A 115343-nucleotide genomic window follows, 5' to 3' on the forward strand; every position below is an offset into this window, starting at 1 on the left:
TACCAGTTCTTCTGTGGTCAGCTCCAATACGCTGCGGGCAGTATCACAACCTATTCGTTTCAGCTCATCTATGATCCATTCTTCGATTTCGTCGGAGAATTCTTCGAGATCGATATCAAATTCGGCCTGTTCCTGTTCTTCATCGCGGAATACGTCGATTTCGTAGCCGGTGAGTTCGCAGGCCAGTTTAATGTTAACGCCTTTTTTACCGATGGCCAGTGATACCTGGTCGGGTTTCAGGTAAACGGAGGCGTATTTGTTTTCGTTATCCACTTCCATGCGGCTGATCCTGGCGGGCGTGAGGGAGCGCTGGATGAGCAGCTGGATGTTGGTGGTAAAGTTGATGATGTCAATATTTTCGTTCCTGAGTTCACGAACGATGCCATGGATGCGGCTACCTTTCATACCTACGCAGGCGCCTACCGGGTCGATACGGTCATCGTAGGATTCTACGGCCACTTTGGCTCTTTCGCCGGGTTCACGGACGATTTTTTTGATCACGATCAGGCCGTCAAAGATCTCGGGCACCTCAATTTCCAGCAATTTAGCCAGGAAGGATGGATGTGTACGGGAAAGAATGATGAGTGGGGCATTATTTTTCAATTCCACTTTTTTCACCACCGCTCTCACGTTCTCCCCTTTTTTGAAATAATCAGTGGGGATTTGTTCGGCTTTGGGCAAAATTAATTCATTCCCTTCATCATCAAGCAATAAAACTTCTTTTTTCCAAACCTGGTAAACTTCCCCAGTTACGATCTCGCCGGCTTTGTCGGCGTATTTTTTCACGAGGATGTTCTTTTTCAGGTCGCCGATGCGGGCAGACAGCGTTTGTTTAGCCGCCAGGATGGCCCTGCGGCCGAAGTCCATGATCTCTACTTCTTCGTAGAGGTCTTCACCTACTTCCAGGTCCGGCTCGATGCTGATCGCTTCGGTATATGCAATCTGTGCATTATCATCTTCCACTTCCCCGTCGGCCACGATGGTACGACGGCGCAATATTTCCAGGTCGCCTTTCTCAGTATTTACAATCACGTCAAAATTCTCATCAGAGCCATACTTTTTCCTCAGCAGTGTTTTGAACACATCTTCCAATACCTTCATCAACGTAGGGCGGTCAATGTTTTCCGCCTCCTTGAACTCGGTGAATGACTCAATCAGGTTAATACTAGCCATGTTTAGTTATTATATTTTAAAACACGATGCACACCTTCGTGTGCTTGATTTCATTTAATTGTATGTCGGTTGATTTCTTTTCCTTCTTTTTGCCGATAGTTTCCTCGATGGTGATCATATCGTCTGTCACTGCCAGCAAGGTACCTTCTTTAGCGGTACCGTCCAGCAGGGTCACTTCTACTTTGCGGCCAATGTTTTTCAGGTATTGACGGTGCAATTTAAGCGGCTCATCCAGTCCGGGAGAAGATACTTCCAGAGAGAAATCGTTGTCGGGGAACAGCGCGGCTGTTTCCAGCAAAGGGTATAAAGCACGGTTAAACGCCACCAGTTTATCTACCGGTACGCCTTTATCTCCGTCTAAAAAGAGCTTTATATTGTTGGTGGGTTTAATTCTGATATCGACCAGAAAGTTGTCGGGATCATTTGCCAGCAGCCCCTCTGCCAGTTCCCGGATAGCTGTTATCACAAGTTCGTTTGCCATACAAAAAGCGCGAAGGGGACAATATCTCGTCCCCTTCGTTTGAATCATTTTTCCTACGCAAAATTAGGATTTTATTTTGATTGAAAAACTATTTCTTTAACTTGTACATAAATATTTATTGCGGATTACGCGGGCATTTCAGAGATATTTGCAGAAAAAATAATATGTTTGGGCAGATGAAAACAGCATGGTGGCGAAAGATTAACCTGGAGCTGATTGCCTGGCCCAGCGGCCTGCTGCTATTGTTCTTCCTGCGGCCCGACGAAAAAGCCCCGAGCCTTTGTTTACTGAAACAAGCCGGCATCCCCTTTTGCCCCGGATGCGGGCTCGGACACGGGATACATTATTTCCTGCACGGACAGTGGCGCGAAGCTATCCATCATCACTGGCTGGCACCTGTTGTAGCCATTATGCTGATGTACCGGACCATACAACTGCTGCGGCAGCATTTTGCCGACTAAATACACACCATTATGACAGAGTTTTCATTTGCCCTATTACCTGGTATTGAACCAGAAGAGTTAATGTGGTTGCAGGAGCTGACCAAAGGCTACAGCAACGAAGACAAGCAACGTTTCCTGGCGCTGTACCAGTCGAGGCGTAAAGACCCGCAGGTCATACTGATATGCAGTTTGATCGGGCTGGTGGCCGTTGCCGGCATACAGCGTTTTCTCCTGAACCAGATCGGCATGGGGATATTGTATCTTTTCACCTTGGGCTTCTGCTTTATCGGCAGCATTGTGGATGCGGTGAACTATCGCAAGCTGGCCTGGGAGTTCAACAAACAGGAAGCGCTGAAATCCGCTGCACTGCTGGGTTTATAGGTATCGCGCCTTTCCGGAAAGTTAAAGAAAGCTTAAAATGAGGCAGATTTTCCAGTGGCGGAATAGATATTCTGCTACCTTTGCTTCATTATGTTGAAATTAATACTCTATATATTTTTCGGTTATTTGCTGTACAAGCTGGTGTTTGATTTTATCATACCGGTGTACAGATCCGCCAGGCAGGTGAGGCAACAGATGGGCGATATACAGCAACGTATGCGACAACAGTTTGAAGAGCAACAGGCCGCGCAGCAAGGCTATTCACAGCAACAGCAGCAGTCGGCCCCGCGGCCTGCGCCGAAATCTGACAAAGGAGATTATATCGATTTTGAAGAGATAAAAAATTAGTTGGAAGGCCGGTTATCGCAACCGGCCTTTTTTATGCTTATGCCGTTTGCGGCCTGAAAATATCGAGGATGGTTTTGGGCGGCTGCAGGTGAATGGTGTGCAAACCCACTGCCCTGGCGCCTTCTATATTAGGCAGGGTATCGTCGATGAAAACAGTTTCTCCGGCCTTGAGGCCATTTTCTTCCAATACATACAGGTAGCTTTCCTTGTCCGGCTTACGGTAGCCGATATCATGAGAAAAATAAGCTTTGTCGAAAAACGCCGCCAGTGAGGGGATGCCGCGGGTATCCTGTAATATCTTGTTGAAGGCTATTTCGTGAAAAGCATTGGTATTGCTCAATAAATAGAGGTTATACTGTTGGCGTAGCTGTTGGAGTAGCTGCAGGCGCGCCAGGGGGAAGTCGAGCAGCATGGCATTCCAGGCGTCTACGATCTGCGCGTCGGTAACGCCTGCGGGCACGTGCTGGCGCATTTCTGCGAGAAATTCCTCCATGCCGACATGCCCTGTTTCCAGTTTGTTGAACAAATCAGAGCCGTGGAATTGCGTGTACAGCTCATGAAAATGCGCCACGCCCAGGGCGGTGAAAGCATCGCTGGTGCGCTGATAGCTGATGTTGAGGATCACGCCGCCGAGGTCGAAGATGATATTTTTAATGCCTTGCATATGATCAGAATGAATTACAAAGAAAGCAGTTTTTCTGTAAGTATAGGCGTGACCGTTATCTCATTAAAATATTTTTAGGATAATTCGGGAAAATAATTAATTTTGCCGTCCCTCGAAAAGAGGGATTTTAGTTCTTCGGAACGGCTCCTATAGCTCAGTTGGTTAGAGCACCTGACTCATAATCAGGGGGTCCCAGGATCATGCCCTGGTGGGAGCACAGAACTGGAAAGGCTTTTAGCGGAATGGCGCTGAAAGCCTTTTTCGTTTGATACAATTTGCCGTTTTGCGGGCTCTTACAAAGGAATGGCAGGCGCGCGGGACTCACTTACTGCCTTTTTGGGGCAACATCAATTTCTGTTGCAGCAATTGGAGTTACTTTTTCAGTTGAAGTCCATACCAAAAAATACTCGAATTTCTTGCTATCGGGAGTACAACCGACAATATACTCGCCAGGATCAAGGCTACTTTCACGGACGTAATATTCACCACAAACCCGAATGTCATTTTTTACCAGAGCACGACCTATTGTTATAAATTCCTGGCCTTGAGGTTCTCGCCATTGCTGATTATATCTTTCTGAAAAAGTACTATCATGAAAAATCGTCCAAGGAGAAGTCTACCTGCAAAAATTTTCTCCATTCTCCAGAAAAAAGAAAGTGCATGGCACGAATTGGTATCATGCCCTGGTGGAGCATGAGAGAAAAACAGCTTTCAGCATTTTGCTGAAAGCTGTTTTAATTAACTACCGTTTTTTAGGAAAGATTTAATTCATACTCTATTCATACTCTATTCATACTCTATCCATGCTTGAAACAGGGAGTATACTGCTAGTATCCATAGTGTTAAGATCTTTCTTACCTGGTCTGTTTCTACTTATACAATGCTTTCAAAGCTACTACATCATAAGCAGTGAAAGGCCTGTTGGTGCCGTCACTGCAAGCCAGCATCCAGCTTTTGGCATCCGGATCTGCGGGCGTGCCGGGGATCTGGATGGCGCCTACGCCGGCATCGCCTTCGTTGGCGGGGGGCACATTATAGCCGAACATTCTCAGGAATTGTTCCCAGGAAGTATAGCCGCAACTATAGTGACGATCCATATAATCGGAGTGGCGGAAGCCAATAGCATGGCCTATTTCGTGGGCAACCACGGTCGTAAATTCGCCGATATTGCTATAGCTGTTGGTGTAATATTTATTATTCAATTTGATAGGAGTGGCAGGATTGCCTGCTGTATCGGGGAAACCTGCAGATTGACCGAGAATCGTATAGCCGTCGGGGGTAGTGCCAAGGTCTTCACCGATGATGGTGATGTCGGGCGATTCGGTAGGGGCAACCCGTTTAAAGGTAAGTCGCAACCCTTGCGCATTGTAGCGTGCAACGGCTCCGTCGGTTGCTACTTTGAACAGGGAATCGGAAGTGCCGGCATTAACGGCCACTTTGATAACCCTCGGCAGGCCGCCGACCAGATTGGTAGTACGATACTGTTCCGTTTTGGGACCTTTCGTTTGGATCGCCTGTATGCCAGAGGCGAAGCGATCCAGCTGTTGATTGGTAACGAAGATGTCTCCTTCTACAATAAATCCACCATTCACCTTTCTGGCATAAGTAGGCGAAAAGCCGGCCTGTGCAATCCTGATCTGATCGGCTTTGCTTACATCGGTGCTAACGGCAGGGGGCTGAGAGGATTGGCCCGTGTTATTTTTTTGACAGGCGGTGAAAGTAAGGGTTGCACAGCATAAGGGCAACAACAGATTTTTTAGTGCTCTTTTCATAAACTTGTTTTTTGATGATGGGTTAAAAAATGAAAAAACAGTTACAGTACGCGTGATAATGCGCGCATTCAGATTTGCTTGACTAATAAATATGTGATCTCCTGTTATTGCTCTCAGCAGAAAACAACAGGAAACGCATGCATGGCAACGGACCCAGGATACAAGTGGCTAATGTGCGGTTGTTACAAACTCATAAAACAAGATTTTGTGTTGATACGCTATGCTCTTCTGACTTCTAGTTGGTAAGGATATCTTACAAGGAATAGTGCTATGGGCTAAATTTTTATCTCGACTAATCAAATATATTAAAATATGCATCTCCTTACAAATAATTTTTTGAGTGATGGATTCGTATAGTCGTCACCGTATTAGTTTGTACATTACATTTGTCGTAAAACCCGCAATATGATTTTCAGAAAAGCCGTACGCGAAGATCTGCCTGCCATCATCAAAATGCTGACCACTGATAACTTTGGCGCTGCAAAAGATATTGCCACCGACCCCCTGCCAGCCCTTTACTATGAAGCTTTTGATAACATCAGCCGCAACCCCATGCAGGAACTCATCGTAGCAGAAGACGAAAACGGCGAAGTGGTAGGCACCTTACAGCTTACCTTTATACAATATGTGGCGCACCAGGGCGGTATCCGCGCACTGGTGGAGCATGTACGTGTGAGAGAAGATAAACGCGGTCAGCGGATCGGCGAAAAGATGTTCCAATGGGTGATAGAAAGATCACGCGAGAAAGGAGCTTACCTTGTGCAACTCACTTCGGATAAGCGCAGGAAGGATGCAATCAGGTTTTATGAGCGGCTGGGCTTCAAGGATTCGCATGCGGGAATGAAGCTGGTGCTTTGATCTATAGCACGTTTGTTGTATGGCTTTTTATAAAGGAAAGGACTTTCTTTATAGTTGTTAATCCTGTGTGTATACGTTGTAGTTTTTTCAGTTAATATTTTATCGATCTTAATCCCGAAGCTATGAAGAGCGCTTTGTTCAGCCTGATTGTTGTGTGTTTTTTTCCGACGGGTCTTTAAGAAACCGAAATCTCATTCCACGGTGTTCAAAATTGTCACAAAGAATGAATGAAAGATGAAAGAAATTTTCATTGATGTAAATAGGTCAGCGGAGTCTTGGCATCAAGCATTATACAATAATGACTTTTCAAATGATTATATTTTATTTGAACATGACCAGGATAAACTGACATGGTTTGTGACGAATTATATGCAGTTCCTAATTCGTAAAGGTGGATTTGAAGTTATGCCGTTATATGGTAGAGCAATACATGATTTATCTACCTTTATTTACCAGGCAAATTTAAGCTTCCCTGTTTCTTATGCATTGGAGGCCTCGCTAGAGGCACTTTATGATTTGTTGTTGAATTTTGAAACAGAACCGGATCACAGAGTCATTATCTGGAATGATTGTGATCATTTACATCAACTCGACAAGCCTGTTTTTTCAAATATTTTTGAAAGAATGATTGTTGCTGCTTATTGTAATAGAAACGCCATCTCGACAATTAAAAGTGATAATACTTACTATAGAGTTGATCAACGGAATATATTTGTTTTTCAGACTATTGACTCAGAGGAACTCGCGGAGTTGACAAAGAAGCAGTATTTTATACCTTCAATCATTGAGCAAGAGCGGGGAGAAAGAGCTATTGATTTTACGGTTATTAGATTGGTTGATGATCTTTGAGACGAATCCCCAATTAAGAGTTGTAACGACACCAGCGGATGTTACTAAAGCATGTTACGAGGAGAATAAGCAATGAAGTCAATAAAAGAAATCACCAGGATGTTAGTTCATGAACTAAATAAATATCCTGATAAGATTGAACCAGCCAATTCAGGGGCGATATTTCTTAATGAAAGATTAGGAGATACCTCTTTTCTGTTAGCCGGATTACTTGGGTCGCTCCTAAAGGAAAAATATAATGAATGGCATGAGCAAAAATGGATAGACGATAGCCTCATAACGAATGTTGATACACAAAATCATCAATTGATAATTGAAGGAGTAATGATATGGGGCGAAATGGATACAACTGAACAATGGACAAGCCCATTCTTTTTTGAAATAGTGCTACTTGCGGATAAAGCATGGTTTAAAAAATTTACCTTTTTGTTCTGCGATTTAGACAAACCAGAAATAGCATACGAGGACTTTAGAGATAATCGCGCTTATTGGGTTGGCAGAAACAGGAGATGGAAATATATCATCAACTCAAATGACACATTGATATAAAGTGAAACATGCCTTCTCTTCAAATACCGTGAAAAGGTCAATAATAATTTCTGCTATTATTGTTGTTGCTCTGAATGCGTATTGTCAAACAATGATAAAAATTTCCCCAACGACGGAGGAAAAGAAACGTGGAGTCTTCCTTAAATTTAGAGACATTGATAACGATAGCTACGGATTCATTGAGCTAATCCTCAAGAAAAATAATACTTACAGATACGTGCGAGGAACGGATGTCACCAACCGGATAAGCGAAGGGAAATGGAAAAAGAGCAAGGATATAATAATATTGGAAAGTACTTTCCTGCAAGATAACCTACCCATTTCGGTAAGTTGCGATGGCAGTGGTAAGTTTGCTGAAGGATCAAAAATTGCAGTTGTAGAAAATGCAAAACATGAGCTTCTGACTGATATATTTGTTCTTGTCAATAACGATGCTATCAGATGTCTCCCATTAACAGGGCAATGTACAGGCGAGTTTGATAGAATAGAAAGGGTGAAGATACTATGTGAAAACGGGATGGCGTCCAAATGGATCAATGTCGTAGGTGGCGAAAGAAAAGTGAAGATTACGCTGCTAACAGATATTAATATAAGCCGGTACATTATCATGGACAAGGTCCGATTTAAAATCAAGGGAGATACACTTAAGTCGGTTGCTCGGCTACCAGAATGATATTTTGCAATTCGTATCTCACGATGAAGGGAGGATCAAGGCGGTCTATAAAACCGGCTCTCCTGCTGCATTTGCATGAAAGACCACTTCGGTAATGTACGTTTGGTATTCGTGGAACGGAGCGATTTCACCAGATATTCAGCGACGATGGAAACCGCTGCCGCTCCAACGGAGACCGCCTTGTTCAGTAATATCGATAATGCCCGCGCAGTCAAAAATGAATCGGTAGCTAAATTGAAGTCGACTTGACAAATTGATCTATACAAGAAGCCTAACGGAGATGTCGTTATTAAACCCCAAGGACCAAGGAGAAGCTGGCGAGAGTGAACCCACTGGCGTTAATTTAAATGAACTTAAAGAAGACAAATAATGTCAGAAGAAAGAAGAACAAAAACAAAAGTCTATTTAAAGATACACGACTTTGACTGTGCCGTTGATGAAATAACAACATTAATAGGCATTAACCCGTCTCAAGCCTGGCAAGAAGGGGATTTGATTCCTGGTAGAAATACCGATATGCGTCGAAAATTCAGCTCTTGGATACTTGCTTCCAATGCAGATGCTCATGCCTCTATCGAAGAGCATGTAGAGGCGCTAGTCAACATCATTTCTCCACGGTTAAAGGTTTTCAAGGATCTTATTTCAATCTACAGGGGGGAATTGACCATCGTTGTATATGCATATAATGAATATAATGTAGGAGGGTATGTGAATAAAGATAAATTGCGCGTATTATTAGATTTGGGGGTATCTCTGGATATTGATATTTACTTTCTGAATCATGCCGAATCTAAAATGAATGACTTGCCTTGAAAATACTAAAGTTACGTCTTCGACAGTGAATGCTTGCAGGGGTGAACAGGCTCGTGCATTATAATGCTGATAGGAGGATACAACTACGTTTCTATAAACGATACCGATTTGCGGAGAGTGGCTCCGCTCCCTAGTGATGTTTTTACAAATTCGTTTAATGTACTATTGATACAATAAAATGAATAGTAAAATTTTAAACAAGCACAATCAGCATGATTTCCTATCCATAATTTTAGCTTGTATCCTGACCCACCAGGCGCCTCATGGACCTATCTTTTATGATGAAGAAAATAATTTTTTCTTCTATTTTCATCATACACGTAGTATAGGGCTGTACTATAAATCAGAAAATGAAGTTGTTCTTAAAATATTAGGTACTGCAAACGAGGATTATGAAAGTAAAATGTATACATAATACTGGCGCTGCTCTAAGAGAATATGAATATAAATCCATGGAAAAGAATATGATGGGGAGATTTGGCGCGACGGGATATAGCGAATACAATGAGCTTGAAATAGGCAAAGAATATTTGGTAATGGGCATCATCATCTTTAAAACCTATCAAGCTTATTTAATAGATGATAATGGGCTTATCTCGGCTTGCCCGTGTCAACTGTTTGAGGTAACTGATAGCAAGGTTCCTTCAAATTGGTATTTCAGACTAATTGAAGCAGAAGAGGATATCTATCCTTTTGTACAATCCATATTCGGTTATTATGAATTGTGCGTTGATAAAAAATCATATGAAAATCTTATAGTAGAAAAAGATGAAGATGCCATGCGGACTTACTTCAGACGAAAGATGGCGTTGGAAAGGAGTTAGGCAAAAATAACAAACGCCACAAAAAATCCCCCTCCCCTCTGTAACATTTCCCCTCTCTCCCCTACTAACTCTTCAAAACCTCTCAACCCATGAAACGCATCATAGTAGCCTTGCTGCTACTCGCATCCCTTGGCGCCCTCGCCCAGCAAGCCTCGCAGGAAAAATCCCTGCTCTGGGAAATCAGTGGCAAGGGCCTGACACACATGCCCGTTGCCGTGATGGAGAAAATGTCGGAACAGATAGAGTATTTCAATAAAGGCATGACAGATGAAGTCACGCTTCGCTCCATACGCTACGTTGATAAGTATAAATCTGTTATTTCAGGTTTGGTGAGCGACTACAAACAGGAAAATATTCAAGGAGTTTATAAGATGCTGACGGGTCCCGCCATGGCGGATGATAGCATGAACTACTGGCTGGTGTTCCATCGCAACGCTAATTGGGTGGAGCGGATGCCGGCCGTGCTGCAACAGCGAAGTAATTTCTTCGCGGTAGGCGCAGGGCATCTTGCCGGCGAAAAGGGCGTCATTGCTTTATTGCGGGCGAAAGGCTATATTGTAACTCCTGTGATGAAATAAAGCGGCCCACTTGAAAAACAAGGAAAAAGAATTTCTTGACCTCATTGCTGTTCATAAGGGAATTATCCATAAGATATCGAAGATGTATATGGATACCCCTGATGATCAGCAGGATCTTTTCCAGGAGATCATCTACCAGCTCTGGAAATCGTACGACTCCTTCCGGGAACAAAGCAGCTTCTCCACCTGGATGTACCGACTGGCGCTCAATACAGCGATCTCCTTCTTCAAGAAAGAGAAGCGGCAGCCGCATGCCTCCGCTGAGGTGCCGGAAGATATCATGCAGGAAGAAAGTCCCTCGGCTACGCGGGAATTGCAACTACAACACTTCTACCAGGTTGTGCAAAAACTGGAAAGGCTGGAAAAAGCGCTGATCTTCTATCATCTCGAAAACTATTCCCACAAAGCGATTGCAGATAACCTCGGTATTTCGGAAGTAAACGCAAGAGTGAAGCTCAATAGGGCTAAAAACAAATTAAAAGAACTGATTAAACAACAAGGATATGAATTTTGACGATATACAAGCGGCCTGGAATAACGACAACGGCGGGAACCCGCCAATGCCGGATGACCTGAGCAAGCTCAAGCCCGCAGGCCTTACGCTTACCTCTATCAAGCAACGCATGTATCATGAAGGCATCGTGCAGGCGGGGGGTATTGTAGTTATTGGTTTTTATCCGCAGATCTTTCATCTCGATACGGCCTTTGTGGCGCCCTTCTATGCGGTGTATGCATTGCTGGTGCTGGTTTGCCTGCGCTATTTTCTCGCGTTCCGCGCATTGTATAAACGAATAAACCCAGTGACGCTGAACTCACGTGATAGCCTATACGAAACGTATTACGATATCAGGTTAGGGATAGAGATGTACAAGGCCTGCTCCTATGCCTTGTCGCCGCTGGCGGTAGCTATCGTGTTTTTCTTGTTATTTGGAACCCATTGGTCCAGCCATGAAATGAAACGGGAGATCATGCGTTACGTTTTCCTGGCATCGGCAATCATACTCTTTGTGTTCATCATCATTGCTACCGAATGGTGGGTAAAATATTACTACGCAGCGCCATTGAAAGAGATCAAGAAAGTGCTGGATGAGTTCAAAGAAAAATGATGGCAGCTATAAAAATCGCTAAAAACGTACCTTTGCCATTATGCACGGAAGAAACAGAAATGATATATACCCTGGCCTCGAAGTGGCCATCATCCTTAAAAAGGATCAGCGCACGGGTAAACGCACCTATGGCATTGTGAAAGATATCCTTACATCGGCGCCCTTTCATTCCAGGGGCATCAAAGTACGCCTGGAAGATGGACAGATAGGCCGTGTAGATGAGATCAATGTTACAGAGGAAGATTGATCACTATAACAGTTTCAGGTCTTTGGTGATCCGGTCAATCGATTCGTTGAGGTCCGGGCCAATGGCGCAACAGGTTTTGGTAGGCACACCGCCAAACTCGGTAAGGCCGGAATCTGTGATCAGCGTGGCATTCAGCCCGTCTTCCACCGCCAGGCGATAGATACGGTCCAGCTCTTCTTCAGAATCTACCGATAAACAGATCTTGGTAAATCCTTTGGTCATCCATTCACTCACCTCTTCAGGATTCCGCAAATGTGTTTGAAAGGTATGCCCTTCCACCGTGGCTTGCCGGGTTAAAAATGCGATGGAAGCATGTGCTCCCTGCGCAATCATCTTACCCTTACGCATGTTCAGGTCCTTGCGCATTACGATCACCTGTTTGATAGTTCTGGATGCCATACTACTGCTGTTTAGGCTGCTAATTTACAGGTTTTGCCGCTGTAAAACAGCAGTGGCGGCTACTTTGATCATTCACGAAAAAAACGGATATTCGTGAGAGATGTATCCATCTCCATAACCCCTAAATCCGTTTATAATGCAGTATTTCGATTTCCATACGCATGTCATCCTGAAACAATTGTTTGATGAAAATCCTAACATCGATGCCATTATCAGCCCGGGCGATGTGGCCGGCATCCCGCGTTTATGTACCGACCTGCCCAATATCATTGAAACACAGATACATCAGAGCCAGCTGGCGGAATTCAGCGACGAGGTGATTGTAGGCGCTGTATTGTATGGCCTGGAAAGTTACCTGGCCTCCGCCGTAATACCCCTGCGCCCCTATCTCAAAGGCAGCTCGCAGCATAAATTATCCTTGCAGCTGTTACAGGATATCGCCGACAACAAGTTCCATTCCTATACTGATTTTGCGATCACCCGCACCTTCAATAGTTACCTGCAGGCCAGCAGTTCGTTCAATATTCTCACGAACCAGAGTTTCAATAACCCGCTGCCAAAAAATAAGGTGAGCGTATTCTTTATAGTAGAAGGATGCCACACCTTTGTTAATACGATCAACGCCGTGCAACTGCCAGCACAGCGTTACGATCCGCAGGAAATTCTCTCCAACCTCGATCTGCTGCTGCAAAAGGCAAAGGTGCTCGCGATCAATGTCACACATATGCAGCAATCCAGCCTTTGCAACCATGCTTTCGGTATGCAGATCGCTGATGTGAAACCATTCTATCCGCACGGCAACGGCCTGGAAGACGATGGCCGCACAGTGATCAAAGGCATCATGGATCGCGGTATTCATGTAGACCTCAAACATATGAGCTATAAAAGCCGCCTCGACCTCCGCAACGAGATCGATGCCGGCAAATACAGCAACACCATGCCGCTGGTTTGCACGCACACGGGCTTTACCGGCATTCCGTTTTCACAATGGCCCGGCTTTATGTGGGAAAGAAGAACGATAGATGATGTGTGGTACATAGAAATGGCCAAAACCATGCAGGTAGCTAATTCCCCGCAAAGGCCCGGGGCGCCTGCCTTTAACATGACTACCATCAACCTCTTCGATGAAGAAATTGTGTGGATCGTAAAACATGGCGGTATGATCGGCCTGTCAATGGATCGCCGGATATTAGGCTACGTCAGCAAGTACGACGACCGCCCTACCGGCATACATGATGATAGTAGCCTGATTGTAGATAAAGAATATTTCTCTAAAACGGAGTGGACGGCGCTGGGCCTCCCCGATGCCCATGGCTCACTGATCTCTGACCAGGACTGCGTTTCCATGCAGGATATCGAAGACTCCGCCGAAGGCAGCCTGCCCGCCAGAAATGAATATTTCTATGATCATGTGCTGCTGCACCTGAAGCATTTCCTGCAAGTATGCTACCGGGCACAAATCCCGCTCGCAGAGGCACAACGCCATATCACCATCGGCTCCGATTTTGATGGACTGATCAATCCCTTCATCAATTTCTCCACGGTACAAGACATGCATGATCTCAAACAATACATTGATGCCAACTTCCGCATCTATGCCGCTGCCTTGACGGATTCCAGTGAATGGGCCAGCACATTCGATTTCGATCTCTTCACCCGGCAACTGTTTTACCAGAACGGATATGATTTTGTAAAATCATTTTTTCAGCGATGATAATCGTGTAACCGTTGCCGATAGTACCCCACTGATCAAATCCTCAAATTCTTAAATGAGAAGGGCCTCCCCGATAAACAAGGAGGCCGTTCTGCTCTTATAAATCCACGTTAATAAGCTGGTTGTTGTTAGTGATGACCAGTTGCTGCACCATGCAGCTGTCTGCCGGAACGAAAGACCCTTGCGGATCAAACCTTGAAATGGGCGACAGGAATGCATGACTTGTTTGCTGCAACGTTTGCGCACTACCGTTCACGGATATACGTTGCTGATCGTCGAAGCCGTGCAACAGTATTTTTATATGACGGAACCTGCTGTTGTAGCTGCCTTCCACCTTATCAAGTGTGATTTTTTTTGCTGCGGGATCATAAGTGATACTGCGTTTATAGTAATTACCGTTCTCATAATCAAAGCTCTCTCCGTCATCTTCATAATAAACGAAAGTATTGGCATGATCTCCTTTGTAGATATGCAAGGAGAGGGTATCTGCCGGCTTTTCCGTGGTAGACTGCACCAGTGGCTGCATCGGGATGATGCTGCCTGCCTTCACAAATACCGGCAAAGTTTTGATGCCCAGTTCTGCGGTCACTTCCTGGTGGCCGTTAATCACGGCATCGGTGTAGAGATTATACCATTTGCCTTCCGGGAAATATATTTTGCCGAAATCCCTGGTGCTTTCGAAAGGCGCCACCATAAAGGCATCGCCAAAGCAATACTGGTTCTGGTAGCGGGTATCATATACCTGCGGATCGAAAGTGTTGTCCAGCGCCAGCGTTCTCATAACGGGAACGCCTGTACGCGATGCGGCATACATGTGGCTGTAGAGGTATGGCAGCAGGCGATAGCGCAGGTTGATATAATTGCGTGTGATCTCCAGCGCTTCTTCCCCGAAAGCCCAGGGCTCGGCGGATTTGGTATTTACACCGGTATGGTTGCGGAAATACGGAATGAAGGCGCCGATCTGCATCCAGCGGGTATACAGGCTTACTGTAGGATTACCGGTGAAGCCACCGATATCCATACCGGTGAAGGCCATGCCGCTGATGCCCAGGCTGTTTAGCAATCTTACGCCGAGCAGCATATGATCTTCTTCGGCGCGGTTGTCGCCCGTCCAGAGGGCGCTATAGCGTTGCGATCCGGCATAGGCGGCGCGGGTGAGCAGGAACGGGCGTTTTTTCAATTCTTCCCTTGCGCCTTCGTAGCTGGCGCGTACCATTTGCAGGCCATAGAGATTGTGTGCCTGCAAATGCGAGATGGGATGGCCTTCATAATCAAACAATACATTGGATGGCATCTTCTGTCCCCAGGTGGCGATCTCGTTCATATCATTCCAGATGCCGCTCACACCCTCACGGATATACGATTTTATCTGCCCCTTCCACCAGTTGCGGCCTTTGGCGCTGGTAAAGTCCGGGAAGTGGCACCAGCCGGGCCATACCTGGCCGGTATAGTTTTGTCCATCGCTGTATTTGATGAAGATATCGGCTTTCTTTCCGTCTTCATAGGCAGGATAACCCTCTTCTACTTTAATCCCCGGATCAACGATCACTGTGAGATGGAAGCCCATCTCTTTCAATTTATCGGTAAGCGCTTTGGGGTGTGGAAAGCGGTCTTTATTCCAGGTAAATAATTTATAGGCATCCATATAATGGATATCCAGCGTGATGCCATCGGCCGGAATCCTTTTCTCACGCAGAGTTTCAGCGATGCGCATCACCTCTGTATCGGGATAATAGCTGTATCGGTTCTGTTGATAACCGAGGCTCCACATGGGCGGCAGCGGCATGCGGCCGGTGAGCGCAGTATAAGTGCTCACGATATTCACCAGCTGCGGATGATAGATGAAATAATAATTCATCTCCCCGCCCCTCGCGCCAAAAGAAGAAAAACGGTTGTTGCTGGCGCCAAAATTGAAATCGCTCTGGAAGGTGTTATCGAAGAAGATGCCGTAGTTGAGATGATGATGGATACCGATATAGAATGGAATGGTGGAATAGATAGGATCGCGGTTGGCGGCGTATCCGAACACATCGGAGTTCCAGTTCGTATAGCCTTCACCTTTACGGTCGAGGTTACCGGTTTTTTCTCCGAGGCCGATGAATCGCTCTCCTTCCTGCATTTTTTTATAGGTCGTTACTTCCTCTCCTACCCAGGAGGTAGTAAGACCGGTTTCGTCTTCATTGATCACTTCTCCTGATGGCGTCAGGAATTTAATAGCAAACGGATCTTTGCTGATGCGCACCTGTAGCGAGTCTGTGCTGATGCTGATCTCACGGCTGTCCTGCGCTGTTTTTACGGCAGTGGTCTGCGGTTTCGCGATTACAGCATAAGAGAAATCCGGTCCTAATGTTTGTTTGTCGATGCGTACCCGGATCACTGAAGGACTGTACACAGTGATTTCTGCGTAAGCGTTAGCGGCACTGATCTTTATCTGCTGACCGGAGATATTCACTTTTTCTACTTTCCCGATCTGTTTCACCGGGCTTTGAGCGGCGGCGCAGAAGTGTACCAGCAGCAAAGCCGCTGTGGATAACTGTTTGCGTAGCCCTAGCATTTTTTTTGTGTACATGAGAGATCCAGATTTTTGAAAACAAAAAGCCCGCCTTCCGCACCGGTATGCTGATGCGCGATCATGTGAAAATTTGCTGTGGTGGCGGGATTGAAAGGATCATACTCCCTGTGCGGGGAGTATGATCCATATTTTTTAGTAACCCGGGTTTTGCACCAGGTTTTTATTAACAGCGAGGTCGCTGGTAGGAATCGGGAACAAAAGATATTTCGGGTCGTCTGTTGGTTTCAGCTGCCATGGCTGCAGGAATTTTCCGAAGCGGATGAGGTCTTGTCTGCGCCAGCCTTCCCAATACAGTTCGCGGCCTCTTTCATCGAGGAGGTTATCGAGGGTGAGCGCTGGCAGCGGTGAGGCGCCGCGTTTCACACGTATCTGGTTAACGATCAGGAGTGCGCCTGCGGCATTGCCGGTTCTCAGCTGCGCTTCGGCCTTCATCAGCAGCACGTCTGCATAGCGGAAGAATACATAATCGTTGCTGGCCTCATTACCATCTTTTGAATTTTTTGAAGTGGCGAAATCAGGCGGATATTTAATCACCCTGATACCAGTCACTTCCAGGTTAGAACCTGTTTCTTTCAGTTGTACGTCGCGGGTGAAGATCAGCGGGTTGCCTTTTCTGTCTTGCAGCGGGTTGTGATTCACATCGTACTGTTGCCCTACGAGGAAGCCAACGAGCAAGCCGGAAACATCGGTTACGCCTGCATATGAGCCGCCTCTTCTGGTGTCGGCAGCTTCAAATTTGTCGTAGAAGTCAGACAAGGTAGCGAAGCCGTTCCAGCCGCTGGGGTTCTGGTTGTAGTGCAGGGTGAATTTCCAGCGCGCATAGGTGGCGTTGCCACTGCGCACGGTGCTGAATCCTGGTCCGTTCTGTTGCGTGAAAATGTTTTCGGTCGATTTCAAATCATTGTCACGCGCGAAGTTGTCGAAGTAGTTGTTGGCAAGGCTATAACCACCTGGTCCGTTAGTGATGTCATCGGCATACTTGATGACCTGTTGCATATCGCCTGCATCAAAAGTGGGCGATTGCCTGTTGAGGAAGGCGCCTTTGTTGAGGTAGCATTTCATCAGCAGTGCGCGTGCGGCGTCTTTATTGGCTACATAAGCTGGTGTTGCGGGCCTGTCGGGCAGATCCTGCATGATGGCTTTCAGTTCAGAAGTGATGAAGTCTACTGCCTCGGCGGCTTTCATCACGCGGGGTGCATTGAGCAGGGTATCCTGCGGATTTCTGAAAGGCACCTGGCCCCAGAGGTCCACTACGGTGAACATGGAGAGGGCGCGCAGGAAGCGGGCTTGTGCCGCCTGGCCTGCATCCGGATGGAAGTTGAGCACATTGGTAGCGGAGAACTGCTCCAGCAGCAGGTTGCTGAAGGCGTTCTGTACGTGTGCATGATCTGCTGTCCAGGTGTGCTGGTGGAGCGCGCGCCATACGCCGTTATCGTCCCAGTCGCCGGCACGGGTAGGGCCTACTACTTCATCAGTGGTCATCTCGCTGAGGCCCCAGCTGTTGCCGAAGTCCTGGTAGGGCATCTGCAAATTATCGTAAGCTGTTTTCAGCAGCGAAGGTACTTTGATCACGGAATCTGCCTGTGATTTGGTGAGCGTGGACCCTAACTTCTCGTTCAGGTTACACGCTGCGAAACTGATACAGCAGGCAGCTATGAGGGCAGTTCGAACTTTATTGTAAGTCATGATTTTTTGTTTTTGGTGAATGGATTATAAAGAGAACAACAGGCCGAACATCACAGTCCTGGCAGTCGGGTACGGAGAGTACTCGATACCAAAAGAACTAACGCCATTCACGTTCTTGTCTGTATTTACTTCAGGATCGAAGCCGGTGTATTTGGTGATCACGAACAAATTCTGACCGGTTACATACACGGATGCATTTTTGAGCACCTTGCCTACGTTGCCGATATTGTAAGTAAGGGTAACGTTATCCAGTTTGATGAAATTGCCGTTTTCCAGGTAGCGGGAAGAAACGGTGATCGGGTTAGACAGGCTCTCATTGTTGCCCAGCAAGGCTTTCGCGATATTCCTGGAACCGAGGTTGCCGATTGGCAATACGGTGTTAGCAGTATTGTTATACACCTGGAATCCGAAGGCGCCGTGTGCGCTGGCAGCCAGTACCCATTTTTTGTAGGTCAGCTCAGTGTTAATACCCAGCAATGTTTTCGGATTAGGATTGGTGAGATAATACAAGGTATTGCCATTGTCCGCATAGATACCCTGGCCTTTGTCGTCGAAACCGAGGAACTTGCGCACATAGAAAGTATTGAGCGGGTAACCATTGGCGAGGCGCTGTGAAGTGGCGCCGGATACGCCCTGGCCGCTGATAGAGCCGGTCAGCACCGGAGGACCGTAATAGTTTTTCAACTCATTATGCAGGAAAGTGGCATTGGCGCCTACTGTCCAGGTGAAATCTTTATGTCTTACCACATCTCCTTTCAATGATATTTCCACACCGTTGTTGATCACGTTACCGGGCAGGTTGATCCAGTAGTTAGATGCGGGAGCGGGCTGGATAGCCGGGAAGCTGAACAGGAGGTTGCTGGTGTTTTTGTAGAAGTAGTCCACACTACCGCTCAGGCGGTCTTTCAGGATGGAGAAGTCTACGCCGGCGTTGAACTGTTTGGAAGATTCCCATTTCAGGTTCGGGTTGGCCACATTGCTGAGACCCGCGCTACCGGAGGCTCCCAGGGCATATTGCTCCTGAGCGGCGCCTGCCGGGAATTCCTGGTTACCAGTAACGCCATAGCCTACACGAAGACCGAGGTTCTGTACAAAATCATTATGTTTCAGGAACTCTTCATTGCTCATGATCCATTTGGCAGCGAATGAAGGGAAGTAACCATATTTGTTATTAGAACCGAATTTGCTGGAACCGTCAGCCCTCATGGTGGCGGTCAGCAGGTATTTTTCATAGAAGTTCAGTTTCACTCTTCCGAAGTAGGATTGCAGTTCGGAAGTAGGATTGCGGAATGAACTCATGAAAGTGTTGGCCTGTGTGGGCGCCTGGAGGATGTCGGTATAATCCACTGCATAAGTAGGGAAGCCTAATCCGCCGAGGGCTACGCCATAGTAATCGAACTTCTGGTATTCATAACCTACCAAGGCGTCCAGGTACATGGCTTTGCTCACCTGACGGTGGAAGTTCAGGGTGGTATTGAACAGCTGGCTGGTCAGCTCGTTCTGGCCGAAATAGGCCTGGCCGAGGTCCTGCACCCCTGCGATGTTAATGAAAGAGGCGATTTGTGAACGGCGGGTACCTGCCTGGTGGTTCACGCTATATTGTGTGCGCAGCTCCCAGTCGTCATTGAAACGATAGTAGGGAGAAAGGCTGGCCAATACATAGTTGATGTTAGCTTTATCGTCATATGCTTCTGACATGGCCAGCGGGTTGATTGGCTGACCAGCAGCAAGGATATTGAGCGAGCCATCAGCTTTCCTGATCGGCATGGTGGGGTTCCACTGCAAAGCTTGTCCAATGAGGCTTCCGGTGAAGCCGGCATCGTTGGTGATCGGCGCCAGCTGCTCTGTGGTATGTGCCGCCATGATATTGTAATCCAGGCCCAGCTTCTTGCTCTCGAGGAAGTTGTTCTGGCCGCTCAGGGTAGCGGTATATTTCTTCAGTCCTGTTTTACGGATGATACCCTGTTGATCCTGGTAGCCGAAAGAGGCCCTGTAGCGGCCACTTTCATTGCCGCCGCTCACCGCTACGCCGATGTTCTGGGTAACGCCCGTTCTGAGGATAGAGCCCATTGCATCGGAGCTGGAACCGAAATCGCCACCTGTGAGATTGTATTGTTTCAATGCGGAACGATATTCATCGCCATCCAGCACTTTCAGTTTTTTCATAATGTTGCTGAAGCCGGCAGAATAGGCCACATCCAGTTTGGCAGGGCCGGAAGTGCCTTTCTTGGTATTGATGATGATCACACCGTTAGCGCCACGGGAACCGAAGATGGCAGTAGCAGAAGCATCTTTCAGTACATCCATGGAGGCGATATCGTTAGAGTTGACGAAGTTGAGCGGGTTGGAGGTAGGGGTTTGACCCAGGCCGTTCGCATTAACATCCGGACGTGCCACACGGCCATCGAGGGGTACCCCGTCGATCACGTACAGTGGCTGGTTGCCTGAACGTACAGACGATACGCCCCTGATCCTTACGGTAGCGGCAGCACCGGGAGCGCCACTGTTGTTCAGCACCATCAGGCCAGACACCTTACCCTGGATCAGCTGATCGGGCGCAGTGGTGATACCCCGGTTGAAGTCGGCCGCCTTGATAGAGGCCACCGCACCGGTGAGGTCTTTCTTGCGGGTGGTACCATAACCCACCACCACTACGTCGGTGAGGGTGGTGTTTTCCTGCACCAGGGCTACATCCAGGTTGGATTTGCCAGCGATGTTCACCTCCTGTGTTTTGTACCCGATGAAAGAAATGATCAGCGCATTGGCTGTTTCGGGCGCCGATAGTTTAAACACCCCGTCTGCATTCGCTGAGGTGCCCGTTTTGGTTCCTTTTACCTGAACGGAGGCGCCGGGGATAGCAGCACCATTGTTATCCGTTACCTTGCCTGTTATGGTTTTGAACTGGGCTACTACATAGCCCTGTACCAATAACAACAGCGTGCACAGGAATAAATGCTTGAGAAGTCGTGTTTTGGTCATAAAGTGGATTTTTTGAAATCAGTTAAAGACTGTTCCGTTACCGTGGATTTAATGCTGTTTGCCAATAAAAATTCAAGTGAACGTCTAGGGTGTTCGTTGCGAAAGATTTACATGCTCTTTTAAAACAACGTGGATTTTACCTGTCGTTCAAACGTGGATCTTGATAAAAATTTAATGTGCTTTGCTCTTTTAAATTTTGGTTCTCACAATTTTTGTATGACTGAAAATTACCTATGGTCAAAGTAAAAAACGAACGCGCAGGTCAACAACTTTTACAATCCGAATATAGAAAATAAAACCCTCATTTCCCAATTATAAAGAAACACATTATTGATAATCAATAAAATACAAACAAATATATTTTTTACATATATCGACGGTATGAGACAGTTTTACAGCGCTTTTATGGCCATAATCCGGGTCTCAAACTCATCATTGGGGACGAGAGAGCGTTTTTTGATCTTGGTTTTATAGGCATAGATGGTGTTCACAGAGTACTGTAAAATGTGGGCGATCTTCTCATTATCGGAGATGCCTATACGAATTAATGCGAAGATGCGGATATCGGTATTCATCAACTCGTTCTCCTTCAACACTACCTGGTTCTCTTTATCAAAAAGGGCGTTGAACTCATCTACGAAGTGAGGGAATATGCGCAGGAACACCCGATCGAAATTGGTGAATAACTCATCCCGCTCCTGCCGGATATTGATGTTATTTACCAGGAATTTGATCTCGTTTGCTTTATTATCGGCGATTTTCTGCTCTAATGACTGTTTTATCTTCTCTATCTTGCCAATATAATTAGCATTGATGTTGAAGAAGTAACCGATGTATTCTTCCTTGATCTTATTGGCTTCTTCCAATTGGCTGTTGATTTCCTGTTGCCGCAGGTGTGCTGCTGTAATGGTTTGCTGGGCTATCTTCAGCTTCTGCACCTGCCGGAACACGGTAATAGCCAGCACCACCAGGGCGATGAGCAGCAGGGTAACGATGGCCGCATAAATAAGGAGGGAGCGGTTGCGCTCTTCCGCCGTATTGATACGCTCCTGCTCTATGATCGGCAGGATGCTGCTCACCATCACTTTGCGCTGGCGGGCGCCATAGAACACCGCTTCGGCAATAGCCCTTTCAATATAATGTGAAGCATTTTTAATATCGCCCCGCTCAAACAGGTAAGTGGCCAGGGTATAAATGGCCATAGTCTCTTTCGTGGACGACTGAATATCCGCAATGGCCGAACGGGCCATGAGCATGATAGCAGTATCCGGCTGGCGCGCCTTCATATAGATCATGCCCAGCGCACAGGCCGAAACTGCCAGCTGGCGGTAAGTTACATCCGGACTGTCGAGGTTGGGAAAGAAGGCCAGGGCTGCCGTAAGGTTACCAGTCTTGTACAGCTGCTCTCCTTTGTGAAAGCGGTATTCGAAAGAATTCACAGGCATGAGGTGTAGTGCGGAGTCCATATACTCCATGCCTTTACGTGCATATTCCGGTGAAAAATATTTGTCCTGGTTATATTCTGCGAGATCAGAAAAGAAGCGGCTCTTCACGAGGTAGAACTGTACCCGGATGCTGTCCGGCATGCCGGTCACTTCCAGGGTATTGAGGAAGGCGGCGGTTTCGGTGAACATTCCCGACGACAGCAAAATGAAGCCCAGCTTCACTTTCCCGTTGATGATGCGCACAGGATCATTCAATTGCTCGCCTACTTGTTGCAAGAGGCGGGCATATACATAGGCCGAGTCGAAGTTGAAGACCTTATATTCTTCGTACAGCTGCTGATAGATATTATACCGCTGTACCGGGGTACCTGCGCCGGCCAACGAATGCCGCGTACTGTCTACCCGCCGCAGTTTGATCGAATCGTACTGGGCCGACCGTTCCATCGTTTGGTTCAGTACTTTCAGCAGGCTGTCCTGACGGCTGTTCCCTCTTGCAGAGGTGCACATTGAAATCAATAAGATCAGGCAACCTAAAATGCGCTTCATATTTTCAGTAGTGGGTATTATATAATGGCAGCGCTAAATTTAAGGGAATTTGGCCATGATCATGAAGATTTTGGGGAATTGTGGAGATTAATTTTTGTCCGGCCCTCAGGGTGTTCCGGTGTTGCCCCGTTTCAGTACGGGCGTGTTGGGAATGGATTGCAGCTGGGCGTCCAGCGGGCGTAGTTCCCGGTCGCCCACCTTTATGAAATAGCGTTGGAGGTTCTTGTCTTTTTCCGGATTTAGCAGGAGCACGGCGGCGTCGGGGTCGGTGGCGCTCCCCTTCACGATGCTGTAGGTGCCCTCGCTGTTGAAGGTCTGGTCTTTGCCGCCCAGTCCCTGGTAGGTTTCCCTGAGCCGGAAGGCATAGTCAGGGTCGGGGTTGGAAGGCTGCTCATGAATGGTCAGCTCTGTTTGGATACCGTTACAGTCGGTGCATGGCAGTATACCAGTGTAAGTGACCCAGTTGTCGGCGCCGGCGGTATTGCCGCTATGGGAGCTGTCGGCGGTACCGGCAACGGTGTTGGCATGGTGGCACGCGCTTGCCGTCAGTAATAACAGGCTGGCTGCCAGCAATTGCAGGTGTTTCATAAAAATTGGTTTAACAATAATAATAACAGCAACAGGCCGCTGTTGTTTACAATTGCGTGTAGAAGAGATTCCACCATCCGGGATAAAAAAGGACGGCCTCAGCTATCTGTGAAAAGCGGGCTGCGTCGCGATACCCGCGTTTTTGTTATGGTCGCATTTTTGAAAAACAGTCATTGAAAAAACTATTGATGTCATTTATAAAAGTTTCGATCATGTTTGTGAAAGAAAAATTGATAGACCTGCTGGGAGATCTTGTGAAGATCAATAACGATCGGGTGGAAGAATATCAACACGCCTGCGATGCAACCGACGACACCGACCTCAAAGCTTTGTTTCAGCAAATGATGGACGACAGTCGCAACTTTGCCCACCGGCTGAACGATGAACTGGCGGCAATGGCTAGCAGTGTGGGAACAAATATCACTACAGGAATGCTGTACCGCACATGGATGGATGTGAAAACGGCCTTCAGCGGTAAGGACCGCCACGCGATCCTTTCCTCCTGCGAGTTCGGTGAGGATGCCGCCCAGCGCGCCTATACAGACGCTCTGAAGAGCGATACGCCCATGCCCTACTACATCCGCGAGATCATCGCGAGCCAGCGGGCCGTGCTCCGGGATGCGCATGATACGATCAAAACATTCAGAGACCTGGCCCATGCACACCGCTGACAAGCGATCTTTTTTGTGCATTCCTTGGCGGGTTATTCTTTTTGTTCAAGTTAGGATCAGGGATGGTTGTTCAGGAATACCATACTACATTTGACCATATGATGTTCCAATCATGCTTATCTTAATAAGTAATATGGCAACTACGGGATTTTAGGTACAGGGCTGCTTCTTCATCGTTTGAGGCAGCCCTTTTTTGTTTCGCGTACTATACGGACATCCGCCGGAATGGCCGCCAGCTATTCAATTGGCGCCTGTTTGTTCATTTTGTTCATCTTGTTTTGCAAGTTGTGATGATCGGTACAGGTTATTTATCTTTATAAAGATTGAGAGAAGTCATCCTTGTAAATATTTATGACCATCTATGAAAAACAAACAGGGCCGTCTAAAACGGCCCTGTTCTATGCTAATACATGATCCCAGTCTTTCCATACCGGCTCATAACCCTGTCGGCGTAACATGGCTGCTATGGCGGCGGCACTCCGTTCATCCGATATTTCAAACTGCTCCAGCGATTGTGGCGCCACGCTGTAGCCGCCGGGATTGGTTCTGGAACCCGCGCTCATGGCGGTGATGCCCAGCTTGATGATATGGTCCCTGAATTTTTCTTCTTCCCTGGTGGAGATGCTCAGTTCCACTTCCTGGTTAAAGAGGCGCCAGGCGCAGATAAGCTGCACCAGTTCGCGATCATTCATTGGCACCTTCGGCGGCAGGCCGCCGGAGAAAGGACGCAGCCGCGGAAATGAAATGCTGTACTTTGTTTGCCAGTAAGTCTTTTCGAGATATTGCAGGTGCAGCGCCGTGAAAAAACTGTCGGTGCGCCAGTCTTCCAAACCGATGAGCACTCCCAAGCCCATTTTGTGGATGCCCGCTTTTCCAAGCCTGTCGGGCGTTTCCAGCCGGTACTCAAAACTTGATTTACGGCCTTTGGGATGGTGTTTCCGGTAATCGTGCTGGTGGTAGGTTTCCTGGTACACAAGCACCGCATGCAAGCCCAGCGGGATCAGTGCAGCATAATCTGCTTCATCCATGGGTTGTACTTCCATGGAGATATTGGAAAAATGCGGCCGCAAGAGGGTCAGGGCTTTTTGAAAATAGTCCAGGCCTACGGTCTGGTGGGCTTCTCCGGTTACGAGCAGTACATGATCATAGCCCATCGCTTTGATGGTGGCCGTTTCCTGTAATATCTCGGCGCCGCTGAGCGTGCGGCGCGCGATCTTGTTATCGAAACTGAAACCGCAGTAGGTGCAGATGTTCTGGCACTCATTGGAAAGATACATCGGGATGTATAATTGCATCGTGTTGCCAAATCGCTGTAAGGTAAGCTGGTGGCTCATGTTGGCCATCGTTTCCAGGTAGGGCGCCGCGGCCGGGGAGATCAGCGCTGCAAAATCATGCAGGCTGCGCCTGGATGTTTGCAGCGCCCGTTCCACGTCGACAGCGGTTTTGGCGTAGATGCTGTTTTTTACATCGTCCCATTCATGTTGTTGGAAAATATCTATGAACATATTCCTGAATTATGTTGTGTAAAAAATTATTGGCATATCGCCCCCGGGTGAAACCCGGGATAAAATGCCGTCTGCGCTACGTTAAGCCCCGTAGGGGCGATACTCATCATACCTCATCCAGAAACGCAATGAGCGGACTGGAAGCCACCGCTTGTCGGCCGCTGGCAGGCAGGCCTGCCTCATAGGCCATGCGGCCCGCTTCCACGGCGGATTTGAAGGCGGCGGCCATTTGCACGGGATCGCCGGCTACGGCAATGGCGGTATTCACGAGCACTGCATCGGCGCCCATCTCCATGGCTTGCGCGGCCTGTGAGGGACTGCCAATGCCAGCATCCACGATCACGGGCACTTTACTTTGCGCGATAATGATCTCCAGGAAATCATACGTTTTCAACCCGCGGTTGCTGCCAATGGGAGAGCCTAAAGGCATCACTGCGGCGGTGCCCGCGTCTTCAAGACGCTTGCACAATACCGGGTCGGCATGGATGTAGGGCAATACGATGAATCCGAGCTTGGCCAATGCTGCCGTGGCTTCCAGCGTTTCCACAGGATCGGGCAGCAGGTAACGCGGATCGGGATGTATTTCCAGTTTGATCCAGTTGGTTTCCAGCGCTTCGCGGGCTAACTGTGCCGCATATACGGCCTCTTTGGCATTGCGGACGCCGGAAGTGTTGGGCAACAGCTGCCATTGCGGATGATGGAGATGTTGCAACATATCGTCCGACTGATGTTGCAGGTCTACCCGTTTGAGCGCTACGGTCACCAGTTCGCTGCCGGAGGCCAGCAGCGCTTGTTCCATCACTTCTGGTGAAGAGAATTTACCTGTGCCGGTAAACAACCTGGAACTGAATGCCCTGCCGGCTATGTTGAGTGCTTGCATGTCAATATGCGTTTAATTGTTTGTAGAGATGTTGTACCAATACGCCTTTTTCTGTGGCATGTGTGATCATGCCGCTGGCGGCGATGCCATGTATGCCGGTCTGCATCAATGCATCAATATCTTCCGCCAATATTCCCCCGATGGCGATAACAGGAATGGCTATACGTTTTTCTTGTAGTGCCTGTATGATGGCCTTATAGCCTTCCAAACCCAGTATGGGGCTGAGGTTTTCTTTGGTAGTAGTGAAGCGGAAAGGCCCCACGCCTACATAGCTGGCGCCGTCGGCTGCGTGTTGAAAAATATCGGCAGCAGTGTTGGCGGTGCCGCCTACGATCATATCCGGGCCGGTGATGGCGCGTGCGGCAGCTACGGTCATATCGTTCTTGCCTACATGTACGCCATCTGCGCCAACGCTGACGGCTATACGTGGGAAATCGTTGATGATGAGGGCGGCTTTGTAGTAGTCCGTGATCTTGCGGGCAGCAGCTGCCATCGGCAGCACGTCCTGCTCCGACTGATGTTTCACCCGCAGCTGTATCCACTGGCAGCCGGCATCGCAGGCCGCGCGGATATGATCGGTATGTGTACCGGTTCCGGTTTGTTGTGAGATATAATGTAATCTGTTGATCATCTGTAATGATATCCTGTAAGTGATGAATGACTGGATAATACGTTTTCCGTATATGCTTTCCCGTTAGCGCAGGCGGGTATCAGCGATAGCCCTGCTGCCAGCGAGGCGGTGATGGCGGCAGACAGTATGCATCCCGAACCATGTTTGGGCCATACGGGCCCGGGGCCGGGCGCAAACTGATGCTCTTCTCCTGCTGTATACAAAGTATCGTAGCCAGGTTTGCCAGTGCGATGGCCTCCTTTCAGCAATACGGCGCAATGTGCGGAAAGCTCCCTGGCGGCCTCTTCGCCGTTGCGGGCGCCGCTCAGCAGCAAGGCTTCGTTATAGTTTGGCGTGAGCAGGTAGATATCCCGCAGGAGCTGTTGCCAGGCCTGCTGTTGCACCGATGCCTGGAAAGTGAAGCCAGCGGAGGCTTTCAGCACAGGGTCCAATATGATGTGGATGCCGGGCGCCAGCTCCTTCAGTTGGCGTACCAATGCTTGTGTGGCCTGCACATCAGGCATGATGCCGATCTTGCAATAGCGCACCGTATGTGCAGCCAGCAGTGGTTGTGCCTGTGCCATGATCTGCGGCAGCGGCAGCCAATCAACGCTGATAAACCGCGACGCAGTTTGCACGGTGAGTGCGGTGCATACGCCAAAACCGTATACGCGGTGTTGTTCAAAAGTTTTGATATCCGCCAGCAGGCCAGCGCCCCCGCTGGGGTCGAGGCCGGCGAGCGTCATCACATATGGTCGCTCCTGTTCCATGCGGCGAGTATCTGTTGAAAGTTAAAGACGGCCTGCTGTGGCTCGCGCCAGATGCTGCCCAGCAATGCTGCGCCGTCGTAATGCCATTGTTTCAGTAACCCGATATTATGTGCGCCGATGCCGCCCAGCGCCAGTACGCGCCGGCCGCCCTTGTCGGGCAGCGGTCCTGCAAAACGGCCCTGGTAGCTCCTCTTGGAGATACTGTCGAAAACGGGACTGAGCAGCAGCGTGTGAAAACCATCGTCCTGCGCAAGCAATTCCAGGATGGAATGCACGCCGGTGCTGCTTTCCGGATACTGTTGTATACTGGCGCGCCTTTGCCACGGACTGAGCAGGCTGCGGGTGCGGTTGCTCCAATGAACGCCTCCCAGCTGGTACTGGTGGTACAAGGAGTAATGATCACGGACGATGATGCGTGGATAGTACACCGGGTCTATCCCGTCCAGCAGTTGCCGGTGTTCATCTTCGGTCCATTCCGGCTTGCGCAGCAGCAGGCGTGTGGCGCCGGCATCCAGCAGCTCCGGAAGGATACGCGCTTCTTCGTATATACGTTCAGGTGAGGTGACAATCCAGATCATGGCGCGCAAAGTTTTAAGCGGTGTAGATCTCTGCGCCGCCGGAACGGAAGGCAGCCGCTTTCTCTTCCATGCCTGCCGCGAGGGCTTCTTCGTCCTGCAATCCTTGCTGCTCGGCAAATTCACGCACTTCCTGCGTGATCTTCATGGAGCAGAAATGCGGGCCGCACATAGAGCAGAAATGCGCGACCTTGGCGCCTTCAGCGGGCAGGGTTTCATCATGATAGGAACGTGCTGTTTCCGGATCGAGGGAGAGGTTGAACTGATCTTCCCAGCGAAATTCGAAACGCGCCTTGCTGAGGGCATTGTCGCGGTGTTGCGCGCCAGGATGGCCTTTGGCAAGATCGGCAGCATGTGCGGCGATCTTGTAGGTGATCACGCCTTGCCGCACATCTTCTTTATTGGGAAGGCCCAGGTGCTCTTTCGGTGTCACATAACACAGCATAGCCGTGCCGAACCAGCCGATCATGGCGGCGCCGATGCCGGAGGTGATGTGATCATAGCCGGGCGCGATGTCGGTGGTCAAAGGCCCGAGCGTGTAGAAAGGCGCTTCGTGGCAGCATTCCAGCTGTTTGTCCATGTTTTCCTTGATGAGTTGCATGGGCACGTGGCCAGGGCCTTCGATCATCACCTGCACCTGGTGCTGCCAGGCTTTTTTGGTGAGCTCGCCGAGGGTTTCGAGTTCTGCAAACTGGGCGGCATCGTTGGCATCGGCCAAACTGCCCGGCCGGAGGCCGTCGCCGAGGGAGAAAGCTACATCGTAGGCTTTCATGATCTCGCAGATCTCATCAAAATGGGTATAGAGGAAATTCTCTTTGTGATGCGCCAGGCACCATTTAGCGAGAATGGAACCCCCACGGGATACGATGCCCGTTGTTCGTTTAGCCGTTAACGGTATATATCTCAACAATACGCCGGCGTGAATGGTGAAATAGTCTACGCCTTGTTCCGCCTGTTCTATCAGGGTATCACGGAATATTTCCCAGGTGAGGGCTTCCGCTTTGCCATTCACTTTTTCCAGCGCCTGGTAAATGGGCACGGTGCCGATGGGCACAGGTGAATTACGGATAATCCATTCGCGCGTTTCATGAATATTTTTGCCAGTGCTGAGATCCATGATAGTGTCGGCGCCCCAGCGGCAGGCCCACACGGCCTTTTCCACTTCTTCTTCAATGCTGGAGCTAACGGCGGAGTTGCCGATATTGGCATTGATCTTCACCAGGAAATTGCGGCCAATGATCATGGGTTCGCTTTCCGGATGGTTGATATTAGCGGGGATGATGGCCCTGCCGGCGGCTACTTCCTGGCGCACAAATTCCGGCGTGATAAATTTCACGGGCGTATTAGCACCGAAACTGTTGCCTTTATGTTGTTGCCAGAGGGCGTTGTTATCGCGGTAAAGCGTTGCTGCGAGCTGGTTTTCACGGATGGCGATGTATTCCATCTCCGGTGTGATGATGCCTTGCTGCGCATAATGAAGCTGCGTTACGTTGCTGCCGGCTTTGGCGCGCAGCGGGCGCTTGTGGGCGCTCATAAGGGGCATATTGCCTGCTTGTTCGAGCAGGCCGCGTACATAGCCGCTGGAATATGCCGGCAGCTGCTCGGTGTCGGCCCGGTCGCTGATCCATTGCTGGCGCAGGCGTGGGAGGCCTTGGGTCACGTCGATAGGAATGTTTGGATCGGTGTAGGGGCCGCTGGTGTCGTATACCACAACGGGTGCATTGGGTATGGCGGCGCCCTGCTTGCCATGTAAGCGTGTATCCGTTAACGTTATACGGCGCATCGCTACGCGGATAGGATGCAGTTGGCCGTCTACATATATTTTTTCCGACGCGGGAAAGGGTGCGCGGCTGATGGCCGCAGGCTGTTGTTGCATGGGTAATAATTTTTTTCAGACAATAGGAATCCGGTCCGTGTTATCAAACTACGGAGAGGCATATACGAAGAATGTGAGGACCGCTACCCGCCTTGTGTAGCGCGGATGATCGTGATGTTGTCGGCAGCGGCAACGGCGGCAGTATCCCAGGCGGCGCGCGGGACTACTTCGTTATTAACGGCTACCGCAATGCCTTGGGCGGATAATTGAATAAACTGTAAGAGTGCAGCAATTGTAGTTCCCGGCTGCACCGCATAAAGTTTATTGTTTACAAGCACTTCCATGATTGCAGGAATTTAAGTGAACAATAAACTTTAAGGATGTGTGGAAGATGAAGGAGATCAGTTACTTTTCCCTACGGCAGTATGAGCTGCTTCAGGTACTGAGGGTATCATCTCAGCTTATGCGGTGTGAGCGCATAAACACCCCTAAAGTGAGCGGTAAAAGTAATAATAATTTTGGGATTTATGGATTTACGGATTTATGAATTTAAATTCGAAAATCCATAAATCCGAAAATCACACTAATTTTAGCATATGCTGAAAGAAAAAGGCCTGTGGCTTCTCATAATGGTATTTGTTGCCTGTAACCCGGCGCCGGAGCATGAGCCGGTGAAAACGAATGACGACAGCCTGGTAGGTATTGCAGACAGCAGTGATGTTGTAACGGTGGACAGCACCACTGCTGCTGTTGCAGATACGCTGCATGTGGATGCAGCTAAGCTCATAGGAAAGTGGATTCAGCCCGTAACGGGCGTGGACAAGGAAATGCAGGGTTTTCAGCTTAGGAAGAACGGTACGGCAAAGTCCATTAACATGTACACACTGGTATATGAAAAATGGCTGTTGTCGCACGATACCCTCTTCTTATGGAATCATTCCGAAGGGGTAAAAGATACCACTACACTGGTGGATACTACCGTTATAAAAGAACTCACGGATACTTCGCTGGTACTGGCGCCCTTGAAAGCTGCTGCGGGTTATAAGGAAAGATACCAGAGAAGCCATCAATAAACACGTTATCAGTTGTAGATCTGCCACAGTCCTACCAGGCAGGCTACAACTGCCATAAATATGCCGGCAGTGGCCAGCTGCATATCGTCAATACTCTTTCTGCCAATATACAGGGATATGAAACCAATTGCGATGGCCAGTCCGCCCGCTGTTACGGCGTAGGCAGGGGTTTTAGTGGTAAAGGAAAAAGCTGCCGCCAGCACACCAATAACGAGTGCGCCGATGCAGGTTGTTTTTGCTAAGGCTGTTGAGTGTTGCATATGGATGCTAATTTAAACAGGTGAAGGAATAATTGTTCTGCTATGATTGTTGACCACTTAGATCTTTTGATGTTAAAGGATCTTCCCAGGGAACTTTAAGTAAAGGGCCTACTTCCTGGTAACGCTGATCCTGGTATTCATCCAGCCCATATTGGATCGCCGTTGTATCCCGCACTTTGATGAAAGTGCCGCAAAGCCTGTCCCATATAGAAAAAATATTTGCATAGTTAGCGTCTGTTTCGGGCTGATAGCGGCTATGGTGTACCTTGTGCATATCTGGTGATACGATGATCCAGCTAAGGGCATTATCCAGCCATTTGGGCAGCCGTATGTTTGCATGATTGAACTGCGACATAAAGGCGGAGAGCGACTGATACGCCATCACCATCCAGAAGGGAACGCCCATCGTGATGATTGCCACAAAGAGCGCGCCTACCCGGAACAGGCTTTCCACCGGGTGATGCCGCAAGGCCGTGGTAGCATCTATCTGGGTGTCGATATGATGTATCTTGTGAAAATGCCACATCCATGCGGATTTATGTTGTACCCAATGGATCAGGTAGGCCCCGATGAAATCCAGCATCAGGAAGGCCAGTACTGTGTGTAACCACAGCGGCAGTTGCACGAGATATAATAGCCCGAAATGTTTTTCGCTCGTCCAGAGAGAGGCTTTAACGATCAGGAAAGCAAGGCCCGTATTGATCAATACGGTGGTGAGAGTGAAAAAGAGATTGGTGCCGGCGTGGCGGTAGCGGCTGTTGCGGAAACGGAAGCGCGGAATAATGCCTTCAATGATCCACAGCAGTAGTAAACCACCCACCAGTATTGCGGTGCGGTACACCGGAGGGATATGCTCAAAAAATGATACCATAACCTGGCAAAATATATAGCGTATAATTTCTCTATACTCGTGTGTCTGTGATGGTTTTACAACCAGGCCAACAATCGTTGTTTTTCTGCGGGGCGGGGGATAAAAATAATTGCCTTGTTACACCATTCAATGATCCCTCTGCTCGATCATCTTCAAGTAAAAAGTACGAAAATTTGGGGAATAAATCACGCGGATTTCCGCTACAGTAAAGAAAAAAAGCAACCTCTTTGTGAGAGATTGCTTTATGTATTATCATTTAGCTTCAAGCAAATTGCTTGCGGCGATTTTAGTATAGCCGTTACGTTTAGTTGTTCAACATCAGTGGCATTACCAGCATGAGCAGGTCTTCATTTTCTTCTTTTTCGGAAGGTTTGAGGATACCGGCTTTGGTGGCGGTAGCGAGTTCCATGGAGATCTCGTCGCCTTCGGCGGCATTGAGCATTTCGATGAGGAACTTGGCATTGAAAGCGATCTGCATATCATCGCCGGTGTACTGGCAGTTCATGCGTTCATTGCCTTCGAAGGAGAAGTCCACATCTTGCGCAGAAAGTTGCAGTTCGCTGCCTGTGATGGCGAGAGCTACCTGGTTGGTGCTTTTATTAGCGAAAACGCCTACACGTTTCAGCGCGTTCTGGAAGTCGCTTTTCACGAGGGTGAGGCGGTAAGGATTATCTTTTGGTATCACTACTTTATAGTCAGGGAATCGTGCATCGATGAGGCGGCAGATCATCTGTGCGCCGTCATGTTGTACGAAGAAGTGGTTCTGGCTATAAGATACTTTGATTTCAGAGTCGTTGTCTGGCAGTGCGGATTTGAGCAGGTTCAGCGGTTTTTTAGGCACGATGAAAGTGTCTGCCTTCGGGCATTGCACGTCTGTTCTTACGTATTTCACGAGGCGGTGGGCGTCGGTAGCTACGAAGGTGAGACTGTTGGGCGCGAGTTCGAAGAATACGCCGGTCATGGCCGGACGGAGGTCGTCGTTGCTCACGGCGAACAATGTTTTATTGATAGCGGTTACCAAGCCGGTGGCGGTCATGGTAAAGGAAGTCGTATCATCTGCTGCGGGCTCTTTGGGGAAATTCTCCGGGTTTTCGCCCATTACTTTATACTTGCCGTTGTCGGAAGTGATCTCCACTGCATAAGAGTTCAGGTCGATGTGGAAAGTGAGCGGCTGGTCCGGGAGGTTCTTGAGTGAATCCATCAGGATCTTTGCAGGAATACAGATCCGGCCGTTTTCTTTGGCTTCCACCTCCAGCTTCACCCGCATAACGGTTTCCAGGTCAGTTGCAACTACGGTCAGCTCGTTTTTGTCAATCAGGAACAGAAAGTCCTCCAGTATGGGCAATACTGTATTCGAATTGATAACACCGCTGATCTGTTGTAATTGTTTTAATAAAGTAGAGGAAGAAACAATAAATTTCATGGTCTATATGAGTTTGCTTGTCATTCTTATGGTGATAATCATGCCTGTCCGTTCACATGATACCTGTGTAAAAGGTGTAAATGTACTTCAAACAAAGATAGAAAGTTTTGGCATTCTCCCTAATTTCATCACATCTTATACACGAAAATATCCCCGTTTTACACAACGATTTCCAATACCAGATATATTATTGCTAAAGATAATGTTGGATAGATGGCTTGGATTTCGTAGTTATTTTAGATAAGATAATATCAGAATGATGATTTTTTGAATATTCTGAAAAGAATCTGGCTGTTCTTTTAAATTATCTTCAAATCGGTTACTTTTGCCGCGCAGAAAAATTTTTCCAAAACCAACAAAAAAAGCAGGTTATGAAACTGTCTCATTTAGCCGAAACACTGATTGGATCAGAAATCATCAAGTTAGCAGCTGAAGTAAAAGAGAAGCAGGCCAAGGGTGAAAAGATTTACAACTTCACCATCGGCGACTTTGACCCGAAGGTTTTCCCTATCCCGGTTGAGTTTGAGCAGGAAATCATCACCGCATACAAGGAACACCTTACCAACTACCCTCCTGCCGATGGTATCCCCGAGCTGCGGAAAGCCGTGAGTGAGTTCATCGGCGCACGTGAAGGCCTGACTTACGACCCGGCTAAAGAGATCGTGATCTCCTGCGGCGGCCGCCCCATCATCTACGCTACCTTCCGCACCATCGTTGACCGTGGCGAGAAAATAGTATACGCTACGCCCTCCTGGAATAACAACCACTACACCCACTTCCTGGAAGCAGAGCACGTAGTGCTGGAAACCAAACCTGAAAACGACTTCATGCCCACCGCAGCGGAACTGAAACCACTGCTCAAAGGCGCCACCCTGCTGGCGCTCTGCTCCCCGCAGAACCCCACTGGTACCGCCTTTGGCAAACAGCAGCTGGAAGAGATCTGCGACCTCGTGCTCGCAGAGAACAAAAGCCGCGGCGCCGACCAGAAGCCATTATATGTGATGTTCGACCAGATGTACTGGGTGCTCACCTTCGGTGATACACACCACTACAACCCCGTATCCCTGCGTCCGGAAATGAGAGATTACACCATCTTCATCGATGGCATGAGTAAGGCTTTCGCCGCTACCGGCGTGAGAGTGGGCTGGGCGCTCGGCCCTGCACATGTGATCGGCAAAATGAAATCCATCCTCTCCCACGTGGGCGCATGGAGCCCGATGGCCGAACAGAAAGCCGCCGCACGCTACCTTGTACAAACTGCCAATGTGGATAAATACCTCCAGCACTTCAAAGGTGAAATCGAAGAAAGACTGGAAAAAATATACGAAGGCTTTGACCGCCTCAAGAAAGCTGGTCACCAGGTAGATGCCATCGCGCCGCAGGCTGCGATCTATCTCACTATCAAAATTAACCTCGTTGGTAAAAAGACCGCCGATGGCCAAACACTGGCGGATCAGTCAGCGGTGACCTCTTATATCCTCAACGAAGCCAAGCTGGCCTTGGTGCCGTTTTACGCTTTCGGCGCAGCGAAAGACTCTTCCTGGTACCGCCTCAGCGTAGGTACCTGCGTGAAAGAAGAGATCCCTGAGATGTTTGAAAAACTCCAGGTCGCGCTGGAAAAACTGAAATAAGTTCATCATATAACGGTAAAGCCCCCACGCAGCCCGTGGGGGCTTTTTATTTTCTCTCCCCTGATCTTTTGACTTTTTCGGTAAAAAAGTTAAAAACATGTTAATTGGTCAACTTTGGTTACTATTTTAAAAAATCTTCTTAATTTTGACCTTGAAACTAAAAAAGTCAGAAAGTTAATGCAAGCAGAGACAAGAGATGAAATGCGGGACAAGATCCTCGAGGCGGCTCTGAAGCGCTTTACGCACTATGGCGCTTCAAAGACGACGATGAACGAGATCGCCGAGGACCTTCGCTGCTCGAAAGCATCTTTATATTATTATTTCCCCGACAAGAACGGCATGCACATGGCCGTACTGGAAAAGATCGGAGAAGCCTATTTCCAGGAAATGGAAAAAGAGGTAGCCCATATCAAATCGGCCGCCAAAACCCTGCACAACATCATCGAGATACGGAAGAAGTACATCTGCAAATTCAGCAGGCTGGAACTGTTCCGCATCATGCAGGAAGCATCAGAGGAGATACATGAACAGGTAAGGCTTGCGAAGAAAAGAGAGATAGAGCTCCATGCCGAGGTCATCAAAGCGGGTGTAGCGCTGGGAGAATTTAAAGTGAAGAACCATTACAAAACAGCAGAACTGCTCATACAATCGTTGCTGGGACTACGTTTCGCCGTACCGGCAGACATGGAACGCAGAGGCGCGGATTATGATTTTGATGAACTGGAAGCAATCGTACTGGAAAAGCAGAAAACTTTGTTAGATATATTCATCAGAGGAATCAAAGCATAAAGAACGGAACCATGGCAGTGAGAGAACGGATAATGGAAACGGCGCTGAGGATGTTCAGGACGTATGGCGTGAAAGGGGTTACGATGTTTGATATTGCCCGCGACTGCGGCATATCCAAGAAAACAGTGTATGAGCACTTTTCCGACAAGCAAACGCTCATAGACGAAGGGATGCAAATACTCCTGAACAGCCACATCGCTTATTTCCAAGAGCTGCACAACACCGCAGAAAATGCCATTGAAGAACTGGTCGGTAATATGAAATACATTACCTCCATGGCCAGAACACTTAACCCGGTGATGCTTTTTGAAATTCAAAAGTATCACCCCGATACCTGGCGTAGCATAGAAAGTTTTAAAGCCAGCTGTATTCTGTTTGGTATCAAAGAAAATCTGAAAAGAGGCATGGCGGAAGGCCTATATCGCCAGAACCTCGACATCAACACGATAGCCCGCATGCGCCAGTTGCAACTGGAAGCAGCCTTCGACCCGGCTCAATACCCGGCAGCTGATTTTCAGATGCCCGAAGTAATGGAACAGGTCACCGCACATTTTATCCTGGGAATTGCCACCATCAAAGGGCATAAACTGGCAAACCAGTATTTACAAATTAAAGAAGAAGAATAAACAGAACTACGCTAATCAATTAACGTATGAAGCGATTCAAGTTATCGCTTATCCTCTTGCTGGGGATAGGTGTATCTCATGGCTATGCCCAGGCGCAGCTGACATTGCAGGAAGCTCTCCGCTTTGCGTTGAACAACAACCAGGGACTGGCCAGAACACGCATGGATGAAGAAATGGGAAAATTCAAGACCCAACAGGCACGCTCACAGGCATTGCCGCAACTCAATGCCTCCGGTAACTATACCGACAACCTGCAATTGCAAAAGTCAGTATTGCCCGGTATCCTGATCGGTAAGCCGGATACCTCGCTGCTCGTGGCTTTCGGCGTGAAATACAGTGCTTCCGTCGGCGCCGACCTCGAACAACAGGTGTTCAACCAGGCCGTATTCACCGGCCTCAAAGCCGCCAAATCCGGTGAGGAATATTATAAACTGCAAACGCAGCAATCCACCGAAAGCGTGATCTACAACGTATCACAGCTGTATTATCAACTGCTGGTAACACAGGAAAAGATCAAAACGCTGGATAGCAACATCCTCAAGCTTACCCAATTGGTGACCGCCACCAAATCACAATATGATAATGGCCTCGCCAAAAAAATTGACCTGGACCGCATCAAAGTGAACCTCACCAACGTGGTGACACAACGCACCCAGCAACAACATCAGCTGGCCATACAAACCAATAACCTGAAACGCATCATGGGCATGCCTTTGCAGTCGGCCTTCAGCGTGCCGCCGGCATCCCTCGGGGAGATCGAAAGCAAAGCCGCCGGCGTATTGCAGTTTGAAGATGCTAACACCGACGGCAGAACGGAGATGAAGCTGCTGAAGAAACAGGAAGAACTGCAACTGCTGCAAAAGAAAGCCTACCAGGCAGAATATTACCCAACGCTTTCGGTTTTTGGCAGGTACTCTTATAACGGTGTGAGCAATCAATGGGCCTTTGCCAAAGACCCTGCTAACAACAGCGCCTGGTTTGGCGCCGCCGCAGTAGGGCTTTCCCTCAAGATACCCATCTTCGATGGCTTCAACCGCCGCGCTAAAGTAGGTCAGGCCAACGTAACGCTGCACCAGCTGAAAGCGCAGATGGCAGAAACATCGTTCAACCTCAACACCGAATACGAGAATGCCAAACTGGCCATCCGTACCAATCTTTCTACCATCCATACCCAGAAAGAAAATATGGACCTGGCTAACGAAGTATATTATTCTACCCAGAATAACTATCGCCTCGGTCTCGCCAGTTTGACCGACCTGCTGAATGCTGAAACCTCGCTCACCGACGCGCAAAACAGCTACAACGAAGCGCTGCTGCAATACAAGCTCGCTGAACTGGATATCATCAAAAGCAAAGGACAGCTGAAAGAACTGCTTAACTAGTACGCATATACGAAACAGACAACATCAACACACATACAAACTATTTGCAGATGAAAAAATTTATTATCTGGGGCCTGGTAACGGTAGGGGCAGTGGTACTGATCATGTGGAAGCTCAACGCAAATAAGAAAGCCAACGAGGCAAAAACGGAATTTGTGAAACAGAGCAACAACGGCGACGTGCCGGTGCTGATACAGAAAGTATCCCGCAATGACTTCTCCCAGGGATTCCTGGCCAACGGTAACTTCGCGCCCATCCGCGAACTCAGCTACATGGCCGAAACTTCCGGACGTATCACCAAACTGCTGGTAGACGAAGGCAGCGTGGTACGCCAGGGCCAGCCCATCGCCTATATCGACGGGCAGATACTGAATACTGACCTCGAATCTGCGAAAGCAAACCTGCAACAACTCAAAGTAGATAAAGAAAGATATGAAGCCGCCTTTCAAACCGGCGGCGTAACGCAGAAACAAGTAGACGACGCACGCCTTCAGTACGATGTGGCTAAAACCCGCTACGAGGCCGCCAGCCGCCGTGTGAGCGATACCTATGTGAAAGCGCCCATCTCCGGCATCATCAACAAAAAATATGTGGAACAAGGCGCTTACCTCTCCCCCGGTAATAAAATGTTCGACATCGTAGATGTGTCCAGGCTGAAATTGGCCGTGACAGTGCCCGAGAGCCAGGTGGTATCACTGAAGACAGGACAAAAAGTGAACGTGACCTCCAACGTATTTCCTGAAGCGAACTACGAAGGCACCATCACCTTCATCGCCGCAAAAGGCGACAACTCCCTCAACTACCCGGTGGAAATGGAAGTGAACAACATCGCCGGCAAACAGCTGAAAGCAGGCATGTACGGCACTGCGCACTTCTCTTCTCCGGAAACAGACAAAGCGATCTTCATTGCGCGCACAGCCTTCATAGGCGGCGTGAACAGCAACGAAGTATATGTGATGCAAGGCAATACCGCCAAAAAACGTAAGGTGGTGGCCGGCCGCATCCTGGGCGACCAGGTAGAGATACGGGAAGGGCTAAACGAAGGCGAAACCGTCATCACCTCCGGTCAGATCAACCTCACCGATGGCGCCACCGTAGCCGTACAGCACACAGCGAAGTAAGCCAGGATTTGTTGAACAAACTTTTGTAACATGAAGATCACTGAAGTATCCATAAAAAGGCCTACCATCGTGGTGGTGGTATTTACCATCCTCACGCTCCTTGGCGTGATGAGCTATAAATCGCTCAACTACGAACTGCTGCCCAAGTTCAGCTCCCCGGTAGTGACCATCTCCACCATATATCCCGGCGCCTCCCCCAACGAGGTGGAAAGCACCATCACCAAGAAGATCGAAGACGCGATCGCATCGATGGAGAAGATCAAGAAGATCACCTCCAAATCTTCTGAAAGCCTCTCCATTATTACCGTTGAGCTGAATAACGACGCCAACGTGGACATTGCTTTGCAAGATGCGCAACGTAAGGTGAACGCGATCCTGGCTGATCTGCCGGGAGATGCCAAACCCCCATCCCTGAATAAATTCTCACTCGACGATCTGCCGATCATGACTTTATCCGCCACCGCCAAGATGGACGATAAACAGTTCTATGACCTGGTAGATAAAAAGCTGCAACCTTTGCTGTCGCGCCTTCCCGGCGTGGCGCAAGTATCGCTGACCGGCGGCCAGGAGCGCGAGATACAGGTGAATGTAGATCCGAAGAAATTGCAAGCCTTTAATCTGTCTATCCTGCAATTGCGCCAGCTGATCACCAACGCCAACCTCGACTTCCCTACCGGTAAAGTAAAAACCGCCAATGAGCAGATATTGATCCGCCTTGCCGGTAAATATAAAAGTGTAGACCAGCTCCGCAACCTGGTGCTGAAAACCACAGAAACCGGTACACAAGTACGTTTGATGGACGTGGCAGATGTACAGGATGCGCAGAAAGATGCCGAACGTATTGCCCGTGTAGATGGTGTGAACGCGATTGCGCTGCAGGTACAGAAACAAACAGATGCCAACGCCGTGACGGTGAGTGAAGAAATGAAAAAGGCTATCGCCCGCATTGAGAAAGACTATGCGGCCAATGACCTGAAAATACTGGTGGCAAACGATTCTTCCGACTTTACGCTGGAATCGGCCAACTCTGTGATCCATGACCTCATCCTGGCGGTAATACTGGTAGCGGTGGTAATGCTGCTGTTCCTGCACAGTATCCGCAGTGCGCTATTCGTGATGATCTCCATCCCGGCCTCGCTGATCGCCACTTTCATCGGTATGAAGCTGATGGGATTCTCCCTCAACCTCATGTCGCTGCTGGGCCTCTCGCTGGTGGTGGGTATCCTCGTGGATGATGCCATCGTGGTGCTGGAAAATATATACCGGCATATGGAGATGGGTAAGAACCGCGTCCGTGCTGCGTTTGATGGCGTGAAAGAAATCGGCTTCACGGTAACCTCCATCACCTTGGTAATTGTGGTGGTGTTCCTCCCGATCTCCCTTACGAATGAACTGGTGTCAAAAATTCTCCGCGAATTTTGCGTGGTGGTAATGATCTCTACCATGCTCAGTCTCCTGTCTTCTTTCATGATCGTACCGCTCTTGTCTTCCCGCTTTGGCAAGCTGGAACATATCACTGGTAAAAATCTCTTCGAGAAATTTATTCTGTGGTTTGAAAGACAGTTACAATCTTTCACCGCCTGGATGACCGGCATCCTCAAATGGGCGCTGGGGCATAAAGCCATCACGCTGATTGCCGCAATAGGCTTGCTGGTAGCGGCTTTGCAGATGAGTAAATATTATATCGGCGGTGAATTCATTCCGAAAGGCGACCGCGGTCAGTTCATTGTGCAGCTGGAAATGCCGAAAGATGCATCAGTGGAGCAGTCGAACCAGGCTACCCGGAAGGCAGAACAGTATCTCAATAAAAAACAGGAGATCACCCGTTTGATCACCACTGTAGGACAAACATCTGAGGATGGTTTTGGTAACTCTCAATCTACTGCGTATAAATCAGAGATCACGGTGATGCTTGTCGATCCTGAGAAACGCAAGGATGCTTCTGATATCTATGCCGCCAAAGTGAAGAAAGAACTGAAAGCGATCCTGCCTGGCGTAAAAGTGAAAACCACAGACGTGAGCATTCTCGGTACTGCGGAAAGAGCGCCGGTAGAACTGGTGGTGATGGGCTCCGAGCTGGACAGCGTAATGGCCTTCGCCCGCAAGGCGATGGACACGCTGAAAACCGTGCCAGGCGCCAGCGAGGTGAAACTCTCTGTAGAAGAAGGTAACCCGGAGATCAACGTGCAGGTAGACCGCGACAAGATGGCCGCGCTGGGCCTCACCCTCGATGCCGTAGGAGGTACCATGCAAACAGCTTTCAGCGGCACCGCAGATGATTCTAAAGTGAAGTTCCGCCAGGGCGATTATGAATATGATATCAATATCCGGTTTGATGATTTCAACCGGAAGAATATACAAGACGTATCGAACATTCAGTTCGTGAATGATAAAGGCCAGCTGATCAAGTTATCGCAGTTTGCTACGGTTACTGAAGGCTCCGGCCCCAGCCACCTGGAAAGAAGGGATAAAAATACTTCCGTGTCTGTACAGGCGCAGGTATCAGGCCGCCCCTCCGGTACCGTTACGCAAGACTTTGCGGCCAAACTGGAAAAGATGAAGAAGCCTGCCGGTATCAGTTACCTGTTTGGCGGAGACGCTGAAAACCAGGGCGATTCCTTTGGTACGCTGGGTGCGGCGTTACTCATCTCTATTGTGATGGTATACCTGATCATGGTGGCGCTGTATGATAACTACATCTATCCTTTTGTGGTATTGTTCTCTATCCCGCTGGCGATCATCGGGGCATTGCTGGCGCTGGCGCTCACGAACAATACGCTCAACATCTTCACTATCCTGGGTATGATCATGCTGATTGGCCTGGTGGCGAAGAATGCGATCATCCTGGTGGACTTTACCAACCAGATGAAAGAGCAGGGCCAGAGCACCTATCATGCGCTGATACACGCCAACAATGCGCGTTTGAGGCCGATCCTCATGACCACTATCGCGATGGTGATCGGTATGTTGCCGATCGCGATGGCAACAGGCGGTGTGGCCTCTACCAAGAACGGCCTCGCCTGGGTGATTATCGGCGGCCTGATCAGCTCCATGTTCCTCACCCTTATCGTAGTGCCGGTGGTGTACATGGTGGTAGACAAGATGATGGCGAGATTCGGCATGGGCAAGCTTTCCAAGAAGCGCTACATCCGTCAGCGCATGGTGGCTTCCTATGAAGAAGTACCGTTAAATGAAGTGCACGTGAATTAAAATATTTTGATGAAATGTTACTAACAGTGTAACAGTTGTAGGTTTAGGTAAATAGCCGGAATAATCTTATTCCGGCTTAATTTTTTTTATTCTTTGATTTTCACAAGAAATCCTTTCCTGTTTACAAGTCAGATGAGATGATCCACTGTTAAATTTGTGGCCGTAAAATCTTCTTATGAAAACAATTACCCAGCTGATCGCCTTATTGATAACTTTTTCAGTAGCGCAAGCCCAGCGCACGATCCCCGGATTAGCCAGCCCGGAGAGCGTGGTAGCCTATGAAGATGGCTACTTCGTTTCCAATATCGGCGCCAAACTCGATCCTGTAGCCAAAGACGGCGACGGATCTATTTACTTCATTAAAAAAGGGAAAGTGATACCGGCCAATTTTGCCGGCGATACTTTAAATGCCCCCAAAGGACTGGAAGTAATCGGGCAACACCTGTATGTTGCGGATATCGATCATGTAAGAGGTTACGATATCCCTTCTCACAAAAAAATATTCGATCTCAACCTGGAAGGCAAAGCAGTACTGCTGAATGATGTAACCAAGGTAAGCGACAGCCTGCTGGCCATCAGCGACTCATTCAAAGGAAATGTACTGCTGGTAAACGTACGCAATGGAGAGTGGAAAGTATTGAATGGCGAAGTGCCGATGTCTAACGGCCTCGCGTATGATGCGCATACCGATATGTTGTACGTATGCTCTATGGGGCCTAACCTGGATGGCAGTGGCAAAATTTTTGGCAAGCATCTGCGTAATGACGGAGAAGCTTTCACGGTGCTGGAAAACTCTCCCAGCGGGCTTTTCGACGGACTGGTACAGTTAGATGAGCATCGTTTGCTGCTGTCCGACTGGATCACCGTGAAAAACCCTGCAGAGGGCAAGCTGGTGGTATATGACCTTGTTAGCAAAACATCCAGGGTGATTAAAACGGAACGTTCTCCAGCCGATATCGCGCTGGATCTGCATAATCGCACACTATTGATTCCGCAATTATTAGACAACAGACTGGTATTGGTACCACTGAAAAGTTTAGGCCTCTAGCTTTATTTTCTTGCGAGCAATAGCATGTGTGATACAGGAAATGGAATAGGTTGAGGTGCACTGCTTTCATACGGGCGAAAGAGTTGCACCTTACCTTCCAGCCTGTTTTTTACGATCCATTCGTTGCGGTAGGCATGGGAAAGATTGTCCAGCCTGAACCCCGCCGCTTCCAGTGCGGCTTTCCAGTCGTTATAATTCCAGAAACAGAAAGTTTCGTGCATCTCGCTCAGCCAGTTATCGTGGTAATCTTTCTTGAATAAAAATTCGCAGGCGTCCTGCATGGATAGCTGGCAATAGGTTTTCCCTTCGATGCTCACCCATTCATGTGGCAGGCGGTATCCTTCGTGGTGGCGGAAGTCCTGCGCAAAGCGTTCAAAAAGCGCTTTGGTAGAGAGTTTGCCGAGATAGGCCGCCAGCTGGTGCGTGTCGGTGTTAGTGGGCATGGGGAGGCTGTTTTCGCCGTCCTGGTCGTTGAGCCATAGCAATACTGTTTCTTCTCTGTTTTCAGGTCCTACCACATCGCGGTTAATCCACACGCCGCCCGGTACCAGCTCCTGGTAACGGTGACGGATAAACGCTAATAAATCTTCCCGGCTGCCATAAGATTCTATTTCATGTGTGAGAGAGGAGGTATGAATGGTGTTCATACTGCCCGGTTCGAATACTGTTCCGGTGACGGCATTTTTCTGGGAGAAGAACACGGAAGGGTTCGAAAACTCGCCATTGTGGCGGCGTTGCAGGCAGAGGTCATATAGATGGCGGGATACTTCTATCCCGTAAAAATCACATTCATGCAGGCGATCGTCTTCCGTGGCGATCTTGATCCAGGAGCCGGCCGCGCAGCCGATATCACCGATATTGCCGGTTTGTATATAGGGCGCTGTTTCTTTGTATTTCAATGCTGCGATATCATCCATCTGCTTCACATATACGCTGTAATCGCGGGTGGCGGTGAGGTCGCCATCGGTGCCGATGATCGGATCTTTCAGAATATGTTGCACCTTCTCCCCTACATTATACAAGGACCACACCTTGAATGATGCGGGATGCATCAGATCCAGTATGGCCGGGCTTTTGCGCCAGTGGGGCGTATTGGCTACGAGCTTCACGATATCCCACGGCATGGGTCCGACGAAGCTATCCGTAGCGGGGTCCCACTCTGCTGGCAGCACTTTGAAGCCGCGGGCCAGGTACATATCTTTCACGCCGGTAGAACAGATCACGAGGGTATTTTGCGGCGTAAGCGTATGCCGCCCTTCGCTGGAATGCCGGATGGTTTTGATGGTGTAATCGGAGAAGTCGGGGATCACGCCTACATCGTCGATACCGTAAACATATGCGGGTACATCCAGGGAGTTGGAAAATTCCTGTATGATCATGGCCCGGAGATAGAATGGTACCGGGTTCCGTTTGGTGCCGAGATGATTGGCAGAGGTAACGGCGAAGATCACGCCATCGATCTCCTGTGGGTCTAACGGGGAGCCATATACGTCATTTTCGCCTTCCAGCCTGCATTTGATGAGGCGGTTCAGGTATTTGAATTGGAAGTCGGTCAGTAGGTGATGGCGTCCGGGAATCAATAAATACATGGCATGAAGTTAAGGAATGGAAATTGTTTTTTGATGTTATGTAAATGTGTGCGGGGGCTATCGCTCCTACGGAGCTGGGCGATGTTGGTCCGTATTTGTGTCTACCGGGCTATCGCTCCTACGGAGCTGCGTGATGTTGTTTCGTATTTGTGTCTACCGGGCTATCGCTCCTACGGAGCTGGCGATGTTGGTTCGTATTTGTGTCTATGGGCTTAACATTGTTGCTGCACAATCGTCAACGCATCGCCCCTGCGGGGCGTAATATTGGTAGAAAAGCGGGAGCAACACAACACCTCGCCCCGTAGGGGCGAAAGCCCGGTAGCCCGGTGGCGGCCCACACAGCAATAAGCCCCGTAGGGGCGACACACTCATACATACAGGAACCCCGCCGGTATTTTTAACGGCGGGGCGAGGTGAAAACATGGAAGAAAAAATGATGCTTTATAACGCCGCGGTTTTTCTGATCTCTTCAAATGTATAGCTGCGGGTAACGCTACCATTTTCAAAAACGGTTTGCATAACATCCTGTAGTTCGGGCGCTTCGTCTTCACGATACGTCTTGAAACTGCCGTTTTCTTTTACCAGCTTGAGTTTGCCGGCTTTGGATTTTTTGAAAGAGGTACGCATTTGTCCGTTGGCATCGAGTTCTACGGGCATTTTTTGTACATCAACGGGCTGGCCGTTCAATTCGGCGTAGGCGCATTTGAGCGCGAACTCTTGTGTATCGCGGTTTACGCGTTGCAGGAGGGCGCCGCCCATGCCCAGTGCCAGGTTCTCCGCACTGATGCCGGCTTTTTCCAGTGCGGCGAAGATGCCGGGGATGGAAGAATAGCTGATGCCGTCGCCCTGGATCACGCGAACCTGCGGCGGCAGTACTTTGTAGCCTTTTTCGTTGATGGTGAACCCGAATTTTTCCATCAGGATGTGGAATATGCGGAGCAGGGTTTGTACGGGGTCGCCGCTATCGGGGCGGATCACGAGGGTGCCCTCTCTTTTCAGTATCTGTTCTTTGAGTTCGGCGCCCCAGTATTCCTCACATGCGCGGAAGATGTTGTAAGAGTCGGATACGCAGGCGATGGTGCCGGTTGGGAAGGTGTTGAGCACATGTTTGAATATTTCCAGTTCTCCTTTTTCGCCGAGGAGCGTAACGATGGAGTGCTCTGTGGCCGGGATAGAGAGGCCTGGTGCGGTTTGCGCGTTATAGTAACGTTTGGCGAGAACGGAACCGGCGAGGGTATCGCTGCCGGAGAAGTTCACCAGGTGGGCGCTGCCGCCGATGCCGGCACTTTCTACGGAGCTGGCGCCGCGGAAACCGAAATCGTTCAGTACGAAGTCGATCCCTGCGAAAGCGGCTGCACTGGCGGTTTTATCGTAGTATGCTTTTACTATTTTTTTAATTTCCCGGGAAACGGATGCTACGGTACAGGGGTACCATACCTGCATGAGCAGCGTTTCGAGGAAGTTGGTGAGCCAGAAGCAGTTAGGGTCGGTGTTTTCGATGGTCATCAGCACATTTCGTACAGGCACTACCGTGCCTTCGGCTACGGCCCTGATCTTCACGGGCAGCCTGCCGCCATGTTCGCGGATGATATATTCAAAGCGGCTGCGGTCAAATACATCGCTGCGACCAAACACTTCCAGCAGCATCTTTTCTGCTTCGTCAATCTTTTCTTTCGTGATCACCACTCCTTCGAGATACGCTTTCATAAAGTATTGCAGGCCGTAGAAGACGGTTTCATCAAATTTGCCGCCGCGACTTTCAAGGTAGGAATAAATGTACTGGGTGCCTGGCAGGTAAAGCTTGTGGTGTGAGTATTTATAGGCATCAGCGAGGAGGATGAGGTTTTCCTTTGTCATAACGAAACGTTTTAGCAAGAATATTTTTCAATCAATTTTTCCATCAGGGGGATATGTGTATCGGTGATCTCAGCCCGGGCGATCAGGTTACGTATATCCTTTACCGTTACCCATCTCAGTTCGGCGAGATCATCGTTGGGAGCGGATTCTCCCTGGATGAGGTCCGTGCTGAAGAGGGTGGTGATAATTTTGTTGATCTCGGAGCGGTAGCGCCAGTCGTCTACCCGGAGGGAGGCTACATATTCCATGGCGCTGGTTTCAATGGGTCCGCATTCTTCCTGTAATTCGCGGCGGGCGGCCGTTTCAAAACTGTCATCTTCCGGATCGGAGAAGCCGCCGGGCAGGCGCCAGGCTGTTTCATTCGGTTTGCGGCCCAGCAGCAATTCGGTTTTGTTGTGCCGGAACACCGCGATGTCAACGGTGGCGAATACAGATGGAAAGAGATTATAAGTATTGTAAATGATGCCCGCCCGGAACTCTTCGGTGTCAAACACTTTATCGGAGATGGCTTCGCGCATGGCGGTGGCATTATAGTCTTTCACCGGCGCGAGCGCTTCGGTGGTATAGCGGCCGTTGTACGTGGTGATGAAGCTGTCGCGGCTGCCGTATAGCAGAAAGGTTTCGTGCGGAAAATTATTATGCAGCAGCTCATCGAGCTTTTTAGACCATACGGTGTCACTCTTTTGATCGCTGAGCGGCAATACCACTATTTCGGGGAACTGTTGTTTGATCATGCGCTCGCGGGTGTAGAAGTCGAGCGGGTTTTTGCGGCTGCCTTTCACCGGACTTACACCCAATATGATCAGCACGCGGTTGTGTTTCTGTTTTACCTGCCGGATGATTTCCAGGTGCCCTTCATGTAAGGACGGTGTCTGGAACCTGGCGATGATAACTCCTGTGGGCTTTGTTTGCATCTTCGCTGCTATTTTGTGTAATTGTTACACAAATATAGAAAGGTATTTCACATCTCCAAAATTATTTTTTGTAAAAAATACACAAAATAGATTTTTATAGAGAGATGATGATTAGATCTCGAATGCGATTCCTTCTTTCTTCAGTTGAAAATAGCGCGACTCATCAAAGCTGAAAAGCTTGGCTGGCCTGCCTTGCGACACTTGTTTCTGTTTTTCGTTATGGGCGATCAGGATGCCCAGATGGTGTATCTTCTTTTGAAAATTCCTGCGGTCTATCGGCCGGTCGAGCAGTGTTTCATATAATTTTTCCAGGTCGGCTATCGGGAATTTCTTATCCAGTAGTTCGAAGCCGATCGGCTCATAGCGTATTTTATTGCGCAGCCGTTTCACCGCGAGGTCGATAATATCGGCGTGATCAAATGCAAGTGCGGGCAGGTCTTTGATATTAAACCAGGATGCATCTTCTGCATCGGAGCTGGCGGCGAGTTTGAAATTGGTGGGGTTTACCAGTCCGAAATAGGCCACAGACACCACTCTCCCGCGGGGGTCGCGTTGTGGCTGGCCGAAAGAATACAGCTGTTCGAGGTAGTTGATGTTCACGCCGGCTTCGGTGAGCAGTTCACGGGTAACGGCATTTTCGAGCGATTCGTTATCGTGCACAAATCCACCGGGCAGCGCCCAGGTATGCATAAACGGTTCGATGGTACGCTTGATCAGCAGTACCACAATGCCTTCCCGCGGGATATACCCGAACACCACGGCATCAACGGTTAATCTGATATGCTGTTTAATTGGCAAAAGAAAGCGGATTATCGTCCTTTAATATATTGTTCTATCTGGCTGGTGCCTTTATGCAAATTTACGAACAACGGGTTTTTAGCCGGGTCGAAAACGATGATGGTATTGGTTTCCCAGGCATCTTGCGGAGCGGGCAGCTCGATGATCACTTCCTGCCCGTTCAGGCGATGGAACACGAGACTGTCTTTCGCCGCCATATGCGCCTTAAACCCTTGTTGGTCGAGGTAATCGGTGAGTTGCTTTTTTAGCTGCAGAATAGAATCGGTGAGCGGCCCCGGCGCCGGTTTGCTTTCGCGGTACACGTAGCATTTCTCGTTGATCACATCGTAAGCGGACCTGTCCACTTCATTTTTGCTGTTTTGCTTGCAGGCAAACAGCAGGCAGGTGAGGACGAGGAGTGATAATATCTTTTTCATGATTCGGTAACTTAAGGTTCGTAGCAAGCGTAGTTACGCTGGCGATAAATTTTGCCATCGCGGAATTCGATGATCGTACAGATAAACGCTTTCATGATCTGCCCGCGGCGGTACTGGCCGGCATCTACGCCGATTTCGCCGGTCCATTTGGCTTCCACTGCAAGCGTATTGCCGGATTCAAATGCTTTCAGCACAGCAAAATGTTGCGACTTGAGAATAAGTTTGTTCGTGGCCATGCTGTCGAGCATGGTATCAAAGTTCCGCTGTTTGATATCATTCGACAGTTGATTCGGATATTCCGTCTGGATGATATTTGGATGAAAAATGTTGGCAAATTCGGTAGCATCGGCTGAAAAGCTTTCCAGCAGCTGAAAGTACCGGTGCACCAGGGCCAGTTTTTCGTCCATGTGAACTTTAATAACGAATATTTATCTGTAACGAATTGCGAATTTATAAAATTCGTTCTTAAAGGTACATGACGGCCACTGAATTATTTCAATGCGGCAGTTTGTGGTTCGCGGGTGTTGCTGAAGGCAAGTTTGCCCATGCTGTTTGTTTTGTCGATGATATCATAGATCACTTTCATCACGGTGAGCGTGCCGTCGTAATTGATCTTGTCGGCGCTGTCGCCCGGCAGGTGATAATCGGCATTGCTGGTGAAGAAGAAGAGCACCGGGATATTTTTCTTGTAGAAGCTGGTGTGATCGTAGGGACCGGAGGCGCCAGAATCCAGTACCAGCTTTGTTTCGCGGGCGCTCACTTCTTTTAGTACGGCGGCCCATCCGGGGGAGGTGCCTACACCGCTGATGTGGAGGCCGTTGGCAGCATCGAGGCGGCCGATCATATCGAGGTTAATCATGTAGTTAACAGCGGCAACATCGCTGCCGGCTACAAAATGCCTGGAACCGCTGAGCCCTTGCTCATTGCCGGAGAAGGCCACAAAGAGGTAGTTATTATTATGCAGCCTGGAACCTTTGAGCTGGCGCGCAATTTCGAGCATGGCCGCGATGCCGCTGGCATTGTCGTTGGCGCCGTGGTACAGCACCTTCTCCCCTCCCAGCCCGTTATGGTCTTCGCCAAAGCCCAGGTGGTCGTAGTGTGCGCCGATCACGATGGTGGCGGCTGCGTTATTATTAATATAGCCGATCACGTTAGTGCCGGTACGTTTCATGGGCTGAAAGGCTACCTGGCAGGTGATCTGGAAACCGTTGGCATCATCATTTCCCAGTTTTTTACTCACTTCATTGTTCACCCATACCGCCGGGATGCTGGCCGGTGTGGGGTTCTGGGCGAGCCAGTCGTTCACTTCCGCGATAGATTCTTTACCATTGTAGAAGATCACGCCGGTGGCGCCGGCTTTAGCGGCAGTAAGCGTTTCCTGTTGATACAGCTGCCATTTTGTTTTGCCTTTGGTGTTGTCGATCTCCTGTATATTCACGAGCCAGATATTATCCGGTTCGTTGACGTTGGGGATCACTTCTCCCTTCATGGTTTTTGTGGCGCTGAAAGGCAGGGGTATGAACTGGGCGCCGGGGCTCAATGCCTGGTGATTGAGCGTCATGGCGCAATTGGCGGCGGGTACGCGTGTCTCGTTTACGGTGAATGTTTGCAGGAAGCCTTCGTCGCCTTTGGGGCTGAGCCCTATCTGCTGCATTTGCGAAGAGATGTAGGCGGCTGCAAGCTGCTCGCCGGGAGCGCCGGTACGGCGGCCTTCCAGCTTATCGCTGCTGAGATAGTTGACGTGCGTTTGCAGATTTGACAAGGTTTTTCGGTCAACTTTTTTCTGTGCGCTCACAGGTATGGTAGCGACAAGCAATGGTAACAGCCAGGTTAAATTTTTCACAGCCATCTGTTTTGGGTATGCTGCAAAATTACAAATTAAGGCGCTTGCGAAAATTTTCTTTTTGACTATCCCGTTGTATTTGAGCTATTTATAATATATGAGGGTTGTCTGATAATAGTCATTCATCGGGTTTTATTCATCGTTGGTAATGGCCAAAATGCTATTTTTGCCGCGTTTTAAAAACAATGTATGAAAAATACGCCTTTTACAGAGAAACACATTGCGCTGGGCGCAAAGATGGCTCCATTTGCGGGTTACAACATGCCGATATCCTACACAGGTATTAACGACGAACACCAGGCCGTGCGCACAAACGCCGGTGTGTTTGATGTGAGCCACATGGGCGAATTCATTTTAAAGGGAGAAAATGCACTGGACCTCATCCAGCGCGTTACCAGCAACGACGCCTCCAAACTTACTGCCGGCAAGGCACAATACAGTTGCCTGCCTAACAATGAAGGCGGTATTGTAGACGATCTGCTGGTGTATTGTATAGAAGAAAATAAAGTGTATATGCTGGTAGTGAATGCCAGCAATATTGAAAAAGACTGGAACTGGATCAGCCAGCACAATACCAGGAATGTAGAGATGCACAACATCTCCGATAAAACCTGTCTGCTGGCCATTCAGGGGCCTAATGCCACCAGCATTTTGCAACCACTGACAGAGGTGGACATCGTAAACCTGAAATACTACACCTTCGCAAAAGGCGTATTTGCAGGTGTTCCCAACGTACTGATCAGCGCTACCGGCTACACTGGCGCAGGTGGTATCGAGATCTATTTTGAAGATGTTGACGGCGCTGCCGACAAGATCTGGGATGCGATCTTCGCAGCCGGCGGCCCTAAAGGCCTGAAGCCCATCGGCCTCGGCGCCCGCGATACCCTCCGCCTGGAAATGGGTTTCTGCCTCTATGGTAATGATATCGATGACCGCAGCTCCCCGCTGGAAGCAGGTTTGGGCTGGATCACCAAATTTACAAAAGACTTTACCTCCCGCGCTATCTTCGAAAAACAGAAAGCAGAAGGCGTGAGCCAGAAACTGGTCGGCTTTGAAATGGTAGATAAAGGCATTCCCCGTCACGACTACGAGATCAAAGATGCTGCCGGCAACGTCATTGGCCGTGTTACCTCCGGTACTCAGTCGCCCTCCCTGCAAAAGGCTGTGGGCCTGGGTTACGTGAAAACGCCTTTCGCAGCGCTTGACACTGAAATATTCATCTCCGTAAGGGATAAAGCATTGAAAGCGAAAGTGGTGAAAGTGCCTTTCCTGGGATAGTATTTTCCCGCAAAGACGCAAAGCAGCAACGAATGCAAAGGCATGCTCCGCGTGTAGAATATAGATAACTTGTTTTTCTTGAAAAAACATGCTTATTTGCGGGCGAAGCCCGCCTTTGCATTCGTTGCTGCTTTGCGTCTTTGCGGGAAAAAATCACCATATCTATGCCTACTATTCATTTGACTACCGTTATCCATGCCCCGCTGGAGCGGGTCTTCGACCTGAGCAGGAGTATCACGCTGCATAAAAAAAGTATGTCGCACCGGCAGGAAGAAGCCATAAAAGGCCGTACCAACGGGTTGATCTCCTACAACGAAACCGTTACCTGGCGCGCCAAACACCTGGGTAAAATGCGCCAGCTCACCACCAGGATCACTGAAATGCGCAAAGCGGATTTTTTTTGTGATGAGATGACAGAAGGAGATTTTACCCACCTGAAACATGAACATCATTTCAAGGAGATCGGTAACGGCACGGTGATGATCGATATCATGGATTTCGGAACGCCCTATGGATGGCTGGGCAGATGTTTTGAACGCATCTATCTGCAAAAATATATGACCCGCCTGCTGCAACGGCGTAATGACACCATTAAGGAATATGCTGAGAGCGACAAGTGGAGAGTGATCCTTGATTAATTAAATGTTATCTGAATGACGTCACACAACAAACCCGGCCTGGAAGTATGTCTGTCTCCGGCATTATTACATTTATACGATATAAAGAACAGCATCGTAGTGATCATTGATGTACTGCGCGCTACCTCTACTATCTGTACCGCTCTTTACAATGGCGCTGCCCGCGTAATACCGGTGGCCTCTGTAGAGGAATGTGTGAACATCGGCCGCGCCATCGGCGGCATCACCGCCGGCGAGCGCGATGGCAAAATTGCCGAAGGCCTCGTACACGGCAACTCCCCTTTCGAATATCCGAGAGAATTTATTGCCGATAAAACCCTGGTGCTCACCACCACCAACGGTACCAAACTGCTGCACATGGCCAAAGACGCCATTCAGATCATCACCGGCTCCTTTCCCAATATCAGCTCGGTTTGCGACTACCTCGTTGCACAGAACCAGAACGTGATCCTCGGTTGCGCCGCCTGGAAAGACCGCGTAAATATGGAAGATACCCTCTTCGCCGGCGCGGTGACCAGCCGCATCAAACAACACTTCGATGTGAACTGCGACTCCGCCATCGCCGCCGAAACCCTTTATGATACTGCCAAAGGAGACCTCTTCAATTTCATGAAACAGGCCTCCCACTATAAAAGGCTGGCTAACTACGGCCTTGAAAAAGATATTGCGTACTGCCTCACTCCCGATGGCGCCAACGTGCTGCCATTGTTTAAAGACGGAGAACTTGTTGCGGTAGACATTTAGGTTCCCTGCCCTTGAAGCGCTCAAAGCGCTTCAAGGGCTTTATTCGCTTATCCGCTTCAAGGGCTTTAAATTTTTGTACTATGACCTACCATATTTGTTCCACCTGCGGCGTACAATACGATGCCGCCGCCACCGCACCGCAGCATTGCCCGATCTGCGAAGATGAAAGACAATACGTAAGCCCAGCAGGCCAACAATGGACCACCCTCGAAGAACTGAACCGCAGCCATAAAAATATTATTGAAAAAGTAGCGCCAGACGTGTACGCCATCTACAGCGCTCCCGGTTTTGCTATCGGGCAGCGGGCGCACCTGCTTGTAACGCCCGGCGGCAACATCCTTTGGGATTGCATCGCTAACCTCGACGCCTCTACGATCGATCTGATACAGCGCCTCGGCGGTATCAAAGCAATCGCCATCTCGCACCCGCATTACTTTTCTACGATCGTGGAGTGGAGCCATGCCTTTAATAACGCACCGGTGTATGTGCACCAACTCGATGCGCAATGGCTGGGGCGTCATGACGCCGTGATCAAATTGTGGGAAGGCGATGAACTGCCCCTCTGGGATGGTGTGAAGCTATTGCTTTGTGGTGGCCACTTTCCGGGAGCTAATGTACTCTATTCTCCCGCAGGTAAAGGCGCCTTGCTCGTAGGCGATGTGATACAGATAGCGCCCGACCTGAAAACGGTATCGTTCATGTACAGCTATCCGAATTTTATTCCTTTATCAGCCAAAGAAGTGAACCGTATTGCCGATGTAGTGCATCCGCTCTCCTACGATGCCATGTACGGCGCTTTCGGCCGCTATATCAAAACCGGCGCGCAGGCTGCGATGGACTTCTCCGTGAAGCGCTATCTCCGGCATATCAACAAAAATTGACCTTATGACAACACCATTGATATTATGGCAAATGACCATGTGACCTTCCGTTTCCGCAAAAGTGAGAAATATAAATTTGACTAACCCCCGCCGGGAGCCGTTTAAAAGGCTTCAGGCTTTTTCATTAGGAATTTTCTGCTTACTTTTGTGGATTGCCTTTTTACCAGCTGTCGAATACTTTTTTTTCTTAAATTAACCCTTTGGCTGGTAATAAAAAGCTGGCAACAACGAATAGTATGTCGCTGCCCCATTTGCTAAAATATGTTTACAATAACGGCACTGATGAAGTGATCCGCAGGGGGAAGCGTATCTTTTCTACCGGAGGGGTAGAGCTGATAGAAGCCGACCCGGTGCTGAAGTCTGCCACCTTCCGTGTAAAAAGCGATACTCACGCCAATTACTACCGTGTATCTATCAATAAGTACGGAGAAACATCCGGTATGTCTATCCGCTGCCAATGTCCGTACAATCTCGGAGATATCTGCCGCCACGAAGCTGCCGCCCTGTTTCAGCTGCAGGAAATGCTGGACAAAAATCATTTCGACAGCTTCGATACACAGTTTGATCAGCAGCATACGCTGATCAAGATGAAATCTATCGACCTGAAAACGATCAAGCTGCTCACCTCCGGCGCTATTTTCGCACAAGCGGAAAAGATCGCCAAAGAGAGCCCCGCGAAAATTAAACAGGCCAAAGATGAAAAAGTGGAAGCAGTACTTACCCTGCAAGGCCACGAATATCCGTTGATCATACAACGTAACGAGGAACGCTTTTTTGATACGCATTGCACCTGCGATGAAACAGAACATGCCCTCTGTGTTCATAAAGCCGCACTGTTCCTGCAATTGCTGCAGAAGCACGGACAGTTCTATTTCGATACCCTCCGCAACTGGGATAAAGAAAAGAACAAACTGCTCTCCTTATACGGCTATTCCCTCACCGATGACCTCGACGGGAAATTTGCCTTTTCGTACATGGATGGTAAACCCTTCCTGCGCGTGCTCGATCCCAGCATCAAGCGTGTGGATGGCCAGGCCCTCGGCCGCCAGCCCGCCACTGCGCCACCGCCGCCGGAAGAGACCATCACCGTATCACAGCGCCTCGCCGCCGTTTTCAACGCCAATGAAACATTATACCCCTATTTCCGCATCGACCTCGTTAGCGGCGAAGTGAACGAAGAACAAACGGCCTTCGTATCTCTCGCCAGTAAACTCGATCTCACGAAATATGTGGACTTCTATCAATACAAAGAGAAAGACAGGGAACTGATAGCGCCTATACGAAAATTACAAGGCACTGAAGTGAGCAAGTTCCTCAGCAAAAATTCTCCGTTCGCCGGTATCTGGGAAAACATCACGCATGAAAATGCAGAAGAACTGCCCACCGAAACGAAAGAGCTAATGCTGGAATACCTGCATCCCAAGCTGGCAAAGCTGTTTCCGCAACTAGCGGAACATGGCCTCATGTTCCAGCTGCCCAACAGGCAGGCGTTTAAAACCAAGCACCTCATACCGGTACAGCTGGGCGCAGAAAGACTGAAACTCATCATCAAAGCCGCCAGCGGCGATACCCATGTAGAGGTTACCTGCTTCGTATCTATCGAAGGAGAACAGGTAAACGTATCGCAGAACGCCTGGGACAGCCCGCTCCTCTTCCTCTATGAAAACGTAGTGTACCTGTTCGAGAACCCGCAGGATGCCCTGCACGTAGAGCTCTTCAGGCAAAACGGACAACTGCGCATCCCTAACAACGAATGGCAGGTTTATCTTAAAGACTATCTCCTGCCGCTCAGCAGGCAATATGATATCCAGTTCGACCGCGAACTGCTGGCTGAAGTAGACAACATCCTGCCTGAATGCCGTGTATATCTGAAAGAACTCGGCGATACCTTCATCATCCAGCCAGGATTCGCCTACCGCGGCCAGGAAGTGGAATGGAATGAAGAAAACAGGATCACTGTACAGGAAGGTAATAAAGTGTTGGTGATACGCCGTAACAAAACTGCCGAAGATGAATTTGTGAACAAGATACGTACGCTGCACACCAACTTCGCCCAGCACGATAATCATAACTATTTCTACCTGCGCGCCAAGGAAGCGCTCAAAAATAACTGGTTCTTCCTCTTCTTTGATGCCCTGAAAGAAATGAATGTGCGCGTGTTCGGCTTTGAATCACTGCGCAATTTCAAGTTCAGCTCGCACAAACCGGTGACCAACCTGCAAATCAGCTCGGGCATCGACTGGTTCGATGCGCAGATCGAAGTGCTTTACGGCGATCAGCGCGTGAGCATCAAAGACATCAAAAGCGCGCTGGCCAACAAACAGAACTATGTACAGCTGGCAGATGGCTCCCTGGGCCTGCTGCCGGAAGAATGGCTGCGCAAATATTCCCTGCTCTTCAAAGTAGGGGAAGAAAAAGATAAAGGGCTCAAGCTCAGCAAATACAACTTCAGCGTCATCGATGAACTGTATGAGTTCATCGACGATGAAGCCGTAGTGATAGAACTGGAACAAAAGCGCAAGAAGCTCCTGCAGTTCGATGAGATACGCAATATCGAATTGCCGCATAATCTTCACGCTACCCTGCGCCCATACCAGGAGAGCGGTTTCCAGTGGCTCAACTACCTGGATGAGATCAAATGGGGCGGCATCCTCGCAGATGATATGGGTCTTGGTAAAACCATCCAGGCGCTCACTTTCGTGCAGTATTACAAGAACAGGCACGGCAAATGTATGGCGCTGGTAGTATGCCCCACCACCCTGATATATAACTGGGAGAACGAGATACGCAAGTTCACGCCGGATATCAAACATCACATCCATCATGGGCCTGCACGTTTGAAGAACTCCGAGGAGCTGGCAAAATTTGATGTGATCATCACCACCTACGGCACCCTGCGCAGTGATGTGCAGTTGCTCATGAAACTGGAGTTCGACTATGTGATCCTCGATGAATCACAAGCCATCAAGAACCCGCAATCAAAGGTGACCAAAGCGGCACAACTGCTGCATACCCGCAACAGGCTTGCCCTGAGCGGTACGCCCATGCAAAATAATACCTTCGATATCTATGCCCAGATGAACTTCCTCAACCCGGGCATGCTCGGCAGCGTAGACTTTTTCAGGAATGAATTTGCTACGCCGATCGATAAATTCCAGGACGAAGAAAGGAAAGAACATCTGCGCAAGCTCATCTATCCGTTCATCCTGCGCCGCACCAAAGAGCAGGTGGCGAAAGAGCTGCCGGAGAAGATAGAAACAGTGATCTTCTGCGAGATGGACGCCGAACAGCGCCACATCTACGATGCTTACCGCAATACCTATCGCTCGAAAATATTGGGCGTGATCGAAGATCAGGGTATGGAACGTTCGCAGCTCACCATCCTGCAAGGCCTGATGAAGCTGCGCCAGATCTGCGATTCGCCGGCCATCCTCAACGATGCGGAACAATACCCGAACCACTCGGTGAAACTGCACGAGCTCACCCGCGAGATTGCAGAAAACATCGGCCACCACAAAGTGCTCGTGTTCTCACAATTCCTCGGCATGCTAGGCCTGATCAAGGAAAGGCTGCAACATATGAAAATTCCTTTCGAATATTTCGATGGCTCCACCTCTACGATGGACCGCGAAAAAGCGATACAGAATTTCCAGAACAACGACGAATGCCGTGTATTCCTGATCTCGCTGAAAGCCGGTGGTGTGGGTCTTAACCTCACTGCCGCCGATTATGTTTACATCGTAGACCCCTGGTGGAACCCGGCAGTAGAGCAACAAGCCATTGACCGTACGCACCGTATCGGACAAACGAAAAATATCTTCGCCTACCGTATGATCTGTAAAGACACGGTAGAAGAAAAAATACTACAGCTACAGGAACGCAAGAAATCTTTGGTGAAAGAGATCATCTCCGATGATAGCGGCTTCGTGAAGAAGCTCACGAAGGAAGATGTACTGTACTTGTTCAGTTAGCACAAACGCTAAAAGCAGCGGCCTGCGCCCATAGGGCGCAGGCCGCTGCTTTTAGCGTATATTTTTATGCGCACCACCGCACAATCAGATCAGGCAACCACACCGCCACCGCAATACCATATGCAAGGTCGAGCCATATCATGCTGCCGATGGCGCCTAACAATATAATACCTACTATTGGCACAGTGATGGCTTTGAGCCACCAGGGCGTTTTTTCATCATTGGCAACGAGGCGCCACAGGCTTTGTGCATCGCCGGTGCTGGGAAAAGCGTGCATGGCAATGCTCACGCCAAGGTAGATGAGCACATAATCGAAAGGAGTGCCGGCGCCGAACTTCACCACCGGGATAGCTGCGGGGAAGCCGATGATCAGCCCCAGTAATGTATTTACGATAAACGGCCCGATGCTGATCCACAGCTGTTGCGAAGGCCTGGACGGTACCTCGTGTATCACATAGCCAACCGGGTTATCCACCTGGAAATATTTCACTTCAAAGATAGCTACCCCGAAAAGCCGGCAGAACAGCTGATGTGCAAATTCATGCACGATCACACCGGGAAAAGTAAGTACGCTGATGACGATGCCTGGAAGGAAGAACATTGTAATTATTTGATGATGGCCTCAGTTTCCTGAATAATAGTAGGATTGTCTACCGCAAGTCCTTTCAATTTTTCGTATAGCCGGTCGCGTTGCTGCGCGTGGCCATTGAAATGTTCTGCGAGCACAAGCGACTGTGTGCAAAATGGACCGTCCGGCGCCAGAGAGTGCGCTGTGTTGGCGGCTTTCAGGGCTTCGGGGTAATGCTTTTGCGCGAGCAGTACCCGTGCTTCTATGGCAAAGGCCAAGGCGCTTTCTGTGTTCTGGCTTAACAGCTGTTGGCTGATAGCCTGCAACCTGTCATATGCTTTATCATGCAGATAAATGCGCGACAATATGAACAAGGCTGGCCGGCAATCGGGATGCGCTTTTGCGATCGGCGCTGCAATAGTGTCCGCCAGCGAATATTCCCCGGATGCATAGCAGATATTGGCCAATACCAATGCCACGCCGAGATCCTGGGGTTGCTGGCGGTAATGCTGCAGCAAGGCGGCTTTGTAAGCGGCCGTATCTGCCGACAGCTTATTCAGCAAGTGGCTGAAAGCGGTATCGCTCACCTCGTAGTACTGAAAGGTGCTGGTGGCATCATTTACTTTGGCCACCAGTTGCTTGTCGTCGAAATTCGCATTCAGCAACTTTTGCAACACACTGTCGGCTTCTTTGAGATTGTCGTTATTAGCAGTAGCAATGAGGTAATGGGCGCTGGCTTCCTTATTGTCAGGGAACTGCTTCAAAACCCGCTCCAGCAGCTGCTTTTCAGTTACATAGCGGCGTTGGTCTTCTGCCTTGACTGCTTTCTCATAGGCTACGCCGGCAGAAAAATAACGCGGGAAATTATACAGGGAAACCAGGAAAAGCAGTCCTACAGCCAATGCGGCCCATTTGATACTATTCTTTACCGGAAACCTGCTGAGCTCCTTGCGGCAATCTTTACAAAGCTGCGTTATGTAACCTGGCTCATAATCGGGGCGAAGGCATTTAATACATCCTTCATGCATCACTTCCATAAGGTATAGCTTGGTTTAGGGAGAGCCAAGATAAGCGTTTTCCCGTTTCTGTATTCACCCTTCCGTTTCTGCATGGTTTGATCGTCCGTTTTTTTCAGTGTTATTTATCAAGTGAGGATTTAAATAGGTGATTATCATTTATTTATGAAGATGTAGAAAGAAGGTTATTCAAAATGGCATTTCAATGGTAATCCCCTCAGCGGAACAAAATTCAAGATTTATATGTTACCTGATTCGAAGATCTCCCAGTTAATCGGTTGCCAGATACCGGCATTATCCTTTCCGATGCAGCAGTTACCTGCGAAAGGTGCGGTAAGTAAAGTGATCCATGCATTTGCCGATTATACCGGCAACATGATCCGTGGCGGCCAGTTGCAGGAAGTGAAACGCTGTTTCACCATGGCAGGCGTACTGTATCATAATGGTAGTGCCGTGTTGCGTAATGCGATCGAAAGTGTATTCATGTTCGCACTGTCGCCGCTGTTATGCTCGCAACACAAGGAATTACTGCCTTTGTCATTGAAACAGATCAGGATCAGGCATCTGCAAACCATCGCTATCTAACCATTTAATAATAGCTATATGTTGACTATTCTCTTACTGCTGGCCGGACTTGCCTGCTTTTATCTGTTCTTTAAATCTGTTGACTACTTCGAAAACATTTAAACTATGACCGCTTTATTCGTGCTTTCGATATTGGTTTTTGGTTACATGATCTATGTATTGCTCAAACCGGAAAAATTCTGACGCTTTTTAACTGACATAAAAAAATGAACACAGAAATTACAGGCGTTATTGCCACCTATGGACTAACATTACTGCTGGCCTGGCCGTTGTCGAAGTATATCGTAAAAGTTTTTAAAGGAGAAAGAACCTGGTCCGATTTCATGGCGCCGCTGGAACGCCTATTCTTCAAGCTCTCCGGCATCAATCCGAACGAGGAGATGAACTGGAAGCAGCACTTGAAAGCACTACTCACCATCAACCTTGTATGGTTCGTGTATGCCTTCTTTGCGTTGATGTTCCAGGATAAGCTGCCACTGAACCCCGACGGAAACCCGGGACAGTCGGCCGATCTGGCGTTTAACACGGCTATCAGTTTTGTAGTGAACTGTAACCTGCAACACTATTCAGGAGAAACCGGCGTAACTTATTTCACACAGTTGTTTGTGCTGGCCTTCCTGCAATTTGTAAGTGCCGCTACCGGTATCGCCGCGCTGATCGTGGTTTTCAAGGCGATGAAAGAAAAGACCACTACCAAGCTGGGAAACTTCTGGGATATCTTTTTGAAAACGATCACCCGTATCCTGCTGCCCTTCAGCATTGTGATTGCGCTGATCCTCATCTTCAACGGATCGCCTGCCAGCTACGCCGGTAAGGATACGATCATCACTTTACAAGGCGATACGTCGAATGTTTCCCGTGGCCCTGCCGCAGGATTTATCGCGATCAAACACCTCGGCACCAACGGTGGTGGCTGGTTTGGCGCTAACTCCGCACATCCGCTGGAAAACCCGAACTATATTACTTATATCACTGAAATGGTAGCACAGGTGGTGATCCCCATTGCGATGGTGTTTGCCCTGGGCCTCTTCATACAAAGAAAAAAATTCGCGTATGTCATCTTTGGTATTATGACCATCGGGACGATATGCTTACTGATACCCACTATGCAAGCCGAAATGAGTGGTAACCCGGTCATGGCGCATATGGGCATACTGCAACCCACGGGTGCGATGGAGGGCAAGGAGGTCCGGTTCGGGCCTGCCGGAACGGCCTACTGGAGCGTGGTTACCACGATTATCTCCACCGGTTCCATCTGCGGGTTCCACGATAGTACCATGCCTATCAGTGGCCTGATGCAATTGCTCGGCATGATGCTCAACTGCTTCTATGGCGGTTGTGGTGTGGGTATCCTCAACTACTACATCTTTATCATCATCGCCGTATTCATATCCGGGCTGATGGTGGGCCGTACGCCTGAATTTATGGGCCACAAGCTGGAAGCGAGAGAAGTGAAGATCGCTGCGATCATCACGCTGTTATCTCCCTTCCTGATCCTCGCCGGTACTGCATTATCATCTTATATGATCGCACATCATCCGGATGTGAACTGGGCCGTGAAACCATCGGCATGGCTGAATAACCCCGGCTATCACGGATTTTCAGAGATGCTGTATGAATACACCTCTTCCAATGCCAACAACGGCTCCGGTTTTGAAGGGCTGGGAGATGGTAACGTATTCTGGAACGTAAGCACCGGCTTTGTATTGATATTGGGCAGGTTCCTGCCTATCATCGGACCAGTGGCCATTGCGGGCCTGATGGCATCGAAGAAATATATTCCTGAATCTGCCGGTACGCTGAAAACAGATTCACTCACCTTCGGCGCCATGACCTTTGCCGTGATCATTATCCTCACTGCATTGTCTTATTTCCCTGCCCTCGCATTAGGTCCGATCGCAGAATATTTTTCCCTGTACAGATGATAATCTACAAGTAAAACTATCATGAAAAAAGAAAATAAATTATTTCCGAGAGAACTGGTGATGGAGAGCCTGAAAGAGTCTTTCGTGAAATTGAACCCGAAACTGATGATTAAAAACCCGGTAATGTTTACCGTGGAGATAGGCACTGCCGTGATGTTGATAGTAGCCTTGTACGCCTTGTTCACCAAGCATACCGACCAGGGCAGCGCTGCTTATAATATATCCGTGTTCGTTATACTGCTGCTCACCGTATTGTTTGCCAACTTCGCGGAGGCCATTGCAGAAGCGCGCGGTAAAGCGCAGGCAGAGAGCTTGCGCAAAACAAGAGAAGAAACACCGGCTAAGAAGATAGAACTGATCGGCGAGATCTTTACCAACGAGATCAAGATCGTTTCTTCTTCACAGCTGCGTAAAGGAGATATTTTCCTATGTGAACCCGGGGATATTATCCCCGCCGATGGCGAGATCGTGGAAGGGCTGGCCAGCATTGACGAGTCAGCCATCACCGGTGAAAGCGCACCGGTGATCCGCGAAGCCGGCGGTGATAAATCCAGCGTGGTAGGCGGTACCAAAGTATTGTCCGACCATATCAAAGTACGCGTGAGCACTGAACCCGGCGAATCATTCCTCGATAAAATGATCGCACTCGTAGAAGGCGCCAGTCGTCAAAAAACGCCGAATGAAATTGCGCTCACCATCCTGCTGGCGAGCTTCACGCTGGTGTTCATCATCGTGTGCGTAACGCTGAAACCTTTTGCTGACTATGCACAAACACCGATCACCATTGCCGCTTTCATCTCTTTATTCGTTTGTTTGATACCTACTACCATCGGTGGTTTGTTATCTGCGATCGGTATCGCAGGTATGGACCGCGCGCTGCGCGCCAACGTGATCACCAAATCAGGGAAGGCCGTAGAAACCGCTGGCGATATCGACGTATTGCTGCTCGATAAAACCGGTACCATCACCATCGGTAACCGTAAGGCCACTAATTTCTGGGCCACCAACGGTGTCTCCAATGAAGATTTTGTAAAACTGTGCGCCTTGAGTTCTTTGTCTGACGAAACGCCGGAAGGTAAGTCCATCGTGGAACTCGCCGGTAAAGATGTAGTATCCAAGCTCACTACCGCCGGCGCTTCGCTGGTGAAGTTTACGGCCGAAACCCGCAGCAGCGGCATCGATCTGCCGGATGGCAACCGTATCCGCAAAGGCGCCTATGACGCCATCAAAAGGCTTACTGAGCGGGAAGGCTTCCAGTTTCCTGATGAAACCCGCGCCCGTGTGGAAGCCATCTCCAAAGATGGCGGTACCCCGCTGGTAGTAGCGCTCAACAGCAAAGTGCAAGGTGTAATCGAATTGCAGGATATCATCAAACCCGGCATCAGCGAGCGTTTCGAGCGCCTGCGCAAAATGGGCGTAAAAACCGTGATGGTAACCGGCGATAACCCGCTCACCGCAAAATACATTGCTACCAAGGCCGGTGTAGATGACTTCATCGCAGAAGCGAAACCGGAAGATAAAATGACCTATATCCGCAAAGAGCAGAACGAAGGCCGCCTGGTTGCCATGATGGGCGACGGTACCAACGATGCTCCCGCCCTGGCGCAAGCCGACGTTGGCGTAGCCATGAACAGTGGCACACAAGCTGCCAAAGAAGCCGGTAATATGGTGGATCTCGACAATGACCCTACGAAGCTGATCGAGATCGTTGAGATCGGAAAACAGTTGCTGATGACCCGTGGTACACTCACCACCTTCTCCATCGCCAACGACGTAGCCAAATATTTCGCGATCGTTCCTGCCCTGTTCGTAGCCTCCATTCCGGCTTTGCAGGGAATCAATATCATGAAGCTGCATAGCCCTGAATCGGCTATCCTCAGCGCCGTGATCTTCAATGCTATCATTATCCCTATGCTGATACCGCTGGCGCTCCGCGGTGTGGCCTATAAGCCCATCGGCGCCAGCGCACTGCTCCGCAGGAACCTGCTGATATACGGCGTAGGCGGTATCATCGCACCTTTCATCGGTATCAAGATTATTGATATGCTGATCGCATTGTTTATGTAAAAAATTAAATCATCCGTCATGAAAAAATATCTTTTGCCATCTATAAAACTGACCATCATCCTCGTTATCCTGCTTGCAGGCATCTACCCGCTCTTCCTCGCCGCCATCGCCAAACTGGCGCCCGGCAAAGGCAACGGTGTAACGGTCATGCATAATGGAAAAGTAGTAGGGTATGAACTGGTAGGGCAGAAATTTACGCAAGACAAATATTTCTGGTCGCGCCCTTCTGCGGTAGATTATAACGCTGCCGGCTCCGGCGGTTCCAACAAATCTGCCGGTAATCCTGATCTCCTCAAGGTGATACAGGAAAGGCTTGATACCTTCCTGGTTCATAACCCGACGGTGAAAAAAGAAGAAGTGCCCGCAGAACTGGTGACTGCTTCCGCCAGTGGTATTGACCCGGACCTCTCTCCTGCTGCGGCTTACGTTCAGGTAGCCCGCGTAGCGAAAGCCAGGGGCCTTGCTGCCGATCGCGTGAAACAGCTGGTAAGCGATCATATCAAATCACCACTGCTGGGCATGTTCGGACCTGCTACCGTGAACGTGCTGAAACTCAATGTGGCACTCGACGAACTGAAATAAAGTGATACCATTTAACCTGTATTAAGAACCAAGCACCAACGATGAAAAAGACCCGTTTGCTGGCAGCCGCCATGGGCGCTGCATTGGGCGCGTATGCGCAAGACTCGACACACACAGAGAAAGGAAAAGTAACCATCTCCGGCTACGCAGAAGTATATTACAGCTATGACTTCAATAAACCGGCAGATCACCTGAAGCCAGGATTCCTGTACAATTTCAACCGGCATAATGAACTTAACCTGAACCTCGGCATGATCAAAGCCAATTATACATCCGATCGCATCCGCGCCAATGTAGGCCTGATGGCAGGTACTTACCCACAGTACAATCTCGCCACCGAGCCCACCCTGATGCAACACGTGTATGAAGCCAACGTAGGCATCCGCGTAGGAAAAAAGGTATGGGTAGATGCCGGTATCATGCCCTCGCACATCGGGTTTGAAAGCGCCATTGGCAAGGATTGCTATACTCTCACGCGCAGTATCCAGGCGGAGAACTCGCCCTACTATGAAACCGGCGCTAAAGTAACCTGGACGCCCAACGACAAATGGTCCTTTGCGGCCATGTATCTCAATGGCTGGCAACGCATCAAACGGGTGGACGGCAACCAGACGCCTGCCTTCGGCACACAGATCACCTTCAAGCCTTCCGACAAAGTGCTGCTCAACTGGAGCACTTATGCCGGCAATGATTTTCCTGACAGCACACGCCGTATGCGTTACTTTAACGACCTTTACGGTACGTTCAATATAAGCGATAAATTCAGCTTCACTGCGGGTATGGATTATGGCATGCAACAAAAAGCGAAAGGCGAAAGTGAATTATACAGTTGGTATAGTCCCGCTGTGGTAGCGCGTTACGCCTTCACCAGTAAATTTGCATTAACAGGAAGAGTGGAATATTATAAAGACGAACATGGCGTGGTCATCTCCACCGGCGCCCCTGACGGATTCCAGACGATGGGCTACTCGCTCAACATGGACTTCACCCCGGTAGATCACGTGATGTTCAGGATAGAAGGCAGGATGTTCGATGGTAAGGATAAAACATTTATCAAAGGAACCAGTATGAGCAATACGAATACGGCCGTCACGGCATCGTTGGCGGTATGGTTCTAAGTATATACCATGACTGAAAAAGAAAAAGAACAATCTGTGGAGCATTTCCTCCAGATGGCCAACCGCGCAGGCAGAGGGATGTTTAAAGTGTACATCGGCATGAGCGCCGGTGTGGGCAAAACTTACCGCATGCTGCAAGAGGCGCATGCCATGCTGAGGAATGGCGTTAACATCCAGATAGGTTATATCGAAACGCATGATCGTGCGGAAACGCATGCCCTGCTGGAAGGCCTGCCCACCATACCAAGAAAACAGGTTTTTTATAAAGGCAAGATGTTGGAAGAGATGGATCTCTCCGCCATCTTGCTTTTGTCGCCTGACTGGGTGATCATTGATGAACTGGCGCATACCAATATCCCCGGCTCCAAAAATGAAAAACGCTGGCAGGATGTAGTAGACATTCTCAACGCAGGCATCAACGTGATCTCTGCCGTGAATATCCAGCACATCGAGAGCATTAACCAGGAGGTGAAATCTATCACCGGCGTGGAAGTGCAGGAACGTATCCCCGACCTCATCCTGCAAATGGCCAATGAGGTAGTGAACATCGACCTCACGGCTGATGAGCTTATCACCAGGCTCAAAGAAGGCAAGATTTATGATAAATCAAAAGTAGAGACGGCCCTCCGCAATTTCTTTCAGGCCGAAAAAATATTGCAGCTGCGCGAGCTTGCCCTCAAAGAGGTTACCACGCAGGTGGAAAGAAAAGTGGAAACAGAGATTCCGCGCAGCCAGCAAATGCGCCACGAGACGTTCCTGGCCTGCATTTCCACGAATGATGAAGTAGCCCGCAAGGTGATCCGCAAAACCGCCCGGCTGGCTGCTTACTATCATGCGGACTGGTATGTGCTATATGTACAAACACCCCGCGAAAGCGTGGACAAAATAGCACTGGCCGCGCAACGGCATCTCATCAATAACCTGAAACTGGCCACAGAACTGGGCGCGGAAGTCATCCAGGAACATGAGGCCAATATATCAGCAGCTATCATTAAACTTGCATTGGAAAAACATGTTACTACCGTATGTATCGGAAAGCCGCACATCAGCCTCTTCAGGATCATACTCCGTACTAACCTGTTTAACCAGTTGCTGAAAACGCTTTCTTCCAACGACATAGACCTCATCATATTATCATGAGTAAATTCAGGCTTAAAACGAAGATCACGCTCGGGGTGCTTTTCCTCTACATCATGCTGCTGATCGTAAGCGTGCTGGGATATTATTATCTCAACCGGCTCAATGAAAAAGCCAAGATCATACTCAAAGACAACTACGAATCGATCGAGTACTCCAAAAACATGCTGGTGGCCCTGGAAGACCTGTCTGCCAATCGTGCCGCCGCGTTGAAATCTTTTGAAGAGAACCTGAAAAAACAGGAAGCCAATGTAACCGAACGTGGCGAAATGACCGCCACCACGCAGGTCCGGAATATCTTCGATCATCTCCGTACCGACTCTTTAACTTCTCCCGGCGATATCGCCTCCATCAAACGCAGCATCTACGTGATCATGGACCTCAACATGAATGCGATCGTTGGAAAGAATGAACTGGTGAAGAAAACCGCCGATAACGCGCTCCTTTATATCGCTATCATCAGCGGCGTATGTTTCCTGCTGGGCTTCACATTCGTTTATAATTTTCCCGGCTATATTGCTAATCCCATTCATGCGCTCACAGAGGCGATCAAAGGCATCGCCGACAAAGAATATAACAAGCGCCTGTACTTCCGGACCGGCGATGAATTTGGGGAGCTGGCCGCCGCCTTCAATACCATGGCCCAGCGACTGGACGACTATGAGCACAGCAACCTTGCACGCATCATGTTCGAAAAGCAACGCGCCGAAGCCGTGATCAGCAGCCTGAAAGACGCCACCATCGGGTTCGATAGCAACAACACTATTCTGTTTGCCAACACGCAGGCTTTGCAGTTGCTCAATGTACAGGAGAAAGACCTCGTAGGCCGTCCCGCCACAGAAGCCGCCAAACAGAACGACCTGCTTAAATACCTCATCAACCCCAAAGAAAATGCGCCGCTCAAAATTGTAGTGGACGGCAAAGAAAGTTTCTTTACACAGGAAACCGCCGATATCCAGCACGAAGGAAAACGTATAGGCCATGTCGTTATATTGAAAAACGTCACCTCTTTCAAAGAGCAGGATATTGCCAAAACACATTTCATCGCCACCATCTCGCATGAGCTGAAAACGCCGCTGGCCTCGTCCGACTTCAGTTTGAAGCTGCTGGAAGATGAGCGCGTAGGGCAGTTATCCGGAGAACAAAAGGAGCTGCTGGAAAGCCTCAAGCAAGACAATCGCCGGATGATCAAGATCGTGAGCGAGCTGCTGGACCTCTCGCAGGTGGAAAGCGGCAACATACAATTACAGCCGCAATCCGTGAAACCTGCCAGCATCGTGCAATACGCCCTGGACACCGTACAAAGGCAGGCCGCACAGCACGAAGTGACCATCAAAACAGCTATCCCTGATACTACCCCCGATGTTGTGGCCGACGTAGAAAAAACGGCCTGGGTGCTGGTGAACCTGCTCACCAACGCCATACGTTATTCCAGCAAAGGCGCTGCCATCGAGCTTTCCGTGACGCCCACCGAAGATCAGCAACTGGTTTTTGCCGTACGCGATTTCGGCAAGGGCATTCCGGCGGCCTTCCAACAAAAGATCTTCGACCGTTTCTTCCAGGTGCCGGGCGGCAAGGGCCATTCCGGCAGCGGCCTTGGTCTGGCTATCTCCAAAGAATTTATTGAAGCGCAAAGCGGTTCCATTGGCGTGCACAGCACGGAAGGCAAAGGCAGCGAGTTCTATTTCAAACTACCGGTGAGTTTCACGCAGAGCAGCGCAGAATAACAACGGCCCGCGTCGCTATTTTATTTGCTTGGCGAGCAGCACTGCATCTTCTATCTCGGGAAGGTATTCGTTGTACACGGATATCAGTTCGTGTATGCGTTGGGGTATGGCGCCAAGATGCTGTACCAGCCTTGCATCGCGCTCTATGGTGGCTGCGATATCCACTGCCTCCCGCAGCCGGATGATATTGAGGTTGGATTTGATCTGGTGTGCCAGCACGAAGAGGTCTTCCCAACGCTGCTCCTGCACAGCTTCCTGCATTTCGCGGAATTTTTCCGGCAATATTTCCATGAGGTCTGTCAGCAGGGTACGTACACTTTCTTCGTTGTTATCCATCAGCCGGTAGGCGTTCTGAATATCTATATCGGCTGTTTTCCTTACTGGTGGAGGTGTTACAGGTATGAAGACGGGCACTTCGCAGCCGGTGCAGGACAGTATTTTTTCGTAGAGTATGGCTGGTTCAAATGGTTTGGAGATGTAATCGTTCATGCCGGCTTGCAGGCATCGTTCCCGTTCGCCTTTGATGGCGGATGCCGTCATGGCGATGATGCAGGTGTCTACGCCATTGGCGCGGATCTGCCGGGTGGCCTGGTATCCGTCCATGTTGGGCATCTGTATGTCCATGATGATGCAGTCGTAAGTCTGGAAATGCAGCAGCTCCACTGCGATGCTGCCGTCGGTGACGGCGGCGGTACGTGCGCCGGCATTGTTGAGCGCATGGAGGGCCACCTGCCGGTTGATCTCATTGTCTTCCACTACCAGGATATGCTTTCCCAGCAAGGGTTTTTCGCTGATGTGATGATGCGGCTGTTTCTTTGGCGCCGGCGGAAAATGGCATACGATGAAAGGCAGTTCCACATGAAAGCAGGCGCCTTTGCCGGGATCGCTGATCACAGAGATGCTGCCTTGCTGAATGTCTATCAGCTCTTTGCTGATGGTTAATCCGAGGCCGGTGCCACCGTATTTGCGGTTGTTATCGCTGTGCGTTTGTGTGAAGCTCTTGAAGATATGTTCCTGCATTTCCGGCGCTATGCCAATGCCGGTGTCACTAACGTCGAAGGCAATACGAAGATGGTCTTCATTTTTACCGAGCAGGGTCAATTGCAGGCTCACATGGCCTTTGTCGGTGAATTTAATGGCATTTTCCACGAGGTTGCCCAGTATCTGGTTGAGCCGCACGGGATCGCCGATCACATATTGCGGAATGCGTTCATCCACTTCTGTGAAGAAGGACAATTGTTTTTCCTGTGCTTGCAGTTTAAGGGAGAAGAGGCGATCGTTGATCTCGTCGCGGATATTGAAAGGCGCATGTTCGATATCAAGTTTGCCAGCTTTTATTTTTGAGAAATCGAGTATTTCATTGATGATGACGAGGAGATGTGAGGCGGATTTTTTGATAGATTGAAGAAAGTCGTCCTGGTCGCGGGTGAGCGGCGTTTGCAGCAGCATGTTGGTGAGGCCGAGGATACCGTTCATGGGGGTACGTATTTCGTGGCTCACGTTGGCGAGGAAGGTTTCCTGCGCTTTCATGGCTTCTTCAGCGGCTTTGCGGGCAATGATTTGTTCGCGGGTATAGTTGTTTTTTTCGGTGAAGTCCTGCCCGATGCCGCAGATGCCAATCAACTCATCGCGGCTGTTGCGGAGCGGAAATTTGGTGATGAGGAAGTGAAAGGTTTGTCCGTTTACGGTGATGGGGTCGTCCATGCTGGCGGAGCTACCGGTTTGGCGTACCTGTTGGTCGAGGCCGGCATAGCGCGATACCCAGTGGTAATGCGCCAGCTCTGCGGAAGTTTTACCGATCACTTCATATTTCTTTACCTGGAAGATCTCTGCGAAGCGGTTATTGACCAGCAGGTACCGGTCGTTCATATCGGTGATGAACATCATCGAGGGGGTGAAGTCGATCACGGCTTCCAGCCGCTCCCGCAGGTGGTCGAGGTAATGGTCGTCTGGTTTGGTAATATCACGAACGATGCAATGAAAGCCGCGTGCTTTGCCATCATCCTGCCGGATGATAGAAGCAAGTTGTTCTACCGTTCTCCTTTCGCCTGACCTGGTAATGATCTCGAAGCGTTGTGAGGAGTAGTCCTGATGGCTCTTCATCTGATGTACATAAAATTCCTGCAAACGTGCGAAGGTGGCCTCATCCAGCAGGAAGGAGTAATGTTTGCCCACGAGTTCTCCGGTGGTATAGCCGGTGATTTCTTCGGCACGTCCGCTGATGTAGGTGAAGTAGCCTTCGGGTGTGGCGGTATAGAAAATAGGTTCCGCTTCTTCTGCCAGTCTCCGGAAGGACTGCTCACTTTTTTGCAGTTGGTTGACCCTTTGTTTTATTTTTTTAAAGAGATAAAAAATATAGCGGGATTCACCGGCGAGCAGGATGAGGATGAAGCAGCTGGTCATCAGGGTTACCCAGAAGGAATAACGGGTGTATTGGATATCCTTGTCCAGCTGGGCTTTCAGGGCATTGCGGCTGGTATCGTCGGAAAGAGTGCTGTGATGGATCAGGGCGGCAGCGTCGCGGGTTCTTTTCTGTACCATCCAGGCATAGTACACGAATGCGCCGAGGAACATTACCACGGCCAGTATCAGGCAGATAACGGTATTTACAATTTTTCTCATAGATCAGCGGTTTCACAACACCGAAAAAATTGCAGGTCATCAAAATATCGTCGTTGGCAGTGGTTACAGCCCTTTTGAAGGATTTCTCATCAAATTAAAGATAATTTATTCCATTCTTGCTGTTCATTCTGTTCAGTATAAACGGGGTGTCAGGAAAAGAATATGATTGTCAATATTACTTTTTATGTAACTTCCGCCGCGGAAAATGGTCAACGGAGCCTGTTTTTGCAATATTTTAACAGATTTGTTTTGCGATCATTCCATTAAATTTGCCTAATATTCTTTTTCTTAAGTATTAAGATTTTATGAAGAAAATAATTTTTACGCTTGGTCTGATAGCGGTTTCCATAGGCGTATTTGCCCAGGATGGCGGCTCTCCGATGAATAAGGCGGTGAATGCAGCTACCCATTCCAAGGACTTTTTGATGATCCAGTTATCATACGATGGCTGGGCCGGTAGTCCTGATAGTGTGAAGACGGGCTTCAACAGGGGCTTTAACGTCGCCTTCATGTATGATATGCCATTCAAGAAATCCAAGATGAGCCTTGCGGCCGGTTTGGGTATCAGCACCAGCGGTATAAGTTTAAAAGACCACGCGATGGATGTTACAGGCGCCAGCAACAGCAAGAGTGTGAGCTTCCCTGCAACTACCAACGTGAAGAGATATAAAGTGGCTACCACTTACATCGAGATCCCGGTGGAGTTAAGGTACCGCAGTGTTCCCGACAATGCCAACAAAGGCTTCAAAGCTGCTATCGGCTTGAAAGTGGGCGCATTGGTGGATGCACATACCAAAGCCAGGGTAACAGGTGCTAACGGCGCCAAGACCACGGAGAAAGAGAAGAACCGCGAGTTCTTCAACCCCTGGCGCTTTGCAGCCACTGCCCGTGTGGGTTATGGCAACTTTGCGCTGTTTGGTTCCTACTCTATCAATCCTTTGCTGAAAGACAATTCTGTTTACGACATCAGGCCTTACCAGATCGGTATTGCGCTGAGCGGCCTGTAGGCGGAATGTTCAGGATATTGGGCGCGCCCCCGCATTGCGGGGGCGCGCTTTTTTTATGGTCAGTGGCCGGTGAATACCGGTTTTCTTTTTTCGATGAAGGCTTGTACGCCTTCGGCGTAGTCGGCGGAATTACCGGCAATTTCCTGGCAATAGGCCTCGTATTCGAGGGTTTGGTCCAGGGTTTCTGTCAGGCCTTTGGTGAGCATCTTTTTCATGAGCGCGATAGCTTTCGTAGGGGCGTTAGCGTAGTATTCGGCTTCCGTTTGTACGGCGGCATCGAGCTCGTTGGCGGGCACCACTTTGTTCACCAGCCCGAGCTGTAAAGCTTCTGTGGCGCTGATCTTCGACGCTTTGGTGGCCAGCTCGAAGGCGCGGTGATAGCCCACGGTGCGGGGCAGAAAATAAGAAGAGCCTGAATCCAGCACCAGCGCGATGTTAACGAAAATCTCTATCATCGTGGCGGCCTCGCTGGCGATGATCAGGTCGCAGGCCAGCGCCAGGGAGCATCCTGCGCCGGCGGCCACGCCATTGAGTTTGCAGATCACCGGTTTCGGCATGTTGCGGATGGCCCGGATAATGGGGTTGTAACGCATGTGCAGCGATTCGCTGAGACTGCGTTTGCCAGTGTCCAGGGTGGCTTTGAGGTCTTGCCCGCTGCTAAAGGCCTTTCCTGCGCCCGTGAGTATTACTACCCTGACGTTGGGATCTTTTTCCGCCTGCTTTAAAGCGTCCTGCAGCTCGTAGCTGAGGGGATCATTGAAGGCATTGTACACATCCGGCCTGTTGAGGGTAATGGTGGCGATGCCACGCTGGATATCAATCAGTAGCGATGCCATAAGGATTTAGTTATTTGGTTATTTTATTATTTGGATATTTGATTTATGGATTTACGGATTTTTTGATTTTCGGATTTGGATTTCCAACAAATCAAAAAATCCGGAAATCCGTAAATCCCCAAATTTTACAGTGTTTCTTTCAGCCAGCTGAAAAACTCACGTTGCCATACCAGTGCGTTTTGTGGTTTCAGCACCCAGTGGTTCTCTTCCGGGAAGTAGAGCAGTTTGCTCTTGATACCTTTCAGCTGCGCCAGCTGGAAGGCCTGTAAGCCTTGCTCGATGGGCACTCTGAAGTCGATGCCGCCCTGTATGATGAGGATGGGCGTATTCCATTTGTTGGCGTGTTCGCTCGGGTTGAACTGCGTATAGGTGTTCACGTTAGCCTTGTCCCAATAAGCGCCGAGGTCCCAGTTGGCGAACCATAGTTCTTCCGTGGTGCCATACCAGCTTTTCAGATCGAAGAGGCCATCGTGTGCCACGAAGGTTTTGAAGCGGTTTTCGTGAACGCCGGCGAGCATGTATACAGAATAGCCGCCGTAGCTGGCGCCGATCGCGCCAAGGCGTTTTTTGTCTACATAGCTTTCTTTGCTCACGTCGTCGATCGCGCTCAGGTAGTCGCGGATTGGCTGGCCGCCCCAGTCTTTACTGATAGCAGCGTTCCATTGCACGCCATGACCGGGCATCCCTCTTCTGTTAGGCGCCACCACGATGTAGCCCTGGGAGGCCATCAGCTGGAAGTTCCAGCGGTAGGAATAGAATTGTGACAGTGCAGATTGCGGGCCGCCCTGGCAGTATAGCAAGGTGGGATATTTTTGTGCGGGATCAAAGCCTGGAGGGAAGATCACCCATACGAGCATCTGTTTACCATCGGTCGTTTTCACCCAGCGTTTTTCCACTTTGCAGCTGCCGATCTTGTCGTAGATATTTTTGTTGACGCTGGTCAGCGCTTCCACATCGCCTTTCGCGAGATCAACGGTGAACACTTCTGCGGCGTGGTTCATATCGGTGCGGGTTACCACGAGCTTGTTGCCACTCTGCGCGATGATGCCGTTGATATCGAAATCGCCTTCTGTGATCTGGCGGATATGTTTTTCGTTCGTTTGCGCTACTTCTTTTGCCAGGTTGATCTCCATGAGTTGTTCGGTGCCTTTGATCACGGCGAGGAAGAAGATCTTTTTGCTATCGCTGCTGAAGCGCGCTGCATTGGCGGTGCCGTCCCAACCCTTGGTGATATTGGTTTTGACGCCGGTGCTGCGATCGAGGATGATCACATCGTTCTTGTCGGCCTCATAGCCATCGTGGGCCATGCTGAGCCACACGAGGTATTTGCCGTCGGGGCTGAATACCGGCTGCACATCGTAGCCCATCATGCCTTCGGAGAGGTTGCGGGTAGTTTTGGCCGTGAGGTCGTATTCGTAAATATCGGTGTTGGTGCTGATCGCATAATCTTTGCCGTATTTTTTCTTACATACGTAGATGATGCTTTTACTATCCACGCTCCAGATAGCGTCTTCCGGGCCACCAGAGGGCATTTGCGGGCAGTCGTATGGTTCGCCTGCCATGATGTCTACCGGTGTGCCTACTTCGCCATTATTGTAGGTGGCGTAGAATACATGGGAGAAATTACCATCTTCCCAGGCATCCCAGTGGCGGTAGTTGAGGTTATCATAGATCTGTACATTTGATTTGGCAAGATCGGGATAATGGTCTTTACCGTTGATCTTTTTCACTTTCACCTCTTTGGTGAAGAGGATAAATTTACCGTCCGGAGAGAGGCGGATGTTATCCATCCCTCCTTCTACATTCGTTTTCTGTATTGGGTTGGAGCCGTCGGTGTTCATCTCCCACCACTGGCCTTTGAGGGAATAGCCGATCTTGTTGTTAGGCAATATGGCTACATCGTTTTCTGCGCCTGGTGTTTGGGTAAGTTGCTTTGGCGTGCCGCCGGTGATGGGGATGGCAAAGAGATTTTTCTCGCTTTTATTATCTGCAACATTTACCTGAGAAACGCCGTAGATAACGGTTTTGCCGTCTGCGCTCACCGCTTCTCCGCTTACGCGGCCTAACTGCCATAGCAGTTCGGGCGTCATCCTGTCCTGGGCTGATACCATAGTTGAAATGAATAGTCCTGTCAATAAAAGAGGTTTATACATGATGTGAAGGTGTTGTTTTGGATCGCGTAAATGTAGGTAGTTTCCCGCAAAGTCCGTAAAGTAAGCGAAGGGGCGCTTTCCGAGAAAAATTTCAAGTATTTTTGCAGGAAATTCTGAAATACTTTGATTGAGAAAAAACAAGCGGTACAAAAAGAAGAACGGGCAGTGATCGTAGGTGTGATCACGAAAGACCAGTCTGAGCGCCAGGTACAGGAGTTCCTGGACGAGCTGGTGTTCCTGGCTGAAACAGCCGGCGCCCAGACCGTAAAACGCTTTACCCAGAAGCTGTCGCACCCCGACAGAGCCACCTTTGTGGGCAAGGGCAAGCTGGAAGAAATACATCAGTTTATAACGGGCAGAGATATATCAATCGTCATATTCGATGATGAGCTGACCGGCTCACAGATCGCCAATATTGAAAAGGTGCTGAAAGTGAAAGTGATCGACCGCAGTGACCTTATCCTGGACATCTTCGCCCGGCGCGCCCGCACGGCACAGGCCAAAGTGCAGGTGGAACTGGCGCAATACCAGTACATCCTGCCAAGGCTGCGTGGTATGTGGAGCCACCTGGAACGCCAGGGAGGCGGTATCGGCAGCAGGGGCCCCGGTGAAACAGAAATTGAAACGGACCGTCGTATCGTTAAAGACAAGATCGCCTTGCTGCGCAAGCGTTTGGGCGAGATCGACAAACAGGCGCTCACACAACGCAAGGAACGCGGTGAGTTTATCCGTGTAGCGCTCGTTGGTTATACCAACGTGGGCAAAAGCACGCTGATGAACCTTCTCAGCAAAAGCGAGGTTTTTGCAGAAAATAAACTCTTCGCCACGCTGGATACCACCACCCGCAAAGTGGTGTTTGACCAGACACCTTTCCTCCTCAGCGATACAGTAGGGTTTATCCGCAAACTGCCGCACCACCTGGTGGAGAGCTTCAAATCCACGCTGGACGAGGTGCGCGAGAGCGATATCCTCATGCATGTGGTGGACATCTCCCATCCGCAGTACGAAGAACAGATCGAAGTGGTGAACCGCACCCTGCAAGAACTGAAAGCCTTCGAAAAGCCCACCATCATGATCTTTAACAAGATGGACCTTTACGAAGCCAATACCTTCGATAAATGGCTGGAAGAGGATGTGAAAGAAGATATCCTCAAACAGCTGAAAGAAAGCTGGGAGGTTAAAACCAACGGCAACTGTGTATTTGTCTCCGCCCTGGAGAAAAGAAATATCGAGGAGCTGCGCAAAACCATTATGGACAAGGTTTCACAGCTGTACCGGGAACGTTATCCTTATAAAACGGAATTTTTCTACTGATGGCCAAAAGATATTCGTGGTATAAACTCGATGAGGGCAGTTTACCTGTCGGCGAAACAGATATCCATGTACTGGAAATAAATGGTAAGATGATCTGCTGCACCCGTTTTCAGGGGCAGCTCTTCGCTTTCGCCTACAAATGCCCGCATGCCAGCGGCATTATGGCCGATGGCTTCGTGGACAATGATGGTAACATCGTATGCCCGGTACATCGCTACCGCTTCAGCATCAAAAACGGGCATAACACCACCGGCGAAGGATATCATCTGAAGACATATCCAATAGAACAAAGGGAAGATGGCTACTATCTTGGCCTAGAGAAGACAGGCTGGTTCTGGTAGGAATTATTTTTGTGTTAAGAGTAGCGTGTATTGTTGAAGTAACCGGCAGATGCCAGTAAATTTCGCTATGCTAATTACACCTACACGTAAGTTTACACTGAATGAAAACCAGGTCTGGCTGCTGATCACGGCGATGGTGGTGCTGTTGCAGTTCAGCGCCCTGTGGGTACCCATCCTGGAGCCCGATGGCGCGCTCTATGCCGGGATATCCAAGCAGATGGTGCTCCGTCATGATTATTGGAATCTCTATGCGGATGGCCGCGACTGGCTCGATAAACCCCACTTCCCTTTCTGGATGGTGGCGCTTAGTTTCAATATCTTCGGCATTCATACCTGGTCGTACAAGCTGCCCGCTATATTGTTTTCATTGATGGGCGCCTGGTATACTTATCGTTTTGCTTTATCTCTTTATAATGAGCAGGTAGCCCGCTGGGCGGTATGTATCCTGCTTACCGCCGAACACCTGGTGATCTCCAACAACGACGTACGCGCAGAACCATACCTGACGGGGCTTATCATCGCTGCTGTTTATTTTTTTTATCAGAAGAAGATATTGCCCGGCGCCATCTTCGCCGCTTGTGCCGTGATGACGAAAGGCCCTTTTGCGCTGGTGCCCATCGGTGCGGCCATCGGCGGCCAGCTGCTCTTTACCCGTAACTGGCGCGAACTGCTGCACTGGCGATGGCTGCTGGCAGCAGTGCTCATCGCATTGTTCATCACACCGGAACTGTATGCATTATACCATCAGTTTGACCAACACCCGGAGAAAATAGTTTTCGGTCGTACCGGCGTTTCCGGTCTGCGCTTTTTCTTCTGGGACAGCCAGTTTGGCCGGTTCATGAACACCGGTCCTATCAAAGGTGCGGGCGATCCTTTTTTCTTTTTTCACACCTTGCTGTGGGCTTTCCTGCCATGGTCAATCATGCTCTATGCTGCTGTGATCCTGTTCATCAGGCGATGGAAGCAACAAACGGAATATTACTGCATATGCGGCGCCCTGGCCACTTTCCTGCTGTTTTCATTATCGAAGTTCCAGCTGCCGCATTACCTGAATATCATCTTCCCTTTCTTTGCCATCCTCACCGCAAATTATATCCTCTCGCAGCAAAGCGAGCGCTGGATGAAGTTTTTCCGCACTACGCAATATACCATTATCATCCTCATCGCCATACTGGGCACGGTGATAGACCTGCTGTACAAGCCCGCCATGCACTATGCCTGGCTCATACCCGCCGGCGCCCTGATACTGTTGTATGTGCTGCTGCATAACTGGCTCGACAAATCTACCAAGGCGGCTGTATTTTACCGCACCATCGCTATCAGCATCCTGTTGAACCTTTACCTGAATACCATCCTGTATCCCGATATGATGCGCTACCAGAGCGGCAGTGAAGCTGCCCGCTATGCCAATGCATCGTTACCCGGAACCACGGTAGCCCTGTACGGCGATAACAGCTACGCTTTCGATTTCTATCTCCATGCGCCGGTAGCGCGTTACGATAGCACTACGATCCTGCCCGCGTTGGCGGCATCGCCGAAGGTGTTGTTCGCCACTCCGCAGGCGGTGGCATCGCTACAGCAAAAAGGCTTCACCTGCGAGGTGATACAATCCTTTCCCCATTTCAGGGTGAGCAAACTGGATCTGCCCTTTGTGCGAAAAGCCACCAGGGTCAGCACTTTGGAGGAGCGGGAGCTGGTGAGGGTGAGAAAATGATTTTTTATCATCAATCTGAAACCCTTTGTGGTGGCTACTTTTTCTTATCTCCCGAAAAAAATTTCAAAAAAAATGAAATAAGATTTTGCAAAAATGAAAATTTACCTATTTTTGCAATCCCAAATCGCACAAACGATACGGGAAACACTCCTCCTTAGCTCAGTTGGTTAGAGCATCTGACTGTTAATCAGAGGGTCGCTGGTTCAAGTCCAGCAGGGGGAGCAAAACATTGAAGGCTTGCAGTAATGCAGGCCTTTTTATTTTATAGTTTGCTATACCATGAAGAAAATAATACTGTTACTGTTGCTGGCTGCGGGCCTCATTAATGCCTATGCACAAACTGGTGATCCCACTATTGTAACCAGTATTAAGGAAAATACCACTGAACGGCAGATTAAAAAGTTGTTGATACTTTCAGCAGGACCCATGTCCAGCAGAAAGATAGCGCAGGATGTGAAATATGCGCTTGACAAGGAGCTTAAAAACGAAGCGTTCTCTTCTTCGCTAATGTATCTGGGAGATGTGAGCCACGTCACTGATGAGAATATTCGAATAGCATCCAGGATGTATCCACATGATGCTATATTAGTGATTGCGCCGGAATTTGTGGCCGACTCCACGAAAGATTACGTACACCGCACATTGGCTTATAACATCTTTTTAAGAGACTATGGTCGCCCCGCCAAAAAGAAAGGAACGAAAGAGTTTACCAATCAGCTTTCTATTTTTAGCCTGCTGGATGATACCAACCTCACAGAACCATACTGGGCGGCGCAGATAGCGATATCGACCAACTTGGGGTCCGATAAGTATTTCAATCATCTGGTGAAAATGTTGAAAGAGACGTGGTATTCACAGATGATTAGTTTGGGGAGTTAAGAGGTTTTTATAGATAGGCTGTTGTATACTGTAGAGGGTTCAAGGCATGTAATAAATATGGTTTAGGGTAGGTTATCGCTTTGCCCTGTTCTGTGTATATCTATTGTTGGTGATCTTTGCATTAACCTTGGTTTCGAACAACTTTGCTGGATATGGATATCTGGCTGCCGCCTGTTGTGAATTGCTTTCAAACTTTACATTACCTTTGGTTCCAAACAACTAGATGTGCCATTGTGCTACGAAGATAGCTGTTGTGAATTGCTTTCAAACTTTACATTACCTTTGGTTCCAAACAACGAAGACCATCAAGTTTCACGCAAGCGACAGTTGTGAATTGCTTTCAAACTTTACATTACCTTTGGTTCCAAACAACTGTATTAGTTTATAAGGCCTAACTGTATAATGTTGTGAATTGCTTTCAAACTTTACATTACCTTTGGTTCCAAACAACAAAATTGAGCGGCTGGTGGCCCCTCTTGAAGTTGTGAATTGCTTTCAAACTTTACATTACCTTTGGTTCCAAACAACAGTAAAAATAACTCAAATTAAGCATATGCTGTTGTGAATTGCTTTCAAACTTTACATTACCTTTGGTTCCAAACAACCCAATAGAGGGTACCAGTAGTCTCCAGGTGTTGTGAATTGCTTTCAAACTTTACATTACCTTTGGTTCCAAACAACCTCGCAATTGGATTCCCGCCGCCCACGCATGTTGTGAATTGCTTTCAAACTTTACATTACCTTTGGTTCCAAACAACTTCTTAATGCTAATGACATTTTATCGCTTGTTGTGAATTGCTTTCAAACTTTACATTACCTTTGGTTCCAAACAACGTTTATGAGTATTGTTTCTTTATCTATTAGTTGTGAATTGCTTTCAAACTTTACATTACCTTTGGTTCCAAACAACTGAACTTCGGAATAAGTATCTGCCCTGAACGTTGTGAATTGCTTTCAAACTTTACATTACCTTTGGTTCCAAACAACGAGCTTCATACACATTACGAAAACCATGTAGTTGTGAATTGCTTTCAAACTTTACATTACCTTTGGTTCCAAACAACTGAACTTCGGAATAAGTATCTGCCCTGAACGTTGTGAATTGCTTTCAAACTTTACATTACCTTTGGTTCCAAACAACGAGCTTCATACACATTACGAAAACCATGTAGTTGTGAATTGCTTTCAAACTTTACATTACCTTTGGTTCCAAACAACAAAGCTCTGCAGGCTTCACACCAAGATAAGTTGTGAATTGCTTTCAAACTTTACATTACCTTTGGTTCCAAACAACGATGAATTGATCATCTACCATAGGGGCAAGTTGTGAATTGCTTTCAAACTTTACATTACCTTTGGTTCCAAACAACGGTGATATCGATCACACCGATAGCCGGCGGTTGTGAATTGCTTTCAAACTTTACATTACCTTTGGTTCCAAACAACTAATATGGCACGTTCCAGCATTTCATCGTAGTTGTGAATTGCTTTCAAACTTTACATTACCTTTGGTTCCAAACAACTGACTTTTATGGAATGCCTGCCCGTAGAGGGTTTAGCCTCCGGAACAGCATAAAAAAACGGGAGATCCTCCCGTTTTTTTATGGCTATAATCCGCAAAATTTTAATGTTGGTATTAGAAGAGTTCCAGTTGTTGTACAGGAGCAGGTGTACCCACCTGCTCCTGGCCATGAAATATTTCCATCATACCAAATTGTTTGTCAGTAATATTTAATATTCCAACATGACCTTTAGCAGGAAGGATTCTTTTGACCCGCTGAATATGTACTTCTGCATTTTCCCGGCTGCTACAATGGCGAAGATACATGCTGAACTGAAACATCGAGAACCCGTCCGCAAGAATGTTTTTACGGAATTTTGCATATATTCTTTTGTCCTGTATTGTTTCCGTAGGCAAATCAAACATTACAAGTACCCACATGACGCGATAGGCGTTTAATCGTTCAAATTTCATATTAAATTAAATATGTCGTTTGCATGACCGGATATAATAGCTTCCTGGATTGACCTTCAAAGCACTTTGCCAAACTGGATGTAGTCCGTTGCATGGCATTCATTAGCGGGCTTTTTTCCTCGTCCAATATCACATCCATCGCGGGAATCCCCAATAGCCGCTGCTTCATGGAAGGCGTCATCTCAAGATAGCTACCGTTCATCCTCACAATGTCTGCCACTATCATGTCTACATATGGCCTATAGGGCTCCATAATATCGTCTGCCAGGCAATATGCATTGTATTGATTCCGGTGAAAAATACCGAGCGTAGGTAATAGACCTGACCCTACCAGACAACGTGCCGTTAACGCCCTTAGAATGGCATATCCGTAGTTAAGGAGATTGTTCGGAGGAGCCCCTTCCCTTAATCGCCTGAAATCTGTAGCACCAGGAAATATATTTTTCCAATAATAAGCAGCGGCCTTCGCTTCGCAGTTGTCACTGTCCCCACTTTTGACACTGGTAGCAAGTTTCAGCAAATACTTATTGGCAATTCTTTTCTGTTCCAATAAGTTGGCCTGGTTGGTGATTTTAGCCACTACTGTCTGATACCAAAGCTGCTTCTTTAAAGGAACCGATGCGCCTATTTGAAACTGAAATCTCTGGCTTTGAAGAGAGTGTCCATCCAGATTAAGCAGCATACCTGTTGGATGATGTGTGTCATTGCAGGTGATCACCGCAACATTATTGGCCAATAACTTGGCCAATACAGCCTGTGTTATTGTTATTTGCTGATGGTCCAATATTAATAAGCCAATATCTTCGATAGCCGCCTGCTTCTCTTCTCCCGTTGTTCCCAGCTCAATTATCAACTGCTCATTTCTTGTTTTCAAATAAGCAGGATTCCCGAAATAAAGCGTACGCTTGATCATAGGTCAAATGTTAATATTCCCTAATCTGCCAACTGTTAGTTTAATACAAGATTCTTTGATCATTAATCCATCTATAGATCGTTCCATTTTATTTGAAGAAGTGAACTCAACTTTATTAACTATACTTGTGGCTACTTCATGTTTAATAAAGAAAACCTGGTTTCCACTAAAGCTCACTACTTTATATATTCTGCCAACATACTTCGGATGTTTATCCCTGAATGAGATATTTGAGTTTTGTTGTAATTCATCTTCAGTAGGTAGATATACCAGGTCATTGGGAGAGAGATGAAACAGCAGCGGCTGTCCCTTGATATCCCGTTCAGGAACTGAACTTAGGCCTTGTTTCTGTCGTTCAATAACTATGTTTAGTGGAATTGATTCGAAACTGCGCTTCCCTTTTTCACCCTGATACACCGCAAAGAATAAATTTGTACCTTTTTCTGCCTCTACAAATTTCCTGGACTTATTGCCGCTTTGACCCAACTGGAATTTACTCCCTAATTCAAAGACCCTGGCTTTATAAATCGGCTGATGAAACTTCCCGTCATTATAGTCTCTGATATGCTTGTTAAGCTCTTCAAGTCCCTCGGGGGTAAAAGCCATTTCAGGGTTATTTTCCCTGGCCGCCAGGTAGTTTTTTAATATTTTCTGAATACCTGTATCTGTGATAGCTTCAATAGTTTTCAGATCGAAGGACGTGTCAATATCTTTACGCGTAGCGGTTATTATTTTCCCTTTAGGTACCTTGATTCTCGGCAGGTTCACCAGGCCGGAGACAGTGTCTTTATGCAATGGCTTCCGTATTGCCCAGTTCTGCCCGTTTTGTTTTTGTAATGCTTTGACTTTAACGCCATCCTTTACAACCCAGCTCTCATAGTGATTCGTAGCCTTGTTAATGATGCGAAGGTTTTGTTTAAAGCTGACAATAATACTTTCGAGCGCGTTTTTAACGCCGACAGTAAAGTTTTGCCATGGCTTATGAAACTCTTTGGGAATTTCCCTTTCTATTTTTTCGCCGGTTTCAGGATGGATATAACTGACCTGCTCATATCTTCTCAGTTTCCTGTTCAGATCATAGCGTACCGGCGACTTGGCATACAAATTATTTAACAGGTTGATGTGATCTCTTGTCGTACAACAGATAATTAATGCATCCAGCGCGTGGTGACGGTGATCCAACCGTTTCCTGGAAAAGTTTTTTGATTCGTTTAGCGGCACCGTAGGGAGGAACTTTTGATAAGTCTCATTCCAGGCAGTATAGTTCGACGAATTGCTCTGTGCATTCATCCGTTCGAACCTCGGAAGGATCAGATCATTCCAGACATCGTTTAACCCCCAGTCCTGTTTTAATATGCCAGTTATCCTACCATTCGTCTGAATTAAATTTTTTGAATTAACGCCATCGTCATCAGTTGCTGATCTGACAATATTGGATAAAAGTCCGGAGATAAACTTGCTAATATAACGAGTGTCGTTGAGTTGTCTTTCTATCATTTTCTCCGGAATATCTTCCATTAAAAGCTTGTTGCGCTTACTTCTGTTCTTTGCGTAATGTTGGTTAACAAAATCTTCATATTCCTTTACTTCAAAAATACGAACCGTTTTTCCCAATCCTGTCTGTACTATTTCACCATGATGACTTTTGATAAATTCAAGTCCTACCTGGTTGTCTTTTAACTTGTTTACGGCCGCTTCGCAAATCACTTTATTTGAAAAACTATCATCAAAATACCTGCTTTGTGGAATGATATGTTCAATCTCGTATGCTGGAGTGAATAACTTATTAAGCGGGATGATAGCCCCGGTATATGGAGAACGGTATTTTTGTTCGAGCCAGAGTTTATATTTTTTTAATTCAGCAGACGAGGGTTGGGCTATCTTGCTGATTTTGATAATTTCTTCATTGATCTCTATATCAGAATTCAAAACCCCTTCTTCATAGATCTTCAATATTTCCTGTTGCATGGGAGAATAAGGGCGTACGTTTTCGATGTCAGGGTCATTTAGCAGCTCGCCGAGCAATGCCTTTATTCTCAAATTGGTATTTTCATTTTCTAAAACCTGGTTGGTAATTTTTTTTCTTTCATCTGCGGGATTTTTCATCTCCCTGCCAAGCTCGATATGAATTTCATCGAAGAAATCACTGGCGCCATTTCCGTATTGTTGCCATACATCTTTGACTACACGCATGGTCTCCATTACCACCTGCTCTACAATGGGATTACGTAAGGAGTGCTGCCTGAAATCCTTCAGAAAGGATGCTATATCCTGTGGTGAACGCCATTTATCTGTACTCGTCGCCTCCGAATGATACCCATATATTATATATTGTGCGAGCCACACCTGCAAGCCCTGGAAGCTGTTTTCATGGACTAAATGTATAGCATGTTTTCTAACCCTGTCTTTGATATTTTCATCGTATTCACCGGTAATTATTTTTTCAATTCTGGATTTGGATGACTCATCTATGGCCTCCCAATTCCAGTATTTCCCCACACGCATCAGTGGGAGGAGTTTTTTTATGGCCTTCTCTGAGAAAGATCCATAGTCACTTTTGAATGGTGGGAACTTCTTAAATGAACTAACAAATGTTACCTGATCGATGCCATATTTTTCAGCAAAGGTTTTTAGCGCCTTCTCATATTCCACTTTATCCGTTACAGAATAGATAATATGCCATAACTGATATTCGTGTTCTTTCGTTGGAAATCCTGTTGGTAGGGCATCTACTTTCTCCAATCTGTTTTTTATAAGCGCTCCTGTTTCATTACATGGATATATTTTATCACTGACATAATTCCATCTATATTTTTCGATTTCCGCGCTTAGTGCTTTTCCCTTGAACCCCTTTTTTTCCAGGATGAATTTCAGCAGGTGTTTTTGCTCAATTTCTTTTCTGTTATCCAGGAATCTGAATAACTCTTCCCGGTCTTCAATATTGGTTATAAAATCAGCAGTAACATTGGTATCGTCCATTTTCTTGTAAATAGAAAGATTGTGTTGCCATTGCCATATCCTGAATTCCTGGTAGTAGGGATTTGACTTAGCAATGGCTTTGAGGTACTGCTGGTGGACGGTGCCATTTTTATCTTTATAGGTACGATATTCCAGCGGGCAATTGGCTATAGAAGATTTCTGACTCTTCAACGGGCGTTGATAAAAGAGAATATCATCCATGAGGAGATGTAAAATATCTTTTTCCTTTAAGACAAGCTGGCGGGCTTCATTGCTTCTGTATAGCTCTCTAATGCAATGATTATATACTTCCTCCTGTTTTAATGCTGCATGAAATTCCTGTTGCTTTAACAGGATTTGCTTTAGCTCCTGTCTATAAAATCTCCGTTCAATTGTATGTATCAATTTGCCCTTTATTTTTTGCCCAGGCTTTTTTAGCAGGTGGTCGTAAATAAAGGCGCCTACCGTGTTTCGGGAGTTTTCGATTTCTTTTTCAGTTTTCTTTTTTAACAATGTCCAGTCACCTTCTGAAGGCGCCCGGAAGCTCCTTTTTTTAATGGTGCCATCATTATCCAGGTCTGTGGTTACAATGAAGTCCCTTGTTTTACCTTTCCAGTCATATAATGGCACCTTGTTGGAGCGCCTGTATTCCCACCCATTTTCCAACGTTAAGGTATACCATGTCTCTCCTTTTTTGTTTTGTTCTTCATCTGTCGACACATCCAATATCTTTAACGAGTGGAATTCCACAAGTTTATTAGGATGCTCTTCCTCTTCTTCCCCCCTGAGCTGATAGTAACCACGTTTTTGGTTAAAATTCAATAATATCCAAGCTAGTTCCTCTTTCTCTATCCTTTCAGCAAGCGCTTTTTTACGGAGGTAATATATCGTCCAGTCGTAGGGTATGAGTTTCTGTTCCCCCTTTTCGTTTTTTAATAATTCGGGTTGGGATATTTGGAAGTCAGCGAGCATTTCCGAAAAAGACTTTTTAAATATGAAACCATCCTTATCATAAGGAAGTTTGGGCTCTCCATTTTTAAATTTCCCTAAGCGTTTTTCAAAATCAATTGCAGCCGCATAGTGCGCTGGTAGAAATCCCATTACATTCAATACTCTGTGAAGACGTTCTCTCCGCAGCAAAAATCGCTCGCGTAACCTTCGTGAGCTCCTGAGCCGTGTACGTTCCGCAGTTTGTGATATGGAATTACCTTTGTCAAATTCCCCCAAAATATCCTGCGACATAGGTATAATACGCGTTCCCGAAGCAATTATCTCTCCGATTTTATTAGGAAAATCTTGCTTGATGAGTGACCAACCAATGGAATTGGTGCCGATATCTAAACCAAAAATTCTTTTCATTTCATTTTTTATTATTGAATAAATAATCTACCTTCAACAATGAAAGCAATTCACAATAAGGATTATTCCGTTGTGAAAACATGTAAGGTGGGGCAACTCGCCTTTTTTTTATTAAGACTGCTTTCATGATTTGTGGTATGCTCATACTAAATGAATAGACGCCTTTCTTTCATACAGACTGCTGTCATTAACTCTTTCTGGTATCCTTTGGGGATTGTTAAAATTGAAGTATTCACTACAGTTTATAAGCTTTAAGGTTGATACAATGTGTCCGTTTTCCATTGCATGGAAGGCAAGTTGCTTTGAAATAAAGTTAATCAGGGATTGAAAGCAACTCTTAACAGGCCTGCCAGCATTCACTGACTGCGCCTATCTAACAAATATAATAAAAAGATATGAGTTCTGTACATACCTCCGGAAATTAATTGATGCTTGTTTTGAGATAATGAAAGGCTGCCCCACACAACAATCTCCCCTCTCACGTGTTATATCCCAGTACACCCCTCTCATCACCATTAAAGAAAGAATATAACAAATGCAATACAGCATCTCTTTCTGCACCGTTTGTATGAACAGGGCGATGCACCTCAAAGAAACCCTGTTACAAAATATCATTGATAATCTCGATTACCACCCTGTCGAGTTTGTGCTGCTGGATTATGGCTCCCGCGATGATATGTACGACTGGGCGCGGCAAACCTTACAGTCTTATGTAAACAAAGGCCTGCTTCGATATTACCGTAATCCTGAACCGCAGTTTTTTCATATGAGCCATGCGAAGAATATGGCGCTCAGACTGGCTTCCAACGAAATCGTTTGCAGCGTAGATGCTGATAACTTCACTGGTCGCGGATTTGCGGCTTATATCAACGAGCGGTTTAGCAGGGAAAGTGATATTTTCTTGTCGCCCCCGCGTATCGGTATCGACAAAAAATGGTGGGATGTACAGGGGAGGATTTGTTTACGCAAAGATGATTTCTATACGTTGCGTGGATATGATGAAGGCGTTGTTGAATATGGTTATGAAGATCAGGACTTCAAGAACCGCCTTGAGGTATTCGGCCGCCGTAAGGTGGTGATCAAAGATCCGGCCTTCTTACAAGCCCTCCAACATGACGATAGCCTGCGCATCGCAGAGGGGTGCTCCACCAAGAAGATGAAAGAGCTGTTCATCTCCATTGCTGATGATACGTCCGAGATCATTTATCTACAGAATAACAATAGTTATGAACGCTTCTACACCGATAACGACCTGTTGATACAGGAAGGCAATCGCCCGATGAAGATATCGCTGCGGAACATGTATACAGGCATTTACGCCGGTGATGGCCGTTCCCTGCAACTATACAAGAGGAACAATGAACCCCTGATGATTTTGTCTATTCAAAGTGATGGAAGCCTGCGGTCGAAAGACCAGCGCGAGTTCTATCCTATCACTTCAAGACAACTATGCGAGAGCTTCCTCATGCAGCGCGCGATTTATCTTGGGAGAAAAGTATATATCTCTAACCGCAATAGAGCTACCGCGGTGAATGGAGTAGGCTTTGGGACGGGAACCGTTTGGAGAAATTTTTCCGATGAGCGCATTATCCTTGATTAGATTTTTTTACCTTTAGTTATTACCTGCGGAAGTAGCTCACCCGGTAGAGCGACAGCTTCCCAAGCTGTAGGTAGCGGGTTCGAGTCCCGTCTTCCGCTCTTTAACATGTTCTTGATAAGAACGATACCTATATCTCAACATTTATATGAAGAAGTTACTGATGCTTGCCGCCAGCTGTTTGTTAACACTCCCGGTCTTTTCACAGAAATACCAGTACGACGACTCCACCCATCTCGCTTTTCTGAATAAAGAATGGTGCGAGGTAGATAAGAAAGAAGATGCTGCCTACGTCCGCCTGATCACCGGTGTGAATAAAGAAAGGCCCGTGTACATCTTCCGCGATTTCTTTGTAACAGGAGAACCACAGATGGTGGGCGGATCCACCAGCAGGGAATTCCTTCGTGAAGAAGGCGAATTTGTCTGGTACTTTAAAGAAACAAAAAAACTAAGCCGCAAGGGCAGCTATTCCAAAGGTCAGCCTACCGGCACCTGGTATGATTTCTACCGCAATGGCGAATTGCAGACAGAATACATCGTATTGAGCGAGGCCGACAAAACTGAACAAAAACTGGATACCAGGATTTACAGTCGTCGTATCATTAATAGTTGGGATAGCACTGGCAAGAAAGAGGTAAGCGATGGTAATGGCTTGTTTATCCAGCGCGACAAAGATTATAAGACTACCGGTAAAGTAACCATCAAGAACGGCTTTCCTGATGGGATATGGGAAATATACGACGCTTCCGGACAGAAAACAGAAGAGCAGCAATACCGCGATGGCATTTTTATTAAAGGTCAACACGTAGGTAACGGTACCGCCTATACGTACGATACCCTGAGTGTTCGGCCTGAATACCCTGGTGGAGAAATGGCCTTGAACCGCTTCCTGGCCAGGAATATCCGCTACCCGCGGATCGCGCAGGAGAAAGGTATGCAAGGCACCGTGATACTCAAATTTATAGTAGGAACAGATGGACGTATCAGCAATATCACCGTTTGCACAAGCGCCGGCACACCATTGGATAATGAAGCATCCAGAGTGGTGAGCCTGATGCCAGTGTGGAAACCGGGCATGCGGCTCGGATTAGTGCATGCAGAAGAGATGAACCTGCCGGTAAGATTTACGTTGAGATATTAAAAAGCTGGCCGCTCATGCGGCCAGCCTTCTTACTTACTAATGAAGATCTGCCTTAACTGATCTATCAACACCCCATTGCCATTGACGCTAATGTTGTTGATCTTCTCTGCAATCTTCTCCACATATTCCATTTCTTTCAGTTTAAACAGCATAGGATTATCTTCCATCAGCCTGGCGGTATTCAGCAGGCTCCTGGTGCTGGCAGTTTCTTCCCTTCTCATGATAATATTGGCCTGCGCTTTCTTTTCAGCGATCAGTACCTGGTTCATGATCTCTTTCACATCGCCTGGAAGCACGATATCCCTGATGCCGAAGTCTTGTACTGAAATGCCCAGCCCTGCTGTCTTTGAGGCTACCGCTTCCAGGATGAATGGTGACAGGGTATCTTTTTTGTCCAGCAGATCATCGAACGTTAACGCACCTACGTATTCACGCAGTGCTAACTGGAAAAGGGTATACAACTGCTTTTCGTGATCCTTGTTCTGCAACAAGGCACGCGCTATATCACTGATGCGGAACTGTGCCCAGGCATTGATACGCAAAGCCGCCTTGTCTTTCGTCAGGATCTCCTGGCCGTTCATTTCCTGTTGCTGCTGACGCATATCTACTCTTTGCAAGTTGATAACGGTGCTATTTACCCACCATTGGTAGATGCCTGGCTGCAGTACTTTTGCAAATTTCGCATCGATGAACAACAGGCCCGCTTCATGTTCTTCTACCCGGTAGCTTCTCACGTAAGCCGCCATCAGCCTGGACGACAGGATGAAGGGATCTATCTCTGCAGGGATATCTATCCTGCTGATATCTATATGAACGAATTTATAATCGACTGTATTTTTCCAGTAAGTATATCTTCCGGATGTCAGTACTTTTTGTAGCAAACCGTTTTCGTATTGCAGCGCGATTTCATTATCGCCCACATTCACTACCTGTAATGCGGCTGCCAATGCGGCGTCTTGCAGGAGCGCGTTCAGCTCCAGCGGCGCATTGAACGGTTGATAGATGTCATAGATTTTTACCTCTTCATTACCGAAGAACCAATATCTGCCTTCTTTCAGCATCTCCTGGTAAACACCTCTTTTGAATACCAATCCTCTTTCGTAGGCATTCACTACTACTTTTTTCATATGCTTGTTTTTAGGGTTCTGAATAATGATCACCGGCATTGTAGCTCATCAAACCTGCGCGGAGGCCATATGATCACACCTTTTCGCTTACTACATTGAAACACTTGCTGCCCCAGGTGCGCACTTGTATGTAAGCGGCCGTATGTGATGCCAGCCGGCCTGCAAAGTGCCGGAACGATTGGAAGAATTCCTTCCTGAGCGGCCAATACCGGTGATTTTAAGACATCGCCATGTTTATAGAAGCGGCGGGCTTCTGCGAATATGGATACATGATCCAGACTGTTGCTCTATCCATTGAGCTACGCCGAAGCGGAAGGACTCGAACCTTCAACACACAGATAATACAAGGATGCGTCTTCGTTGCAACAGCATACGGTGTTTATGGCGCCGCACTATGGGGTGTTGTGAAACCCTCATCCGGTTTGCATTGCGATCACTCTCCAGGCTTCCAAACAGGAAGATCTTTATGGTTGGCCTGGCCGGATTTGAACCGGCGCTCCACTGCGTATAAGGCAGCTGCGCTCACCACTGCGCCACAGGCCACGATAGGTATAGGCATAAAAAAACCGGCCATAACTAAACGACCGGTTTCAATTTTCACGTAGCTATTACACGTGTTGACAACAAGGTCGTTGATGCAGGTATACAGTTGTCCATCTGCTACCGCCAATAAATGATGTATGTATCAATTGTTTGATCATTTGCAATGTTTTAAAATAAAAAAGCCCCGCAATTGCTTGCGGGGCCTGTGTTATATTGAATCAGTTATTTTACTGTTCTGCATCATAACATGCACCGCAACGGCTGGTGAAACTGGGTGTCCAGCTAAACAGGCTTGTGTGTTTTATATTTCTTTCGTTGCGTATCATGTGTAATTTTTTTGACGGTGCAAAGATGGAGATATTTTTTTGATTATTCCAAATAATAATAAAAAAATCTGACAATACCCCAATCAGGTAGATAATTGGTTTTTAGAAAATGAGCAGTTAATTCTATATTTGTTAGTAGTAGCATTACATAAATCCAGCGATTCTGTTATGTCTGACCTTGATGTAATAATTAAAGCCTTAATCCACTTCCGTGATGAGCGCCATTGGGAGCAATTCCATGACTCCAAAAATCTGGCAGCCGCCATTTCTATTGAAGCAGCTGAATTAAATGAACTTTTTCTTTGGAAAGATATTGCCGCTTCCGAGCAGGTCGACAAGGAGAGATTAAAAGAAGAGCTGGCAGATATTTTTGCCTTTTGTTTTCTGTTGGCCGATAAGCACAAATTAGATGTGAAGGAGATCGTACTCGAGAAGATAAAGAAGAACGGGGAAAAATATCCTGTTCACAAAGCGAAAGGGTCAGCCAAAAAATATAATGAATTATAAGCCTCAACCCGCATTTGACTTCCCTATATGATTATTTACCAGAAAAGTAAGCAGGACTTTATTGAAGATTTATCCTCCAATGATATCCATAATATCATTGCCGCAGCCATCAAACAGAAAACCGGCAAAAATACCGGACAAGGAGAATTGAGCTCCTTCGAGACCTCATTACAGAAAATGGGAATAGTACTTAGCCATAAGGACATTCCGAATGATTGTCTGGTTGCGATAGAATACCATTTCCCATTAACCTCGAAGCGGGCTGATTTCATTATTACCGGTACGGACGGGCAGCGCGAAGCTATCGTAATTATTGAATTGAAAGGATGGAAAAGTGCAACACTTACCACCCAGGACGGAATGGTAAACACACAATTCAAACATGGGTTTAAAAATACCTGGCATCCAGCTTATCAGGCATGGTCGTATGCCTCATTGCTCAAGCACTTTAATGCAGTAATTGAAGAAGAGGAAATTCATGTGAAGCCATGTGCGTATTTATATAACTATTCAAAAGATGACACCATTACGAATGTTATCTATAAGAATTATTTAGATAAAGCGCCTGTGTTTTTAAGATCAGATGCCGCTGAATTACGAGCTTTTATTTGCCAATTCATTAAACAAAAAGAAAGTGCAAATATACTTGCCCGACTGGAGAAGAGTGATATGCGACCAGGAAGAGGGCTTATGGATTGTATTGCTGACGTAATGGATGGCAGGGATGATCTGGTACTTATCGATGATCAGAAAGAAGTGTATGAGATAGCGATGGAACTTGCACGTAACTCGCACGTTGCGAATAAAAATGTGCTGATTGTAGAAGGAGGCCCAGGCACAGGAAAATCGCTTGTAGCAATTAAATTGTTGGCAGGACTGATTTCGAATGGACTGGCTGCAAAGTACGTTACAAAAACTCAGGCGCCAAGGAATGTGTATTTCAGCAAATTGAGCGGCGTAAAGCCAATGACCGAACTAAGAAATCTCTTTGTTGGTTCAGGGGCATTTACAACGGCTACGTCAAATAGCATCCCTGTTCTTATCATTGACGAAGCCCACCGGTTGACAGAAAAAAGTGGACCATATCGAAATGGTACAAATCAGGTTAAAGAGCTTATTGACACTGCTTTGTGTCCCATCTTCTTCATCGATGAAGATCAGACGGTACATATGGATGATTATGCGACTATTGAAGTAATTAAAGATATCGCGACCGCTGCAGGGGCTAATATACACTGTGTTGAGCTTGCATCCCAATTCCGTTGTGGGGGATCTGATGGCTATTTGGCTTGGATCGACCAGCTATTACAGATCAGGGAAACCGCCAATATTTCATTTGATGGCGCAGCATATAACTACGATTTCAGAGTAATTGATACACCGAACGAGTTATACGACATCATCTACGAGAAGAATAAAGTGAATAATAAAGCTCGTTTGGTAGCAGGTTATTGTTGGAATTGGGACAGCAGAAGAAATGAGAATATCTATGATATTACTATTCCGGAACATAACTTTAAGATGAAGTGGAATTTTCAAAACTATAATGCAGCCTGGATCATTGATCCCAACTCTATTAGTGAGGTAGGATGTATACATACAAGTCAGGGGTTGGATGTAGATTATATCGGAGTTATCATAGGTAAAGACATGATAGTGGAGAATGGTCAGGTAAAAGTGGACCCATCCAAACGAGCAAAGGACGATAAATCTATCCGGGGGTATAAGAAAATGCTGGCAGAAAAGCCAGAAGAAGCAAAGAAGAAGATTCGGGCAATCATTAAAAATACTTACAGGACATTAATGACAAGGGGAATGAGAGGCTGCTATGTATATTGCGAAGATAAAGAACTGGAAAAATATTTCAAGGAAGCATTGGCAATATCAGCAGCACAGATGTATGTCGCGCAGCCCGGTAAGTGACACGGATTACCAACCTCAACCACTCTACCTCTCCCCAAAAAACCTTAACTTTCAACCTCCATTGCGTTGACGATTAAAAATTTTAACCCATGAACATCTACAAAACCATACAACACCCCGAAGGCTACGATCCGGCGCCGCTGTATGAAGTCCGGGAAAATCTGGTGTATCCTACTATTTATCATGCCAACGGGTCCAGTGCCCATCCCTGGTTCGAGATAAGGGAAGATAAGATTTACACAACAGCTTATCATCCGCAAGGGCGCAGCGTTTTCCCCTGGTTTGAGATTGCCGGGGTAAATGTAAAAACATCGGTGCATCATCCACAAGGCAAAAATGGGGTGCCCTGGTTCCAGATACAGTAGTTATTTGTAACCAGCGGCTTGTAATGTGAATAGTTCTGCATAGCGGCCTTTCTTTTCCAGCAATTCATCGTGGCTGCCGATTTCTATGAGCTGGCCTTTCTCTAATACGAGGATGCGGTTTGCCATGCGTACCGTAGAAAAACGGTGAGAGATAAGTACTGCCGTTTTATTTTTTGTGAGATCAGCGAAGCGAAGGAACACATTATATTCAGCGCGGGCATCCAACGCGGAGGTGGGCTCATCGAGGATAAGCAATTGTGCATTTTTCATATAGGCGCGTGCCAGCGCGATCTTCTGCCATTCGCCGCCAGATAGCTCTATACCTTGATGGAAGCGGCGTCCGAGCATCTGCTCATACCCCAGTGGCATTTTTTCTATCAAAGGCGCTGCCAGGCTCTGTTTGGCGGCATCGTCAATGAGCGACTGGTTGCCGGCTTCCGAGATATTACCTACTGCAATATTTTGTGATACCGTCATTTGATAACGTTGGTAGTCCTGGAAGATTACGCCCACCTGTGTACGTAATTCCTTGAGATCATATTCGCGGAGGTCAACGCCATCCAGCAGGATGCGCCCCTCCACCGGATCATAGAGGCGGCTGAGCAGCTTTACCAGCGTGGTTTTGCCGGCGCCGTTCTCTCCTACCAGCGCCAGCTTTTCGCCTGCATGTAGCGTGAAGTTGAGATGCCTGATTGCCCATTTTTCTGCATTCAGATATTTAAAGCCCACATTTTCAAATGTGAAGCCTTCGCGGATCGGATGGGGGAAAGGCTTTGGCTGCGGTGGCGCCACCATCTTGGGTTGTATCTCAAAAAAATCGAAAAGGTCACGCAGGTACAACGCGCCTTGAGTAACACTGGAAAAACGTATCAGTATGCCCTGAAAAGTGACCCGCAACTGCCGGAAAGAGCCCGCCAGGAATGTAAGATCACCGATAGACTGATGCCCGTTGATCGTACGCAAAATGATGATCACATAGGCCGCATAATAGCCTGCGCTGCCCAACAGTGCAAAGAAAGAACCCCAGTAGGCATGTTGTACCTCCAGGTTTTTCTTGTCTGTATAAAATTTATCAGAGATGTTTTTAAAGCGGCCGATCAGGAACTTCGACAGGTCAAACACTTTCACCTCTTTAGCTGTTTCATCGCTGGCGCCGAGGTAACGGATATAGTCAAGCTCGCGCCGGTCGGAGGTTTGGCCCCAGGTAAGCTTGTAGTATTTATCATTGAAGCGCGACTCATTCAGGAAGGCGGGTATCACTGCCACCAACAGCAACACAATGAGCCAGGGATTGAATACAATCAGGCCCGCCGCCAGGAATCCCATGGTGATGAGGTCTTGCACCTGGCTCAACACCTGCGACAACAAAATGGTCCTGCCCACTGTTTGCTGGCGTGCCCTTTCCAGCTTATCATAAAATTCAGCATCTTCAAACTGGTCAAGATCCAGTATGGCAGCATGTTCCATGATCCGGATAGAGGTGTGGTTGGCGAAGAGATCGCCGAGAAGGCTGTCCATTAAAGAGATCGCACGACTGAGGGCATCAGAAAGGATTGCCAACACAAATTCCGCGACTACCAGCTGCCATAACCTGGTAGTATCATGATCGCCGCCTTTGCTCAGGTGCACCACCTGGTCGATGATCAGTTTGCCGACATACAGCAATGCCAGTGGCATCGCGGATTGCGCCACACGTAAGATCGTGTTGGCGATGGTCAGTCCGGGGCTGGTTTCCCATACCATCCTGAAAAATGCAGGAAGATTACGTAATGCCGCCAGCCTCTCTTTAAAAGATAATTTCTGTTGGTCTTTTCGCCTATGAGCGCTCATGCAATGAAATTACGAATTACGGATTAAGAATTACGGATTTGTGAGGAGATGATCATCTCCTCACGTAATTCTTAATCCGTAATTCGTAATTTTAGCCCCGATTGTCACACAAAAACAGGATGCAGACCATGACTATCTTCTTTATTATCATTACAGTATTAGTAATATTACTGGTAACAGGCGCTGTTACCGCTATCAATTTGCAGGCAAAGGAATGGCAGGCCAATAACGAATAGCCGCTGCACATAGGGGGAAATAGCTCACAGCGGCGTTATTATGCGTACTGTAGCGAATTAATAAATAGAAATCTATCGTAATGCGTGAAAAAAGAAATGTGCTGACTTACTTAGGTGAGAAGGAGTGGTTGATACTTTTCCTGTGGTTCGGCCTGGCCTTTATAGGCACGATCACGGAGATCGGCCGGGGCAACATGAATAACTATTACATCTTCAAGCAGGTATTTTTTCACGTCATCCATCAGCAACCCCTGTACGTAGAATATCCCAAAGAGTATTTTGATATCAACCATTACGGTCCTGTTTTTAGTTTCGTGATCGCGCCTTTCGCGGGTCTCGATGACCGTATCGGTTCTCTCCTGTTTGCGCTCGCCGGCGCGGCCGCTATGTATTACGCCATCCGGCAACTGCCGATCACAAGAGTGCAACAAAACATTGTGATGCTCTTTTGCAGCCAGGAACTCATGGGCGCCAGCGGCTGGTTCCAGTTCAATCAGTTCAGTTGCGCGTTGATCATGCTCACCTTTACTTCTATCCTGAAAGGGAAGGATTTCTGGGCGGCCTTCTGCATTGTAATAGGCACGCTGGTGAAGATATACGGCATCGTGGGATTGGGCTTCATCTTCTTCAGCCGTAACCCGAAACGCTTTATAGCAGGGCTTTTCATATGGGGAGCCATTCTGTTCGCCTTGCCGATGATCATCTCCTCTCCTGCTTATATTATACAAACATATGTGGATTGGTATGTGGAATTGGTGCATAAGAATGCGCAGAATCAAACTACCACTTTCCAGGACCTTTCCGCCGGCGGCTTTATCAAACGGGTGTTTCACATGCCCTGGCTCAGCAACACCTTTGTGCTGATACCACTGGCCTTGCTGTATGCATCGCAGTACCTGCTGCTGAAATACCGTTATAATTCGCGCTACCGCCTCTACCTGCTCTGCACTACGCTGATGTTCCCTGTACTGGCGAGCACCAGCTCAGAATCGCCCACTTATATCATCGCTATACCTGCGATCTGCATCTGGTACGTCATGCAAAATATCAAGTGGTGGCATCATGTATTCATTGTACTGGCGATACTCTTGGTGAGCTTCTCCCATTCAGATATCCTCACACCCTGGTTCAGACATAATGTGGCGGTGCCTTATGCAGTGAAAGCTTTTCCGTGCCTGGTGTTATACCTGATCATTATTTACCAGATATGGACAAGACAATTTCTGTTGCTCCGTACACCGCCGTCATCGGCCATGGCGCCGAAAATGGAACCTGCTGCGCATTTATAAAATTTAGCAAGATTTTGTAAGAATCAGCTCGTATCTTGCCTTTTTTAAAGGTTTTTGATTATGACATCGGGATTCAAGATAGGCCGCACACTGGCGCTCTCCGCGTTGGTGCTGGGCGGTTTCCAGGCAGGCGCGCAAAATAAGCAATCGTCAGGTTTTATTGAAAGCAAGGCCGTGGCAGCAGTAGACCCTTATATCGGCTCAGGCGGCCATGGACACGTATTTGTAGGCGCCAGCGTTCCTTATGGCGCCGTACAGGTAGGACCTACCAACATCGTTAAAGGCTGGGACTGGTGCTCTGGCTACCATTATTCAGACAGCGTAGTGATCGGCTTCTCGCAGATGCACCTGAGCGGCACCGGTATCGGCGACCTCGGCGATGTGCTCATGATGCCCTATACCGGCAGCATCCGCACCAGCCGCGGCACACAGGAGAACCCTGCTTCGGGCTACGGCTCGCATTATTCTCATGCACGTGAAAAAGCCCGCCCGGGCTATTATTCCCTCCATCTCGACGACTACAACGTTGATGTGGAGCTCACCGCATCCGAAAGAACTGCTTTTCATAAATATACATTCAACGATCAGAAGCCTTCCAATATCATCATCGATCTCAAAGAAGGGATCGGCTGGGATGCGCCAGTGGAAACGTTTATCCGCCAGCAGGATGAATACACGCTCGTAGGCTACCGTTTCTCCAAAGGATGGGCGGAAGATCAACGCCTGTGGTTTGCCATCAAAAGCAATGTGCCGCTGAAGCAGTTTACTGTTTTTGAGGGAGATGATAAGAAAGATGGAAAAGAACTGAAAGGCAAAAACGTGAAAGGCGTGATCTCTTTTGCCGGCTCTCCGGGCCAGGTGATGCTGAAAGTAGGCATCTCCCCGGTAAGCAGTGAAAATGCATTGGCGAATATCAACGCAGAAATTCCTGGATGGGACTTCGCCAAAACGGTGAATGCTGCTAACGCCAAGTGGGACAAAGAACTGTCTAAAGTAAATATTGAAACCAAAGATGCCGCGGCCCGTCGCGTATTCTACACGGCGCTGTATCATACGATGATCGCTCCCGCCCTCTTCAATGATCACGACGGCAGCTACCGTGGTACCGATAAAAAAGCCTACAAAAATCCGGGCTTCGATAATTATACTGTTTTCTCTCTCTGGGATATCTATCGCTCCTGCGCTCCGCTCAGCACCATCCTGCATCCAGATAAAGTGAACAGCTTCGTTAATTCCATGCTCACGATCTATCAGCAGCAGGGCAAACTGCCTATCTGGCCGCTGGTGGGCAGCGAAACGAATTGCATGGTGGGTTATCATGCCGTACCGCTCATCGTGGACGCTTATCTGAAAGGCTTCTCCGGCTTCAACGCCAAAGCCGCACTGGAAGCGATGAAAGCCTCTTCCACACGCGATGATCTTGGAATGAAATATATCAAGGAAAGAGGATATATCCCTGCCGATAAAGAATATGAATCTGTGTCCAAAGCCATGGAATATGCGATCGATGATTGGTGCATCGCCGCCATGGCAAAGAAGATGGGCAAGAAAGAAGACTACGAATATTACAAAAAACGCGCAGGCTATTATAAAAATTATTTCGACAGCAGCATCCGTTTTGTACGCCCGCGCATGAGCGATGGCAGCTTCAAAACACCTTATGATCCTTTCAACTCTATCCATGAAAAAGGTGATTTCACCGAAGGGAATGGCTGGCAATACACCTGGCTGGTGCCGCAGGATGTAGAAGGACTGATCCATCTGATGGGCGGCGATGAAGCCTTTACCCGCAAGCTCGACAGCCTCTTCACCGTTAGCGGTGACATGGGTAAGGAAGCCTCTTCTGATATCTCTGGCCTTATCGGTATGTATGCGCATGGCAATGAACCAAGCCATCACGTTACCTATATGTATGCTTTCGCCGGCAACCAATGGAAAACAGCAGAGAAAGTAAGACAGGTGATGAAAGAATTTTATTTCGATCAGCCGGAAGGCCTTGCTGGTAATGAAGATTGCGGTGCGATGTCATCCTGGTACGTGATGTCTTCTTTAGGTTTCTATCCGGTAAATCCCGCTAATGGCGTATATGTGCTGGGTAGCCCGCTGTTCGATAAAGCTACGCTGAACCTTCAGGGTGGTAAGAAATTTACCGTACAAACAATCAACAACAGTCCTGAAAATATCTATATCCAAAGCATTACGCTCAACGGAAAGCCTTACAGCAAAAGCTTTATCAGGCATGAAGAGCTGATGAAAGGCGGTACGATGGTAGTGAAGATGGGTAGCAAACCAAACTATGATTTCGGTAAGAAAGATGCAGACAGGCCAAAGAATGAATTGTAGTAATGTATAAAATAGAAAGGCCTCCCGCTCAGCGGGAGGCCTTTCTATTTTATACATTACTCAATACTTTCAGCACATCATCATTTACCTGACCGAATATGGATACGCCGCTGGCGCCATTGAGCACCGCGAGTTTCACCGCTTCGCTGAGATCTTCGTAATTGCCTTTGAAGTCGGGCAGGAAGAGACCCGCGTAGAGCGGGAAAGCGCCATGGAGGCCCTTCACGCCTTCTGCTACGGCATCGCCGATCCAGCTGATATTTTCGCGGTAGAAGCCATGATAGATCATCGGGCAAACCGCATTGAGCGGCCAGTTGGTCCAGTCCTGACGAACAAGGCGCTTCGCGATTTCCGGTGTAGGAAATACGGCAGCAGTAATATCTTTACCATGTTGTTTGGCTACCTGTGCCAGGTTGCTGACAACATTCGTGATGCGGTCGTAACGAAACTTGCGCCAGGAAGGGCTTTGGTCGGGATGTTCCAACTCCAGCGGATCTTTGCCGGTTTTTTCTTTATAAGCGCCGCGACAGGTATTGCAGTAGCAGAAATCATATTCCGGCAGCTCTTTCGATTGGTCTATACCGTAGTGGCTCCACAAATTAACCGGCAGGATCACATCGCAGAAGCGGACATAATCGAGGTGGATGCCATCTACATAATCTTTCGAGAGTATTTGTTCTACCTGGTTTTTCAGGTAGTTCACCACTTCCGGTTTGGATGGGCAAAGCCAGCGGTAGTAGTCTACATAGGGTGGATGGTTGGCGCATGATTCTCCTTTCCTGTTCTGTGCATACCATTCGGGATGTGTTGCCAGCAGGTCTTTTTCGCCTCTGTTCATGGTCCACATCCAGCGGTGTGCCTTGATACCATTGGCTTTGGCCGCTTTGAAATGTTGTTCGCTGTCGGCCTCGAACATGATATCTCCTATGCCTGCTTTTTTATAGGTGGCATAACGTTTTACCAGTTCAGCATATGTTTCTTTGTGATCGGGATTGATCCACACCCGGTGCGACACGCCCGGCCTTTCCAGTTCGGCCGCTTTTGCCGAAGCCCGCAGGTTCACCGAAGGCGCTGCCAGCGCCAGGCTTCCCAGTCCTAATGATTTAATGAAATGACGTTTATTCATGACCCTTATTTTCTTATTGAATATATCTTTCCTTCCTGGTTGATGCCCCATACCGCGGGAAGTCCGCCGCCGCTAAGCGTAGCATCGTACTGGCGGCTGATGCCTTCCAGCTGCAGCGTGTATGCCTTACCGTTATCTGCCTTTTGCCGGGCAGGAATCCCCAGTTCCCGCAGCGAGGCCGCAAAGCGGCCATGGGCACGGCTATACGCCTGCTGTTTGTAGTATACCAGCCAGAGCAGCTTTTTAGCATATTCCTGTTCCGGCAGCTGGAAGGCGACCTGTCCTTCGCCGGCTGCCTGCGTAGAGAACTGAAGGTATCCCCAGCGCTCGGGCGCATGCATATTAATGATCCCTTGTGGCGACCATACCCAGTTGTGTTCCGGTTGCCGGCGTTTTACATATTGATTGTTGCGGATATCGGTGTCCCACTCCACGCGGGAGAAGTTGATACGCCAGATAGTGCTATCGGCCGGGGGGCGCCTGTCGCCGAAGAAGCGGAGGGCGCTGAAAGGGATGGCCATCTCTACGGTCCAGTCCTGATCGGTATCACCGGGCTGGTTGATAGTGCCATTCACGTGTACGGCTGTACGAATACCTTTGGTATCCCAGTTGAGCATAGCGTTGCCGCCATTGCGGTAAGGCTTGTCCATAAACAGGTCCATCACGGTATTCAGCGCATTGATCTCTATTTCATAGTAATGATGCGTATCTCCATCCGGATCGATGAACACTTCAAAGTCATTATCCTGGAAGATGATCGTATCGTGTTGCAGCAAGGTGCCCCACACATGTGGCTCCTGTAATACTGCCGCGATGTACAGGTATTTTTCATCCCACAGCATTTTCACGCGTGTGCGTAGTGCGGGCATGGGCTTTGCATCTCCTTCAATATCTTTAAAGTCTTCGGTCCATGCCGCCTGCTGCCATGCCGGCTCGGAGAGCTTCCCGTCGATACTAATGCTGTCGCGGGTTTGGTAGCAAATGTAATTACGGGGTATACTGTTGAATGGCTGAAAGGATTCGGAGAAGGTTTGAGCGAAGGTTGTCTTGCTCAGGATTATGATGATTGAAAGGATTAGCAGGATTTTTGTTTTTTCAGATTTTTTGATCCACATTGAATTTGTTATTATAGATGCGTTTAAATTCTAAACTTTCAGCGCCAAAATTTATAAGTAAGCCCAATTCCAGTTTGTATGCTTCGAGATATCCTTTTGCCTGATAAGAATGCGAGTTTTCCAGGAAGGTCAGGGCCTTAAGCTCGATGCATATTTTTGTTTCTACGATAAAATCAGGTCTTCGGCTTCCGACAACATGACCTTTATAGTAAACTGGAATTTCCTTTTCTCTTTCAAAGAGAATTCCTTTTTCTGCGAGTTCAATAGCCAGCGCACGTTGGTATATCACTTCCTGAAAACTGTTGCCCAGTATGCGATGTACCTGCATCGCGCAACCGATTATCTTACCCGTGAGATCGGAGTACTTATAAGAGCTAAACATAAAGTATGGGTTAATAAACAAACAATGAAAATTACTAGCGCGAAAAATTACAAAAAAATAGCCGGGATATAACTATCCCGGCTCGAAAAAATCAATATAAAATCAGGAAAAACAAAAATCCTGTTAATCCTTTCAATCATCATAATCCTGAGCAAGACAACCTACCAGATCCTCACTCGCGCACTATCCGCTCTATACATACCATCTCCTGGTTTCAAATTGTACACCTGGTAAAAAGCATCCACATCGCTGAAAGGCCCGTTCACCCTGAATTTCGCGGGAGAGTGAACATCGGTGAGCACGCGGCGTGCCAGCTCTTCTTTTTTGGTGTGGCTGAGCCATCCGAGGGAGTAGCCGAGGAAGTATCGTTGTGATGGCGTGAGGCCTGCGATCTTCTCTCCTTTCTTGAATTGCGCGCTTTGCTGGAAGGCATCCCATCCGAGCAAGACACCGCCGAGGTCGGCGATGTTTTCGCCGAGCGTGGCTTTACCGTTGATGTGCAGACTATCCACCACTACGTAACCATTGAACTGTCTTATCATTACGGCAGCGCGTTGGTTGAATTTTGTTTCGTCATCTTTGGTCCACCAGTTTTTCAGGTTGCCGTCGGCATCGAACTGGCGGCCTTCATCGTCGAAGCCATGTGTGATTTCATGACCAATGGTAGAAGCGCCAGCATAGCCGTATACGAGGGCGTCGTCAAGTTCTTCATCGCGTTTGCCTGGAACCGTGAAGATACCGGCAGGTAATACGATCTCGTTGTTGCTCGGGTTATAGTAGGCGTTATAGGTCTGGGGTGTCATATCCCATTCGCTGCGGTCTACTGGTTTGCCGAGTTTGTTGACTTCATAATTCCACCACCATTGACGGGCGGCAGCCATGTTGGCTGCGAAAGACTGGTCTTTGATATCCATTGCGGAGAAATCTTTCCACTTATCAGGATAACCTACTTTCTTGGTGATGCGTGATAATTTATACAGTGCTTTCTTTTTGGTGCTGTCGCTCATCCAGGTGAGCTTTTCGATGCGTTGTTTCAGGGCGCCGCGGATATCTTCCACCATGCCTTCATATCTTTTCTTGGCGTTGGCGTTGAAATATTCTTTTACGAAAAGCTGTCCGAGAGCTTCGCCGATGGCGCTTTCTTCGCCGTCCAGCACGCGTTTCCAGCGGGGCTTGCGTCTTTCCTGACCACTCAGCAGCGTGCCATAGAAGGCGAAGTTGGTGTTGCCGATGGTATCGCTGAGGTAATAAGCGTTAGCATCGATGACATGCCATTTGAGATAGTTTTTCCATACTTCCAGCTTCTCCGATTTGATGGCGTTGCTGAGCGCCGTGTAAAATTCAGGCTGACCAACGATCACGGTGTCGGCAAATTGATGTACGCCATTATCGCCGATGAATGATGGCCAGTTCACGTTGCCGGCTATCTTGTTCAATTGTGTAACGGGCAGCTTGTGATAGTTGGCATTGGGATCGCGCAGGTCTTCGAGTTTGCGGCTGGCTTTAGCGAGCGTGGTTTCGAGCTTCACGATATCGATGGCGGCGGCTTTGGCGGCGTTTTCGTCAAGGCCGGTAAACTGCAACATTTTAGCAATGTGCGCCGGATAGGCTTCCCGTATTTTGGTGGTGCGCGGATCGGAGTTGAAGTAGTAATCGCGATTGGGCAAACCAAGACCGCCTTGTACCAGCTGCAACGCCATCGCTTCGCTGTTCTTGGCATCCTGGCCAACATAGATGCCGCACATCACGCCAGTGGAGGAGTTCAGCCTGGCCGCCACTTTTGCCAGTTGTTCGGCATTGGTGATGGCATCGATCTCTTTCAAAGTGCCTTCGATCGGCTTGATACCTTCTGCATTGAGCTTTACAGAGTCCATACCACTCTTCCAAAAGGCGGCTATCTTTTTAGAGATAGGGTCCGACGGATTTTTAACCGCTTTTTCATTGATGACGCGAAGGCGGTTGTATAGTTCTTCCTGTACAAGGTTGGCAATGCCCCATGAGCTATACTCTGGCGGAATAGGGTTCTTTTTTATCCAGCCGCCGTTGGCATATTCAAAAAAATCCTGGGCAGGATTTACAGTGCTGTCTATATTGACAGCCAGGGCATCGGGAGATGTTGGGGCGTCCGCAGTTTTCTGTCCCTGGTTACAAGACAAGAAACAGAACACGGTAGCGGTACTTACGCCAGTGAGCAAGAATTTTTTCATAAGCGGTAAAATAAAGATTTGCAGGAGGAAGTTAGGGATTTTTCGATCACACCCTACATAAAACGGGGTGAATGGTATAATATTAATTTGTATTTTGTTAGATAGATTTAACCCTTATCCTTCCTTTATGATCAACAAATTGAGGAGTGGCCGTGTACTGTCTATCGATGCCTTTAGAGGTATCACTATACTGGTAATGATATTTGTGAATGCGCTGGCTGGTGTGAATGGTATCCCCTCCTGGATGAAACATGCCCATGCGGATGATGACGCAATGACTTTCGTAGACGCTGTATTCCCTGCTTTTCTTTTTATCGTCGGGATGTCTATTCCCTTTGCCATCAATAACAGATTGGCAAAAGGCGATAACTGGCAGAAGATACAATACCATATCCTGTGGCGTACACTCGGATTATTGGTATTGGGCGTTTTTATGGTAAATACAGAAAGCCTGAACCCCGCGGCCACCGGCATGCCATTGCCTGTGTGGGCGCTGCTGTTCTACATCTGCGCAATACTGGTATGGAATGTTTACACCTTCAAACAAGCCCGTACTGCCTGGTACTTCAAGGGCGCCGGCATTGCAGGATTAGTTATCCTGGGTGTGATCTATCGTGGCGGAGAAAGCGGACAAGCATATCTTACGCCGCACTGGTGGGGCATCCTCGGATTGCTAGGCTGGGCCTATCTCTATGCCTGTATAATTTATCAGCTATTCAAGGGAACGGCAGATGCGATCTTTTTTATGATCGGAGTGTGTATCGGTTTTTATATACTTTGTCAGCAGTCTTTCCTGCTCAACAGCCAGTGGCGCTGGTTGGCGTCGCAGGCGGTTAATGCGGCACATACGTCCATCGTACTAAGTGGCGTGTTGCTGACGCTTTTCTTTTTTGATGAAGAGATGGACCTGAGGGGCCGCCGCTTGCTCACCCGCGTGTGTGGTTTCCTCACGCTCACCATGTTCATCTCATTAGCGCTGCGCCCCGGCTACAAAATATCGAAGATCCACGCCACCCCCAGCTGGTGCCTCAACAGCATCGCGATTTGCATAGCAGTATTCTCCCTGCTGTATTATCTGATAGATGTAAAAGGTATCAGTAAATGGACGGCCTTCCTCCGGCCAGCCGGTTCAAACCCTTTGCTTACCTATATTCTGCCGGATATCACCTTTTATCTGCTGATGCTGCTCGGCATACATTTGCCAGCGGTACTGAGCGAAGGCACAACGGGGATTATCTGGTGCATGTGCTTCGCGGTATTGATGCTATGGCTGGTAAAAGGGTTGAATAAATTACACATCAGGTTGCAGCTGTAAAAAAATTTATGCGATACCCATCCTTGTTGCGTCCGCTTACGTATATCTTAATGACACGTATTTAGAAGACAGTAACCCATACCCCTTATGAAAAAAATTGCCGCCATCATGGCGCTTGCAGGTGTGTTTTTAGCTATCTTAGCACAGTATGCCTTAACCGATGATTGGGCTTTGTTCCCCTTGTTTCACACATTAGGTTTTATAGGCTACATATTTATCATCAGCGGCCTCGCCTATTTTTCGCTGCTGTGCATCCATCAGCTTACCAAAGATGAGAAGATGAGAATAAAGCGCTACTATCAGCGGCACAGCGAAACGGAAGCCTGAAAAGGCCGCGTAATCGCGAACCCATGACCAGCGCTAATTTCACCCTTAAGTTCGAGTATAAAGGACAACCGCACATACTGGAAGTACGTGCGGCAGAACAACAATACAAGACAGTTTATAAGGTAGATATACAGGAACAGGAGATCACGTTTGAACCCGATGAAGAAGGATTTGTACGTGCCGTTTCCAGCAAGCCGGTACACGATCATGCGAAGTATGTAGATGTTAACCTGCTTCACCATGTGGCCGAGCTGATCATCCAGCACATCAGGAAATAAAGCTACTCCTGTGTAGGCCTGGTTTCGCCACGCACTTCGTCCCGGATGCCATCAGGGTCCCAGCCCTGGCCCTCATCCAGCCAGGTTTTGATGCGATCGGAGGCGATCAGTTTTTCCATCTCTTCAATACGTTCCTTCATAATGTTGACGTATTGCTTCTTATCGTCGCGCAGCGCGGAGAGGTCCTTCAGTGCGCGTTCATCCTGTTTGAGGAAGGTGCGCGCCGCCCGCCGGCTGTGATAGGCGCGCCCACCAAGCATTTGCAAGGCATCAGTGCCCACGCGCAGCGATGTGTCCACCGTTTCACGGTAGATGTGCAATACGCCCAGGTCCATCAGGTCGAAAGTTTCTTCAATGCTCTGCGAGCGCACGAGCAACTGCAAATGAGGGAAATATTTCTTTGCCATCTCCACCACCATACGTGTTTGCTCGGCATTGTCCATCGCTACAATGAGTATTTTAGCATGCTGGGCGCCGGCCGCCACCAGCAGGTCGTAGCGGGAGGCATCGCCATAATATACTTTGATGCCCAGATTATGCAAAGCATCCACCCGGTCGGAATCGAGATCAAGGATGGTAGTCTTGATGCCATTGGCACGCAGGAAACGCCCGGTGATACTGCCAAAGCGCCCGAAGCCGGCAATGATCACCGGATGTTGCTCTGCAATTTCATCCGGCTCCCGCTCCGTTTGCGACGAAATGGTGAAACGAGGCTGTACGATCTTCTCATATATCAGCATGATCAATGGCGTCATCGCCATACTGATCGCTACTACGGCAGTCATGATACCCGTCAGATGCTCATCGAGAATATTGGTTTGATGGGTAAACGACAGCAGCACAAATGCAAATTCCCCGATATCCGCCAGGGCAAAGGAAAACAGGATATTCTGATCCAGGCTGAGTTTGAACACTTTTCCCAAGGCAAATAGCACGATGCCTTTTATAACCATCAAAGCGGCTACCAGACTAAGTATCAGCCAGGGCTGCTGCAAGATGAGCTTGAAATCGATAGATGCGCCTACTGCAATGAAAAACAATCCCAGCAGGAGGCCTTTAAAAGGTTCGATATCACTCTCCAGCTCATGCCGGTATTCACTGTTGGCCAGCACCACACCGCCGAGAAAGGCTCCCAGCGCGGAACTCAGCCCCACCAGGTTCATCAGCACGGAGATGGCTACCACAATTAATAATGCTGTAGCGGTAAACAGTTCCCGCACACGGGTACGTGCAATGATGCGCATCAGGGGCCGTATCATATAACGTCCGCCGATGATAATGGTGGCCACAGCGCCCAGCACTACCAGGGTTTGTCCCCAGGCGGGCAGGTTATCGCGCAGCGTATGCGCCTGGCCGGCAGCTGCTGGCGCGCTTGCCAGCAGCGGGAAAATGGCCAGCATGGGGATCACCGCAATGTCCTGGAACAGTAGCACAGAAAATGCGCTTTGCCCGGCAGCCGTTTGCCGCCAGCCCTTTTCGTCCAGCGTTTGTAATACGATCGCTGTGGAGGAGAGTGATAATATCATCCCCAGCGCCAGCGCTGCTTTTACCGGCTGCCCCAACCAAAAGGCGATGGCCGCTATTGCGGCGGCGCTGAGCACCACCTGTAGCCCGCCCATCCCCAGTATGGCTGCCCGCAAACGCCATAGCAATGCAGGTTCCAGCTCCATGCCTATCAGGAAGAGCATCATCACCACGCCAAATTCTGCAAAATGCATGATGTCTTCTCCCTCTGCACCAATGAATCCTGCTACAGAAGGGCCTATGATCACTCCGGCGATCAGGTAGCCCAATACCGCGCCCAGCCCCAGTTTACGGGCAAGCGGCACAAACAGGATCGCAGCTGCGAGATACACCATCGATTGAAATAACAGGGAATGCTGGTCCATATCAGGAAGTTTGGGCTGGCAGATGAAATAATTGATTCAGATTGTCGAAGCGGGTGAGCATGGCAGGATCAAAGTGGTCATCACGTAGCATTTCCAGCACCTTCCGGTATTGCTGTGCCGCTGTATTGATATCTGCTTTGTCCATCCGGTGTACGCCATAAATGATATAAGGCGCCGCATAATGCATGTTACAAAGGTCCGCACTCTGCGAAAACGGATACAGGAACTGATGCACGGGATAACGGTGACGCCCCTCCGCAGTATAGGCCGCTTCCACGCTACCGGTAGAGATCACATTGGTGAAATACTTGCCTGTCAAGGCTTTGCCGGTATGGCCATAAGCCCAGCCATGTTCCAGCACCAGGTCCAGCCACTGTTTTATCATGGCGGGTGCGCTATACCAATAGAAAGGATGTTGCAGGAGGATGATATCGTGCCGCTCCAATAATGCCTGCTCTCGTGCTACATCTACGTCAAGATCGGGATACTGTTCATACAGGTCGTTGAAAGTGATGCCCGACATACCCTTCACCGCTGCAACAAGCTGCACATGCATGCGCGACTTCTCCAGGGCTGGGTGTGCGAAATTGATCAATACTCTGGCCATAGTTCAATAACAGCCGGGTGGCCGTGAATGTTAATTTACTATCTTTCTTGCTACCCTTCAGAATATTCCTGTAATAATGAACGGTATTTATCGAGGATACTGGATTTAGCGATGATGCCCACCAGGCGCTTGTCTTGCCCCACCACAGGCAGATCCCAGGCATGTGCTGCATCGAATTTTTTTATCACCGTACTGATATTTTCTTCGATATACACAATGGCAGGCGGCGCTTTCATCAGCGCTTTCACGGTGAGGGTATCATATTTTTCGGGGTTGAACATCACCGGCCGTATATCATCCAACGTGATCATCCCTTCCAGCACATGTTGTTGATTCACCACAGCAATCAGGTCGCGGCCATCTTTTTTCAGCAATTCTATCACTTGCCGGAGCGTAGCGTCAACATGGATGGTAGGCGTTTCTGTCTCTACCAGGTCTTCCATTTTCATCAGCAACAGGATATTTTTGTCGTGCTCACGCGTGAAGATCTTGCCTTCCCTGGCAAGGTCTGTAAGTTCGGGAGATAAGGGAGAGAACCATTTATTCATGAGGAAGGAACCCGTAGCCACGATCATGAGGGGGATGAAGAGATCATATCCCGAGCTGGATTCTGCGATCAGAAATATCGCCGTGAGTGGCGCATACATCACGCCGGCCATCACACCGGCCATGCCCACGATCACGAGGTTGGTTACCGGCACTTCGGTAAAGCCCAGCTGCATGCACAACAAGGAGAAAAAATAACCGAGGAAACCACCGGCAAAGAGAGAGGGCGCAAAGTTCCCGCCATTGCCGCCACTCTGAATAGTGATGGAAGTAGCAAAGGCCTTGAGCAAACACACACAACCCGTGAATACCAGTAACATCCAGCTTTGCATGGGAATGTAGCGGAAAAAGCTGTTGAGCAGGATCGTATCGCCGTTACCGTTGGCCAGCGATTTCACTACGGTGTAGCCTTCGCCAAACAACGGCGGCATAGCCACGCATAATGCCGATACCAGCAAACCGCCCAGCATGGCCTTGCGCAGGGCATTCCATTTGAGCTGATGAAAAAAGTGTTCTATCCGCTTGGAGATCACCACAAAATAGCGGGCATACAATCCGCAGAGCAAGCCCAACACAATATAAAAAGGTACGTTGTGATAATTGAAGGGCGTTCTCGATTCAAAGTGGAACAATACTTCTTCCTGCAAAATAATTTTCGATAACAAACTGCCGCAAACTGCCGCCACAATCAGCGGCATAAAATCCGAGAACACAACGCCGGTGAGCAATATCTCGAATGCAAACATCATCCCGGCAATGGGCGCATTGAAAGCCGCGGCAATACCGGCGGTGGCGCCTGCGGCCAGCAACAGTGTCCGTTCTTTATAACCAAGGCGGTAAGTGCGCGCATAGTTCGATCCCAATGCGGCGCCTGTTACGGCAATAGGGCTTTCCAAACCCGCAGAGCCGCCGAGGCCCACAGTAACGGCGCTTTGCAATATCTGCGAATACATTTTCACAGGCGGTATCAAACTGGAATTGAGCGCGATCTCGTGTAATATGGCCGGTATCCCCTTGCGCGATTGCCCCTTGAAAAACCATACCACTATTAATGTGGTGAGCACAATACCGAGAAATGGAAAAACAATATAGAAGATCACCTGCGTGCTGAAATGCACTTTGTACGTGATCACATAGTGGATATAATGCACCAGCATTTTGAGCACCACGCCGGCCATTCCGGCGGCGCAACCCACCAGGATACCCGACAGCAGAAGAAATTGGTTCCGGTTCAATTTACTGTGCAGCCAGTGTATCACCAGTTCATAACTCCGCACTTTTTTTAGGCTGTATTGCTCGAAATCTCTTTTGAATCTAAAAAAACTATGATATTTCCGGATGTAGTTATACTGGCTCATGTAGCAAATTTAGGCATCAGAGCTCAATCAGTGCATAAACTTTATCGTTCATATAAGGGCCGCCGGGATGCCGCGCAGTATAATCCAGGTTGATCCAGTATTCATCTTTCAGTTCGTGGTAGTAAATTTCTTTGATGGCAGGTTTCGGGAAAAGCGTGATGATGGCCTGTTTCATGGTTTCAAAATCTTCGCGGTTGCCGCAATACAGTTCAGGGTAGGCATGCCCGCGTATCAGCACGATGCGGCAACGCGCCCCGATGGATTGCAGACAAGACATCATCAACAGGGAATGGTCGTCGCAATCGCCGCCAAGGCCATTCCGGATGGTTTCCTGCGGGGTCGCGAAATATTCGTCCCTGCGGGAATCCAATACATACTTGAACCGGCTGTTGATATAACGGAAGAGTGAGAGGAAACGCACGATCTTCCCGTATTTATAAAAATATTCGTCGTAATAATCCAGCGAATGTTGTACGGAAAAATTGCGCACCAGCGAATCCTGGTAGTTGATCTTCTCTCTTATGCCCCGCACGGTTTTATCGCGGTAGCTTTCTACTTTGCGGGGGTACAAACTGAGAATATCCAGCTGCTTGCTGTCTTTGGTGCCCCAATTGCCCTGCACCATACCTTTATAATCATTCAACACATTGTTGAAGGTATAACGGTGACCGAACTTGTTGAGGAGCAGCAGTCCGCAGGTGAGCAGGAATACCGGGATGATCAATGGCCGGAAAACCCAGCGCAGCAAGTATAACAGCAAGAAACAGGTGATAACGGCAACGATCAGATCAACATGCAGGCCGCCGGCCACAATGGGCGGAATGAACCGGTTCACGTAAGGCGCCAGTATCAGCAGCGTCAATAGGCCCAACAGGTTGAGCACCCAGCGTTGTATGGTGGAATATTTACTTTCGTCGATAGCCATTACGCTATGCAATAAAGCAAAATTATGCCACAATCATCGCGCTAAATTCGGGACTGCCTGTTTGAAAGAGGTGCTCTTCCGGATCAGTTCAATCTGCTGCTGCGCATCATGTTGCTGCCTTTCCATTTTCAGCTGAAGGTACATCCTGTTAAGGAGGCCGTAGTTCATCAGGGCCAGCACTTTGAAGTCGAGCTTCTGTGCGATCTCCACGCCATTCTCCGCCAGCCTGATGGCTTTGTTGTATTCCTGTCCCTTGCTGTATACATTGGCGTGCAACAGTTTCTGATAGGCTTCGAGATATTTGCCGCTGAAATAATCTGATGAATATTTTTTCAGTACCTGGTCGGTATGGCGGCAGAGCCTTTCTGCAGCTGCAACATCGCCGAGACCAAGGTGAGCATGCGCCTGCCAGCAAAGCAGCATCAAACGGAAGGCGTCTGTTTTGCGATGTGGTAAAGACGGATAGGTCTCAAACATCTGCTGGGTGAAGCGCAGCAGCTCATTGAAATCTTCGAGCAGCACAAACACAATACCCATGTTACGGAACACTACCTCCTGCGGTACGGTGATATGTTTGCCATTACCGCTCCAATAGCGGGGATAGTTGTAGATCTTCTCCCGGATCACTTCATTCACAATGCCGAACTTCAGAAATTCGTAGATGAACAGCTGAATTTCGTACGGACTTACCCACAGCTCATCGGCGAAATCGTCCGGGCCATATATCTTTTTAATATTGTTGAGTTCCTGTTCGCACTGCTCTGCATCCAGTTGCAGCAGGGCGATGGTGAACAGCATGTTCCTGATCTTGAGTTTATCTTCCTTGATCTCTGCCAGCTGTAGCAGGGCGTTCAGGACTTTACGTTTTCTGAAGTGTATAAATTCGTCATTGATAAAATTGCTGATGGGATTCTTTTTAAAGAAACCTGCCGGGAAGATGGATTTTAACTCCATCTGATCATTACCATCATGTTGATAATGTAATACGAGGTATTCCAGCAGATGTGATTTTTCGATATTGGCCAACGGCAGGTGCAGCATCTTCATGATACCGTCTGTTTGCTGGTGATTGATCGCGTAGCGCAGCAGCCATTTGAAAACGCCCACGCGGTATACCGTTTGGGGCAGATGGGTGAGCACGCCCATCAGTGCAGATTCATTCACCTCTTGCCTGTTCTTGTGCAGATAATGCATCGCCACAAAATATTCCAGCAGGAAGGTATGGGCGAAACGCACTTTCACATGGAACATGATCTCCTGGCTCAGGTTTTCTTCCACCAATATATTATCTGCCAGCAGTTCCTTATATGCCGGGAACAGGTCCGGGTTCTGGTTCAGCAGAAGGTGTTTGTCGGTGTAGATGCCCGCACGGCCCAGGTCCAGCAGGGTGAGCAACTGCTCGATGATCCTGATCTTGAATGAGTTGGTTTGCGAATTGAAGACGCGGTGCTGGATGAACCGGGAGATGATTTCATACAGGCTGAGATGTTCATCTACAAACGTTTGTTCCGGCCCGCTGTTCAACTGACAGAAGAGTTGCAGATAATAAGGATGCCTGAGTTTTTGCAGGAAGCTCTCGGAGAACATCCGCACGGTGGCGGGATCGAACTGGTGGTTATATAATATGGACTTCACTTCCTGTTCCGCGAGTTGCGGCAGGTTGATATTGGTTTCCTCATCCATTTCCGGCCCGAGGTACCAATAGCGGCGGAAGGCCGGGTACTGTTGCGAATGCTGGAATATCTCGGCCCAGGTGCTGCTGCGGATAGAGAGGATCACTTTCACCCATGGGTAGAGATCGTTCGAGTATACGAAGTCTTCCAGTTTGGTATACAGCAGGCGGAGCTTCTCTCCTGCTACTGCAATTTCATCGAAGCCATCGATGATCAATATCAGGCGTCCACCTTTTTTATCGAAGTGGCTGGCGAAGTATTCGCGGAAGTTTTCACCATTGCCAAGGTTCAGCTGGTTGTCGAGCCATGCAGATAGCGAGAATCCTTTCAGCAGGAGGCTGCCGGCGGCATGTGCATGAATGAACCAGCAGATGTCTTGCTTGTAGCGGGCTTCTTTTCCGAACCAGAAATGTTCGGCGAGGTGAACGAGCGCGATAGACTTGCCCCATCCTGAAGGTGCGATGAGTGCAGTGGCGGCGTAGTCGCTTTCCAGGAACCGTTCGATGTGTGCATTGCAGAACTGCCGTGGTACGGTAGACGGAAAGGCAATGCCCGAGCGGTTTTTGAGCGTAAGGATCGTATAGTGGGATACGGCATCGGCTTTGGTTTTCAGGTCAGCCCATTTGCCGGTGTCTACGGGGATCTCGGAGGAGGCGTTGAGTTTCCGGTAATGGTGCTGTTGAAAATCTTCCCA

At 48.3% G+C, this 115343-nt stretch carries 97 protein-coding genes, 4 tRNA genes, 1 pseudogene, 1 CRISPR repeat array and 1 riboswitch (2 of these 104 cut by a window edge); of the genes and pseudogenes, 54 read left to right on the forward strand and 48 right to left on the reverse strand.

What is annotated here, in order from left to right; all coding sequences use genetic code 11:
* Positions 1 to 1173, reverse strand: partial view of a transcription termination factor NusA gene (gene nusA / locus FPG75_RS20555; protein ID WP_143309429.1) — the 5' portion only. The gene continues 75 nt to the left of window position 1, outside the view; 1173 of the gene's 1248 nt are visible here — the first part of the coding sequence; its start codon is at positions 1171 to 1173; its stop codon lies off the left edge, out of view.
* A gap of 16 nt (positions 1174 to 1189) precedes the next feature.
* Entirely contained in the window at positions 1190 to 1654 is a 465-nt protein-coding gene (locus FPG75_RS20560) for a ribosome maturation factor RimP (RefSeq protein WP_236652854.1), read from the reverse strand.
* Positions 1655 to 1830: 176 nt separating this feature from the next.
* Between FPG75_RS20560 and FPG75_RS20565 the strand changes: the two genes are divergently transcribed.
* The 3 genes from FPG75_RS20565 (at position 1831) to FPG75_RS20575 (ending at position 2826) form a co-directional block, all read left to right on the forward strand.
* Entirely contained in the window at positions 1831 to 2115 is a 285-nt protein-coding gene (locus FPG75_RS20565; protein WP_161596868.1) for a DUF2752 domain-containing protein, read from the forward strand.
* Positions 2116 to 2127: 12 nt separating this feature from the next.
* Positions 2128 to 2478, forward strand: coding sequence for a TM2 domain-containing protein (locus FPG75_RS20570; protein WP_143309435.1), 351 nt, complete (start codon positions 2128 to 2130; stop codon positions 2476 to 2478).
* An 87-nt stretch (positions 2479 to 2565) separates the two neighbouring features.
* On the forward strand, positions 2566 to 2826 hold the full coding sequence (locus FPG75_RS20575) for a DUF4834 family protein (RefSeq protein WP_262712066.1): 261 nt from the start codon (positions 2566 to 2568) through the stop codon (positions 2824 to 2826).
* 37 nt (positions 2827 to 2863) lie between these two features.
* Here FPG75_RS20575 and FPG75_RS20580 read toward each other — a convergent pair whose 3' ends face one another.
* Entirely contained in the window at positions 2864 to 3490 is a 627-nt protein-coding gene (locus FPG75_RS20580) for an HAD family hydrolase (protein WP_143309438.1), read from the reverse strand.
* 143 nt (positions 3491 to 3633) lie between these two features.
* Here FPG75_RS20580 and FPG75_RS20585 point away from each other — a divergent pair.
* Positions 3634 to 3707: transfer RNA gene (locus tag FPG75_RS20585), tRNA-Ile, on the forward strand.
* Between the two features lie 652 nt (positions 3708 to 4359).
* Here FPG75_RS20585 and FPG75_RS20590 read toward each other — a convergent pair.
* Positions 4360 to 5262, reverse strand: coding sequence for a M57 family metalloprotease (locus FPG75_RS20590; RefSeq protein ID WP_143309440.1), 903 nt, complete (start codon positions 5260 to 5262; stop codon positions 4360 to 4362).
* Positions 5263 to 5667: 405 nt separating this feature from the next.
* Between FPG75_RS20590 and FPG75_RS20595 the strand changes: the two genes are divergently transcribed.
* From FPG75_RS20595 to FPG75_RS20640, 10 genes are all read left to right on the forward strand, one after another.
* Positions 5668 to 6120, forward strand: coding sequence for a GNAT family N-acetyltransferase (locus FPG75_RS20595; RefSeq protein ID WP_143309442.1), 453 nt, complete (start codon positions 5668 to 5670; stop codon positions 6118 to 6120).
* 234 nt (positions 6121 to 6354) lie between these two features.
* Complete coding sequence (locus FPG75_RS20600; RefSeq protein ID WP_143309444.1) at positions 6355 to 6969, forward strand: hypothetical protein; 615 nt, start codon at positions 6355 to 6357, stop codon at positions 6967 to 6969.
* A gap of 99 nt (positions 6970 to 7068) precedes the next feature.
* The gene (locus tag FPG75_RS20605; protein ID WP_143309446.1) at positions 7069 to 7518 is read left to right on the forward strand and encodes a hypothetical protein; all 450 of its coding nucleotides are present in this window, start codon (positions 7069 to 7071) and stop codon (positions 7516 to 7518) included.
* A 1-nt stretch (position 7519) separates the two neighbouring features.
* Positions 7520 to 8191: a hypothetical protein gene (locus FPG75_RS20610; protein ID WP_143309449.1), complete on the forward strand. Its 672-nt coding sequence runs from the start codon at positions 7520 to 7522 to the stop codon at positions 8189 to 8191.
* A 369-nt stretch (positions 8192 to 8560) separates the two neighbouring features.
* Positions 8561 to 9004 carry a DUF4279 domain-containing protein gene (locus tag FPG75_RS20615; protein WP_143309451.1) on the forward strand — a complete coding sequence of 148 codons (444 nt, stop codon included), beginning with the start codon at positions 8561 to 8563 and terminating at the stop codon, positions 9002 to 9004.
* Positions 9005 to 9396: 392 nt separating this feature from the next.
* Positions 9397 to 9828, forward strand: coding sequence for a hypothetical protein (locus FPG75_RS20620; protein WP_143309453.1), 432 nt, complete (start codon positions 9397 to 9399; stop codon positions 9826 to 9828).
* Between the two features lie 89 nt (positions 9829 to 9917).
* Positions 9918 to 10406 (forward strand): TraB/GumN family protein, encoded by a 489-nt coding sequence (locus FPG75_RS20625; RefSeq protein WP_143309455.1) that lies wholly within the window; start codon positions 9918 to 9920, stop codon positions 10404 to 10406.
* A gap of 10 nt (positions 10407 to 10416) precedes the next feature.
* A complete protein-coding gene (locus FPG75_RS20630) occupies positions 10417 to 10920 on the forward strand; it encodes an RNA polymerase sigma factor (RefSeq protein WP_143309457.1) in 504 nt (167 codons plus the stop codon).
* Positions 10910 to 11512 (forward strand): hypothetical protein, encoded by a 603-nt coding sequence (locus FPG75_RS20635; protein ID WP_143309459.1) that lies wholly within the window; start codon positions 10910 to 10912, stop codon positions 11510 to 11512. Before FPG75_RS20630 ends, FPG75_RS20635 begins: the two co-directional genes overlap by 11 nt.
* 40 nt (positions 11513 to 11552) lie before the next feature.
* The gene (locus FPG75_RS20640; RefSeq protein ID WP_143309461.1) at positions 11553 to 11759 is read left to right on the forward strand and encodes a YwbE family protein; all 207 of its coding nucleotides are present in this window, start codon (positions 11553 to 11555) and stop codon (positions 11757 to 11759) included.
* A 3-nt stretch (positions 11760 to 11762) separates the two neighbouring features.
* Here the strand turns inward: FPG75_RS20640 and pth2 are convergent, their stop codons facing one another.
* Positions 11763 to 12158: an aminoacyl-tRNA hydrolase gene (pth2, locus tag FPG75_RS20645; protein ID WP_201747994.1), complete on the reverse strand. Its 396-nt coding sequence runs from the start codon at positions 12156 to 12158 to the stop codon at positions 11763 to 11765.
* Between the two features lie 136 nt (positions 12159 to 12294).
* Here pth2 and FPG75_RS20650 point away from each other — a divergent pair, with 136 nt between their 5' ends.
* Positions 12295 to 13872, forward strand: coding sequence for an amidohydrolase family protein (locus tag FPG75_RS20650; protein WP_143309463.1), 1578 nt, complete (start codon positions 12295 to 12297; stop codon positions 13870 to 13872).
* A gap of 97 nt (positions 13873 to 13969) precedes the next feature.
* On the opposite strand, the gene FPG75_RS20655 is transcribed toward FPG75_RS20650, so the two are convergent.
* The 6 genes and pseudogenes from FPG75_RS20655 to FPG75_RS20675 form a co-directional block, all read right to left on the reverse strand.
* Positions 13970 to 16441: a glycoside hydrolase family 31 protein gene (locus tag FPG75_RS20655; RefSeq protein ID WP_236652857.1), complete on the reverse strand. Its 2472-nt coding sequence runs from the start codon at positions 16439 to 16441 to the stop codon at positions 13970 to 13972.
* A gap of 135 nt (positions 16442 to 16576) precedes the next feature.
* Positions 16577 to 17506 carry a RagB/SusD family nutrient uptake outer membrane protein gene (locus tag FPG75_RS26370; RefSeq protein ID WP_394348568.1) on the reverse strand — a complete coding sequence of 310 codons (930 nt, stop codon included), beginning with the start codon at positions 17504 to 17506 and terminating at the stop codon, positions 16577 to 16579.
* Positions 17504 to 18130 (reverse strand): annotated as a pseudogene (locus FPG75_RS26375) (RagB/SusD family nutrient uptake outer membrane protein); the annotation flags it as partial. The gene FPG75_RS26370 and the pseudogene FPG75_RS26375, both read right to left, overlap by 3 nt.
* A 24-nt stretch (positions 18131 to 18154) precedes the next feature.
* Complete coding sequence (locus FPG75_RS20665) at positions 18155 to 21109, reverse strand: SusC/RagA family TonB-linked outer membrane protein (RefSeq protein ID WP_143309467.1); 2955 nt, start codon at positions 21107 to 21109, stop codon at positions 18155 to 18157.
* A 392-nt stretch (positions 21110 to 21501) separates the two neighbouring features.
* Positions 21502 to 23100 carry a DUF6377 domain-containing protein gene (locus FPG75_RS20670; protein WP_143309469.1) on the reverse strand — a complete coding sequence of 533 codons (1599 nt, stop codon included), beginning with the start codon at positions 23098 to 23100 and terminating at the stop codon, positions 21502 to 21504.
* 105 nt (positions 23101 to 23205) lie between these two features.
* On the reverse strand, positions 23206 to 23688 hold the full coding sequence (locus FPG75_RS20675) for a copper resistance protein NlpE (RefSeq protein ID WP_143309471.1): 483 nt from the start codon (positions 23686 to 23688) through the stop codon (positions 23206 to 23208).
* Positions 23689 to 23900: 212 nt separating this feature from the next.
* On the opposite strand from FPG75_RS20675, the gene FPG75_RS20680 reads away from it, so the two are divergent.
* On the forward strand, positions 23901 to 24359 hold the full coding sequence (locus tag FPG75_RS20680; protein WP_143309473.1) for a ferritin-like domain-containing protein: 459 nt from the start codon (positions 23901 to 23903) through the stop codon (positions 24357 to 24359).
* 398 nt (positions 24360 to 24757) lie between these two features.
* Here the strand turns inward: FPG75_RS20680 and thiH are convergent, their stop codons facing one another.
* The 7 genes from thiH to thiS all read right to left on the reverse strand — a co-directional run bounded on the left by thiH (position 24758) and on the right by thiS (position 30859).
* Positions 24758 to 25864: a 2-iminoacetate synthase ThiH gene (gene thiH / locus FPG75_RS20685; protein ID WP_143309476.1), complete on the reverse strand. Its 1107-nt coding sequence runs from the start codon at positions 25862 to 25864 to the stop codon at positions 24758 to 24760.
* 106 nt (positions 25865 to 25970) lie between these two features.
* Positions 25971 to 26744, reverse strand: a complete 774-nt coding sequence (locus FPG75_RS20690) for a thiazole synthase (protein ID WP_143309478.1) — start codon at positions 26742 to 26744, stop codon at positions 25971 to 25973.
* Position 26745: 1 nt separating this feature from the next.
* Positions 26746 to 27375 (reverse strand): thiamine phosphate synthase, encoded by a 630-nt coding sequence (locus FPG75_RS20695; protein WP_143309480.1) that lies wholly within the window; start codon positions 27373 to 27375, stop codon positions 26746 to 26748.
* Positions 27372 to 28124: a hydroxymethylpyrimidine/phosphomethylpyrimidine kinase gene (locus FPG75_RS20700; protein ID WP_143309482.1), complete on the reverse strand. Its 753-nt coding sequence runs from the start codon at positions 28122 to 28124 to the stop codon at positions 27372 to 27374. Before FPG75_RS20700 ends, FPG75_RS20695 begins: the two co-directional genes overlap by 4 nt.
* Positions 28100 to 28702 carry a thiamine phosphate synthase gene (locus FPG75_RS20705; protein WP_143309484.1) on the reverse strand — a complete coding sequence of 201 codons (603 nt, stop codon included), beginning with the start codon at positions 28700 to 28702 and terminating at the stop codon, positions 28100 to 28102. Before FPG75_RS20705 ends, FPG75_RS20700 begins: the two co-directional genes overlap by 25 nt.
* Positions 28703 to 28715: 13 nt before the next feature.
* Complete coding sequence (gene thiC / locus FPG75_RS20710) at positions 28716 to 30575, reverse strand: phosphomethylpyrimidine synthase ThiC (protein ID WP_143309486.1); 1860 nt, start codon at positions 30573 to 30575, stop codon at positions 28716 to 28718.
* Between the two features lie 83 nt (positions 30576 to 30658).
* On the reverse strand, positions 30659 to 30859 hold the full coding sequence (gene thiS, locus FPG75_RS20715) for a sulfur carrier protein ThiS (protein ID WP_143309488.1): 201 nt from the start codon (positions 30857 to 30859) through the stop codon (positions 30659 to 30661).
* 51 nt (positions 30860 to 30910) lie between these two features.
* A riboswitch (TPP riboswitch) is annotated at positions 30911 to 31015 on the reverse strand.
* Positions 31016 to 31111: 96 nt separating this feature from the next.
* Here thiS and FPG75_RS20720 point away from each other — a divergent pair.
* Positions 31112 to 31588, forward strand: coding sequence for a lipocalin-like domain-containing protein (locus FPG75_RS20720; protein WP_143309490.1), 477 nt, complete (start codon positions 31112 to 31114; stop codon positions 31586 to 31588).
* Positions 31589 to 31596: 8 nt separating this feature from the next.
* Here FPG75_RS20720 and FPG75_RS20725 read toward each other — a convergent pair whose 3' ends face one another.
* From FPG75_RS20725 to dnaN, 3 genes are all read right to left on the reverse strand, one after another.
* On the reverse strand, positions 31597 to 31848 hold the full coding sequence (locus FPG75_RS20725) for a hypothetical protein (RefSeq protein ID WP_143309492.1): 252 nt from the start codon (positions 31846 to 31848) through the stop codon (positions 31597 to 31599).
* Positions 31849 to 31888: 40 nt separating this feature from the next.
* The gene (locus tag FPG75_RS20730; RefSeq protein ID WP_143309494.1) at positions 31889 to 32719 is read right to left on the reverse strand and encodes a sterol desaturase family protein; all 831 of its coding nucleotides are present in this window, start codon (positions 32717 to 32719) and stop codon (positions 31889 to 31891) included.
* 304 nt (positions 32720 to 33023) lie between these two features.
* The gene (gene dnaN, locus FPG75_RS20735) at positions 33024 to 34142 is read right to left on the reverse strand and encodes a DNA polymerase III subunit beta (RefSeq protein WP_143309496.1); all 1119 of its coding nucleotides are present in this window, start codon (positions 34140 to 34142) and stop codon (positions 33024 to 33026) included.
* 371 nt (positions 34143 to 34513) lie between these two features.
* Here dnaN and FPG75_RS20740 point away from each other — a divergent pair, with 371 nt between their 5' ends.
* The 7 genes from FPG75_RS20740 (at position 34514) to FPG75_RS20770 (ending at position 43949) form a co-directional block, all read left to right on the forward strand.
* Positions 34514 to 35773 carry a pyridoxal phosphate-dependent aminotransferase gene (locus FPG75_RS20740; protein ID WP_143309498.1) on the forward strand — a complete coding sequence of 420 codons (1260 nt, stop codon included), beginning with the start codon at positions 34514 to 34516 and terminating at the stop codon, positions 35771 to 35773.
* Positions 35774 to 35950: 177 nt separating this feature from the next.
* Positions 35951 to 36562, forward strand: a complete 612-nt coding sequence (locus FPG75_RS20745) for a TetR/AcrR family transcriptional regulator (protein ID WP_143309500.1) — start codon at positions 35951 to 35953, stop codon at positions 36560 to 36562.
* 11 nt (positions 36563 to 36573) lie between these two features.
* The gene (locus FPG75_RS20750) at positions 36574 to 37188 is read left to right on the forward strand and encodes a TetR/AcrR family transcriptional regulator (RefSeq protein ID WP_143309502.1); all 615 of its coding nucleotides are present in this window, start codon (positions 36574 to 36576) and stop codon (positions 37186 to 37188) included.
* A gap of 26 nt (positions 37189 to 37214) precedes the next feature.
* On the forward strand, positions 37215 to 38570 hold the full coding sequence (locus tag FPG75_RS20755; RefSeq protein WP_143309504.1) for a TolC family protein: 1356 nt from the start codon (positions 37215 to 37217) through the stop codon (positions 38568 to 38570).
* Positions 38571 to 38620: 50 nt separating this feature from the next.
* Complete coding sequence (locus FPG75_RS20760) at positions 38621 to 39691, forward strand: efflux RND transporter periplasmic adaptor subunit (protein ID WP_143309506.1); 1071 nt, start codon at positions 38621 to 38623, stop codon at positions 39689 to 39691.
* A gap of 30 nt (positions 39692 to 39721) precedes the next feature.
* A complete protein-coding gene (locus FPG75_RS20765) occupies positions 39722 to 42901 on the forward strand; it encodes an efflux RND transporter permease subunit (protein ID WP_143309508.1) in 3180 nt (1059 codons plus the stop codon).
* 175 nt (positions 42902 to 43076) lie between these two features.
* The gene (locus FPG75_RS20770; RefSeq protein WP_143309510.1) at positions 43077 to 43949 is read left to right on the forward strand and encodes an SMP-30/gluconolactonase/LRE family protein; all 873 of its coding nucleotides are present in this window, start codon (positions 43077 to 43079) and stop codon (positions 43947 to 43949) included.
* 2 nt (positions 43950 to 43951) lie between these two features.
* On the opposite strand, the gene FPG75_RS20775 is transcribed toward FPG75_RS20770, so the two are convergent.
* The 7 genes from FPG75_RS20775 to FPG75_RS20805 form a co-directional block, all read right to left on the reverse strand.
* Positions 43952 to 45538 carry a class I SAM-dependent methyltransferase gene (locus tag FPG75_RS20775; RefSeq protein ID WP_143309512.1) on the reverse strand — a complete coding sequence of 529 codons (1587 nt, stop codon included), beginning with the start codon at positions 45536 to 45538 and terminating at the stop codon, positions 43952 to 43954.
* A 441-nt stretch (positions 45539 to 45979) separates the two neighbouring features.
* Positions 45980 to 47395, reverse strand: coding sequence for a nicotinate phosphoribosyltransferase (locus FPG75_RS20780; protein ID WP_143309514.1), 1416 nt, complete (start codon positions 47393 to 47395; stop codon positions 45980 to 45982).
* Between the two features lie 11 nt (positions 47396 to 47406).
* Positions 47407 to 48309 carry an NUDIX domain-containing protein gene (locus FPG75_RS20785; RefSeq protein WP_143309516.1) on the reverse strand — a complete coding sequence of 301 codons (903 nt, stop codon included), beginning with the start codon at positions 48307 to 48309 and terminating at the stop codon, positions 47407 to 47409.
* Between the two features lie 111 nt (positions 48310 to 48420).
* Entirely contained in the window at positions 48421 to 49107 is a 687-nt protein-coding gene (locus FPG75_RS20790; protein WP_143309518.1) for an NUDIX hydrolase, read from the reverse strand.
* Between the two features lie 11 nt (positions 49108 to 49118).
* Complete coding sequence (locus FPG75_RS20795; RefSeq protein WP_143309520.1) at positions 49119 to 49523, reverse strand: hypothetical protein; 405 nt, start codon at positions 49521 to 49523, stop codon at positions 49119 to 49121.
* A gap of 11 nt (positions 49524 to 49534) precedes the next feature.
* Positions 49535 to 49930 carry a nuclear transport factor 2 family protein gene (locus tag FPG75_RS20800; protein ID WP_143309522.1) on the reverse strand — a complete coding sequence of 132 codons (396 nt, stop codon included), beginning with the start codon at positions 49928 to 49930 and terminating at the stop codon, positions 49535 to 49537.
* Between the two features lie 83 nt (positions 49931 to 50013).
* Positions 50014 to 51366 (reverse strand): M28 family peptidase, encoded by a 1353-nt coding sequence (locus FPG75_RS20805; RefSeq protein WP_143309524.1) that lies wholly within the window; start codon positions 51364 to 51366, stop codon positions 50014 to 50016.
* A gap of 189 nt (positions 51367 to 51555) precedes the next feature.
* Between FPG75_RS20805 and gcvT the strand changes: the two genes are divergently transcribed.
* From gcvT to FPG75_RS20830, 5 genes are all read left to right on the forward strand, one after another.
* Positions 51556 to 52644, forward strand: a complete 1089-nt coding sequence (gcvT, locus tag FPG75_RS20810; RefSeq protein WP_143309527.1) for a glycine cleavage system aminomethyltransferase GcvT — start codon at positions 51556 to 51558, stop codon at positions 52642 to 52644.
* A 164-nt stretch (positions 52645 to 52808) separates the two neighbouring features.
* Positions 52809 to 53282: an SRPBCC family protein gene (locus tag FPG75_RS20815; RefSeq protein ID WP_143309529.1), complete on the forward strand. Its 474-nt coding sequence runs from the start codon at positions 52809 to 52811 to the stop codon at positions 53280 to 53282.
* Between the two features lie 15 nt (positions 53283 to 53297).
* Positions 53298 to 54026 (forward strand): 2-phosphosulfolactate phosphatase, encoded by a 729-nt coding sequence (locus FPG75_RS20820; RefSeq protein WP_143309531.1) that lies wholly within the window; start codon positions 53298 to 53300, stop codon positions 54024 to 54026.
* 80 nt (positions 54027 to 54106) lie between these two features.
* Positions 54107 to 54907: an MBL fold metallo-hydrolase gene (locus FPG75_RS20825; protein ID WP_143309533.1), complete on the forward strand. Its 801-nt coding sequence runs from the start codon at positions 54107 to 54109 to the stop codon at positions 54905 to 54907.
* A 236-nt stretch (positions 54908 to 55143) separates the two neighbouring features.
* Complete coding sequence (locus tag FPG75_RS20830) at positions 55144 to 58878, forward strand: DEAD/DEAH box helicase (protein WP_143309535.1); 3735 nt, start codon at positions 55144 to 55146, stop codon at positions 58876 to 58878.
* A gap of 64 nt (positions 58879 to 58942) precedes the next feature.
* Here FPG75_RS20830 and FPG75_RS20835 read toward each other — a convergent pair whose 3' ends face one another.
* Together FPG75_RS20835 and FPG75_RS20840 are read right to left on the reverse strand one after the other, a co-directional pair.
* On the reverse strand, positions 58943 to 59479 hold the full coding sequence (locus tag FPG75_RS20835) for a DUF3267 domain-containing protein (protein ID WP_143309549.1): 537 nt from the start codon (positions 59477 to 59479) through the stop codon (positions 58943 to 58945).
* Between the two features lie 5 nt (positions 59480 to 59484).
* Positions 59485 to 60483 carry a tetratricopeptide repeat protein gene (locus FPG75_RS20840; RefSeq protein WP_143309551.1) on the reverse strand — a complete coding sequence of 333 codons (999 nt, stop codon included), beginning with the start codon at positions 60481 to 60483 and terminating at the stop codon, positions 59485 to 59487.
* Between the two features lie 222 nt (positions 60484 to 60705).
* Between FPG75_RS20840 and FPG75_RS20845 the strand changes: the two genes are divergently transcribed.
* The 8 genes from FPG75_RS20845 to FPG75_RS20880 all read left to right on the forward strand — a co-directional run bounded on the left by FPG75_RS20845 (position 60706) and on the right by FPG75_RS20880 (position 69603).
* A complete protein-coding gene (locus FPG75_RS20845; RefSeq protein WP_143309553.1) occupies positions 60706 to 61047 on the forward strand; it encodes a DUF7674 family protein in 342 nt (113 codons plus the stop codon).
* A gap of 105 nt (positions 61048 to 61152) precedes the next feature.
* Positions 61153 to 61230, forward strand: coding sequence for a potassium-transporting ATPase subunit F (locus FPG75_RS26380; RefSeq protein WP_078670327.1), 78 nt, complete (start codon positions 61153 to 61155; stop codon positions 61228 to 61230).
* A 23-nt stretch (positions 61231 to 61253) separates the two neighbouring features.
* Positions 61254 to 62972, forward strand: coding sequence for a potassium-transporting ATPase subunit KdpA (gene kdpA, locus FPG75_RS20855; RefSeq protein WP_143309555.1), 1719 nt, complete (start codon positions 61254 to 61256; stop codon positions 62970 to 62972).
* 21 nt (positions 62973 to 62993) lie between these two features.
* On the forward strand, positions 62994 to 65039 hold the full coding sequence (gene kdpB, locus FPG75_RS20860; protein ID WP_143309557.1) for a potassium-transporting ATPase subunit KdpB: 2046 nt from the start codon (positions 62994 to 62996) through the stop codon (positions 65037 to 65039).
* Positions 65040 to 65057: 18 nt separating this feature from the next.
* Positions 65058 to 65621 carry a K(+)-transporting ATPase subunit C gene (locus tag FPG75_RS20865; protein ID WP_143309559.1) on the forward strand — a complete coding sequence of 188 codons (564 nt, stop codon included), beginning with the start codon at positions 65058 to 65060 and terminating at the stop codon, positions 65619 to 65621.
* Positions 65622 to 65662: 41 nt separating this feature from the next.
* Positions 65663 to 66739: a porin gene (locus tag FPG75_RS20870; protein ID WP_143309561.1), complete on the forward strand. Its 1077-nt coding sequence runs from the start codon at positions 65663 to 65665 to the stop codon at positions 66737 to 66739.
* Between the two features lie 9 nt (positions 66740 to 66748).
* Complete coding sequence (locus FPG75_RS20875) at positions 66749 to 67879, forward strand: sensor protein KdpD (RefSeq protein ID WP_143309563.1); 1131 nt, start codon at positions 66749 to 66751, stop codon at positions 67877 to 67879.
* Positions 67876 to 69603 carry a sensor histidine kinase gene (locus tag FPG75_RS20880; protein WP_143309565.1) on the forward strand — a complete coding sequence of 576 codons (1728 nt, stop codon included), beginning with the start codon at positions 67876 to 67878 and terminating at the stop codon, positions 69601 to 69603. The genes FPG75_RS20875 and FPG75_RS20880 overlap by 4 nt, the downstream gene beginning before the upstream one ends.
* Positions 69604 to 69618: 15 nt before the next feature.
* Here FPG75_RS20880 and FPG75_RS20885 read toward each other — a convergent pair whose 3' ends face one another.
* Positions 69619 to 72225 carry a hybrid sensor histidine kinase/response regulator gene (locus FPG75_RS20885; RefSeq protein ID WP_143309567.1) on the reverse strand — a complete coding sequence of 869 codons (2607 nt, stop codon included), beginning with the start codon at positions 72223 to 72225 and terminating at the stop codon, positions 69619 to 69621.
* A gap of 305 nt (positions 72226 to 72530) precedes the next feature.
* Between FPG75_RS20885 and FPG75_RS20890 the strand changes: the two genes are divergently transcribed.
* Complete coding sequence (locus FPG75_RS20890; protein ID WP_143309569.1) at positions 72531 to 73232, forward strand: porin family protein; 702 nt, start codon at positions 72531 to 72533, stop codon at positions 73230 to 73232.
* Positions 73233 to 73291: 59 nt separating this feature from the next.
* Here the strand turns inward: FPG75_RS20890 and FPG75_RS20895 are convergent, their stop codons facing one another.
* The gene (locus FPG75_RS20895) at positions 73292 to 74068 is read right to left on the reverse strand and encodes an enoyl-CoA hydratase-related protein (protein ID WP_143309571.1); all 777 of its coding nucleotides are present in this window, start codon (positions 74066 to 74068) and stop codon (positions 73292 to 73294) included.
* Positions 74069 to 74193: 125 nt separating this feature from the next.
* On the reverse strand, positions 74194 to 75438 hold the full coding sequence (locus FPG75_RS26385) for a S9 family peptidase (protein WP_394348569.1): 1245 nt from the start codon (positions 75436 to 75438) through the stop codon (positions 74194 to 74196).
* A gap of 906 nt (positions 75439 to 76344) precedes the next feature.
* On the opposite strand from FPG75_RS26385, the gene hflX reads away from it, so the two are divergent.
* The 5 genes from hflX (at position 76345) to FPG75_RS20925 (ending at position 80469) form a co-directional block, all read left to right on the forward strand.
* Positions 76345 to 77535, forward strand: coding sequence for a GTPase HflX (gene hflX / locus FPG75_RS20905; protein ID WP_143309575.1), 1191 nt, complete (start codon positions 76345 to 76347; stop codon positions 77533 to 77535).
* Positions 77535 to 77876 carry a Rieske (2Fe-2S) protein gene (locus FPG75_RS20910; RefSeq protein WP_143309577.1) on the forward strand — a complete coding sequence of 114 codons (342 nt, stop codon included), beginning with the start codon at positions 77535 to 77537 and terminating at the stop codon, positions 77874 to 77876. The genes hflX and FPG75_RS20910 overlap by 1 nt, the downstream gene beginning before the upstream one ends.
* 67 nt (positions 77877 to 77943) lie before the next feature.
* Complete coding sequence (locus FPG75_RS20915; protein ID WP_236652862.1) at positions 77944 to 79590, forward strand: ArnT family glycosyltransferase; 1647 nt, start codon at positions 77944 to 77946, stop codon at positions 79588 to 79590.
* 148 nt (positions 79591 to 79738) lie between these two features.
* Positions 79739 to 79812, forward strand: a tRNA-Asn gene (locus FPG75_RS20920).
* A 57-nt stretch (positions 79813 to 79869) separates the two neighbouring features.
* On the forward strand, positions 79870 to 80469 hold the full coding sequence (locus FPG75_RS20925) for a hypothetical protein (protein WP_143309579.1): 600 nt from the start codon (positions 79870 to 79872) through the stop codon (positions 80467 to 80469).
* A gap of 173 nt (positions 80470 to 80642) precedes the next feature.
* Positions 80643 to 81992: a CRISPR direct-repeat array (repeat unit 47 nt; unit sequence GTTGTGAATTGCTTTCAAACTTTACATTACCTTTGGTTCCAAACAAC).
* Positions 81993 to 82105: 113 nt separating this feature from the next.
* Here the strand turns inward: FPG75_RS20925 and cas2 are convergent.
* Genes cas2 through cas9 form a run of 3 tightly spaced genes read right to left on the reverse strand, consistent with a single transcriptional unit; the run spans position 82106 to position 87674 of the window.
* Positions 82106 to 82444 (reverse strand): CRISPR-associated endonuclease Cas2, encoded by a 339-nt coding sequence (gene cas2 / locus FPG75_RS20930; protein ID WP_143309581.1) that lies wholly within the window; start codon positions 82442 to 82444, stop codon positions 82106 to 82108.
* A gap of 1 nt (position 82445) precedes the next feature.
* Positions 82446 to 83357: a type II CRISPR-associated endonuclease Cas1 gene (gene cas1, locus FPG75_RS20935; RefSeq protein WP_143309583.1), complete on the reverse strand. Its 912-nt coding sequence runs from the start codon at positions 83355 to 83357 to the stop codon at positions 82446 to 82448.
* Positions 83358 to 83360: 3 nt separating this feature from the next.
* Positions 83361 to 87674 carry a type II CRISPR RNA-guided endonuclease Cas9 gene (gene cas9 / locus FPG75_RS20940; protein ID WP_143309585.1) on the reverse strand — a complete coding sequence of 1438 codons (4314 nt, stop codon included), beginning with the start codon at positions 87672 to 87674 and terminating at the stop codon, positions 83361 to 83363.
* A gap of 535 nt (positions 87675 to 88209) precedes the next feature.
* On the opposite strand from cas9, the gene FPG75_RS20945 reads away from it, so the two are divergent.
* The 3 genes from FPG75_RS20945 (at position 88210) to FPG75_RS20955 (ending at position 90412) form a co-directional block, all read left to right on the forward strand.
* On the forward strand, positions 88210 to 89274 hold the full coding sequence (locus FPG75_RS20945; protein WP_143309587.1) for a glycosyltransferase: 1065 nt from the start codon (positions 88210 to 88212) through the stop codon (positions 89272 to 89274).
* A gap of 25 nt (positions 89275 to 89299) precedes the next feature.
* A tRNA-Gly gene (locus tag FPG75_RS20950) sits at positions 89300 to 89372 on the forward strand.
* Positions 89373 to 89419: 47 nt separating this feature from the next.
* Entirely contained in the window at positions 89420 to 90412 is a 993-nt protein-coding gene (locus tag FPG75_RS20955; protein WP_143309589.1) for an energy transducer TonB, read from the forward strand.
* A 29-nt stretch (positions 90413 to 90441) separates the two neighbouring features.
* Here FPG75_RS20955 and FPG75_RS20960 read toward each other — a convergent pair whose 3' ends face one another.
* Positions 90442 to 91539, reverse strand: a complete 1098-nt coding sequence (locus tag FPG75_RS20960; protein WP_143309591.1) for a slipin family protein — start codon at positions 91537 to 91539, stop codon at positions 90442 to 90444.
* 467 nt (positions 91540 to 92006) lie between these two features.
* A tRNA-Ile gene (locus FPG75_RS20965) sits at positions 92007 to 92082 on the reverse strand.
* Between the two features lie 494 nt (positions 92083 to 92576).
* On the opposite strand from FPG75_RS20965, the gene FPG75_RS20970 reads away from it, so the two are divergent.
* The 3 genes from FPG75_RS20970 to FPG75_RS20980 all read left to right on the forward strand — a co-directional run bounded on the left by FPG75_RS20970 (position 92577) and on the right by FPG75_RS20980 (position 95203).
* Entirely contained in the window at positions 92577 to 92915 is a 339-nt protein-coding gene (locus tag FPG75_RS20970) for a MazG-like family protein (protein ID WP_143309593.1), read from the forward strand.
* Positions 92916 to 92942: 27 nt separating this feature from the next.
* Complete coding sequence (locus FPG75_RS20975) at positions 92943 to 94838, forward strand: DUF2075 domain-containing protein (protein WP_143309595.1); 1896 nt, start codon at positions 92943 to 92945, stop codon at positions 94836 to 94838.
* 89 nt (positions 94839 to 94927) lie between these two features.
* Entirely contained in the window at positions 94928 to 95203 is a 276-nt protein-coding gene (locus FPG75_RS20980; RefSeq protein WP_143309597.1) for a hypothetical protein, read from the forward strand.
* On the opposite strand, the gene FPG75_RS20985 is transcribed toward FPG75_RS20980, so the two are convergent.
* The gene (locus FPG75_RS20985) at positions 95204 to 97033 is read right to left on the reverse strand and encodes an ABC transporter ATP-binding protein (RefSeq protein WP_143309599.1); all 1830 of its coding nucleotides are present in this window, start codon (positions 97031 to 97033) and stop codon (positions 95204 to 95206) included.
* Positions 97034 to 97349: 316 nt separating this feature from the next.
* Here FPG75_RS20985 and FPG75_RS20990 point away from each other — a divergent pair, with 316 nt between their 5' ends.
* On the forward strand, positions 97350 to 98558 hold the full coding sequence (locus FPG75_RS20990; protein ID WP_143309601.1) for a glycosyltransferase family 87 protein: 1209 nt from the start codon (positions 97350 to 97352) through the stop codon (positions 98556 to 98558).
* 60 nt (positions 98559 to 98618) lie between these two features.
* Positions 98619 to 100901, forward strand: a complete 2283-nt coding sequence (locus FPG75_RS20995; protein WP_143309603.1) for a GH92 family glycosyl hydrolase — start codon at positions 98619 to 98621, stop codon at positions 100899 to 100901.
* A 49-nt stretch (positions 100902 to 100950) separates the two neighbouring features.
* On the opposite strand, the gene FPG75_RS21000 is transcribed toward FPG75_RS20995, so the two are convergent.
* The 4 genes from FPG75_RS21000 to FPG75_RS21015 all read right to left on the reverse strand — a co-directional run bounded on the left by FPG75_RS21000 (position 100951) and on the right by FPG75_RS21015 (position 105731).
* Positions 100951 to 102027, reverse strand: coding sequence for a family 10 glycosylhydrolase (locus FPG75_RS21000; RefSeq protein ID WP_143309605.1), 1077 nt, complete (start codon positions 102025 to 102027; stop codon positions 100951 to 100953).
* A gap of 5 nt (positions 102028 to 102032) precedes the next feature.
* Complete coding sequence (locus FPG75_RS21005) at positions 102033 to 103142, reverse strand: carbohydrate-binding family 9-like protein (RefSeq protein WP_143309607.1); 1110 nt, start codon at positions 103140 to 103142, stop codon at positions 102033 to 102035.
* Positions 103123 to 103524, reverse strand: coding sequence for a GxxExxY protein (locus FPG75_RS21010; protein ID WP_143309609.1), 402 nt, complete (start codon positions 103522 to 103524; stop codon positions 103123 to 103125). Before FPG75_RS21010 ends, FPG75_RS21005 begins: the two co-directional genes overlap by 20 nt.
* 161 nt (positions 103525 to 103685) lie before the next feature.
* Complete coding sequence (locus FPG75_RS21015) at positions 103686 to 105731, reverse strand: M13 family metallopeptidase (RefSeq protein WP_143309612.1); 2046 nt, start codon at positions 105729 to 105731, stop codon at positions 103686 to 103688.
* Between the two features lie 127 nt (positions 105732 to 105858).
* Between FPG75_RS21015 and FPG75_RS21020 the strand changes: the two genes are divergently transcribed.
* The 3 genes from FPG75_RS21020 (at position 105859) to FPG75_RS21030 (ending at position 107651) form a co-directional block, all read left to right on the forward strand.
* Positions 105859 to 107046 (forward strand): DUF5009 domain-containing protein, encoded by a 1188-nt coding sequence (locus tag FPG75_RS21020; protein ID WP_143309614.1) that lies wholly within the window; start codon positions 105859 to 105861, stop codon positions 107044 to 107046.
* Between the two features lie 87 nt (positions 107047 to 107133).
* Positions 107134 to 107373: a hypothetical protein gene (locus FPG75_RS21025; protein ID WP_143309616.1), complete on the forward strand. Its 240-nt coding sequence runs from the start codon at positions 107134 to 107136 to the stop codon at positions 107371 to 107373.
* A gap of 23 nt (positions 107374 to 107396) precedes the next feature.
* The gene (locus FPG75_RS21030) at positions 107397 to 107651 is read left to right on the forward strand and encodes a hypothetical protein (RefSeq protein WP_143309618.1); all 255 of its coding nucleotides are present in this window, start codon (positions 107397 to 107399) and stop codon (positions 107649 to 107651) included.
* Positions 107652 to 107653: 2 nt separating this feature from the next.
* On the opposite strand, the gene FPG75_RS21035 is transcribed toward FPG75_RS21030, so the two are convergent.
* The 5 genes in view from FPG75_RS21035 to FPG75_RS21055 are tightly spaced (at most 50 nt apart) and all read right to left on the reverse strand, a layout consistent with a single transcriptional unit that may run on beyond the window.
* The gene (locus tag FPG75_RS21035) at positions 107654 to 109540 is read right to left on the reverse strand and encodes a monovalent cation:proton antiporter-2 (CPA2) family protein (protein ID WP_143309620.1); all 1887 of its coding nucleotides are present in this window, start codon (positions 109538 to 109540) and stop codon (positions 107654 to 107656) included.
* A 1-nt stretch (position 109541) separates the two neighbouring features.
* Entirely contained in the window at positions 109542 to 110147 is a 606-nt protein-coding gene (locus FPG75_RS21040; protein WP_143309622.1) for an NAD(P)H-dependent oxidoreductase, read from the reverse strand.
* A gap of 50 nt (positions 110148 to 110197) precedes the next feature.
* The gene (locus FPG75_RS21045; protein ID WP_143309624.1) at positions 110198 to 112051 is read right to left on the reverse strand and encodes a chloride channel protein; all 1854 of its coding nucleotides are present in this window, start codon (positions 112049 to 112051) and stop codon (positions 110198 to 110200) included.
* A gap of 16 nt (positions 112052 to 112067) precedes the next feature.
* The gene (locus FPG75_RS21050) at positions 112068 to 112976 is read right to left on the reverse strand and encodes a transglutaminase domain-containing protein (RefSeq protein ID WP_143309626.1); all 909 of its coding nucleotides are present in this window, start codon (positions 112974 to 112976) and stop codon (positions 112068 to 112070) included.
* Positions 112977 to 113009: 33 nt separating this feature from the next.
* Positions 113010 to 115343, reverse strand: the 3' portion of a protein-coding gene (locus FPG75_RS21055; protein ID WP_143309628.1) for an NACHT domain-containing protein. Its footprint extends 126 nt past the window's final position; 2334 of the gene's 2460 nt are visible here — the last part of the coding sequence; its start codon lies off the right edge, out of view; it ends in the stop codon at positions 113010 to 113012.

The sequence above is a fragment of the Chitinophaga vietnamensis genome, assembly GCF_902167635.1.
In the GTDB taxonomy this organism is placed as follows: domain Bacteria; phylum Bacteroidota; class Bacteroidia; order Chitinophagales; family Chitinophagaceae; genus Chitinophaga; species Chitinophaga vietnamensis.

Bases quoted from the DNA above. Each gene is read 5' to 3' on its own strand.
- pth2 (WP_201747994.1), bottom strand. From the start codon at position 12,158: ATGGCATCCAGAACTATCAAACAGGTGATCGTAATGCGCAAGGACCTG.
- FPG75_RS20820 (WP_143309531.1), top strand. From the start codon at position 53,298: ATGACGTCACACAACAAACCCGGCCTGGAAGTATGTCTGTCTCCGGCA.
- FPG75_RS20765 (WP_143309508.1), top strand. From the start codon at position 39,722: ATGAAGATCACTGAAGTATCCATAAAAAGGCCTACCATCGTGGTGGTG.
- FPG75_RS21005 (WP_143309607.1), bottom strand. From the start codon at position 103,142: ATGTGGATCAAAAAATCTGAAAAAACAAAAATCCTGCTAATCCTTTCA.
- FPG75_RS20955 (WP_143309589.1), top strand. From the start codon at position 89,420: ATGAAGAAGTTACTGATGCTTGCCGCCAGCTGTTTGTTAACACTCCCG.
- thiC (WP_143309486.1), bottom strand. From the start codon at position 30,575: ATGCAACAACAGCCTGCGGCCATCAGCCGCGCACCCTTTCCCGCGTCG.
- FPG75_RS20845 (WP_143309553.1), top strand. From the start codon at position 60,706: ATGTTACCTGATTCGAAGATCTCCCAGTTAATCGGTTGCCAGATACCG.
- FPG75_RS20670 (WP_143309469.1), bottom strand. From the start codon at position 23,100: ATGAAGCGCATTTTAGGTTGCCTGATCTTATTGATTTCAATGTGCACC.
- FPG75_RS20615 (WP_143309451.1), top strand. From the start codon at position 8,561: ATGTCAGAAGAAAGAAGAACAAAAACAAAAGTCTATTTAAAGATACAC.
- FPG75_RS21040 (WP_143309622.1), bottom strand. From the start codon at position 110,147: ATGGCCAGAGTATTGATCAATTTCGCACACCCAGCCCTGGAGAAGTCG.
- FPG75_RS20960 (WP_143309591.1), bottom strand. From the start codon at position 91,539: ATGAAAAAAGTAGTAGTGAATGCCTACGAAAGAGGATTGGTATTCAAA.
- FPG75_RS20970 (WP_143309593.1), top strand. From the start codon at position 92,577: ATGTCTGACCTTGATGTAATAATTAAAGCCTTAATCCACTTCCGTGAT.
- FPG75_RS20720 (WP_143309490.1), top strand. From the start codon at position 31,112: ATGCTGAAAGAAAAAGGCCTGTGGCTTCTCATAATGGTATTTGTTGCC.
- FPG75_RS21030 (WP_143309618.1), top strand. From the start codon at position 107,397: ATGACCAGCGCTAATTTCACCCTTAAGTTCGAGTATAAAGGACAACCG.
- FPG75_RS20655 (WP_236652857.1), bottom strand. From the start codon at position 16,441: ATGTACACAAAAAAAATGCTAGGGCTACGCAAACAGTTATCCACAGCG.
- FPG75_RS20590 (WP_143309440.1), bottom strand. From the start codon at position 5,262: ATGAAAAGAGCACTAAAAAATCTGTTGTTGCCCTTATGCTGTGCAACC.
- FPG75_RS20725 (WP_143309492.1), bottom strand. From the start codon at position 31,848: ATGCAACACTCAACAGCCTTAGCAAAAACAACCTGCATCGGCGCACTC.
- FPG75_RS20605 (WP_143309446.1), top strand. From the start codon at position 7,069: ATGTTAGTTCATGAACTAAATAAATATCCTGATAAGATTGAACCAGCC.
- gcvT (WP_143309527.1), top strand. From the start codon at position 51,556: ATGAAAAATACGCCTTTTACAGAGAAACACATTGCGCTGGGCGCAAAG.
- FPG75_RS20795 (WP_143309520.1), bottom strand. From the start codon at position 49,523: ATGAAAAAGATATTATCACTCCTCGTCCTCACCTGCCTGCTGTTTGCC.
- FPG75_RS20880 (WP_143309565.1), top strand. From the start codon at position 67,876: ATGAGTAAATTCAGGCTTAAAACGAAGATCACGCTCGGGGTGCTTTTC.
- FPG75_RS20840 (WP_143309551.1), bottom strand. From the start codon at position 60,483: ATGGAAGTGATGCATGAAGGATGTATTAAATGCCTTCGCCCCGATTAT.
- thiH (WP_143309476.1), bottom strand. From the start codon at position 25,864: ATGTTCATAGATATTTTCCAACAACATGAATGGGACGATGTAAAAAAC.
- FPG75_RS20595 (WP_143309442.1), top strand. From the start codon at position 5,668: ATGATTTTCAGAAAAGCCGTACGCGAAGATCTGCCTGCCATCATCAAA.
- FPG75_RS20770 (WP_143309510.1), top strand. From the start codon at position 43,077: ATGAAAACAATTACCCAGCTGATCGCCTTATTGATAACTTTTTCAGTA.
- FPG75_RS21020 (WP_143309614.1), top strand. From the start codon at position 105,859: ATGATCAACAAATTGAGGAGTGGCCGTGTACTGTCTATCGATGCCTTT.
- FPG75_RS20565 (WP_161596868.1), top strand. From the start codon at position 1,831: ATGAAAACAGCATGGTGGCGAAAGATTAACCTGGAGCTGATTGCCTGG.
- FPG75_RS20745 (WP_143309500.1), top strand. From the start codon at position 35,951: ATGCAAGCAGAGACAAGAGATGAAATGCGGGACAAGATCCTCGAGGCG.
- cas1 (WP_143309583.1), bottom strand. From the start codon at position 83,357: ATGATCAAGCGTACGCTTTATTTCGGGAATCCTGCTTATTTGAAAACA.
- FPG75_RS20885 (WP_143309567.1), bottom strand. From the start codon at position 72,225: ATGAGAAAAATTGTAAATACCGTTATCTGCCTGATACTGGCCGTGGTA.
- FPG75_RS20600 (WP_143309444.1), top strand. From the start codon at position 6,355: ATGAAAGAAATTTTCATTGATGTAAATAGGTCAGCGGAGTCTTGGCAT.
- kdpB (WP_143309557.1), top strand. From the start codon at position 62,994: ATGAAAAAAGAAAATAAATTATTTCCGAGAGAACTGGTGATGGAGAGC.
- FPG75_RS21035 (WP_143309620.1), bottom strand. From the start codon at position 109,540: ATGGACCAGCATTCCCTGTTATTTCAATCGATGGTGTATCTCGCAGCT.
- FPG75_RS20825 (WP_143309533.1), top strand. From the start codon at position 54,107: ATGACCTACCATATTTGTTCCACCTGCGGCGTACAATACGATGCCGCC.
- FPG75_RS20895 (WP_143309571.1), bottom strand. From the start codon at position 74,068: ATGGCATCGCTACTGATTGATATCCAGCGTGGCATCGCCACCATTACC.
- FPG75_RS20870 (WP_143309561.1), top strand. From the start codon at position 65,663: ATGAAAAAGACCCGTTTGCTGGCAGCCGCCATGGGCGCTGCATTGGGC.
- cas2 (WP_143309581.1), bottom strand. From the start codon at position 82,444: ATGAAATTTGAACGATTAAACGCCTATCGCGTCATGTGGGTACTTGTA.
- FPG75_RS21045 (WP_143309624.1), bottom strand. From the start codon at position 112,051: ATGAGCCAGTATAACTACATCCGGAAATATCATAGTTTTTTTAGATTC.
- FPG75_RS20700 (WP_143309482.1), bottom strand. From the start codon at position 28,124: ATGGAACAGGAGCGACCATATGTGATGACGCTCGCCGGCCTCGACCCC.
- thiS (WP_143309488.1), bottom strand. From the start codon at position 30,859: ATGGAAGTGCTTGTAAACAATAAACTTTATGCGGTGCAGCCGGGAACT.
- kdpA (WP_143309555.1), top strand. From the start codon at position 61,254: ATGAACACAGAAATTACAGGCGTTATTGCCACCTATGGACTAACATTA.
- FPG75_RS20775 (WP_143309512.1), bottom strand. From the start codon at position 45,538: ATGTATTTATTGATTCCCGGACGCCATCACCTACTGACCGACTTCCAA.
- FPG75_RS20835 (WP_143309549.1), bottom strand. From the start codon at position 59,479: ATGTTCTTCCTTCCAGGCATCGTCATCAGCGTACTTACTTTTCCCGGT.
- FPG75_RS20785 (WP_143309516.1), bottom strand. From the start codon at position 48,309: ATGCAAACAAAGCCCACAGGAGTTATCATCGCCAGGTTCCAGACACCG.
- FPG75_RS20580 (WP_143309438.1), bottom strand. From the start codon at position 3,490: ATGCAAGGCATTAAAAATATCATCTTCGACCTCGGCGGCGTGATCCTC.
- FPG75_RS21000 (WP_143309605.1), bottom strand. From the start codon at position 102,027: ATGAATAAACGTCATTTCATTAAATCATTAGGACTGGGAAGCCTGGCG.
- FPG75_RS20750 (WP_143309502.1), top strand. From the start codon at position 36,574: ATGGCAGTGAGAGAACGGATAATGGAAACGGCGCTGAGGATGTTCAGG.
- FPG75_RS20990 (WP_143309601.1), top strand. From the start codon at position 97,350: ATGCGTGAAAAAAGAAATGTGCTGACTTACTTAGGTGAGAAGGAGTGG.
- FPG75_RS20925 (WP_143309579.1), top strand. From the start codon at position 79,870: ATGAAGAAAATAATACTGTTACTGTTGCTGGCTGCGGGCCTCATTAAT.
- FPG75_RS20995 (WP_143309603.1), top strand. From the start codon at position 98,619: ATGACATCGGGATTCAAGATAGGCCGCACACTGGCGCTCTCCGCGTTG.
- FPG75_RS26385 (WP_394348569.1), bottom strand. From the start codon at position 75,438: ATGATGGGCTACGATGTGCAGCCGGTATTCAGCCCCGACGGCAAATAC.
- FPG75_RS20975 (WP_143309595.1), top strand. From the start codon at position 92,943: ATGATTATTTACCAGAAAAGTAAGCAGGACTTTATTGAAGATTTATCC.
- FPG75_RS20800 (WP_143309522.1), bottom strand. From the start codon at position 49,930: ATGGACGAAAAACTGGCCCTGGTGCACCGGTACTTTCAGCTGCTGGAA.
- FPG75_RS20740 (WP_143309498.1), top strand. From the start codon at position 34,514: ATGAAACTGTCTCATTTAGCCGAAACACTGATTGGATCAGAAATCATC.
- FPG75_RS20865 (WP_143309559.1), top strand. From the start codon at position 65,058: ATGAAAAAATATCTTTTGCCATCTATAAAACTGACCATCATCCTCGTT.
- FPG75_RS20680 (WP_143309473.1), top strand. From the start codon at position 23,901: ATGTTTGTGAAAGAAAAATTGATAGACCTGCTGGGAGATCTTGTGAAG.
- FPG75_RS20915 (WP_236652862.1), top strand. From the start codon at position 77,944: ATGCTAATTACACCTACACGTAAGTTTACACTGAATGAAAACCAGGTC.
- FPG75_RS20570 (WP_143309435.1), top strand. From the start codon at position 2,128: ATGACAGAGTTTTCATTTGCCCTATTACCTGGTATTGAACCAGAAGAG.
- FPG75_RS20980 (WP_143309597.1), top strand. From the start codon at position 94,928: ATGAACATCTACAAAACCATACAACACCCCGAAGGCTACGATCCGGCG.
- cas9 (WP_143309585.1), bottom strand. From the start codon at position 87,674: ATGAAAAGAATTTTTGGTTTAGATATCGGCACCAATTCCATTGGTTGG.
- FPG75_RS20705 (WP_143309484.1), bottom strand. From the start codon at position 28,702: ATGATCTGGATTGTCACCTCACCTGAACGTATATACGAAGAAGCGCGT.
- FPG75_RS26380 (WP_078670327.1), top strand. From the start codon at position 61,153: ATGACCGCTTTATTCGTGCTTTCGATATTGGTTTTTGGTTACATGATC.
- FPG75_RS20985 (WP_143309599.1), bottom strand. From the start codon at position 97,033: ATGAGCGCTCATAGGCGAAAAGACCAACAGAAATTATCTTTTAAAGAG.
- FPG75_RS20815 (WP_143309529.1), top strand. From the start codon at position 52,809: ATGCCTACTATTCATTTGACTACCGTTATCCATGCCCCGCTGGAGCGG.
- FPG75_RS21010 (WP_143309609.1), bottom strand. From the start codon at position 103,524: ATGTTTAGCTCTTATAAGTACTCCGATCTCACGGGTAAGATAATCGGT.
- FPG75_RS20635 (WP_143309459.1), top strand. From the start codon at position 10,910: ATGAATTTTGACGATATACAAGCGGCCTGGAATAACGACAACGGCGGG.
- FPG75_RS26370 (WP_394348568.1), bottom strand. From the start codon at position 17,506: ATGAAATGCTACCTCAACAAAGGCGCCTTCCTCAACAGGCAATCGCCC.
- FPG75_RS20695 (WP_143309480.1), bottom strand. From the start codon at position 27,375: ATGATCAACAGATTACATTATATCTCACAACAAACCGGAACCGGTACA.
- FPG75_RS20780 (WP_143309514.1), bottom strand. From the start codon at position 47,395: ATGACAAAGGAAAACCTCATCCTCCTCGCTGATGCCTATAAATACTCA.
- FPG75_RS21025 (WP_143309616.1), top strand. From the start codon at position 107,134: ATGAAAAAAATTGCCGCCATCATGGCGCTTGCAGGTGTGTTTTTAGCT.
- FPG75_RS20690 (WP_143309478.1), bottom strand. From the start codon at position 26,744: ATGCAAGCACTCAACATAGCCGGCAGGGCATTCAGTTCCAGGTTGTTT.
- FPG75_RS20755 (WP_143309504.1), top strand. From the start codon at position 37,215: ATGAAGCGATTCAAGTTATCGCTTATCCTCTTGCTGGGGATAGGTGTA.
- FPG75_RS20650 (WP_143309463.1), top strand. From the start codon at position 12,295: ATGCAGTATTTCGATTTCCATACGCATGTCATCCTGAAACAATTGTTT.
- FPG75_RS21015 (WP_143309612.1), bottom strand. From the start codon at position 105,731: ATGAAAAAATTCTTGCTCACTGGCGTAAGTACCGCTACCGTGTTCTGT.
- FPG75_RS20945 (WP_143309587.1), top strand. From the start codon at position 88,210: ATGCAATACAGCATCTCTTTCTGCACCGTTTGTATGAACAGGGCGATG.
- FPG75_RS20665 (WP_143309467.1), bottom strand. From the start codon at position 21,109: ATGACCAAAACACGACTTCTCAAGCATTTATTCCTGTGCACGCTGTTG.
- FPG75_RS20875 (WP_143309563.1), top strand. From the start codon at position 66,749: ATGACTGAAAAAGAAAAAGAACAATCTGTGGAGCATTTCCTCCAGATG.
- FPG75_RS20560 (WP_236652854.1), bottom strand. From the start codon at position 1,654: ATGGCAAACGAACTTGTGATAACAGCTATCCGGGAACTGGCAGAGGGG.
- FPG75_RS20620 (WP_143309453.1), top strand. From the start codon at position 9,397: ATGAAAGTAAAATGTATACATAATACTGGCGCTGCTCTAAGAGAATAT.
- FPG75_RS20890 (WP_143309569.1), top strand. From the start codon at position 72,531: ATGAAGAAAATAATTTTTACGCTTGGTCTGATAGCGGTTTCCATAGGC.
- FPG75_RS21050 (WP_143309626.1), bottom strand. From the start codon at position 112,976: ATGGCTATCGACGAAAGTAAATATTCCACCATACAACGCTGGGTGCTC.
- FPG75_RS20730 (WP_143309494.1), bottom strand. From the start codon at position 32,719: ATGGTATCATTTTTTGAGCATATCCCTCCGGTGTACCGCACCGCAATA.
- dnaN (WP_143309496.1), bottom strand. From the start codon at position 34,142: ATGAAATTTATTGTTTCTTCCTCTACTTTATTAAAACAATTACAACAG.
- FPG75_RS20640 (WP_143309461.1), top strand. From the start codon at position 11,553: ATGCACGGAAGAAACAGAAATGATATATACCCTGGCCTCGAAGTGGCC.
- FPG75_RS20760 (WP_143309506.1), top strand. From the start codon at position 38,621: ATGAAAAAATTTATTATCTGGGGCCTGGTAACGGTAGGGGCAGTGGTA.
- FPG75_RS20625 (WP_143309455.1), top strand. From the start codon at position 9,918: ATGAAACGCATCATAGTAGCCTTGCTGCTACTCGCATCCCTTGGCGCC.
- FPG75_RS20830 (WP_143309535.1), top strand. From the start codon at position 55,144: ATGTCGCTGCCCCATTTGCTAAAATATGTTTACAATAACGGCACTGAT.
- FPG75_RS20675 (WP_143309471.1), bottom strand. From the start codon at position 23,688: ATGAAACACCTGCAATTGCTGGCAGCCAGCCTGTTATTACTGACGGCA.
- FPG75_RS20910 (WP_143309577.1), top strand. From the start codon at position 77,535: ATGGCCAAAAGATATTCGTGGTATAAACTCGATGAGGGCAGTTTACCT.